Here is a 107,668-nt window from a genome sequence, read left to right as displayed (position 1 = left end):
TGACATTCTGACAAAAAGACAATGATAAAAAACAGCCGGAACCAAGAAGGAAAACAACACAATATAAAAAGAAAAACATGAAATTGGACTTTACAATCAAGTCCTCGCTACATTCATTAAAAACAGAATAAAAAGCTCAAACCGCCCTCTACTTACAGACAAAAAGCCCCGATATATACCAATAAGAGGACGTGTCATCTCGACACATCCTCTTTCCATAATCTCATATAGGTATTAGTTTTTTTAAGGTAAAAAGATTGTTTTCAGAATAACTTTTGCAAATATCGGATTTTCCGGTCAACTACACAAATAAAAAAGGATGTTTCTTAGCATAAAAAAAGAGCATTCATTTTATTCTCTTTAAAAAACTCTTCTTATACCTTATTATTATAGGAAAGACGAAAGTAATTTCCAATTTTTAATAGTATCTTTGCAACCATTATTGATAATTACGCAAAACAGATTGGTTATGACTGAAACAACTCATGCTGAATCATCAGAAAAGAAAGGACTTAATTTCGTAGAAGAAATAGTGGTGGAAGACCTGAAGGCCGGCAAGAACGACGGACGACTGCAAACCCGTTTTCCGCCGGAACCTAACGGATATCTGCATATCGGACATGCAAAAGCGATCTGTATGGACTTCGGCATCGCGGAAAAATACGGCGGCGTGTGTAATCTAAGATTGGACGACACAAACCCTATCAAAGAAGACACGGAATACGTAGAGGCCATCAAGGAGGACATACAGTGGCTGGGATTCAAATGGGGAGAAATCTATCATGCTTCAGACTACTTCCAGCAACTGTGGGACTTTGCCGTCAGACTGATTAAAGAAGGCAAAGCCTACATCGACGAACAAAGCAGCGAACAGATTGCCGAACAAAAGGGAACACCGACGCAACCCGGTACGCCCAGCCCCTATCGCGACCGTCCCATAGAAGAAAATCTGGAACTGTTTAACAAGATGAACAGCGGCGAGGCGGAAGAAGGTTCCATGGTGCTGCGCGCCAAGTTGGACATGGCCAATCCGAATATGCACTTCCGCGACCCCATCATTTATCGCATCATCAACAAAGAACACCACCGCACGGGTAGCAAGTGGAAAGCCTACCCGATGTATGACTTCGCGCACGGGCAAAGCGATTACTTCGAAGGAGTGACCCACTCCATCTGTACGTTGGAGTTTGTCCCCCATCGTCCGCTCTATGACCACTTCATCGATGAGTTGAAAGAAGGGAACGACTTGGCAGACCACCGTCCTCGTCAGATAGAATTCAACCGTCTGAACCTGACCTATACCGTCATGAGCAAACGCAAATTGCTCGCATTGGTAAAAGAAGGTCTGGTAAACGGATGGGACGACCCACGAATGCCGACCCTCTGCGGGTTCCGCCGCCGCGGCTACTCTCCTGAAGCCATCCGCAAATTCATCGACATGATCGGTTATACCAAGTTCGATGCCCTGAACGACTTTGCTATGCTGGAGGCAGCCGTACGTGAGGACCTGAATGCAAGGGCAACCCGTGTCTCGGCCGTACTTAACCCCGTAAAACTCGTGATTACCAACTATCCGGAAGAGCAAGTGGAAGAGCTCGAAACCGTAAACAATCCCGAAAACGAAGCCGACGGGAGCCATATCATCGAGTTCAGTCGCGAACTGTGGATAGAACGCGAAGACTTCATGGAAGACGCTCCCAAGAAATACTTCCGCCTGACTCCCGGCAATGAAGTTCGTCTGAAAAGCGCTTACATCGTAAAGTGTACGGGATGCAAGAAAGACGAGAACGGCAACGTGACGGAGGTCTACTGTGAATACGACCCCATGTCGAAAAGCGGCATGCCCGGTTCGGACAGAAAAGTGAAAGGCACACTCCATTGGGTGAGTTGCGGACATTGCCAACCGGCCGAAGTACGCTTATACGACCGACTTTTCAGCATAGAGAACCCAGGAGCTGAAGAACGCGATTTCCGTGAGTTGTTGAACCCAGAGTCACTGAAAGTCCTGCCCCAATGTTATGTGGAAAAATATGCAGCGACCAAAAAGCCGCTTGAATATCTGCAGTTCCAACGCATCGGTTACTTCATGATGGACAAGGACAGTACGGCCGAACATTTGGTATTCAATCGTACCGTAGGCCTGAAAGACACATGGAGTAAGAAAAACAAATAACATGTCGACAGAAGACCTCTCGTATTTTCAAGAAGAAGAATTCAAAAAGAATCTGGCTCTTTACGAGCAGATGTTACAAGGCGGTCAGTCGGTTTATCTGGAAGCAGACGAACTGACTGACATCGCCGAGTATTATCTCGTGCAGAACGACACGGACAAAGCTATGGCGTGTATCCAATACGCCCTGAACATCCACCCCGGTAGTATCGACCCTTTGATTTTCCTGGCACGACAAAAGATGTTCAACGGCGACATCGAAGGTGCCAAAACCATACGCGACTGTATTACGGATCCCAACGACCGCGAAGTCATATTCCTCAACGCAGAATTGCTGTTGCGTGAAGGAAAAGAACAGGAAGCCACCACATACCTGTCCGAAAAAGCCGAAACGGAAGAAGAAGATGCCGCTTTGTTTGCATACGACACGGCTACACTGTTTTTGGATTACGGTTATTTGGAACAGGCAGCTCAATGGGGACAACGGGCGCTCGACATGGAACCGGACAACGAGAAGTTTCTGAAACTCAAGGCAGACCACCTCATCTCTTCCAATCGTCCGAAAGAGGCTATCGAGATATTAAATAGTTTGTTGGACATCAACCCTTACAACCTTAATGCATGGCACTCATTGGGCGAAGCCTATTTCGTATGCGAAGACTTTTCCAAAACCATGGAAACGGCTGATTTTGCATTGGCTATAGACGAGCACGACGCCCAAGCTCTTTTGCTGAAGGCCAACAGCCTGCTTCAACAACAGAATCTCGACGAAGCCCACCAACTTTATCTCCGATATTTCAAGGAACATCCGTCCAATGAAATTCCTTATCTTTTCGACGGGGTGTGCCTCTCCGCACTCGAACGCTACGACGAAGCCTTAAGCCAATTACTTAAAGCCGAAGAATTATCCCAAGGTTATTCTACGGAACAGCAACACATATATGCCAACCTTTCGGAGGTGTATAGCAGGCTACACGATACAGACAAAGCCTTTGGATATATCGACAAGATAAAAGAAATAAATCCGGATTACGAAGCAGACTTATACAAAGGGCATATCCTGATGCAAAACGAGAGAGAAAACGAAGCCCTCGAATGCTACAACACATTTATCCAAAGCCACGAAGACCCTTCGGAGGCCCATTTTCTCGTCGGCTTGTCTTTAGTGGAAAACAAACTGTACGAAAGGGCGAGAGAACATTTCTTGTATACGCTGAATCGCGATGCTTCACAAGACAAGGAAAGTCAAAAAGCATACGCCTATCTGGCCTATTGTGCGCTGATGCAAAACCGTTATCAGGAATTCATCGTCTTTCTGAAAATTGCTTGTGAAAAAGCTCCTGAAGCATTGGAATACACCGTGGGACGATTCATCCCGGAAGAAGTGGAAGCCAAGGACTTCTATCAGTACGTCTTAACTCACAGCGACATATTCACACACTTTAATCCGGACTCATCCGCACCTGTAAAACCCATGTGAAAAGAAGCTTTCGCACCGTCTCTCCACATGGGCATATTTCCTGTCATTCGCTGAATTGCTTGATGCGTTGCTCTTCCGACAATTTACAGATGAGCAAAGTATCGTTCTTTTCTGCCACAATGAAACCATCCAGACCTTGTATTACGACTTTTTTCTCCTGAGTGGTATGAATCATACAGTTATGCGTATCATACACTGAAATATTCTTTCCGATACAAGCATTACCATAAGCGTCTTGAGGCGTATGCTCATACAAAGAGCCCCACGTGCCTAAATCACTCCATCCGAAGTTAGCCGGAAGCACGAATATCTCTTCTACTTTCTCCATGATGGCATAATCCACCGATATATTCTCACACTTCGGAAAATCACGGTTGATGGCTTCCTGTTCCTGCTCGCTGCCATATATGGGCATAAGCTGCTCGAAAATCTGCGCGATAGCGGGCTGATACACACGGAAGGCGTTGACAATCGTACTGACGTTCCACACGAATATTCCGGCATTCCAGAAATAATTATTCTTTTGGATATAGCGGCTTGCCGTGGCAAAATCAGGCTTTTCCTTAAAAGAATCCACCCGATAAATCTCCTTGTTACGTGCCGATGCAAAACCCAAGTCAGCCTGAATATATCCGTATCCAGTTTCCGGACGATTCGGCTTCATGCCCAAAGTCAAAATAGAGTCCGTCTCCGCCGTAAATGCCAAACCGGAAGTTATCACACGTTCAAACTCGGCCACATCCATGACGATATGATCGCTCGGCGTGACAACCACATTGGCTTTCGGATTCAACTTCTTGATACGCCAACTCACGTAAGCAATGCAAGGCGCCGTATTCCTTCGGCAAGGTTCCTTCAATATGTTGGATTCCGGAATTTCCGGTAACTGTTCACGTACAATATCCGCATAAGCTTCGGACGTCACCACCCAAATGTTTTCCGGAAAACAAATCCTTTTAAAACGATCCGCAGTCAATTGCAACAACGTACGTCCGCATCCCAATACATCGATAAACTGTTTCGGGCACTCCGGAGTACTCATCGGCCAAAAGCGGCTACCTATGCCACCGGCCATAATTACCAAATGATTATTACTTCTTTCCATGGTTCTATATTCACGAGAATAAGTTAAGTTACAAAATTACAACTATTTTTCTAATTCCATGCATAAATATACACGATATTTTCATCTTCTTTTTCCCTGTTTTATTTGCATTCAGCCAAACATTCGCGTACTTTTGCACATACAAATGAAATATACCACCGTTTTAAGCATTGCCGGTTCCGATTGCAGCGGAGGAGCCGGTATTCAGGCAGACATCAAGACGATTTCCGCTTTGGGATGCTATGCTGCCAGCATCGTCACGGCCGTTACCGTACAAAACACATGCGGAGTGAAAAACGTATATCCTATTCCGGCTCAAATTGTCAAGGAACAAATACAGGCCGTAACCGAAGATATGCAAATAGATGCCTTGAAAATAGGGATGGTGACGGACGAAGGTATCATTGCGGTCATTGCCGATTTCTTATCAAGCAATCGCCTTCCGACCGTCTTCGATCCGGTTTTAGTCTCAAGTAGTGGCTATTCTTTGGTAAAACCCGAAGCATTGCATGTCATGCGCGACCGCCTAATCCCCCATTGTACTTTAGTGACCCCCAACCTGCCGGAGGCCGAAATACTGTCCGGTATCCCTATCCGGAACATAGAAGATATGGCAAACGCCGGACGGCAGATCCTTACTTACGGTTGTCGGTCCGTATTAATAAAAGGAGGACATTTGGAAGGGGGCGATATGACGGATATTCTGGTCTGCGGCAATACTCCGGAAGACATTCACCGCTACCACTCCGCCAAAATAAACTCCGCTAATACCCACGGAACCGGATGCACGCTTTCTTCTGCTATTGCGGCTTACATCGGCCAAGGTATCCCCTTACCGGAGGCTGTCGGTTTAGGGAAAAAATACCTCACGGATGCCCTGTTTTACGGAAAAGACGTCACCATCGGAAAAGGACACGGCCCGTTAAATCACTTTTTTAATCCCAAAAAGCTGATGATTAAGTAAGTTTTTATTAAATTTGCAACCAGATTGATGAACAAACATACATTAGATAAGATTTAAATTATATGAAAGCATTTGTATTTCCCGGACAGGGAGCACAATTTGTAGGTATGGGCAAAGACCTGTACGACAACAATCCGCTGGCAAAAGAGCTATTTGAAAAGGCAAACGATATTTTAGGATTCCGCATTACGGACATCATGTTCAGTGGTACGGACGAGGAGTTGAAACAGACAAAAGTGACGCAACCCGCCGTATTCCTCCATTCTGTCATTTCAGCTTTGTGCATGGGAGAAGATTTCGCTCCTGACATGGTGGCCGGCCATTCTTTAGGAGAATTCTCCGCGTTGGTAGCAGCCGGTGCCCTGAACTTTGAGGATGGTCTGAAATTGGTTTACGCCCGTGCCATGGCCATGCAAAAGGCATGCGAGGCTGCCCCTTCTACGATGGCGGCCATTGTCGGCTTGGATGATGCCACAATCGAGAACGTCTGCACGGAAATCAATACGGAAAACAATGTAGTGGTTCCGGCCAATTATAATTGCCCCGGACAGTTGGTAATCAGTGGCAATGTGGAAGCTGTCAAGGCTGCATGCGAAAAACTGAAAGCAGCCGGTGCCAAACGTGCACTCTTGTTACCGGTGGGCGGTGCGTTCCACTCGCCTTTGATGCAACCGGCCAAAGACGAACTGCAAGCAGCCATAGAGGCAACTACGTTCAATACACCTAAATGTGCCGTATACCAAAACGTAGACGCACAGGCTCATACGGATGCAGAAGAAATAAAGGCTAACCTGATTGCCCAACTCACGGCTTCTGTGCGTTGGACGCAAGAGGTGCAGAACATGATTGCAGCCGGTGCCACGGATTTCACGGAGTGCGGTCCGGGCAAAGTCCTGCAAGGCATGATTGGAAAGATTGCCAAAGGAAATGATGCCGTGACAGCTCATGGTATTCAAGCCTAAACCAACTCGAACAGCTATCCCCTTGCCTCAAAAAAAACGGCAAGGGGATTTTTATTGACGACTAATCCATTGATATATGAAAAACAAGATGATTATTTATCAGGTGTTCACCCGCCTTTTCGGAAACGACAAGACGGCATGCATCCCCCACGGTAACAAGACAGAGAACGGATGCGGGCACTTCGCTGATTTTACCCAAAAAGCATTAACGGAAATCCAAAAGCTTGGAGCAACGCATATTTGGTATACAGGGGTCATTGCACATGCCACACAAACAGACTATACCTCATACGGAATTCCGTCCGACCATCCTGCCATTGTAAAAGGGAAAGCCGGTTCCCCATACGCCATTAAAGACTATTATGACGTAGACCCGGACTTAGCCACAAAACCCGAGAAACGGATGAAGGAGTTTCAAAACCTGATATACCGTACGCATGATGCCGGTTTGAAAGTCATCATCGATTTCGTTCCCAACCATGTGGCACGCCAATATCAATCCGCCAGCAGACCTGAAGGCGTGAAAGATCTCGGGGAAGAGGATGACCAAAACCTATCCTTCTCTCCCCAAAACAACTTCTATTACATTCCCGGACACCCGTTTCAACCCGGCTTCGATCTGCAAGGCAGTGCACCGGTCCCATACGAAGAGTGTCCGGCCAAAGCTACAGGCAATGACAATTTTTCCCCCTCTCCGGGACGCAACGACTGGTACGAAACGATAAAACTGAACTACGGAATAGATTATTGTAACGGAAGGGGACGGCACTTCGACCCGATACCTTCCACGTGGTTTAAGATGCGTGACATTCTGCTGTTTTGGGCCGGAAAAGGTATAGACGGCTTCCGTTGCGATATGGCAGAGATGGTTCCTGTCGAATTCTGGGAATGGGCCATTCCGCAAATCAAATGCCATTACCCTTCCCTTGTATTCATTGCCGAAGTATATAACCCGAACGAATATCGTAACTACATCTATAAAGGAGGATTTGATTATTTATATGATAAGGTAGGATTATACGACACGCTCCGCGGAGTCGTTTGCGGCTATGCCTCCGCGCGTCAGATTACAGGATGTTGGCAAAGCGTAGACGACATCAAAGACCGCATGCTGAACTTCCTCGAAAACCACGATGAGCAACGATTGGCCTCCGATTTTTTTGCAGGAAATGCAGAAAAAGGCCGCCCGGCTCTGTTGGTCAGCGCATGTATGGGGAGAAATCCCATGATGATTTACTTCGGGCAAGAATTAGGTGAACGGGGAATGGACGCAGAAGGATTCAGCGGCAAAGACGGGCGCACCACGATTTTCGACTACTGGCATGTAGATACCATCAGGCGGTGGCGCAACAAAGGTAAATTCGATACCGATAAACTCACAGCCCAGGAACTTGCCTTGCAGGCATTCTATACCCAAGTGCTTAGATTATGCAACAGAGAAAGAGCCTTGAGGGAAGGGGATTTCTATGACCTGATGTACGCCAATAACGGCTCGGACCTGTTTAATGCCGACAAATGTTATGCTTTTGTCCGACGTAAAGACAAAGACCTGCTGATTGTCCTTGCCAACTTCGAGGATTCCGAGAAACATACAGCAGTCAATCTTCCCCACCATTTATTCGAATTTTTCCAAATCCAAGAGAAAGGAGAAATCATAGCAACCGAGCTTCTAAGTGGAGATAAAGAATATATCACGTTCAACGCTAATCAATGTGTACTAACGGACATACCTGCATATAGTGGCAAAATCTTAAAAATTAAGCTTTAGTAGCTAAAAAGTACCTAACGGGAAGTCCAAGGTCATTATTATAGAGTAAAGCGGGAACCTGCAAAATCACCAAATCCGGCGATTGCAGATTCCCGCTTTACGTTCTACCTTTGCAGTGACAGAAGAAAACAATATGCCATTAATAAACGATTAAACAAAACTACAACAACGAGATGAAAAAAATGACTATTTATTATGGTTCCACCACAGGAACTTGCGAAACCTTGGCCGCCAGTATCGCACAAGCACTGGGCATGAGTAACGACAACGTGCACAACGTAACAGAAATGACCAAGGAAGATTTGGAGAATAACGATGTGCTGATTCTCGGCTCGTCCACATGGGGATGCGGAGACCTGCAAGATGATTGGTACGACGGAGTAGAGATTCTGAAGAAAGCCGACTTGACAGGTAAAAAAGTAGCTCTTTTCGCTTGCGGTGACGGAGAGTCATACGGCGACACATTCTGCGAAGCCATGACCCATATCCACGATGCCTTGGCTGATAGCGGCTGTACCTTCATAGGGAAAGTCCCGACTGCCGACTACACGTTTACTTCTTCTACAGCCGTGGACGGTGATGATTTCATCGGTCTGGCACTTGACGACGTAAACGAGAGTGACAAGAGCGAAGCCCGAATTGCAAACTGGGCTAAGCAAATTGAAGCGGAAATGGCTTAAAGCATACTTAAAAACAAGTAAAGGGCTATAAGGTTGCGACCTGAATAATCATAGATTTTAGCTATTGCAAAACTTTAAATTATCACTTAATTTTGCAACCACAAACGAAACATTCACCAATGGACGCACTATCCGAGAGAAACAGACATACAGGGATTTCCGCCATGCGGGTCTTTGCCAACCACATCTACGAATACAAAAAAGGAGTTCGCCGGATGATTCTCTTTACCGTGAACGACCGATATGTCGGCGAAGCGGTCAAGCGCCTGAAAGCTGAAGATATTGATTTCGAACTACAAGAAGTCGGTAACGGACGTACGAATGTCTTTTTCGGCCGTAGTGAATGTATCGAGGTGGTGCGGAGGATGATTACCCGCCCTTTACAACAACTCAGCCCGGAAGAGGATTTTATCCTCGGTGCCCTGTTGGGTTATGACATCTGCATGCAATGCGAACGCTTCTGCAAGCGGACGGCATGCACACAAAAAGTATCATAATAACCACTTTTCATACAATTTCTTTATATCGTTTTGGATTTAAATTTGGGATCAGGCTCTCGTGAGAGAGCCTTTTTCTATGTCTGCCCGTCTGCAAAACTATTCCCAAACCGTATCCAACAGTTTGAACACAATCCGGAATTGTCCGTCCTTGTAGCTCGTGCTGTTGATATGGAACCGGCCAATCTGTGCCGTATGTTCCACATGGGCACCGATACAGGCACAGACATCATAATCCCCCACCCTGACCAAGCGCAAGGTATCCTCCGCAGCATCAGGTAATTTGTCGAGCGGAACGTTGTCGGGAACAGCATCACGCGATACGTAGGCGTACGTCACCGGTAAATCAGCCGCAATGACTTCATTCACTTTCCGGGCTATCTCTGCAATCTGCTCTTCCGTCGGCTCATCCGCCAAATCATAGTTAATCTTACTTTTTTTCCGCTCTATATGTGCATTCCTCGACCGTTCGCAACCGAACATCCTGACCATCGTCTGGTTCAGGATATGCTCACAAGTGTGCATCGGAGGATATTCCACCTTGTTATGGGCGTTTAAAGTCACTTCCTTCTCTGTTGTCATTCGTTTCTTTTAATATATTTGTCGAATAAATCCATACGCAGTCCACCACATTTTACCTTTACGACGTGATGCTCATCTGTCAAGAAACAAGTAGGTGTGGCCTGCGCACCATATTTTATTTTCATGGGACTGTCGTCCAACTTAAAATCTGATACGAAAATAAAATCAAAAGGAAATACTTTTTTAACCTCTTGCAGGTCCTTCAATGACCTGCATGGCCAATAAACCACAATCTGCAAATCCTCCAAAGATATTTGCCTTCGTAAAAGTTCCAATTCCTTACGACCATCTTCTCCCATGCATCCCAATCCGCCATAAAGCAGCAACACAGGTCTGCCCTTCAGCCCGTGCCAATCGAAAATATTCCCGTCGTCCCGATAGCAAGGAAACTCCCAAAGGCTATCCCTTTCCTCAATCTGGCGCATCCGAATATGTTCCTGGATATTCCTTCCATAAAAAGACTCTCGCATTCCCGTGCCTAACGTATCTAAGATATGTACAAGCACTTTTTTAGGAATATCCAACCGACACATGTACAGGCGTTGCAAACCGCTGGGCGTAGAAGCATATTCCATGGCCAACTCCCGGTTCCTTTTCAACGTAGCATCATAAAAGGAATTAAAGGCCGCCTGCAAACTATCCTGCATCTCGGGATATTTGTCCCATAATGCAGCCATTTCCTGATGACGCTGTTCGTACGCTTCCCACAACATGCTATCCTTGCGCAGATACTCTTTCTCCCTCTCCATGTCCTGCGCAACCGAACTTCCCACCGAGAGACCCAAAAATCCCCAAAGGAACAACAAACTTCTTAACCTCATGATACCTCTTTACCTCCTCCGAATTACAGTTTTCCCCGTTCTTCCAGATAAGAATCCTTGAACCCCAGGAAGTACAGTACCCCATCAAGCCCCATCGTGTTAATGGACTGTTTGGCATTCGCCACCACACGAGGCTTGGCATGGAACGCAATCCCCAGCCCGGCTTCGGAAAGCATGGGCAAGTCGTTGGCTCCGTCGCCCACGGCAATCGTCTGAGCCAGATGTACATGTTCCACTTGGGCAATAAGCTTCAACAATTCGGCTTTGCGGCGGCCGTCGACGATTTCACCTACATAACGTCCCGTCAACTTGCCGTCCTCTATCTCCAACTCATTGGCATACACATAATCTATGCCGTATCTGTTCTTCAGGTAATTGCCGAAATAGGTGAAACCTCCCGAAAGGATGGCAATCTTGTAACCATACTGTTTCAATACGAACATCAGGCGATCCACTCCCTCCGTGATAGGCAAATGCTGCGCGATATCCTCCATCACCGACACATCCAACCCTTTCAGCAAAGCCACCCGCTGGGTAAAACTTTCCTTGAAATCTATCTCTCCACGCATGGCCTGCTCGGTAATGGCTCTCACTTGCTCGCCTACTCCGGCACGGTCGGCCAGTTCGTCGATGACTTCCGTCTCAATCAAAGTAGAATCCATATCGAAACAAATCAGACGGCGCATGCGGCGGTACATGTTGTCCAACTGAAATGAGAAATCCATCTCCAGTTCACTGGACAACTTCAACAGTTTCGATTGCATGGCAGCACGGTCTTTCGGTGTACCCCGTACGGAAAACTCGATACAAGCCCGTATGTTTTCCCGTTGTTCATCCAATGGAATGCGCCCGGTGAGACGCTTGATGGCATCGATGTTCAGCCCCTGTTCGGCCAACACCGAAGTGACGGCCTGTATTTGCAAAGCCGACAGTTTACGTCCCAACAAAGTCAGGATATAACGGTTCTTGCCCTGCATGTTCACCCAGTCCGCATATTCGTCTTTCTTCACCGGATAGAAACGGATGTTCACGCCCAGTTCCGAAGCCTTGAAAAGCAAATCCCGCATCACATGCCCGGAGTATTCCTCTGCCGCACGCACCAACAAGCCCAAGGTCAACGTATTGTGTATGTCGGCCTGACCGATGTCGAGTACCGTCACGTCATATCGGGCTAAAATCCCCATGATGGAAGAGGTCAGTCCGGGACGGTCTTCACCCGTTATTCTTATCAGTATCAATTCCGTATTCGAAGGTTCCATAGCTTTATATTCATTTAATGCCTGCAAAACTACACAAAAAAGGAGAAAACACAAAGGATACGGGCGGAATGCTTTCACATTGCCGCCCGTATCCTATATATAAAAGGTATAACCTTATGTCAGAAACGGAAACTGAGATAAACCCGGAAAGACTTCGTACGCATACGCTGCCTGAAGGTATCCACGAAATCGGACGCATCCATATCCTCGTTCTCATAGTCATAACCGTCACTTTCGTCGTTCACCGAAACGCCATGGTATTTCGTACCGCCCCAACGGCCTTCCACACCTAAGGATATGGCCTTCCAAGCCACAGCCGCACCGAAGTTGAAGAAAGGCACAAAGCCATAATACACTTCATCGTCCAACAACATGATGGAAGCCGAAGGCTGGAAACGGAAATAAGTGCTCACTTTCAGATGATGGATAGGATTCACCGTGATGGAAGGACCTATCTGCATGCCGTATTCAAACTGGTGACAGCCGAAATCCAAATCATAGTCCTCGTCCTCTTCCATGTCCCAACCGTTATCGAACGGATCATCGTATCCCCAACCGTTTCCGAAACCGTTACCGTCTCCGAAATCGTCATCATACGCAAATTTCTCCTCCACACTCGAATACTTCACATAGTTGAAATCCATCCAACTCCAGTCCAAACCGATTTTAACCATCCCCCAAAGCGGCTTCTTGTGCAAGTAATACGTTTTACCCCACGTGATATTCACGCCCGCTTCGCTCTTGTACTTGATGTAATCGTCTTTAGAAGTCAGACTCTGTTTTACAAAGCCGATATTGAAGTACTTGGCACGGTCTTTCCAAATCTTCTGGTCCAACTCGGCCTGGTTGGCATTGTCCACTTGTTTCGACAAAGTCCCCACGACCGTACGCAATGAATCCACTTCGTTCGCATTGCCGTTATTTTCCGCACCGGTACCTACGAACTGCGCCTTCGCAGCCCCACATGCCATAAAGGCGGCTAAGGCAAACACGCTCACAAACTTTTTCATTTTTTCTATTTTTTATTTGATTATAGTTATTCCACGGGCAAAGATAATAGTTTTTATAGTAAATAGTATTAAAATATGGAACTAAATGCAGAATTAATCAAAAAAACCGTTTAATTTCGTAACTACACTTGCAATGCTATCGAATATCCCAAGCCATAATTAAATGTTACCCCATGGAGAAAAATACCACACCTTTCCATCCCTTCATCCCAGACGCAGACTCCTCCGAGCTTCCACGCCTGTTTACCTGTCCGTTCCACTACGAACCGCACCCTTTATCCGTACGCGCAGCCGAAGAAGTGCGCCGCTATCTCACACTCCGCACCGACTGGAAAACGGAACTGGACAAAGGAAAAATGTTCGGCGTATTAGTCGTGCAAAAAGAAGGAAGGACGGGCTTTTTAGCGGCTTATTCCGGTATACTTTGCGGACGCAACGACCACGACTTTTTCGTACCACCCGTTTTCGACCTGTTGCAACCGGACGGTTTTTTCAAGACAGAAGAAGCGCAAATATCCCAAATAAACCACCGTATCGAAGCGTTGGAACACAGCGACATGCGTGCCTCGCTGCTCCAACAGGCTGCCGATAGGAAAGCAGCCGGAGAACAAGCATTGAAGGAAGCCCGCGACGCATTGAAAGAAGCCAAACGGCAAAGGGACTTGTTACGGGCATCAGACCACAACGACTTCACGGAAGAACAGCTCACCCGTGAAAGCCGGTTCCTGAAAGCTGAATACAAACGGTTGGAAAAGCAATGGAAAGCCAAGCTCGAAGAGGTTGAAACCGCCCTGAAACGGTCTGACGAAGAAATAGAGGCGCTGAAAACCGAACGGAAACGCCGCTCCATCCTGCTGCAAAATCGACTTTTCGCCCAATTCCGCATGCTGAACGCACGGGGGGAGGAGAAAGACCTGTGGCAAATTTTCCGGGAACACGGGCGGCCCGTACCGCCATCGGGTGCCGGAGAGTGTGCCGCTCCCAAATTGCTGCAATATGCCTACCGTCACGGCTATCGTCCTTTGGCCATGGCCGAATTCTGGTGGGGGGCTTCGCCGGAAGCGGAAATACGCAAGCACGGCTACTACTATCCGGCATGCAAAAGCAAATGCGAGCCGATACTCGGCCACATGTTACAGGGTCTGGATGTGGAACCCAACGCACATGAAAACAGCAAGCACCTCAAGCATGAGCCGGAGCTCGTCTACGAAGACGAATGGATGGCTGCTGTCAATAAACCGGCCGGCATGCTTTCCGTACCCGGCAAGGGCGACGCCCTTTCCGTATGGAGCTGGGCGCGTGCGCATTTTCCCGAGGCCACGGGACCGCTCTTGGTGCACCGTCTGGACATGGACACCTCGGGAGTGCTCCTCATCGCCAAAGACCCGGAAACGCACCGGCAGTTGCAACAACTGTTTGAAACGCGGCACATCAAAAAAAGATACATAGCTTTGCTCGACGGCACGGTAACGGACGACGAAGGCTTTATCCGTCTTCCCCTCTGCCCCAACCCGAACGACCGTCCACGGCAAATGGTGAGCACGGCATACGGCAAAGCCGCCGTCACGCGTTTTGAGGTCTTGTCTCGCAGCCACGGTCAAACCCGCGTGGCCTTCTATCCCTTCACGGGGCGCACCCACCAGTTGCGGGTGCATGCCGCCCATCCGGAAGGATTGGACACCCCCATCGTAGGCGACAACCTGTATGGCCGTCGAGCCTCCCGCCTCTTCCTGCATGCCGAGACCGTGACCTTCCGCCATTTCAAGACCGGACGTTGGGTCAGCATTACGGCACCTGCCCCGTTCTGACGGAAGGAAACGCGCCAACCGGTGCTCACTGTCCGCCGTCCGGCGTATGGCAAATGGCCTCTATCCGCTCCAACTCCTCTCTCGAGAAATCCACTTTCCGCAAGGCCTTCAGGTTGTCTTCGAGTTGTGCCACGGAACTTGCCCCGATAATGACAGACGTTACCAGTTCGTCTTTCAAAACCCAAGCCAAGGACATTTCAGCCAACGTCTGCCCCCGCTCTGCGGCCACCCGGTCCAAGGCTTTGATTTTCTCCAAGACCGCCTCTGTCAATACCTCGCGTTTCAGGAATCGCCCTTGTGCCATACGCGAATCTTCGGGCACGCCTTGCAGATAGCGGGACGTGAGCAAACCTTGCGCCAACGGTGAAAAAGCGATAAACCCAACCCCATACGCCCGGGCCTGTCCCAAAATGCCCTCCTCTTCCGGAGCGCGGTCGAACAGGTTGTAACGCCCCTGATACAACAGGCAATGCACGTCGCGCGCTTCCAAATAACGGTAAGCCTCTTCGGCCTTGTCGGCCGGGTATCTGGAAAGCCCCACGTAAAGCGCCTTGCCTTGGCGCACGATGTCCACCAAAGCCTGCATCGTTTCTTCCAACGGTGTCTCCGGGTCGTAACGGTGGGAATAAAACACGTCCACATAATCCAAGCCCATACGTACAAGACTCTGGTCGAGACTAGCCATGAGCGACTTACGGCTTCCCCAGTTCCCGTAGGGACCGGGCCACATGTCGTAACCGGCCTTGGTCGACACAAACAGTTCGTCGCGATAAGGCTTGAAGGATTTCTTCATAATGAATCCGAAAGTCTCTTCGGCACTGCCATACGAAGGGCCGTAATTGTTCGCCAAATCGAAATGCGTGATGCCATGGTCGAAAGCATAATGCGCCATCGCCAGCGAATGAGACAAAGGATTGACGTCACCGAAATTATGCCACAACCCTAAAGAAACTTCAGGAAGGAGCACGCCGCTACGCCCGCTACGACGGTAGCGCATACCGTTTTCATACCGGTCGGATGCCGGAGAATAAATGGGATTCAACATAAATACTATAACTGTTTTAGAAGTGTCTGACGCAAAAATAATGAAAAAACCATAAATCCGCCTGCCTCTCCCGGTAAAACTTCCTATCTTTGTTCATTATTATCACATAACAGATTTATTTCACATGAAACACACCTTCAGCGCATGTTGTTGCGCCATCCTGATTTCAATTTCCGCACAAGCGCAAAAAGGCGCTTCCCATTTCGAAATAGACACCCGCGCCCCCTTGCAGACGATAGACGGTTTCGGGGCATCGGACGCCTGGAGCATGCAGCACATCGGACTGTGGCCCGACAGCGTGCGGTTGCAAACGGCCGATTGGTTGTTCAGCACCGAGAATGACAGCAAGGGGCAACCCCTCGGCATCGGGCTTTCGATATGGCGTTTCAACATCGGGGCAGGCAGTCACGACCAAGGACGCGAAAGCGGCATCGGTTCACATTGGATGCGCACGGGATGCTTCCTCCGGCCGGACGGCACATACGACTGGACGCAACAACCCGGACAACGCAACTTCCTGCGCATGGCCCAAGAACGGGGCGTAAGGACCTTCATCGGCTTTTTCAATTCGCCTCCCGTGTACTTTACCCAAAACGGACTGGCTACCAACACCGGACGGGGCGGGACGCTGAACCTGAAAACGGAACATTACGGTGATTTTGCCCTATTCTCAGCCAACGTGGTGGAAGGGTTGGAACAGCATGACGGCATCAAGCTCTCCTACGTCTGCCCCGTCAATGAGCCGGACGGACATTGGAATTGGGTAGGTCCGAAACAGGAAGGTACACCGGCCACCAACCGTGAAATCGCCGGACTGGCACGGGCATTCAGCCAAGCGTTCACCCAGAAAGGACTGGACACGAAAATCCTCATCAACGAATCGTCGGACTACCGTTGCATGTTTGCCACTCACATGACCGACTGGCAGAGAGGGTATGCCATCCAGTCGTTTTTCTGTCCGGACAGCACGGACACTTATCTGGGCGACACCCCGAACGTGCCGCGCCTCATGGCCGGACACAGCTACTGGACCAACACTCCCTTGGAAGCCCTGCGCGGCATCCGCATGCAACTGAAAGACACGTTGGACAAGTATAACGTACAATTCTGGCAAACGGAAACCTGCATCATGAGCAATGATGAAGAAATAGGCGGCGGAGGCGGTTACGACCGTACGATGAAGACAGCCTTATACGTGGCACGTATCATCCATCACGACATCGTCTATGCCGGAGCGCGAAGCTGGCAGTGGTGGCGTGCCGTGGGCGGGGACTACAAGGACGGACTCTTGCGTGAGTTCAGCAACCGCGAAGGGACGAACGGGCGCGTGGTGGACTCCAAACTGCTTTGGGCTTTAGGCAACTACAGCCGTTTTGTCCGTCCGGGCGCCACCCGTATGGGCATTACTGCCACCGACAAGACGGGACGCACCGTGATGGAAGGCGATACAGACCGCACAGGACTGATGTGCACCGCCTACCGGAACGCCGACGGCTCGTGGGTAATGGTCGCAGTGAACTATGCCACCGAGGCGAAAAACATGACCTTCCACGTGGATGACCGGAAAGTGAAAAGCTGGCAACCTTACCTGACAGCCGAAGGAACGGGAAAGAACTTACAGCCTATCGACAAGGTGGGCAACGGAAAACAAACCGTCATCCCGGCACGCTCGATTGTGACGTTTGTAAGCCGGTAAGACGAACATTTTGTCAGTTTTTCAAGAATCGCCATCAGTCAAAATCCGACCTTATAGACCTGAAAAGAACGGCGTGATTGAATAAAAATACATCCAAACCGCATATATGCAATTCATTACTGCATATATGCGGTTTTTTCTGCTGAAAGCGATTTTCCGTTCACAGCCAAACGGAAAAAAGTTCTCCGCAGATTGAAACACCTGTGGCTTCTGCCTGAGCCAAAAACAAGAAGAAAACGGAGATAAAACATGCCGAAAACACATCTTTTTCGTCTGGTTGAAACCTTTTTGCCGACAAAAAAGAAAAGCAAAAAGACAATAAAACACACGTTTCGCTTACTGCCAACCGCAAACACAGGCGGCAAACATGCCGTTTCGCCCCGCCTTGTAAAGCCCCAAACAGATTTTCCTGTCCATTTGCCCGAAAGCCGATGCACGAGAATCGCGTATTCCGGCGCGACGTCCCTCTCGGCTGTATATAACGGATTCTCGCACGGACAGGTTTGTCATTTTGACAGCCGCCGCCTTTTCCCGAACCGTCCGCCGATTCTTCTTTTCAATTCGGAAAACAAAGTAATCTCCTTACGAATCGCCGAAGCCGAAAGCCACACGCTGGCACCTAATACGCATCCGCCTGCTGCAACCTTGAGCCATACTTCGGACTGCATGCCCAAAAACAAAGCTGCCGCCACGCAAAGGAACTGTGCCGCCATGAACGGACGTGCCGCCTTGTCGGGCCTGAAGCCGTAGCGTCGCCCGTACACAGCATAAATCATCCACCAATCGAACACTCCGGCCAAAGCCAAGGCGATTCCCGTACCCAAAATACCTCCGTACACAAAACCGACAATCACGCACACGGCCATAAAGATGTCGTAGGCCGCCTCCATGCACAAATACATGACGGCATCGCCTTTGGCCAACGAGGTATATGCCACGGGGAGCGTCATCGACTTGAAAAACATGTGCATGGAAGCACAGACAGCCATGCCGGTCATGGGTAGGAAGGACGATGAATACAATACCCTGATGGCCAATGGCATACATATCATGAACAACACCAAAAAAGGCGACATGAGCAACACGCAGACTTTTATCTGGCGATTGATGGTCTGGTTCATCCGCCCCACATCGGCATTCACAGACGACAAGCGCGGAAAATAATCGGCATCGACCGCCGTGAATACCACCCCGGCGTAAGTAATCACCAGGTTATACCCCATACCGTACAAGCCCACGTCGGACAACGAACCCCAATTAGTAATGAAAAGCGAAATCCCCATCGCCACCGACATGTTCACCGCCGTGGCCATGATATAAGGCACGCCTACGCGCACCATGCTCCATCCCTTACGGAAATACGCCCGGCTCAGCAAGTCCACGCGCCAAGGAAAGACGGGAAGCGAAAGGGACAGATGAGCCACCATCACCCCCAACGTACTGATGACCAACGCAGGTACAACCCCCGACATTCCCCAAAAGTAATAAAAAGGAACCGTCAGCAACAAAGTGGCCGCTGCCCCCAACACGGAAATCAAAGCCACACGCTTCAATCGCCGAACGGCTTTCAAAATGGAAATTTCACCCACCGTAACAGCCATAAAACCCATGACGGGAGAAAGCAAACAGAGAGGCAGGATATGGGACGTATCGCCAAAAGCCCAATAACTTATGGCAGGCGAAAACAGCAGGCACAGCAACATGCCGGCCAAACCGGTCCATACGCTCCACGTACGCACTACTTCTACCTGTAGGAGAACTTTCTCCGGATGGTTTTCTCCGTAATATTCTGCAATCTCTTTAATGGAACTAAACGAAATGCCCAGATTCGACGTGTTGTGGAGAAAACCGATGACACTCTGGTACAAAGCCGAAAGCCCCACTCCGGCCGTGCTGAGCAAAACGGCCGCCAGCTTGTTGCGCACCACGCTGACCAGTATCGTAAGCACCTGTATGCCTCCCAGAAAGCCCGTGTATTTTACGATGTGGTCGTAGGTCGCGTCTTCCCTGCCTTCCGTCTCTTCCAAGACCGTCAAACCGTCTTTTATTTCTTGTGTCTCACTCATAATATGGGAGACAAAGATACGGCATTTCCATTTATTTTCTGTATCTTTGTCTAAAAATATCATGAAAGTCCTATTACTTGGCGAATATAGTAACGTGCATTGGACCTTGGCTCAAGGGTTGAGAGCCTTGGGGCATTCCGTCACGGTAGCATCGGACGGCGACAGTTGGAAAAACTATCCGCGTGACATTGACCTGCATCGAAAGTCTACAGGAAAAACGGACACGTTGGATTTCCTTTTCCGTGTGGCTCGGGCTCTCCCTTTCATGAGGGGATATGATGTGGTGCAACTCATCAATCCTGTTTTTTTAGAACTGTGTCCGGAACGCCTGTTACCTATTTACCGTTTCCTGCGCCGCCACAACCGGAAAGTATTTCTCGGGGCATTCGGCATGGACTATTACTGGGTAAAGGCAGGACTGGACTGCCAGACGTATCGTTACTCTGACTTCAACATCGGGACGGAAGTCCGAATGAATCCCGACAACGACCGTTTCATAGCCGAATGGCTCAACGGCCCTAAAGGAGAACTGAACCGTTTCATAGCCGGCGACTGCGATGGCATAGTCAGCGGTCTCTACGAATACGACGCTTGTTACCGACCGCATTTTCCGGAAAAAACGCAATTTATCCCCTTCCCCATCGACTTGTCGGAAGTCACGCCGCGCATCCCCCATCCCGAAACGGAACGGACGCGTTTTTTCATCGGCATACAACGCAAACGGGATGCTTACAAGGGGACAGACATCATGTACAAGGCATTGGTAAAATTAGCCACACGTTACCCCGACCGGATAGAAATCGTGAAAGCGGAGTCCGTTCCCTTCGCACAATACAACCGGATGATGGACCACAGCGATGTGTTACTGGACCAGCTTTATTCCTACACGCCGGCCATGAATGCCTTGTGTGCCATGGCCAAGGGATTGGTTGTCGTAGGAGGGGGCGAAGAGGAAAATTACGACATCCTGGGGGAAAAAGAGCTGCGGCCTATCGTCAACGTATTCCCTTCTTTTGATGACGTGTACGCCAAACTGGAAGAGCTTATACAACATCCTGAGGACATCGCCCGACTGTCTGCAGAAAGCATACAATACGTCCGTCGCCATCACGACCACCGGAAAGTAGCGGAACGATATGTCGCATTTTGGAAGAGTAGAACTTAAAACATTGAAGCCTTAAAAACGAAGCATGAAACTCACCATCATCATCCCTGTATATAAGGTGGAAGCCTACCTTGACTTCTGCCTGAAAAGCATAGCACGGCAAAACGTGGAGGACTACGAAGTCATCCTCGTGGACGATGGTTCGCCGGACAGAAGCGGAGCGCTTTGTGACGCATGGGTACGGAAAGACGGACGGTTCCGTGTCATCCATTGCCCTGAAAACCGTGGACTGAGCGCGGCGCGCAACAGAGGACTGGACGAGGCGCGCGGAGAATATGTCACATTCGTCGATTCCGACGATTATATCTCCCCGCATACATTGCAAGCCAATATGGAATTGCTGGCCTTGCACCCCGAAGCGGATGTCCTGGAATATCCCGTATGCGTCTACCACGGCACGGCAAAAGCCTACCGTTATACGCCCGGAACATGCGAAATCACGGATTACACCGGATGGGCACACCGCAAAGGCTACATACATAGTTATGCTTGGAACAAAATCTATAAACGCTCGTTGTGGAAGTCTCTCCGCTTCCCGGAAGGCAGATGGTATGAAGATGTCTTCACCATCCCGGCCGTATTGCGCCAAGCACGATACATCCTGCGTTCGGACAAAGGGCTATATTATTATTGCAGTCGACAAGGCTCTATCTCCAACACCTTCTGTGACAAGGGCATCAATGACCTTCTCCAGGCCAACCTCACGCTATATCGCACATTGTCCGACAATACAAACCTTAACGACAAGGATTTGGACGATGCTTACTTACATTTGTGCGACCATCAGATCATACGAATACAATTCGGTGGTTCCCTGTGCATCCCCGAACGCAAAATACCATTGCGCCGCGCCTTGTTTGCCCGTCGCCCGCTGAACTACCGCATCAAAGCTATACTGAAGGCACTGAGCGGCAACCGCTATTGCGGCATTGTAGCACGAACCCGTAAAGTACTCAAACGATGAACAAACCGTCAATCAGCTTCATTATCCCTTATTACAAGGTAGAGCTTCCGCTACTTGCCCGCGCCATAACAAGTATCTTGCGCTTGGGACAAAAGGCCGATTGGGAAGTTTGGGTCATAAACGACGGTACGCCCGGACACGAAGCGGAAGACTACCTCGGTTCACTGGACGACCCGCGTATCCACTACCATGTCCAGCCTAACTTAGGATTAGGAGGGGCAAGGAATACGGGCATGGAAATGGCTCAAAAGGAATATATTCAATTTTTAGATGCGGATGATTTTCTTTTCCAAAAAGCTTTTTCCCAGATTTTGGATGTTTTAGGAGAAAAACATCCGGATCTTTTATCATTCGAGTTTAAAAAAGTCTATCATACGGGATTATGGGATACGAATGTCCCGGCTTGGCAAACAGTCTTTCAAGGAAGTGGAACTGATTTCATGCTCAAACACAATTTACACGGTTGTGCCTGGGGGTATGTATTCAAAAAGTCTGTACTCGACGGCCTGAGGTTCACATCCGGAATTTACCATGAAGACGAAGAGTTCACCCCACTTCTATTCCTAAAGGCACGGCATGTCATCATAACCAACCTACCGGCTTATGCCTACTTTCAGCGACAATACTCGATTATACACCATCCTGACAGGAAAATTATAAAAAAACGTTATTCCGATTTGCAGCATATCATTCTTTGCCTCACAGACAAAGGCCGACAAATGGAAGGTAATGCCGCCATAGCTTTGAACAGGCGAATTGATATGTTGCGCATGTCCATGGTGTACACACTGTTAGGCGACAGCCCGGACACGGCTTTCCTGCTCGAAACATTGGGAAACATGAAACGGACGGGACTGTACCCCCTTACACCACGTTTCTACTCTTTCCCTTACACCATCGTACGTTGGTGTACTTTTAAACCATCATGTGCCGTTGTCCTCAGCAACATGTTTCGCCTTTTTCAATTACGCCATGCAGGACATGCCTCATAACCGACCGATTGTTTGCACAACAACAAAATAACATAAAAAGAGTTTATGAAAGAGGTATATCACAAAGTATTTGACTATCTTTGTACTGTTCTAATTATAGAACTTTAGTTTAAAGGTATTAGAAAGGTATTTGGCAAGTCCTCGTACGTGAGTATAGGGACTTGTTTTTGTTTTTATAAACCGTACAATCCGCACTCTTATTCTTACTTGAACAGAAAAAACAAATAAAAAAAGCGACTATCCTTATAGATAACCGCTTGATTTTCAATTTGTAGCGTCTACGGGAATCGAACCCGTGTTGCATGCGTGAGAGGCATGTGTCCTAGCCGCTAGACGAAGACGCCTTGGAGCGGAAGCTGGGGGATTCGAACCCCCGGTACGGTAACCCGCACGTCAGTTTAGCAAACTGGTGGTTTCAGCCACTCACCCAAACTTCCTTGCTTCCTCGGATTTCCCTACCTTTCAGCAGGTGTTTTCCTCAATTGCGATGCAAAGGTAGCTTCTTTTATTTAAACTTGCAAGCCTTTGGAGCACTTTTTTCCAATAAAACTCACAAAAGTTTCTTCTTTCCTCTATGCCTGATGAATCAGATAAGCAAGATAAACCAAATAAACTGCCACCATGACTCCACCTTCCCAACGCTCAATCGTCCGTTTTGTGTAAGAGAAACACCAGAGAATCAGGACACTTAAAAGCATAAGCCCTAAATCGAAATACGAAATACTCCCCACAGGCATCGGAGATACGGTCGCACAAAAGCCCATCACAAAGAAAATATTGAAGATATTGCTTCCCACAACATTCCCTATTGCAATGGCGGAACTTCCCTTTCTGGCTGCCACGATAGAAGTGGCAAGTTCCGGTAGCGACGTTCCGGCAGCCACCAAAGTCAAACCCACTACCGTTTCGCTTACTCCCATACTGAGCGCAATCTCTGTAGCCGCATCCACAAATAAGTTTCCTCCGAACACAAGACCGGCCAATCCCAATATGACATAAAGGAATATACGACCGTAGGACATCGGAGCTATTTGCAAGGCCTGCGGCTGCTCGCCCGCACCGTCTTTGTTACGGGCGATGGAAAACGTATAGAACATAAATACGGCAAAGAGACCTAACAGCATCAATCCGTCGGTACGCGAAATCAGATTCTCAAATTGTCCGCCGTCCAACACCGCATCCAATGATACGACGATAAGGGACAACGTGGCTAAAATAGCAAACGGAATGTCTTTGTGAATAGTAGACTTGCTAATGACAATGGGACTGACCAAAGCCGAACACCCCACAATCATCAATACATTAAATGTGTTGCTTCCCACTATATTACCGATAGAAATCTCACTGCTTCCTTTCAACGCCGACATAAAACTGGTCACAAACTCCGGCAACGACGTCCCAAAGGCCACTACCGTCAAGCCTATCACCATTTCAGTCACGTTGAACCGCCGCGCCAAACCGGTCGCCCCGTCCGTCAACTTGTCGGCACCGAGCAATACAAGCGCGATACCGACTACAAGTAATACCACTGTTAAAAACATACCCTCGGCTTTTTAGTCCCGACGACCGAGGAAGATCATGACATAATATAATAAGGTAGCCAAAGAACCTAAAGCCGCTACGACATAAGTATACGCGGCAGAACGGAGAGCCGATACGGCAGCCCCATAATTCCGGTTATTCGTCACACCAGCCTCGCTCAGCCATTTGACGGCACGCCGGCTTGCATCGATTTCTACCGGCAAGGTAATAAAGCTGAACAAGGTCGTGGCAGCGAACAAGATGATTCCGAACAACATGATTTGAGGGAACACATTCAGCGTAAACATCCCGATGAGCAATACCCACATCATCCAATTGGAAGCAAAAGAAATGACCGGCACCAGACTACTCCTCATCTTCAACGGAGCATAAGCATGGGCGTGCTGCACGGCGTGGCCGCATTCGTGTGCAGCTACGGCTGCCGCTGCCACACTACACGTATCGTACACATCCTCACTCAAATTGACCGTCTTGTTGGCCGGATTGTAGTGATCGGTCAGCGACCCCGACGTACTTACCACTTCCACGTCATATATCCCGTTGTCATGCAACATCTTCACGGCGATATCACGTCCGGTCAATCCTCCGTCGATAGGAATTTTCGAATACTTTTCGAACTTGTTCTTCAAATTAGCCTGTACCAACCAACTGGCCAAGGCAATACCGATAAAAAGAATCCAATACATATTATATTTATTAAATGGTTTTGTAAAAACAACGCTTCAAACATCATGCCAACGCACGCAAAAATAGCGAAGAAATGTCGAATACGATAAATAAAACAAGAATAAGACCGGTCTTTTTTGAATAATTAGTATATTTGTAAGTCAGTATTCACAAATAAGCATAAAACACATGAGAAAAGGTCTGATATACCCCCTGCTTTCAATGGCAGTCGCTGCAAGTCTCTTGGCGGGATGTACCGGTGGGCAACAAAGCAAAGACTATATGGAGGAGAATGATTCTGTGACGGTTTATCCGCCCGACACGGCTTTCTACGGTCATTTGGGAGAAGGCACGGGAATGAGCAGTCTTGAGCTTATTACCGACGACGGCGACACACTGGCGTTAAACAAAACCAACGAAAAAACAGGGGAACCGGGACGTATATTGGGCGAAATAGCGAACTACACCGACCAATATGCCATTACGACGTGCGATGACAACCAAAGTGTAAACGTGGCCCTGAACATCAACCAACTCGCCCAAAGGAAATGGCAATCGGACACTGACAAACAACACGGATTCCAATTGGAGATGAACGGTAAAGCCCGGTCTTTAGCCACCGGCTCATATAAGTACAACCAATGGAGTCTGTACAACTGCAAATTAATTCTGTTACGGGAAAGCGAAGGCGTACACGGAGCGGAAACGAGAAACGACACACTGGATATTTTGAAACTGACACCAGACTCCTTAGTGCTGCAAAGCAATCGCAAGAATATTCCCGAGAAGTTCCATCGCATATCATAAAAGAGTATTATGGCTGGCAATAAAGACAAAATGGTAAAGTGCTACAACTGTAAGCACGGCAAATACATGCAATGGATGAAAAACCCCATTATCTGTGAATGCAACTGGACCGGCGAACGCTACGTGGCCGAAGCCAAACGGCTGTGCAGCCGCTTCGAAGAAAATACAAGCCGGGAAACTCCCGAAATCACACATTACGATCATTATTAGAAAGTTTCCCGGTTGTAATGAGTAGCCAGCCTTATTTGACGGCCACGCATTCCACTTCCACCAACGCACCTTTAGGCAATGTCTTTACGGCAACTGCCGAACGTGCAGGAAAAGGTTCTTTAAAGAAAGTGGAATATACTTCGTTCATAGCGGCAAAATCTGCCATATCTGCCAAAAAGACCGTAGTCTTGACCACATGCGACAAGTCGATGCCGGCTTCCGCCATGATATGGGCGGCATTCGTCAACGCCTGACGGGTCTGCTCTTTGATACCGCCTTCGACAAATTCCCCGGTAGCCGGATCAATAGGTATCTGGCCGGAAGCAAAAACAAATCCATTCACTTCAATGGCCTGACTGTAAGGGCCGATGGCAGCAGGTGCCGATTTCGTGTGTAAAGCTTTCATAAAATCTTTTTTTATTTATATTAGTTTTAAACCTGCATTTTTCAATGCAAGCTGGAGTTCCTGTACATGTTCCGCATTACGGGTTTCCACCTGGACACGCAACCAACAGGCCGTGACGTTGGACGTATCATCATTCCGCTCATGATACACGCTGATGATATTCGCCCCCACCGACGCGGCAATCTGACTGACCACAAACAACTGCCCCGGTTTATCGTCCAGTTCCACGCAAAAGGTGTATATCCGCCCGCTTTTGGAAAGCCCGCGGTTGATCACGCGGCTCAATATCGTCACGTCGATATTTCCGCCGCTCACTACACAAACGGTCTTGCACCCTTTTACGGGCACCTTGTTGAACATGGCGGCAGCCACGCTGACGGCTCCGGCTCCTTCCGCAATCAGTTTATGCTGTTCTATCAAAGCCAGAATCGCGGCACATATCTCATCTTCCGTCACCGTCACGACCCCGTCGAGATACTGTTTGCACGTCCGGTAAGTAAGTTCCCCCGGCTCTTTCACCGCTATCCCGTCAGCAATCGTAGACACAGCGTCCAGGCATTCTATCTTCTGGTGCTCAAGGCTCTGCAACATGCCGGGCGCCCCACAGGCCTGCACGCCATACACCTTTATTTTCGGATTCAAAGTCTTGATGGCAAAGGCGATCCCACTGGCCAACCCTCCGCCTCCTATCGGCACAATCACCGTATCCACGTCCGGCAACTGTTCAATCAGCTCCAAACCGATCGTTCCTTGTCCGGCTATCACCCTCTCGTCGTCGAAAGGATGTATGAAGGTGTACCCGAATTCATCACGCAGTTCCAAAGCCTTACGGTAGGCGTCATCGTACACGCCGGGTACCAAACAAATGTCGGCTCCCAACCGACGTGTGGCCTCCACCTTGCTGATCGGTGCCCCTTCGGGTAAGCAGATCAAAGATTTAATACCGTATTTGGCGGCCCCGAGCGCCACTCCCTGAGCATGGTTCCCAGCCGAACAGGCAATCACGCCCTTGGCCTTCTCCTCATCGCCCAACTGCGATATCTTATAACAAGCTCCCCTCAGCTTGAAAGAGCCGGTCACCTGCAAATTTTCGGGTTTCAGGTAAATCTCACTTTCCTGATTGATTTTGGGTGCATAAATCAAATCCGTCCGGCGCACCATATTACTCAAGACATATCTTGCCCTGTAAAAATCATCCAAATTCAACATAGTCGTATTTTTATATGCAAAAGTGCAAAAAAGAATTCAAACCACCTCTTTTCCGCGCACTTTTTCTGTTTCCCTCGACAAGTATTCTTCGTGAAAAAACATAATTAATCAGAAAATCCATTTTCAACCATTGTTTTTTCTCACAAATGGTCTTTACGGCACAATTTTTTTTGTATTTTTGCGCAAGATTATTCGACTCAAATTAAAAGAACAAAATTTGTTGAATCAGCTAAAAGAAGGATAAAAATGAAATTTACAAAAATTGCAACGGTTCTTGGTTTAACGGCTGTTTGTGTACCGACTATGGCTCAATACGAAGGAACGAGAGTGTACGACCGTATTGGACATGGGCAAGACAGTATCACGACCTTAGGTAATATCGTAGCCTACAAAGACAGCTACAAAGCCCAGGATTACGTAGGGGCGTACGAGCCCTGGAAAGCCGTGTTCACGATGGCTCCGTGCGCTGAAGTGAGCACGTATGCCTATGGTGCCATGATTTTGGCCAACGTACTGGTCAAAGAGCAGGACATGACGAAGAAAAAGGCATACTTCAACGAATTGATGAACTTATATGACACGCGTCTGAAGCACATGGATGCCCTCAACTCTTTTACGAAGGCAGACAAGCGTGCCACAAAGGGTGACATCCTGGCCCGTAAGGCTTTCGACTATGCTTACTACGGTGCGGGCGTGGCCGACGGTTATTCGTTGGACAAGGCCTACACCATGTTCCGCGAAGGTATAGACCTTATTAATAAGGATGGCGCCAAAGAGGTCCCCGGTTTCGTATTGGACAAATTCTTTGAAATCTCATATCAAAGATACATGGCCGACTCTACCGCTTTCCGCGAGCAGTTCCTGAAAGATTATATGGAAAGTCGCGAAGCTTGCCAAGGCATGTTGAGCTTGGCCAACGAAGCGACAGACTCCGTAGCGGCTCAAAAGATCGTGGCACAGTACGACCCGACACTGAACCGCATCGAAACCTTGTTTGCCCAATCTAAAGCTGCCGACCGCGAGCAACTTATTGCTATTTTCGGTCCGAAAATCGAAGAAAACAAAACGAATCTGGCTTATCTGAAATCAGCGCTGACCTTATTGGCTGCTAATGATTGCGACGATACCGACATTTATTTCAAGGCAGCAGAATACGCTTACAACATCGAACCGAGCTACGAATCGGCCATCGGTACGGCACAGAAATACTACAAAGACGGAAAAGTGGCCGAATCGGTGCAATACTTTGATAAAGCCCTTGAATTATGCCCCACCGACCAAACTAAAGCGGCCATTGCATTGAAGATTGCCAATGCCGTGTCTAAAACGGGAGACTCCGCCAAGGCATTTTCATATCTGGACAAAGCCGTGCAATACAACGCAGGTATTACGGGAAAGGCTCATTTGGTGCGCGCACAGATTCTGGCCTCATCCAAAAACTTCTCGGAGGCTATCTCCTATTGTACGAAAGCTGCTCAGGAGGACGTCAGCATCTCTGGTTCTGCCAATCGTCTGAAAGAGAAGATTCAGGAAGTACAGCGCAAGAATGCAGAGTACGAAAAGGCCAATGCCGAATATAAGGCTCAGAAAGCAAAAATAGAGAAAGAAGAAAATTTCTGGAAAGCCGGAGGCAAACAATAATCTACGGAACATCATCAAAAAATACTCCGTAAGAGAGGGATATGGCAGGCAGAGGGTCTACAAGACCTTTCTGCCTGCTTTCGTTTTCCCCCCTAAAGGAAACGGGGACACCTGCCGGACATACACCTCGCAGGGGATACGGGATATAAGGATTTCAGACAAAAAAGTCGCATTCTGCATAGCATTGGTTTTCAACTGATTGAGATGGACAAAAAAATCTGCTGAGAATGAAAAATCAATCTCAGCCAAACGAAAAATCATTCGGCTGAGATTGATTTTTCGTTTGGCGCAGAAAAGAAAACCCTTCTTTGGTGTAAAATAAAACGTACTCCACGATTCTATTTCCCCCTTCACTGCCTGCCGCTCACGAAAGAAAGCCGCCGAACCACTCTCGGCTTAACTTTTTTTAAAACCAAGACTTATTGTAATTCCCTTTCCGGTGAAAGCGTATGCCGCATTTCTGCCGGAGAAAACTGTACCCTACGCTCCGAAAGCAAAGTTGCGAACGATAAAAAACTGATTATCTGTATCCAAGAAAAAAACTCCCGCATCAAATCGTACAGTAGATATGCCCCGTACATTTTTCCGGAATCAGGTAAAACCCCGTACCTTATCATACTAAAGATGAAAAGTAGTCCCGAAGCCCCTTGATTATATGTTATATAACATAAAAAAGGTATCTCCCATTCCCCTCCCGCCATACTATCTTTGTATGCAAAATACGACAATACGATGAAAAATCCCCTACGCGTCGATGAAATGCTCAATCCTCACGTCTCTGTTGACTGTGTCGTATTAGGTTTTGACGGCGAACATCTCAAAGTGCTTCTCGTAAAGCAGACCGGCCACGAAGAAAGCGGCTACTATAATAACATGAAATTGCCGGGCAGTCTGATTTACAATGACGAAGACCTGGACGAGGCGGCACAGCGGGTTCTCTATGAACTGACAGGGCTGAATGAGCTTCACCTCATACAGTTCAGGGCGTTCGGCTCTAAAAACCGGACCAACAACCCGAAAGACATCAAATGGCTGGAACGCTTCCACCAATTAAACCAGAAAGTGGAACGCATCGTCACCATCACCTACCTGACGATGGTAAAAATCGACAAGAAACTTACCCATTTGTCCGACCGCTACGAAGCCTGTTGGACGGACATCGATGCGCTCTGCCCTTTGGCTTTCGACCACAACCAGATTATCGGCGAAGCCCTATGGTTCGTGCGGCAATACGTGCAGACGCAGCCCGCTGCCCTGTTCGACCTTCTCCCCAAGAGATTCACCGCAGCCGAACTCCGCACACTTTACGAAACGATATATGACCGGAAATTCGACGTTCGCAATTTCCACAAACGGATTGCCCAAATGAAATATGTGCTTCCTCTGGAAGAATTCCAGACCGGCGTAGCCCACCGGGCCGCGCGGTACTACAAATTCGACCGTAAGTTGTACAACAAACTGCACGGCATGGGCAAGTCGTTCAGTCCGGACGAACATAATGAAATTTATTAATTTAACATCAAACGAATCATCATGAATTTGACACAAGAAGGAGACAGACTGTACTTGTACTCCATTACCACCGTAGCCATCTTGGGCGGACTGTTGTTCGGCTACGACACGGCAGTGATTTCCGGTGCCGAGAAAGGCCTTGAAGCCTTTTTCCTCACCGCGACTGATTTTCAGTATGACAAGGTGATGCACGGCATCACCTCGTCCAGTGCATTGATAGGTTGCGTCATCGGCGGCGCCATATCCGGCTATCTGGCCTCCCGTCTGGGGCGACGCGATTCCCTCCGTCTAGCTTCCGTCATGTTTTTCCTCTCCGCATTGGGTTCCTACTATCCGGAGTTTCTTTTCTTCGAATACGGAAAGGCCAACTGGGACTTGCTGATTGCCTTCAACCTCTATCGTGTGTTGGGCGGAGTCGGCGTCGGACTGGCTTCTGCCGTCTGTCCGATGTATATCGCCGAGATTGCCCCTTCCCACATCCGCGGCACACTGGTGTCGTGCAACCAGTTTGCCATTATCTTCGGCATGCTCGTAGTCTATTTCGTCAACTATATGATTATGGGCGACCATCAGAATCCGGTCATCCTGAAAGACGCCGTAAGCGGTGTGATGTCTGTCAGCCCCGAGTCCGACATGTGGAGCGTGTACGAGGGTTGGCGTTATATGTTCGGGTCCGAAGCCTTCCCGGCCGCCTTGTTCGGACTGTTGCTGTTCTGCGTACCCAAGACTCCGCGCTATCTGGTGATGTGCGGTGAAGACGAAAGGGCATTTGCCATTTTGGAGAAAATCAATGGCCGCAATGTAGCCGGAAGGGTACTGGAGGAAATCAAACAGACGTCCAAGGAAAAGACTGAAAAGCTATTCACATACGGTGTGGCTGTCATCGTCATCGGCATTCTTCTCTCCGTCTTCCAACAAGCCATCGGCATCAATGCCGTGCTTTACTATGCCCCACGCATATTTGAAAGTGCCGGTGCCGAAGGAGGCGGTATGATGCAGACCGTCATCATGGGTGTGGTCAACATCCTCTTCACTTTGGTAGCTATTTTCACCGTCGACCGTTTCGGACGCAAACCGTTGCTCATCGTCGGTTCCATCGGTATGGCTGTCGGTGCCTTTGCCGTAGCCCTTTGCGACCAGATGGGCGTCAAAGGTATCGTTCCGGTTCTGTCCGTCATCGTGTACGCTGCATTCTTCATGATGTCATGGGGGCCGATTTGCTGGGTTCTCATTGCCGAGATCTTCCCCAACACCATCCGAGGAAAAGCCGTGGCCATCGCCGTAGCGTTCCAATGGGTGTTCAACTACTTGGTGTCGTCCACCTTCCCGGCTTTGTACGATTTCAGCCCTATGTTCGCTTACAGCCTGTATGGCATCATCTGTCTGCTTGCAGCCCTGTTCGTCTGGAAGAGCGTGCCCGAAACCAAAGGTAAGACATTGGAGGACATGACGGCACTCTGGAAGAACCGCCTGAAAAAGAAAGCATAAACCTAACGGCGGCTTCTGCCGCCAAGGTTCATCCCGTAACAGAAACTCCTCCGGCCGACCACCGCAAAACGATGTCAGCCGGAGGAGTTTCCTGTTTCAGTTTCTGCCTGAGCTGTCCTCGTTCAGGAGTTCCTGAATTTCGCTACCACCCGTTCGTATGTCGGAGCCTCTATCCCCTGCTTCCGGCAGGCATCCAGCATATCGAATAATTGTCCTTGTATCTCAGACTCCCGCCCTTTCTTCAAGTCTTTCTGCAAAGAAGAAGTCGTCTGTGGGTCTAAGGCATCTATGACACGCAGGTTGGCCGCCACAGGGTCTTCCCGGAAACGGATGCCCAAGCGCTCTCCCAACGCCGTGCTCTCTTTCGTCAGGCCGATGAACACGTCCCGTTCCTCTCCTTCTCTCTGTACGGCTCCCATCGGTGCGTCAAAGAAAGCCCCCGTTCCGGCCATCGCGCTGATAAATCCCCATTTGGCAAAAGTATCCCGGTCTATGTCTTCCGAAAGAATCGCTTTCACTCCCGCGTCCGCCAACGTGCGGCGAACGGTTTCGAGTTCTTCCGAAGAAACGCCATCCCCGGGACGTGCCCCAAACACAAGTTTGCACACCTGGCCGCTCTGTGTCACCTCGCCCGGAGCCTGGATATACCCTACGATGTAAATGCAACCGTCGATGACCCGTGAGCCCGGACAGGCACGGGCGATTCTGGGCCCCGAACCATATACATTCAGGATGGGCAGCACCACGGTACGCTCACCTGAGGCACGAACGATGCAATCCGCCACGGAATCGACGGAATACCCTTTCACGCAGACCAATATCAGCTCGGCCTTCCCCCGATAAGTTTCGGCCGTAGCCACACCAATCTCTCCCGGACGTTCCTCCGTCCCGTCGTAAACATAACACGGGACGACCTGCTCTCCTTTGATTCCCGAATGGAAACGCAACCCATGCGCCAACATTTTTTCCTTATGCTCCCCGCGAGCCACACACGTTACTTCATTCCCGGCCAAGGCCAACAGAGCAGCCAAAGAGCCGCCCACGCCTCCGGCGCCTATCACTAAACATTTCATAATCTCAAACTTACTTTTCCGTATCTTTTATTTCCGTCAATACACGTTCTATCTCGTACGTCAAATCTTCCGACGTGGCCAAAGGAGAGTCCGTAAAAACCGCCCGAACGACCCGCGACGCATCCACGACATAAATGCGAGGTATGGACGAATAAGCAAACAAATGGTAAACCGTGCGGTCGGTCTGTGCGGAAAAAGGTATCGTAAGTCCGTTGTCCGCCCAATACTCTCCGACAGCTACCGCGTCCTGCTCCCGACTGATGGCCATAAAAACCATACGACCGTCCGCTCCGTACCTTTCGTACATCTGTTGTACGAGCGGCAATTCACGGCGACAATCCCCGCACGCCGTATTGAAGAACAATATGAACGAAGGTTGCCCTTGCAAACTTTCGCTCTCCACCGTCCGTCCGTCATTCATCACTACGGTAAATTCCGGCAACACGTCTCCCACTTCCACCGCATCCGGCTGCGTGCCGATATCTTCCTTTTCACTGATGCAGGAAGAAACCAGAGACAGAAATCCTATCATAAAATAACGTACGTATATTTTCATGTCACACTTCCTCACAAAACCTATCGGCAAATATACTATTTTCCGAAAGAAGAAAAAAGCTTTGCATGCAGATATTGAAGAAGCCCGTCCGACAATACCGGACGGGCTTCACCAGCTCTTGATGTGTCCATTCCGTCCTATCGGACGAATTTCACACTCCTTACCGTCTTTCCGTCCGTCACGCGGACGATGTAAATGCCCGGAGCCAGCGGAGCGGTGTGTATCGTATGCGTACCGGTTCCTAATCGGGTACGCATTACCGGACTACCGGCCATCGTGTAAACGGTCATACCGACCGCACTCCCGGACGTAACCGTAATCCCTGAATGTGTCACGTCCACCGTAAATGCCGCATCGCACGCCACAGCCTCGGAAATGCCTGTTTCGCCTCCGTTGCCAGTCATCTTTTCCAATACGAACGGGAAGTCGGAAGGCATCTTGTCAGCCTGGTCGCAAACTAACGTCTCGCCGTCGGTTTCCCAATAATAAGAACCGTAGCGCTCCGGTGTCCGCACGAAGCATTCCAATTCTTCTCCCCCTACCAACGTATATAAATAGAAGCTACTACGCGCTTTGCTGTAAGTGCGGTCGGTCAGCGTTCCTTCGTTGTTCAGATAAGCCGAGTCGTTGTGGTTCTGTATCTTATAACGCTCCACATCCTCTAGCCATGTGCAATGCCAAACGAAAGCCGTCGAATCCTCTTCTCCTTCCAATGTCTCGAACTTCATCGTACGGCTGTTCAGGTATTTCCCCGTAGCACGGTCTTTCATACGATAATAACCGTCGTCCAGCGTCCGTCCTTCCTGATACACCTTGACTTCAAAATCAAAATTAGCCTCATATGTCTTTATGGAAGATGAAGTGTCTATCCAATCCAAATGGCGGTAGATGGAAGATTGTACGTTCTCAAAAGAAATGGACTCCGTATGCTCGCCGGAACTCCAAGTGTAGACTCCGTTCCGATAACGGACGGAAGTTATCTTACCTTTCATTACCACATCATGCCCTTGTGTGACGATAGCCCGCAAAGTCTCCTGCTCTTCCCCGTCCACCGCTAACGTGGGAATTACCACCGAATTCTTAATCGTGAATTCCCGGCTTATCTCCACGCCGGACTCGTTGGTCAGCACTACCTTGAAAGTCTGGTCGGAATTCCCTTGCCGGAATGTATAAGAACCACCGGAACCCAACAGCTTACCCTGACTGTCATACCATCTGGTGGAAGCCACATAGTTCCAATTGGCATAATCAGCCCCGAGGGTCACGTCCCTTCCGTTGACGGCACTGAACTCGCTCGTCTGGTTCATGCGCACCCCGTCGTACTCTATCCACGGGGTCAACGTGGCGCGAATGCCCTCTCCGTATACGGAAATGCAAAACATCTGCACACTCTTCACCCCCTGCGTATTGGTGTAAAACAAACGATAAACACCCGAAGCATCGGCCGTAATGTCGCGGCTCGCCCCTTTCATGCCGTCTTCCCATTCCCAGTTTCCCGTATCGGTTTCGCCGTCAGGTAATACAGCCCGCAAGGTTAACGGCGTACCCTTCTTCACTTCTTTCATCTCGGCGTATGGACGTACAGTACCGTCCTGCACGATTTCCGGAGAAAGCACGGTAGGCTTCCTCTCCTCCGTCACCGCCTCGTCCGCATGCATCAGCGTCCCGAATCCCGTATGGTCGAAACCGCCGCTATTCGTACCGTAGGAACCTCCCCCGGCCTCTATCCCCACAATCCTGGACATCCGCGTGCAGTACTCCATCGGCATTCCCATACGGTTCTGATAATGATTGATGAACAACTGCCATATCGGCCGCCATTGTCCGCGCCCCGTACCGCTCAATCCACCCATCCACCAATTCTGAGTGTAAGGAATATCGGCGGGGTCTACTTGATTACAGTTGTACATAGCCACATATTCCGCCGCACCGGCCACCATGGTCTGTCCCGCCTCACCCGGAATCAAAGGGTTATATAAGTTACAAAAGGCATTGTCTCCCTGATTATAGGCCGACTGAAGGGCGTATGACAACAAGCCCAACGCCGCCATGGCATGCCCTTGGTCGCGGCCGCTTTCCTGCATCTGGTTTAAGTATCCGAACGGACCACGGGCATCCTCATGAAACCAAGGAATGAGCCCCCATCCGTAACCACACATCCCCTGGTCTTGCTTCACAGGATGACTGTCGCCCACATAAAGCGATTCATTGCCCGGTCCTTCTTTTATCCAGTACATACCGTAATTATAAATGTCCGGCAAATCGGCGAAGATGCCCAGCGACACACAGAAAAGAGCATTTCCCAATCCCCAATTACTGTGATAGTGATACCAGTTACCTTCGCGCACTACGGTATCGTGCCGACGTTCCAGAAAGTCTTGTGCTGTAGTGAACCACACGTCGATCATCCACTGCTTGAAGCGTTCGAAATCCTCTTTCTCCCACTTCTCGTAATCACGCATCAACTCGGCCGCATTCAGAAATTGGTAACCGATAAAGCCGGGTACCAAGGACTGGTTCGTATTCCCACCGATTCCTTTGGTAATCGCTACGTACTGGTTCAACACATAGACAGCCCGTTCCGCCCATTGCGCCTCGCCTGTAATTTTCCAAAGCAAGGCACACTGGTAAGCCTTGGCCGCATTGCGATAGGCGTTCATGTAGTTTTCGTCACCGGCAATTCCACGTTTGATATATTCCGTCACTCCCCAAATGTCGTTCACTGCCTTGTTGGCCACCCAACTGTTCTTCAACACCTCAAAAGCCTGTAGCGTCTGGGTGTCGTGCTCTGCCAGGCGTTTCTTGATTTGGTCAAAGTCATTTTGGCTGTGCAAAAGCCCCGGATGGACGAATGCCCCCTGGGCATATACCCCGCCCCCTCCGATGCTGAAAAACAAAGCCACCGTAAAAAGAGATAGTTTCTTCATAAATGATAAATATTGGTTTCCGTTCTTATTTCCAATGCTTTCTACACGGTTTACGAACGTCTGCCGGAAAATCCGCAAAAACACACATTATTTAACTATTCAGAACACCTATCAACCCATCGGAAACAGGAGGTACAAAAAAAGCCACCCGACGGAATAAACTCTCCGGCAGGCGGCTGCATACGATTCAATCCGGTATCTGCTTAATAGCGGATATCCAACTCTTTCAAAATAGACGAGATTTTCTCCATTGTGGTCAACCGTGTAGGCACCAAAGGCAGACGAAGTTGGTTCTCAATCATTCCCATGGCATGGAGCATGGCTTTTACGCCGGCCGGATTGCCATCCACAAACAACAATTTGAACAAATCCGAGAACTTGTGGTGAATAATACGGGCATGCTCGTAATCTCCGTTCAGTGCCATGCGGACCATACGGCTGAATTCGGCGGGCAAGGCATTGCCTATCACTGAAATCACACCTACCGCCCCCATCGTAATCAGCGGATAAGTGATGCCGTCATCTCCTGAAAGGACATCGAAGTCGCGAGGCTTGTTTTTTATCACATCCTCCAACTGGGTCATATTCCCACTGGCCTCCTTGACGGCCACTATATTCTCGAAATCACGGGCCAAGCGCAATGTCGTCTCCGCACTCATGTTGACTCCCGTACGCCCCGGTACGTTATACAACACGACCGGCACGGGCGAAGCCTCCGCTATGGCTTTGAAATGCTGGTACAGCCCCTCCTGCGAAGGCTTGTTATAATAAGGACAAACCGACAAGATACCGTCGATGCCACTCCAATCCCCTTCCTTCAGGTCTTTAACTACTGCTGCCGTGTTATTCCCGCCACATCCCATCAACAAAGGAACACGGCCGGCTACACGCTCCACAAGCATCTTTTTCAATATCTTCTTCTCGTCAGCCGATAGGCAAGGTGTTTCGGCCGTCGTTCCCATAATACACAGGAAATCCACGCCATTCCGTATCTGATATTCTACCAGACGGGTCAACGCCTCATAGTCCACTTCACCATCCGATTTAAAAGGAGTTATCAAAGCAATTCCCAACCCCTTGAACTTATTTTGTGCCATAGTTTAAGTAGTTCTATCTATTTCGCGACAAAAATACAAATAAAATCCCATAATGCAAACAATCTTTCACGATTCTATCTTTTTCAAGAACTCTTCTTCCGAGAGGATAGGGATACCCAATTTACCGGCTTTCTCCAGTTTGGCCGGTCCCATGTTGGCTCCGGCCAGCACGAAAGAAGTCTTCGAAGAGATGCTGCCCACATTTTTTCCACCGTGCTGTTCTATCATGGCTTTATATTCGTCGCGCGAATGAAGCGAGAACACCCCGCTCACCACAATACTCTGCCCGGACAACTTGTCGGAATGGCTGCTCAATTCTTCGTCGGAAAGCTCCATCCGGACCCCTTTTTCCCGCAAACGGCGCACCAAATCGCGGTTGGCTTCGTTTGCAAAATAGCGGATCACGCTCTCGGCTATCACCACACCGATTCCGTTGATCTGCAACATGTCCTCCAACGATGCCGAGGCCAGCGCGTCCATCGACTTGAAATGGCGTGCCAAAGCTTTAGCCGCAATTTCACCGACAAAACGTATGCCCAAGGCAAACACCACGCGTTCGAAAGGAACTTCTACGGAGTCGGCAATCGAGCGGACTATCTTTTGCGCGGATTTCTCGCGCGTGCCGTCCTCGCCGTTAATCTGCTGCACCTGTATGTCGTACAGGTCGGCCACATCGCGTATCAAGCCGCGACGGTAGTAATCGTCCACGGTTTCGGGTCCCAGACTGTCTATGTTCATGGCCCTGCGGCTGATGTAATGCTCTATGCGCCCCTTGATTTGCGGCGGACAAGCCGTGTCGTTGGGACAATACCATGCGGCTTCTCCCTCGTAACGCACCAGTTCGGCCCCGCATTCCGGACAACGGGTGATGAACTCGGCCCTTGGTCCCGTTTCCGGTCCCCGCGCATCGGCGTCCACACCGACGATTTTGGGAATGATTTCCCCTCCTTTTTCCACATACACCATGTCCCCGATGTGCAAGTCCAACTGCTCCATCACGTCGGCATTGTGCAGCGTGGCACGCCGCACGACCGTACCGGCCAACTGCACCGGATCCATATTGGCCACCGGCGTCACCGTCCCGGTGCGTCCGACTTGGAAGGTCACGGCATTCAGGCGCGTACGGGCACGCTCCGCCTGAAACTTGTAAGCGATGGCCCAACGGGGGCTTTTGGCGGTATAGCCCAACGCACGTTGCTGCCTCTGGGAGTTGACCTTCAGCACGATGCCGTCCGTAGCCACAGGCAGGTTCTTGCGCTCCACGTCCCAATAATCTATGAAATCATAAATGTCCTGGAGCGTAGTTACTTTCTTCATCCCCCCGGATATCTTGAATCCCCATGAGCGAGCCGCCTGCAAATTTTCATAATGCCCGTCAAAAGGAATGTGTTCTCCCAAAAGGTAATATAAGTAAGCATCGAGCTTGCGTTGCGCCACCACCGCTGAGTTTTTGCTTTTCAGCGTCCCCGAAGCCGCATTACGCGGATTGGCGAAAAGCGGTTCTTCGCGTTCTTCGCGTTCGCGGTTCAATGTCTCGAAGCTCGTCCACGGCATCAGGATTTCCCCACGGATTTCAAACTCTTCGGGATAACCGTTCCCGTTCAGACGAAGCGGAATGCAACGGATGGTCTTGACGTTTTCCGTCACGTCGTCGCCCTGTACCCCGTCGCCCCGCGTCACGGCACGCACCAATCGCCCCTGCTCGTAGGTCAGCGAGATGGAAAGCCCGTCGTATTTCATTTCACAACAAATCTCGAACGGCTCGCCTTCCAAACCGGAACGGACGCGTTCATAAAAGTCGGCCACCTCTTGCTTGTTGTACGTATTGGACAACGACAACATGGGATAGCGGTGGGGCACCTGCACGAACTCCTGATTCAGGTCGCTCCCCACACGCCGCGTCGGCGAGTCCGGGTCGTCAAATTCGGGATGGGCCGCCTCGAGGTCTTGCAACTCCCGCATCATGCGGTCGAACTCTTGGTCGGAAATCTCCGGGGCGTTCAACACATAATAATTATAGTTGTGGCGGTGCAATTCATTGCGAAGCCGCTCTATCTGTTCCTTTACTTCCATTTGCATTCAATGATAAACCCTGACGGGGAGACATCGCGGCTCTGTTCCCGCGAACGGCTCCCCCGTCATTCGCATAAGCAAAGATAGTCAATTCGCAGAAAACGCCCAAGGGCGCAAAGAAAAAAGAAAAGCGTACTTTTCCGGCACAATCTGTCAAAACGTCAATCCCATACCTTCGAGAATCGTCCATTCGCCCCTTCCTGCGGGCTCGATGCCCAATAAGCGACGCACGCGCCTCCCGAAAAAATCAAAAAGACAGTCCGGCAGCTTTTTCACAAAACAAAAGCAGACGGAAACCGCCCGTCCTCCGCTTCTTTCTTCTTCCGGTGAAACCTGCGAGGTGGAACCGCCGACATTCTGTCCGTAAAATCTTGTCGGCAAAAAACAGGGAAATAGAACGAGAAAGTCGCAAAAAAGCAGTTTTGCCCCTCTTCGTGCAGCGAAAAATTCCCATTTCGGGCGGATTTTTTCCACGACATGCGGAGTACCCGGAATTTATATGAGGAAAGAAATTTTTCGTTTGGCTGCAAACGATTTTTTTCTTTCCTCAAAGTAAATGAATATATACTGCATAAAACAGTAAAAACGACACGGAAATTGCATACTTATACATTCCTGTCTTTTTAGATTCTCCTAACCGCTGTCTTTTGAAACTACTGATTTAGAGCTGAAAGTAGCAAAATGTCAGAATCATCATTTCAAATCCGCCCGATTATACTTACCTTTGTTCCTTAGAAAAGAATCGAGGGAACAATGGAGATAGCAATCATTGGCGGAGGAGCGGCCGGCTTCTTTCTGGCCGTCAACCTGAAAACATTCGCGCCGCAGGTGGAGGTCACGGTATTCGAAAGGCAGGCGGATGTATTGAAAAAAGTACTGGTCTCGGGCGGCGGACGCTGCAACCTGACCAATACTTTTGAAGGTGTGACAGACCTGAAACAGGTCTACCCCCGTGGGCACAAGCTCTTGAAGGGGCTTTTCAAACAGTTCGGGCACCGGGATGCCTGCCGATGGTTCGAAGCGCACGGCGTGCCGCTCGTCGCGCAAGACGACCATTGTGTGTTTCCGGCCGCACAAGATGCCCGTGCCGTAGCCGGTTGCCTGAAAAGCCTTGCTGCGGAATTGGGGGTCACGGTGAAAACCTCCCACCGCGTAGAAACCCTCACGCCCTGCGGCGGGAAGTATGAAATCACTTTTCAGGATGTGCGCCAAGGCCGTCTGCTATTCGACCGCGTGGCCATCACAACCGGCGGTTCACCGCGTGGCGAAAGCTTCGCTTATCTGGAACGGTTGGGGCATCGTATCGAAACGCCCGTCCCTTCGCTCTTTACGTTCAACATCGCCTCCCCAGCACTGCGCGGGCTGATGGGCACTGTGGTAGACCCGGCATTGGTCGGCATCCCCGGTACCAAATTCAGGCATTCAGGCGCGTTGCTCGTCACCCATTGGGGCATGAGCGGCCCGGCCATCCTGAAATTGTCTTCCCATGCCGCCCGTTTCATACAGGAGAAAGCTTACCGCTTCCCCATTTTCGTCAACTGGACAAACGACCCCCACAGCGAAACCGTGACCGGCATCCTACAAAACATGGCGCAACGCCACCCGCAAAAGAAAATCTCCGGCTTGCGCCCGTACGACTTGCCTGCGCGGTTATGGCATTACCTCATCGGTAAATCCGGCATCGCTCCCGACCGGAAATGGAACGAATTGGGGCACAAAGGGCTTTGCAAACTGGCCGACACGTTGTGCAACGACCGCTACGACGTGGACGGCAGGAGTACGTTCCGCGAAGAGTTCGTCACGTGCGGAGGGGTGAGCCTCGAATCGGTGCAACGGCAAACGCTGGAAAGCAAGACCTGCCCCGGACTTTACTTTGCAGGCGAAGTGCTCGACATCGACGGCGTGACCGGAGGATTTAACTTTCAGGCCGCATGGACCACGGCATACACCGTGGCGCGGGCCATCGCGGAAAACGCGGTACAAAAACAGCCCGTCCCGTAGGAGGCGTCATAACCTCGACCCTACGGAACGGGCCCATCAAGGTAAAGTCAAACCGGAACGTCCATCCCCCACCGAAAGACAGTCCGTATATCGACCGGCTCACATGCTATTGCAAACGGAACGTAAACGGCAAAACATAGCGCACAGCCACCGCCTTCCCGTCCTTCTGTCCCGGTGTCCATTTCGGCATTCCGCTTATCACACGGAAAGCCTCGTCGACAAACAGTCGCAACATTTCTTTGGGTGCCGGACTGCCGTCCATCTTCTTCGCATAACTTTTCTCCCCCGCTTCGATACGGCACAGGCTCCCGTCCGTGTCGATGACAAAACTACAGAATACGCGTCCCGTCACACCGTTCTTCAAACATTCGCTTGGGTATTTCATGTTATGCGCCACATACGCCATACACTCGGCATCACCTCCCGGAAACATCGGCTTAACGTCTACCACGTCATACACATTACGAGGCAGGACCTTGGCACTTTTCAACCTCAAATAATAAGACGCTGAATCTTTCCCTTCAGTTCGGGCAAGCTCCGCCTCCTTGAACTCCACACGGTCTGGAAGGCCATTCCGGGGTGCCATCGCTTTCACCACAATACCTTCGGACATCCTTTCCGAAGAGGCAACGGCCGAATCTGCCTTCGCCACAACCGAAGAAGGCTTGGAGGCTTTCACCTCTGAGACTTCCGCTTTGGAAGCCCTTTTTTCCATTTTTAAAGGTTCCGGCTGAACATTTTCAGCCGCGACGGCTTTCGCGGTTGCGGATAAATCCGTAACTTTGACCGCAGAGAGTTGCTCCAACCGGCCGTCTACTCCGTTTACGATCTCCGGACGGGCAAATGCCACTGTGGCAAAAGCCCCCACGGGCAGCAGGTACATGTACTTCAATACCGCCCACTTGTTTGTTTTTTTGTTTGTCATCATCATGATACGTTTTTTAAGTGTACTTTGGGTCAAGCCGTTGGCAAAAGATTGCAGTCGGGCACCGACGGCTTTCCTGATTAAATAAAGTTGATAATCCTTCGCATTGATGCCTTGGCCGAGTACGTAAGCGTCAGCTTGGTACTCATGGATGCACCGCATGTCCATCTCCATCATCCAGACCACAGGGTTGAACCATTGCACGGCTTCCACAGCAAGCATCCACAACGTGTCGTAGGAATGTCCATAAAGCACGTGTGCTTTCTCGTGGACGTATATCGCATGACCGGCCTCGCCATCCAAATCCTCTTCCGACATGACAATACAGTGCATCCAACTGAACGGTGACACGGGACGGGCATGACAATACAATGTGATGCCGCCCTCACGGCCTTCTTTCCACAAACATCCCCGGGAAACAAACCGGTGCATGCGCACCCACTGCCACAACCGCACGGCCAACGACACGGCCACACCAGCAAGATACAGGCCGACCAAAACCATAGGCCAGATGGGTACGGCTTCTTCACTACTCCCGGTATCCGGCATGGCAAGCACATCCGCCTGCTCCAACCGTTCCACCAGCACGGCGTATGTACCTTCGGGCATTGCCGTCTGCCATGAACGGACAGCCCCCCCGAACCACTCTTCCTGTACCAACGGTAACAAGAACGCAGCTACCGACAAGACATGCAATGCCATACGGCTCAAACGATGGTGCTTCTCCCCACGCAACAACAACGTGTAAGGCAGATAAAGCAACGTCAGGCAAAATGCCGATTTGATGATGTAGACTAAAAATGTTCCCATATCATTATATCGAAAAGGTTTCAAATCGTTTTCAAATTCTAATACGTTTGGAATGCCTACAGGCATACACTCGTTCCGCACAGCATCATTGCAGACGGAATGTAAACGGCAAAACATAGCGCGCAGCCACCACCTTCCCGTCCTTCTGTCCCGGTGTCCATTTCGGCATTCCGTCTACTACGCGGAATGCCTCGTCGACAAACAGTCGCAACATTCCTTCGGGTGCCGGACTGCCGTCCATCTTCTTTGCATAACAATCCCTTCTAATCTCGATACTGCACAGGCTCCCGTCCGTATCGACGACCAAACGACAGAGCACGCGTCCCGTTACACCGTTTTCTATACATTTTCTTGGATATTTTATGTTACGCGCCATATACGCCATGCACTCGGCTTCTCCACCCGGAAACGTCGGTCGCACGTCTACCTCATCGTATATCTTGCTGGGCATGACATGGGCTCTCTTCACCATCATATAGCGAGGTGCAGAATCTTTCTCCTTAGTCCGGGCAGGCTCCTCCTCCTTATTCCGGGGTGCCATCGCAGTCACCACAATACCTTCGGACGTCCTTTCCGAAGAGGCAACGGCCGAATCTGCCTTCGCCACAACCGAAGAAGGCTTGGAGGCTTCCCCTCCGGAGACTTCCGCTTTGGAAGCCGCTTTTTCCATTTTTAAAGGTTCCGGCTGAACATTTTCAGCCGCGACGGCTTTCGCGGTTGCGGATAAATCCGTAACTTTGACCGCAGAGAGTTGCTCCAACCGGCCGTCTACTCCGTTTACGATCTCCGGACGGGCAAATGCCACTGTGGCAAAAGCCCCCACGGGCAGCAGGTACATGTACTTCAAGACTGCCCATTTCGTTGATTTTTTGTTACACATCATAGCAATACGTTTTTTAAGTGTGCTTTGATTCAGACCGTTGGCAAAAGATTGCAGTCGGCTGCCAACGGCCTTTTTTATTAGATATAACTGATAGTTCTTCGCGTTGACTCCATGGTTGAGTACGTACTCGTCGGCCTGATACTCATGAATGCAGCGCAAGTCCATCTCCATCATCCAAACCACTGGATTGAACCACTGTACGGCCTCCACAGCCAACATCAGCAGCGTATCGTAGGAATGGCCGTACAGCACATGGGCCTTTTCGTGCATGAGAATGGCTTCGCCGGCATCGCCCTCCAAGTCTCCTTCCCACATCACGACGCTGTGCATCCAACTGAAAGGAGGCATGGGACGGGCATGACAGTAGAGCGTAATACCGTCTGAAAAGCTCTCGCGCCACAGACAACCGCGAGATATCGCCCGACGCATACGGAAGAACTGGTACATACGGACGGACAACGACACCGCCAGACCTGCGAAATAAAGACAGACACACACCAAAGGCCAAACAGGAACATCCGCATCCGGCATAATGACGACCTCCGGCATGAAAAGCTCCGTCCGCCCAAGCCGGTCTATCAATCCGGCATACGCCCCTTCCGGTGCGGCAGACTGCCACGAATGCCACATTCCGCCAAACCACTCCTCCTGCGAAAGCGGGAAAAGGAACGAAGCCGCAAGTATGGCCAACAGGGCCATACGGTTCAAGCGATGCAGCCTTTCCTTACGTAATAATAAGGTATAAGGCAGATAAAGCAATGTCAGGCACAAAGCCGATTTGATGATATAAACCAAGAATGTTCCCATATCCTATATTTTAAACTGTTCCACCACCATGCCCTGTGGACTGCGGGCTACGCGCGCCGGGGCTCATCCCCCTGCCGTTCCACCATCTCAAGCATTTCTTTCAATTCTTCTTCCGAGATACGTTCCTCTTTGACAAAAAAACGAACCAAAGAGGACAACGAACCGCCGAACAAGTCCTCCTTCACCCCGTCCAGCACTTTCCGCGTATATTCCTGTTTCGTAATCAAAGGATAATAACACTGGGTTTTCGTTCCTTTCAGCTTCTCAAATCCCACGTATCCCTTGTTCAACAAAATCTTCATGAACGTGGCTACGGTAGTATAGGCCGGTTTCTTCTCGCCGTACCCCTCAAGCACATCCGAAATGGTGCCCTTCATCGAAGGCAGACTCCAAAGGATATTCATGACTTGCATCTCAGCTTTTGTCAGTGTACCCTGCTTTCCCATTATTTCTAATACTTTAGTTATTGATATGGCAAATGTATATCTAAAGGTTTAGAAAAGCAAATCTACGGAACGTTTTCTGTTCCCAAAATTTCCTTTTTAACTTCTATTTTTAGTAATCAGCCGCCACACGCCATGAAATCCGGCGCAAAATCACTACTTTTGCAGTAGATTACAAGAAAACAGATTCCCATGAGAATAGACATCATTACCGTTTTGCCGGAATTGCTCGAAGGCTTTGTGCGTGAAAGCATATTAGGACGTGCCCAAAAGAAAGGCTTGGTGGAAATCCATTTGCACAACTTGCGCGACTATGCCACGAATAAGTACCGCCGGGTGGACGACTATCCTTTCGGCGGCTTTGCGGGCATGGTGATGCAGTGCGAACCAATAGACCGCTGCATCTCGGCCTTGAAGGCTGAACGGGACTACGACGAAGTGATTTTCACCACACCGGACGGCGAACAGTTCGACCAACCGATGGCCAACACGCTCTCCCTTTGTGAAAACCTCATCATCCTGTGCGGACATTATAAAGGTATAGACTACCGCATCCGTGAACACCTCATCACGAAAGAAGTCAGTATAGGAGATTACGTACTGACGGGCGGAGAACTGGCAGCCGCTGTCATGACAGATGCCATCGTACGTATCGTGCCCGGTGTCATCGGCGACGAACAAAGCGCCCTCTCCGACTCGTTCCAGGACAACCTGCTGGCTGCTCCCGTATATACCCGGCCGGCCGATTATAAAGGTTGGACCGTGCCGGAAATTTTACTTTCCGGGCACGAAGCCAAGATTAAGGAATGGGAACTGCAACAGTCTTTCGAACGCACAAAGGCTTTGCGTCCCGATTTGCTGAAAAAGAAAGACTGACCGTCTGCTTTTTCACTCAGCCCCCTTAAAAAGGAACCGGAAATATTGCCGGATTCATCGCCAAATCGTATCTTTGTCATTCAGTATTTAAATAAATAATGTAATGGGAGAACAAAAACACAACTTGTACGTCATTGCAGGTTGTAACGGAGCCGGAAAAACGACAGCCAGCTTTACCGTACTTCCGGAAATGTTGGATTGCCGGGAATTCGTCAACGCCGACGAAATCGCAGCCGGACTGTCTCCGTTCAATCCCGAAGGCGTAGCCATCCAGGCGGGACGACTGATGATAGAACGCATCATCCACTTGTTGAAAGAAGGCGAAACCTTTGCTTTTGAAACGACATTGGCTACACGGTCTTACGTGAAGCTCATCAAACAGGCACAGAAAAGAGGCTATTTCGTCACGCTGCTCTTCTTTTCGCTGAGCAGTCCGGAACAGGCCGTGAAACGGGTGGCCAAACGCGTAAGCGAAGGTGGACACAACATCCCGCTCGATGTGATTTACCGTCGTTACGACAACGGCCTAAGTAACCTGTTCAACCTCTATATGCCCGTATGCGACTATTGGGCATTGTATGACAACAGCACCTGTCCAGCTAATAAAATAGCCTACGGATGCAAAGACGAGAGTATAACTATTATTGAACCAGCCGTATATGAAAAATTCAAAGACCAATACACCGAAGAAAACGATAATGAGCGAGGATGAGGTTTATGAAATGCAGCGCAAAATCGACGAAGGCATATACCTGGCTCAGAAACGCCTCGTGGAGCGTGCAAAACATAACCATACCACTCTGATTATCGCCCGCGAAGGACAAGTTGTTGAAGTAAAAGCAGAGGAACTCTATCCTATCCGCAAGAATTATCGTCCCCAAATCAGATGACAAAACCCATTTATCCGGAAAACCGTTTGCCGGACGAATGATAAACCAAAAGGCGTATCTTCCATTTATTTCGATAGGAAGATACGCCTTTTTTAAATGAAAAAAGAAAATTCCGTTCTCACCCACGAAAGGGATTTGCATGAATCAGATTTTCCAAGCCAATGCCGCAGCACCTACCACAGCCGCTTGTGCATCATCCATTTGGGAAATCAACATCTTGGCTTTTCCCTTGAATATGTTCTGCACATTAGCATCGTATGCCTCTTTTATCGGGTCCATAATCAGATTACCGGCTTTTGTCAGCCCACCGAAAAACACGTATGCCTCCGGACTACAGAAGGCGGTAAAATTGGCACAAGAGCGTCCTAACAAATCACCGGTAAACTTATATACATCGCGTGCCAGTTGGTCACCGTGCTCAGCGGCAATAGATACGTCTTTCGACGTAATCTCCTCCAACGGGATTTTACGCAACTCCGTGTCGTCTGTACGTTTGGCGAGAAACTCGCGTGCCGTGCGCGCCACGCCCGTGGCCGAACAATAAGTCTCCAAACATCCCTTACGGCCACAGCCACACAAGCGGGCTTCCGGGGTCGTATCCACAATCACATGTCCCAATTCTCCGGCAAACCCGTCACAACCGTAGACCAACTCACCGTTGACTACAATACCGCTGCCCACGCCCGTGCCCAAAGTAATCATGATGAAGTTCTTCATTCCCTTGGCTACTCCGTAAGTCATCTCACCGATAGCCGCAGCATTGGCATCGTTTGTCAAGACCACGGGAATCCCCAATCGTTCACTGAATTTCTTCGCAAACGGGACGATTCCTTTCCACGGCAGGTTGGGTGCCAGTTCGATATTGCCGGTATAATAGTTACCATTAGGCGCACCGATTCCCATTCCCTTGATATTCTGGATGCCGCCCACCTGTTCTATCATCGGAGCCAAAGCGGCACAAGCACTGTCCATATAGACATCCAAATCGTTCTGTCCTTTCGTCCGGATAGACGTCGAAGTCACCACACTTCCTTCCGAATTCACAATGCCGAAAACTGAGTTGGTTCCTCCTAAATCAAGCCCTATTACATAAGGTTTATTTTCCATAGCCATAATGTATATATAAAAGTTAATTATAACAGTTTTCAAAGTTAAGAAAAACAGATGTAACCGCGAAAAGAAAAAAACTCTTTTTCACGAAAAATAAAAAAAGAACGGCCTTTTCTTTATAGTCTCATGAAAAAATGCCAATTTTGCACCTATTATGTGGTTTGAACCGGTTAGTACATTAGATTTAATCATAAAAGGATTGCTCATCGGCGTGGTGGCATCCGCTCCCATGGGACCAGTCGGAGTGCTTTGCATTCAGCGTACACTGAACAAAGGGCGCTGGTATGGCTTCGTCACAGGAATCGGAGCAGCTTTCAGCGACATCATATATGCTTTGATTACGGGATTCGGAATGAGTTTCGTGGTAGACTTCATTGAAAACAAAGACAACATGTTCTACCTGCAGATGGCGGGCAGTATCATGCTCTTCTTTTTCGGATGGTACACTTACCGTTGCAATCCGGCGAAATCCATCCGCCCGACTTCTCCCCGTAAAGGTACGCTGATACACAATATGGTGACCGGTTTTCTGGTCACGTTTTCCAACCCTCTCATCATCTTTCTGTTCGTGGCGTTGTTCGCCCGCTTCACCTTTGTCGTCCCCGACCACGTGGTACAGCAATCTCTGGGTTACTTGTCCATACTCGTCGGAGCCATGATATGGTGGTTCGTCCTGACTTATTTCATAGACAAGGTGCGCAGCCGTTTCGATGTCAAAGGCATCTATTTGCTGAACAGGCTCATAGGAGTGGTTGTCATTGTGGCCTCTATCGTGGGGTTTGCCGTCACGCTGACCGGTTTATCGTTATAAATATATGTATATAGCCCAACAACTTAAAGAAAAAAACATTGCCGAATACCTGCTTTACATGTGGCAGGTGGAAGATATTCTCCGTGCCCACCACTTGGACCCGGATGAACTCAAACAGAACTATCTGGCACAGTTCAGAGCCACGGAGGAAACGGAAAAAGAAATGGAAGAATGGTACAGCCATCTCATCCGCATGATGAAGGAAGAAGGCATACAGGAGGGTGGCCACCTGCAAATCAACCGGAACATCATCCTGTGGCTCACCGACTTGCACAACCAACTGTTGCAGTCCTCCAAGTTTCCGTTCTACACGGCTGCTTATTACAAGGCCTTACCCTACATCGTAGAACTCCGCAACAAGGGAGACAAAAAGGACGTGTCGGAATTGGAAAACTGTTTCGATGCCCTCTACGGCGTGATGTTGCTCCGCCTGCAACACAAACCGATAAGCGACGAGACCGCCAAGGCCGTGGCCGACATCACCAAACTTTTGGCCATGCTGTCCGACTATTACAAGCAGGACAAAGCAGGCGAATTGAAATTTGAATGAACAAAAGGAAACAAACGATATGAAAAATATTTTAGTAACAGGCTGCAACGGCCAACTGGGCAATGAAATGCAGCTTCTGGCTGCCGGTCATCCGGAATTCAATTATTTTTTCACAGACGTGAAAGAGTTGGACATCACCGACGAGAAAGCCGTAAAGTCATTCGTCGGCATGCACGAAATTGACTGTATCGTGAACTGTGCGGCTTACACGGCCGTAGACAAAGCGGAAAGCGACGAAGCGTTCTGCGACTTGCTGAACCATACAGCCCCGGGCTATCTGGCCAAGGCCGTGCATGAACGGGGCGGCTGCATGATACAGGTTTCTACGGACTACGTGTTCGACGGGACTGCACACATTCCCTACCGCGAGGAGGAACCGACATGCCCGGCTACGGCGTACGGCCGCACCAAACTGGCAGGCGAAGAAGCCGTCATGCGGAACTGCCCCGAATCGGTCGTCATCCGCACGGCATGGCTCTACTCCACTTTCGGCAACAACTTCGTCAAGACCATGTTGCGGTTAGGTCGGGAAAAAGAGAGTCTCGGGGTCATCTTCGACCAAATCGGCACGCCGACTTACGCACGCGACCTGGCGGTGGCCATCTTTGCCGTACTGACACAGGATTTCGTTCCCGGAATTTACCATTTCAGCAACGAGGGAGCCATCTCATGGTACGACTTTACCAAAGCCATCCACCGCATAGCCGACATCACCACCTGCAAGGTACGTCCGCTCCATACGGAAGAATATCCCGCACCGGCGGCACGGCCTCATTATTCCGTGCTCGACAAGACCAAAATCAAAGAGACTTATCACATCGACATTCCCTATTGGGAAGACTCGCTGACCGAGTGCATCCAGAAATTAGAACAAAATTAAACCGACGCATCGAAACGTATGAATGAAATAGAAAGAAGAAGGACTTTTGCCATTATTTCCCATCCGGACGCCGGAAAGACCACCCTCACCGAAAAACTATTGCTCTTCGGTGGGCAAATCCAGGTGGCCGGAGCCGTCAAGAACAACAAAATCAAGAAAACGGCCACCAGCGACTGGATGGAAATCGAAAAACAACGCGGTATTTCGGTCACGACTTCCGTCATGGAATTCGACTACAAGGATTACAAAGTGAATATCCTGGACACCCCGGGCCATCAGGACTTTGCCGAAGATACGTTCCGCACGCTGACAGCAGTGGACAGCGCCATCATCGTCGTGGACAGTGCGAAAGGCGTGGAGGCGCAGACCCGGAAACTGATGACGGTCTGCCGTATGCGCAAAACGCCGGTCATTATCTTCATCAACAAGATGGACCGTGAGGGAAAAGACCCCTTCGACCTTTTGGACGAACTGGAACAGGAGTTGCAAATCAAGGTGCGCCCTCTCTCATGGCCCATCAACCAAGGACAACGTTTCAAAGGGGTGTACAACATCTACGAGCAACGCCTCGACCTGTTCACCCCCGACAAGCAAAAGGTAACGGAAAAGGTGGAGGTGGACATCCACAGCGATGCACTGGAAGCTCACGTTGGCCAGGCCGATGCCGACAAACTGCGGACGGACTTGGAGTTAGTGGACGGTGTCTATCCCGAGTTCGACGTTCAGACCTATTTGGAAGCCGAAGTAGCTCCCGTCTTCTTCGGGTCGGCACTGAACAATTTCGGTGTAAAAGAGCTATTGGACTGCTTCGTGCAGATTGCACCCAGCCCGCGTCCGACGTTGGCCGAAGAGCGCACGGTCAGGCCGGAAGAGCCGAAGTTCAGCGGTTTCATCTTCAAAATCACAGCCAACATCGACCCTAACCACCGTTCATGTATCGCCTTCTGCAAAGTATGTTCCGGTAAGTTCGTGCGCAACGCGCCTTACTTGCATGTACGCCAAAACAAGACGCTGCGCTTTTCTTCGCCCACACAGTTCATGGCACAAAAGAAAAGCACGATAGACGAGGCCTGGCCCGGCGACATCGTGGGACTGCCGGACAACGGCATATTCAAGATCGGCGACACACTGACCGAAGGAGAGATGATACATTTCCGCGGACTGCCGAGTTTCTCTCCCGAAATGTTCAAATACATCGAGAATGCCGACCCCATGAAGACCAAACAGTTGAACAAGGGTATCGAACAGTTGATGGACGAGGGCGTGGCACAGCTCTTCGTCAACCAGTTCAACGGACGGAAAATCATCGGTACGGTAGGACAATTACAGTTTGAAGTGATACAATACCGTCTGGAAAATGAGTATAATGCCAAATGTCGTTGGGAACCCGTCAGCCTGTACAAGGCGTGCTGGATAGAAAGCGACGACGAGGCACAATTGGAAGCCTTCAAAAAGCGCAAGTATCAGTTCATGGCCAAGGACCGCGAAGGCCGCGACGTTTTCTTGGCCGACAGCAACTACGTGCTCCAGATGGCCCAGAACGATTTCGAGCACATCAAATTCCATTTCACGAGCGAATTTTAAAGTTTAAACCGGACAAACGGACATGAATAAAGAAGAAGACATCAGACAGGCGGTAGAGGTCATGCGCCGGGGCGGCGTCATCCTCTACCCTACGGACACGATATGGGGAATCGGCTGCGATGCCACCAACGAAGAGGCTGTCCGTCGTGTGTACGACATCAAGAAGCGCGACGACAGCAAGGCACTCATTTGCCTGGTAGACTCCGACCACCGGTTGCAGCGTTACGTAAGCGATGTGCCCAACGTGGCTTGGGACTTGATAGAATATGCCACCCGTCCGCTCACCATCATTTTCGACAAGGCCAAGAACCTGGCCCCCAACTTGCTGGCCGAAGACGGCAGTGTAGGCATCCGCGTCACCCGTGAGGAATTCAGCCGCCAGTTGTGTTACCGTTTCCAGAAAGCCGTCGTGTCCACCTCGGCCAACGTGAGCGGCGAGCCTTCGCCGGCTTGTTTCGACGACATCAGCGACGAAATAAAAAATGCGGTAGACTACATTGTACAAAGCCGCCGGAAGGAAAAAACGAAAGCCGTTCCCAGCAGTATCATCAAACTGGGTTCGGACGGCGAAGTAGCCATTATCAGGAAATAAGCAGAAAAAATCATGTACGCGGTAAAAAGGAATTTCACATTTTTCGAACGCTTGTTCATCTGGCGACGGATGAACTTCAGCGAACAGAAATTCATTCTGATGATTAGCTTTGTGGTCGGTGTGCTGACCGCTTTCGCCGGTCTCTTCCTGAAGTGGCTCATCCATCAGATACAATACCTCCTGACCTACCGTTTCGACGCCACCGGTTCCAACGCCCTTTATCTGGTGTATCCCGTCATCGGTATTTTCCTGACGGGACTGTTCGTCCGCTACGTCGTAAAGGACGACATCAGCCACGGTGTCACCAAGATTCTCTTTGCCATCGCACGCAAACAGAGTAAAATCAAGGCGCACAACACATGGTCGAGCGTCATCGCCAGTGCCATTACCATCGGGTTCGGAGGTTCCGTAGGAGCAGAAGCCCCCATCGTGCTCACCGGTTCGGCCATCGGTTCCAATCTCGGACGCCTGTTCCGCATCAACAGCAAGACACTGATGCTTTTGGTGGGTTGCGGAGCGGCGGGTGCCGTGGCAGGCATCTTCAAAGCCCCGATTGCCGGGCTTGTATTCACCCTCGAAGTCCTCATGATAGACCTCACGATGGGAGCTTTGCTGCCTTTGCTGATTTCATGCGTGACGGCCGCCGGAGTGACATTCGCCGTATCAGGTACGAACACAATCTTTGAATTCCACCTGCAAAACGGATTCGCCGTAGACAAAATACCGGCCTACATCCTTTTGGGCATCTTCTGCGGACTGGTATCGCTTTATTTCACCCGCACGATGAACTCGCTGGAAGACATCTTCCGCAAATATTCCAATCCTTACGTCAAGCTCCTCATCGGCGGAGCCACGCTGAGCATCCTCATCTATCTTTTCCCTTCGTTGTACGGAGAAGGCTACGACCTTATCAACCTGCTGCTTAACGGAAACAGCGCGAAAGACTGGGACACGGCGATGGACAGTTCGTTGTTCTACGGACACGGCAACCTGTTGTTGCTTTACCTGGCGTTGGTGCTTATCTTCAAAGTCTTCGCCTCCACGGCCACCAACGGCGGCGGCGGTTGTGGCGGTATTTTCGCCCCCAGCCTGTTTTTGGGTTGTATCTCAGGCTTTATTTTCGCCCGCCTTTGGAACTTCTACCGTTGTCTGGGCATTTACTTGCCCGAACGGAATTTTGCCATGATCGGCATGGCGGGACTGATGAGTGGCGTCATGCACGCCCCGCTGACAGGCATATTCCTTATCGCGGAACTCACCGGAGGCTATCAGCTATTCATGCCCCTGATGATTGTATCCGTCTGTGCCTACCTGACCATTATTTCTTTCGAGCCCCACAGCATCTATTCCATGCGTTTGGCCAAAAGAGGCCAGTTGCTCACGCACCATAAAGACCGTGCCATACTCACGCTGATGAGTCTCGACTCGGTCATCGAGAAATACGACGAATACCTGTATCCGGACATGGATTTGAGCGAATTGGTAAAAACCATCTCGGCTTCGCGCCGCGACGTGTTCCCGGTGGTGGACCGCCAGCACCGTCTGGTGGGTATCATCTATCTGGACGATGTCCGCCCCATCATGTTCCGGCAGGAATTGTATCACCGTTTCCAAATCGGCCAACTGATGAAAGAGCCGGTGGCCCGCCTGAACATCGACGACTCCATGGACGTGGTACTGCTCACGTTCGACAAGACGCAGGCCTGGACGCTTCCGGTAGTAGACACGGAAGGCACGTTCATGGGCTTCATCCGCAAGTCGCACGTGCTGACCCTTTACCGTAAGACCCTGGCCGACTTATCCGACGACTAAAAACTAAAGACATGAAAAAAAAAGAAGATTTGAGAATTGTATATATGGGCACGCCGGAGTTTGCGGTGGAGAGCCTGAAGTGCTTGGTGGAAGGAGGTTACAACGTGGTCGGCGTCGTCACCATGCCGGACAAACCGATGGGCCGTCATCAGGACGTACTGCAAGCCAGTCCCGTGAAACAGTATGCCGTGGAACACGGCCTGCGTGTCTTGCAACCGGTTAAGCTGAAAGACGAAGCCTTTGTGGAAGAACTCCGCTCCCTACGTGCCGACCTGCAAATCGTGGTAGCTTTCCGCATGTTGCCCGAAGTGGTGTGGAACATGCCTCCCATGGGCACATTCAACCTGCACGCGTCGTTGTTGCCGCAATACCGTGGAGCCGCCCCCATCAACTGGGCCGTCATCAACGGCGAAACGGAAACGGGCATCACCACGTTCTTCCTCAAACATGAAATCGACACCGGCGAGGTCATCCAACAAGTGCGCATCCCGATTGCGGACACCGACAATGTGGGCGTGGTGCACGACAAACTGATGGAACTCGGCGGCCGGTTGGTGGTGGAGACGGTAGACCATATACTGACAGATACCATCCACCCCATACCGCAAGAAGAGATGGCGGTGAAAGGCCCCTTGCACCCGGCTCCCAAAATCTTCAAGGAGACGTGCAAGATGGATTGGCAAGGCCGGCCGCTCAAACCGTTGTACGACTTCGTACGGGGCTTGTCGCCTTATCCGGCAGCCTGGAGCGAGATGAAGGACGAAGCCATAGGCAAGGTTTATACCCTTAAAATATACGAAACGGAGAAAGAGCCGTGTGTGTGCCACGAACCGGCGGGCAAAGTGGTCAGCGACGGAAAGACCTATCTGAAAGTGGCCGTCGACGGAGGCTACCTCCGCCTGAAGGAAATCCAACTGACGGGCAAGAAAAGGATGCGCATAGAAGACTTCCTGCGGGGCTTCCGCATGCCGGAAAATCTCCTCATGCTATAGAATCCGTAAAGGAAATTCAACGCCCGAATCGTTCGCCGCAGAACGGAAAATCAATCTCAGGAGATTGAAAAATCGTTCGCCTGAGATTGAAAAATCGTTTGGCGCAGAAAAAAATAACGCCTTGCAGAGACTGTCATACCCCCTGCAAGGCGTTACTTATTACACTGTTTCTCAATTATTTATCCATTTAAAGCCCAAATATCCCCACGGCTTGGTTTTGTAAATCATTCGACAGGCCATCCATCGCCATACATGACCGGCTCGGGCTATCAGGCATTTGTCTTCCGGTAACTCCACACGGCTACTCCGGCAAACACCGACATGAAACACAGCATCTTGCCGAACTGCGGCCACAAGTCGGTCAGCCCGCACCCCTTCAGGAAAATCATACGCATGACCTGAATAAAATAGGTCAACGGATTGAAAGCCGCTATCCACTGCGCCCAGTCCGGCATGCTGCGCACGGGGGTGAACAGGCCGCTCATCAGGATGAATACCATCAGGAAGAAAAACATGACGAACATGGCCTGCTGCATCGTGGCGGAATAATTGGAAATAATCAGTCCGAAACCCGACATCGTAAGAATGTAGATGCACGAAAAGAAATATATCAGCCACAAACTGCCTGACGGCACAATGCCGTAGAGCACGGCGGACAACACCAAGCCGATGGACAGGACCACCAGCCCCACAATCCAGTAAGGCACCAATTTAGCCAGGATGAACACGAACTTGTTGAGCGGCGTGACGTTCAACTGTTCAATCGTGCCCACCTCTTTTTCGCTCACGATATTCAATGCAGGAAGAAAGCCGCAAAGCAACGTCAGCATCATGATGAGCAAAGCCGGTACCATGAACACTTTATAATTCAAATGCGGATTATACAAGTTAAGTACGGACAAACGGGCCATACCCGTGCCTCCCAATTCCTGATTCACGAAATCGTTTACCACCGTAGAAAGGTAAGAACTGCCCAGTCCGCCCTTGGTTCCGTTGATGGAATTGGCCGAAATCTGAAGTTCCACGGGGCACCCCGTGCCCAGCGATTTGGCAAAGTCACGCGGAATCTCCAGAATGACATCCGCCTCTCCGCGCTCCACGCTCTCCAATGCACGGCCGTAATCCGGTGCGTTCTCCACTAAATTGAAATAATCCGTAGAGGCCACTTTCTCCACCAGACGGCGCGACAAGGCAGAATGGTCCAGGTCTACCACAGCCAAGTTGTTGTACTTGATTTCAAGATTGGCAGCCCACGGCATCAGAATCATCATCATGCAGGGAAACACCAAAATGAGCCGGGGAATGATGGGATTCCTCCGCATTTGCTTGAACTCCTTTTCTATTAAATATTTCAGTACCATAAGTTTTCCTTTTTTACGTCCGTATTATTCCAGCCGCTCCTTGAACTTCTTTAAGCTCAGCCCGATGAGCAAGGCTGCCATGCCGGACAGTATCAATGCCTCATGCCATACGGCGGCCATGCCCAAGCCTTCTATCATCACCTTCTTTACGGCCTGTATGTACCACCTTGCCGGAATGATATTGGAAATCCACTGCAGGACGGCTGGCATGCTCTCTATGGGAAAAATCATGCCAGAAAGCAACATGACAGGCATCATCAGTCCCATACCCGACACGATCATGGCCGCCACTTGGTTTTGTACCACGCATGAAATGAGCAATCCCAAAGACAGAGCCACCGCAATCAGAAGGAGGCTCAGGAAAGACAGCGTCCAGAGGCTTCCCTCCACCGGCACGTGCAGCACGTAGACCGACAGCAGCAATATCGTGGCCAGATTGACGCAAGAAAGTACCAAGTAGGGTACGGCCTTGGCCAGAATGATAAAAATAGGCCGGATGGGCGACACCAACAGGACTTCCATCGTACCGGTCTCTTTCTCTCGTACAATGGAAATGGAAGTCATCATCGCACAAATCAGCATCAGTATCAACCCCATCACGCCGGGTACGAAATTGTAGGCGCTCTTCATCTGAGGATTGAACAAGAGATGGGTCTGCACGATAGGGCTTGATTGCGTCCCTGATTGCAAGGCTTGCCCGACAATGCCCTGCACGTAACCGGCCATCATGTTGCCCGTGTTCGGATCCGTGGCATCCACCACCAGTTGTATGCCTGCCTCTCCCGTCGACAGATTGGCATCGAAATCCGGAGTGAAGGCCACCACAATGTCCGCTTCATCATGCCGGAACACGGTTTCGATGTCGGAGGCCGAAGACAATTCTTTCACGACCGAAAAATAACGGTTTTCGTCTATCCGCTCCGTAATGCGCGTGGTGACGGCGTCTTTCGACGGATCGAGCACGGCCACGCGGCTGTGGTTGAGTTCGGTGGTGATGGCAAAACCGAACAAAATGATTTGCAACACCGGCATGCCCAACAAAATCAACATCGTCCGCCGGTCGCGGAAGATGTGGAAAAATTCTATCTTGATAAAAGCCCAAAACTGTTTCATCTTTATTGAATAATTTACTCACGCTCGGCAGACACCGAACAAGTTCGGTCTGCGCTCTCTTACCCGCAAATTTCTGCATTACGTGTGGCCTCACGGGCCAAACGGTGGAACACTCCGTCCATGTCTTTCTCGCCGAAAGTACGCTTCAAGCCTTCGGGCGTATCCAATGCCCGTATCTTCCCGTCCACCATGATGGACACGCGACCGCAAAATTCGGCCTCATCCATATAGTGCGTCGTGACGAAGATGGTGATACCCTGGTCGGCTGCCTGATAGATCAGTTCCCAAAACTGGCGTCGCGTCTTAGGGTCGACCCCTCCGGTCGGTTCGTCGAGGAACACGATGTCCGGACGGTGGAACGTGGCCACGGAGAAAGCCAACTTTTGTTTCCACCCCAAGGGCAACGATTTGACCATCGTGTTCCGCTCCGCTTCCAGTCCCAACGTATGCAGCACTTCGTCCGTGCGACGGGCTATCACCTCGTCCGAGAGTCCGTAGATACCGGCAAACAGGCGAATGTTTTCCCACACCTTCAGGTCGTCGTACAACGAGAATTTCTGACTCATATAACCGATATGTTTCTTGATTTCTTCCTGCTGGGTGTTGATGTCGAAACCGGCCACGCGCCCCGTGCCCGACGTGGGATAAGACAGGCCGCACAGCATGCGCATGGCTGTGGTCTTGCCTGCCCCGTTCGCCCCGAGGAAACCGAAGATTTCGCCCTTCCCCACACGAAAGGAAATGTGATCTACAGCCGTGAACGTCCCGAACCGTTTCACCAAATCGTGCACCTCGATGGCACATTCCGACCGGGCTCCGGCCGGTTCGCGTTGCAACCCCGGCGGACACAGGATGTCGGCAAACCGTTCCAACATGACGGCGGGGGTATCTATCCCCTTGACCGCACCGCCGTAGAGGAATGCCATACGGTCGCAACTCCGGATCTCGTCGAGATAAGGCGTAGAGACGATGATGGTGATACCTTCCCGCTTCAGCCGCCGCAACATTTCCCAAAATTCCTTACGCGAGACAGGGTCGACTCCCGTGGTCGGCTCATCCAACAACAAGACCACCGGTTTATGAATCAACGCACAGCTCAACGCCAGTTTTTGTTTCATCCCGCCGGAGAGTTTCCCTGCTCGGCGGGTTTTGAACGGCTCGATCTGCTTGTATATGTCTTCCACCAGATGGTAATTCTCACGTACGGACGTACCGAACAGCGTGGCAAAAAAGTTCAGGTTCTCCTCCACCGTCAGGTCGGGATACAGGGAAAACCGGCCCGGCATATAACCGACGCAAGCACGCAGCTTGCGGTAGTCCCCCACAACGTCCAGCCCGTCCACCGTAATCCGCCCGCTCTCCGGACACAGCAAAGTGGCCAACATACGGAACAGCGTGCTTTTCCCGGCTCCGTCCGGTCCTATCAGTCCGAAGATTTCTCCGGGCCTGACCTCGAAAGAAACGTCGTCCAAAGCCTGCACGCTGCCGTAATGTTTGGACACGCCCTCTACCTTCACAATGGATTCCATGACACCTTAGTTGAATTTGACTTCGCCATACATGCCCAACTTCAGCAAGCCGTCGTTTTCCACGGCTATTTTCACGGCGTACACCAGATTCGCCCGTTCGTCACGCGTCTGTATGGTTTTAGGCGTAAACTCGGCCTGTCCGGATATCCACGTGATTTTTCCCTTGTATTCTTTGCGGTCTTCCGCCCCGTAATCGGCATAGACTTTCACCGTTTGCCCCAGTTTTACTGTAGAGAGTTGGTCGCCGCTCACATACGCCCGCAAAAAGACATGCTTCATGTCCGCCACTTTGAACAAGGGTTTGCCTTGGGCCGTCACTTCGCCCCGTTCCGCATACTTCGTCAGCACCGTACCGGAAATGGGACTGACGATACGGCATTTCTCCAGTTGGTCTTCTATCTGCCGTATCTGTATCTCTGCGGCATCCCCTTCTTCCGTCACGCCTTGGTTGCCGAGATTCAAAGTAGACAACTGGGCTTCCAACTGCTTCTTCAGCACGGCCAGTTGCGACTCCACATCGTCCACCTGCTTTTGTGTACCGGCATTCTGCGCCAACAGATTCAGGCTGCGCTTTCTTTCCAGTTCGGCCTTTGCGATCTGTTCCCGAGTGGCCGCCACCTGCTTGGCCACGTCCGCCCTACGGCTACCGATGGAACGTACTTGGGCTTCCAGTTGGCACTTCTTCAGGTAAAGCTGTATGGAATCCACATATCCCACTTGTTGCCCCTGCTCCAACAAATCACCTTCTTCCAGATTCAACGCCATGATTTTACCGTTGGCTTCGGACGATACGATGACTTCCGTGGATTCGAAGATTCCGGTAGCGTCGAAATCCGTGTCTGTCCCGCTACACGCCGCAAGCAATCCCCACAAGGCCACGCCGCAAATGTCCCGGGCTCCCCGTTTGAATCCATACCCCGTCTTTCCCACGGCGACTGGACTGTCCAGCCCGCCCCGCCATAACTTATTCCAAATGTCCATATTCATTCTGTTTTTAATGATTCATCGTATATTTGATATCATATAAGGCTTGCAAGCGTTGTATCTCGTGCAAGGCCTTGGTCTGCTTGGCCTGATCTTCGGCCGTCACTTCGCGCAACATTTCCGTCACGGTGAGCGTGCCGTTCGCGACCTTGGCTTCGGCCGACTTCCGGATATTGGTGCGTAACCTTATCAACTCATCGTCATTCTTCATCAAGGTATCTATTTTCTCCACCGTACGCCACTGCTGCGCCGTTTCCATACGGTTGTTCAACCGGAATACCGCCTCCTGCACGTCGATGTCGTCGCGACTTGCAGCCAACAGTCTTTTGTCGTTCTTCCGCGTGTACAAGTCGCTGATGTTCCAACTCAACCGCACACCGGCTATATAATAAGGCTCGAATCCGCCCTTCAGCATATTCAGTCCGGGGTCGCCGTAAGCCCCTTGTGCGAATACTCCCAATTTGGGCATATAACGGGCAGTCAAACCTTTCTCCTGCACGGACAACTGCTGCCGCTGCGATTCGTAAAGCGATAATTCCGGCCTACGGTTTTCTTCCAACGGCTCCACGGTGACGGACGGCTTGACCAACCGTTCCGCATCAATTCCTTTCCGACCGGTCAGCAGTCCCAGCACCTCGGCATACGCTTTACGATTGACACGTAGCTCACTCTCTGTCTGCCGGGCATTCAACTGTTCCACCGCTACGGCATCCAAATCGGCCTGATTGGCTACCCCTTGCTGCATGCACGCACTCACCTGGCCATGGTTACGTGCCAACTGGGCTTGCAACAAGGCGTTCTGTGCCAACTGGGCGTCTATGAGCAACATGCCGAAGAATAATTGGTTCACCCGGTCGTTCAACGCATAAAGGTTTACTTCCAGTTGTCCTTTCTGCACATCGGATTTGGCCCGGGCCTCCTCTTTACGGTTACGTACGACTCCTCCGTCCCAAACCGTCTGGTTCAGTTCCAATACCAGTTGATACTGGTCGTTGTCCAAACCGAACTCTACTCCCGGAATGCTAAAGGGCATCTTCGTCACGTCCGACTGGTATGAAGCCTTTCCCGAAAAGCTCAGTTGGGGAAAATAGCCTTTCGCCGCATTCTCCACAGTGAAATCCTTTGTACGCTCAATCAAATCGAACTGCCGCACCAAAGGATAATTCTCCCGTGCTGCACGGTAACACTCTTCCAAAGTCAGTTGAGCCGACACCGTCCCACAAACGGCACACATCCCTACGGCCCATACGAAAATCCGTTTCATATCCTTCTTTATTTCCTAAGTCTGCTTAATATCATTTCAATGTTCTCTGCCCGTCGCTGCAAGATGAACTGCCGCACGTCTTCCCGGTCTAAATCGAATGCCTGTTGGACAAGCGACTGTCCCACAAAAGACATTACATTCAGCGAGAAGATGGAAAACATCAGGTCGGCCGTCCTTATGGGACGTACCTCGCCGCGCTTCACGGCTTGTTCCAATCGTCTTTTCACATTTTGCAACGTGTTCCGCACCGCGCTCGACAATACCGGAAGATAAAGCTCTCTGCGCTTTTCATTCAGATGAATCTCGTTCAGAAGAAAAAACGGCAACTTCGGGTTTTCTGCTATAAAATCGAAGTGAGCCCCCATCAAATCTTCCATCTGTTTCAGAAACGGCTTTCCGTCATCCAAGGTAGCCACTAAGGAATGGGCCATCAAATCCACTTTCTCTTGAAAAACCCGTTCGAACAGTTTTTCTTTTGTGCGATAGTAATAATGCAACATGGCGTGCGTTACTCCCGCCTGTTTTGCGATTTCGGTAGTTTTGGCCAGTGCAAAACCTTTGTCCAGAAACTCTGTCTCGGCCGTCTGCAATATCGCTTGTTCCGTATTATCTTTCTTGCTCATAACAACTTTAATGTCTAACAACAATGTTAATTCATGAGCAAAGATAGAGATTTGTATGAAGGATACCATAAAATCTCCGGAAGAAAACTTGTCGTTTAACTAATATTATCACCTGTTAAACCTACGCAAACAAGAGTGGCCACGAACTTTCCTTGAGAAAAAGTCCGTGGCCACCAACAACCATGAAAACAAAAAAATCTCGCTCTTAATACGAACGGGCAATCAGCACACGGCATTTGGCCGGTTTCCCGCTCACCATATCCACCCCCGGAGTCTGCTCGAACTCAAACGGCACGCAACGGATAGTGGCTTGCGTGTCCTCCTTGATCTTCGCCTCCGTCTCAGCCGTCCCGTCCCAATGACAAAGGAAGAAACCGCCTTCCTTCACACGCTCCTTGAAATCCTCGTAATTGTCGCATTCATAAATATGCGCATCGCGATAGGATTTTGCCTTGGCGTAGATGTTATCTTGTATTTCGTCTAACAAAGTCTTCACATAGTCCTCGATGCCGTCGCACGTACGGGTTTCCTTCTCCAACGTGTCGCGCCGCATGACCTCTACCGTATTGTTCTCCAAATCGCGCCCTCCCATGACCAAACGCACCGGCACACCTTTCAGTTCATAATCGGCAAACTTGAAGCCGGGACGCTTGTTGTCGGCATTGTCATACTTCACGGAAATGCCCAATGCACGAAGACGTGCAACGATGCCTTCCACTTTCTCGTCGATAGCTTTCAGTTGTTCCGCATTCTTATATATAGGAACAATGACCACTTGGATGGGAGCCAGCTTCGGCGGCAATACCAGACCGTTGTCATCGGAATGCGTCATGATGAGTGCGCCCATCAAACGGGTGGATACTCCCCAGGAAGTAGCCCAGGCATATTCCAACTTATTGTCTTTATTGATAAACTGCACATTAAATGCCTTTCCGAAGTTCTGCCCCAAGAAATGAGACGTGCCGCTCTGCAAAGCTTTCCCGTCCTGCATCATGGCTTCGATGGTATAAGTGTCCAAAGCACCGGCAAAACGTTCCGTCTCGCTCTTCACGCCCTGCACTACGGGCACGGCCATATATTGTTCGGCAAAATCGGCATACACTTTCAACATCAGTTTGGCACGTTCCTCGGCTTCTTCACGCGTGGCATGTGCCGTATGTCCTTCTTGCCACAAGAACTCGGCCGTACGGAGGAAAAGACGGGTACGCATTTCCCAGCGCATCACATTGCACCATTGGTTGCAGAGGATGGGCAGGTCGCGGTAGCTCTGAATCCAGTTTTTATAAGTATTCCAAATGATAGTCTCGGAAGTAGGACGGATGATCAGCTCTTCTTCGAGCTTGGCCGCCGGGTCTACCACCACGCCGGTCTTGTCCTCGTTGGTCTTCAAGCGATAGTGCGTCACCACGGCACATTCCTTGGCAAATCCTTCCACATGTTCGGCTTCTTTACTCAGAAACGATTTAGGAATCAGCAGCGGGAAATAAGCGTTTTGCACGCCGGTCTCCTTGAATTTATCATCCAATACGCGCTGCATCTTCTCCCAAATGGCATAACCATAAGGCTTTATCACCATACATCCTCTTACATCCGACTGTTCGGCCAAATCGGCTTTCACCACCAATTCGTTATACCATGAAGAATAGTTCTCACTTCTTTTGGTCAAATCTTTAAGTTCTTTAGCCATAATCAATATCTATAAACAGTTTGCAAAATTAGCAAAAAGTTTCCTTTTCATGCGGTTATTCGGCAGAAAATATCTAATTTTGCTTGTGATTTAGATTTTAAAAAAGTTATAACTATGAAAGGATTGAAGTTTTGTGCACTCGTACTGAGTGCAGGTATGCTTTTAAGCAGTTGTGGAGGAAACATGAACAATACCGGCAAGGGGTCGCTGATCGGTGCCGGCGGCGGTGCAGCCTTGGGTACATTGATTGGAACCTTGGCGTCCAGCAATAAAGGTAAAGGAGCCGGTATCGGTGCTGCTGTAGGCGTAGCCGTGGGCGCTGGTGTAGGTGCATTGATCGGAAAGAAAATGGATAAAGCCAAAGCTGCGGCTCAACAAGTGGAAAACGCGCAAGTGGAAAGCGTAACCGACGCTAACGGTCTGCAAGCGGTGAAAGTAACATTCGACTCCGGGATTCTGTTCAATACCAGCAGTTCGGCTTTAAGCAGCAATGCTACCGCTTCATTGGCCAAATTTGCCAGCACGGTATTGAATGTAAACAAGGATATGGACGTGGCGATTAAAGGGTACACCGACAATCAAGGATGGAAAAACAGCACAGCCGCCCAAAGCGTGCAAAAGAATATGGACCTGTCGTTACAACGGGCCAATTCTGTTTCCAATTACCTGAAACAATGCGGAGTTTCCCCAACGCAGATAACATCGGTAGAAGGCTTGGGAGAAGCAGACCCCGTAGCAGACAACAGTACGGCTGCCGGACGCGAGCAGAACCGTCGTGTGGAAGTTTATTTGTATGCCAGTGAAAAAATGATTCAGGAAGCCCAAGCTCAGGCAGGCAACTAATCAGACAGATGAAAAAAATTCAGAAACTGATTCAATGGATTGTACTCTCGTTCTTCGGGAGTACAATCTTTTTTGTTATTCTCTACCGCTTTGTCCCCGTACCTGTTACCCCGCTCATGTTCATCCGCTGTGCACAACAGGTCGGCCGAGGCGAAAAAATCAGGTTGAAACACCATTGGGTTCCTTTGGATGAAATGTCCAAGTACCTGCCCGTAGCCGTCATGGCTTCCGAAGACCAACGGTTTCTCCAGCACCACGGTTTCGATGTGGTGGAAATCCAAAATGCCGTAGAGGAGCGCATGGCGGGAAAACGCCGGCGCGGAGGCAGCACCATCAGCCAACAAACTGCCAAAAACGTGTTTTTATGGCCGACTTCCTCTTGGGTCAGAAAAGGACTGGAGGCATACTTCACGGCTTTAATCGAATTATGCTGGAGCAAACAACGGATTATGGAAGTCTACCTGAACTCCATCGAAATGGGCGACGGCATATATGGTGCCGAAGCTGTGGCACAACAACATTTCGGGCGTCCTGCCGAGAAACTCACGCGTGCCAACTGTGCGCTGATAGCCGCCACATTACCCAATCCGCTCAAATACAGTTCCAAAAATCCGTCACGGTACATGTTGAAACGGCAAACGGCCATCATGCGGCAGATGAAACATATCGACCTGTTCAAATGACACGTACCACCCGCACTCCTAATTGGGAGGGGTGTTTTTTCATGTACTCGCTCAATGTCATGGATTCCAAAACCACTTTCTTATGGATACTGGAAGCATTGAGCAGATGAAGGTGCCCTTTCTGCCACACGGCAAATCCCAAATGCGAGGTATCCAGCCCTTTCTTTCGGGTCACGATAGCTAAAATGTCACCGTCGTGAATCGTTCCCAATACATCCTTTCCCTTATCCAACAACGACAAAGGTACGTACCTCACTGAAACATTTGCCAATTTTTGTTCATTTCTACGGATACGGCTTATCTCGCCTGCCCTTCCTTTCAACATCGGATATGCAGCGGGATGCGTACTCATATAATCCAAACGCAGACGTTGTACGGCAATAAAAGGCCGGTATCCCTTACCTTTTTCTCCTTTTATTTCCTTCACGACGCCCTGACTTTCGTTACTCGCTATCCATTCGCTAAAATAATGGTTACGGGAAGAATAACCGTTCAACTGTCCTCCGCTGTAACGTATTTTTTCCAGATTCCGGCAAAAAGAAACAAATGTGGGATGCTCTTCTCTCACGGTCAAAGTCAAAGCCACCACATTCTCGACCAACGTCGTACAGTCCAACTGACGTAAGTTGACGACCAATTCTTCATCCGGATTTACTTCGAGAGTGGAAGCCACGTAAGGCACCCCGATGAATTGCTCCGCAAAAAACAAAGTCAGGTCCGTTCCTCTCGTTTGTTTTTTCCCGGCATCAAGGAGTTGTACCACTTTCAACGAATCCGCTTTCGTATAAGTCAGTGCCGACAGGCTTAAAGGACACATCATCGCCCCTCCGACAAACAGTCCTAACATTCGATGTGACATCATATCATTTTAAAAGGTTGCAGACAAAGTTAAGATAAAAACTTGATAAGGCATCCGAAAAAAAGCGTAATTTTGCAGTATGAAAAAGATAACCGTACTCTTAAGCCTGCTATGTTGTGCATCGGCAATAACTGCACAACGGCATGAAATCCTGGACCGTCAACTGCACACTCTGCAAGTGGTAGTAAACGATGACCCGTTGCTGCCTCCCATCATGAACTTGGGGGGAGGGAATCATCTGGAAATCGGTTTCGACGAGTTCTCACACGAATACCACCGCTATATATATAAGGTGGAACATTGCAATGCAGACTGGTCTCCATCGACAGAAATCTTTGAATCCGATTACATGAACGGGTTCAACGGGGAACCGATAGAAGACTACGAGAAAAGCTTCAATACGACCGTGCTTTACACCCACTACTCACTACGGATTCCGAACGAAAACATTTCGCTCAAGTTGTCCGGCAACTATAAACTCACGGTCTACAACGACGAGGGCGACGAACCTGTACCCGTCCTTACGGCCTGTTTCAGTCTGGTGGAACCGGGCGTAGGAATAGGAGCTACCGTCAGTACCAATACGGACATAGACTTCAACAAATCCCACCAGCAAGTGGATTTCTCCGTCAACTACGGACTGGTAAAAGTCATCGACCCGCATCGTGAACTGAAAACCGTAGTGATGCAAAACCGCCGGTGGGATAACTGTGTGGTCAATCCCAAGCCCAACATCCAGGCGGCCAATAAGATTGAATTCACGCACAACCGCCAACTGATTTTCCCGGCCGGCAACGAATACCACAAATTTGAGATTCTGGACGTACATATCCCTACACTGAACGTAGACAGGATGGAATGGTTCGACCCGTATTACCACGCCACGCTCTATCCCAATCAAACCGCCCGGAATTATCTGTATGACGAAGACCAAAACGGTGCCTTTATCATCCGCAACAGCGACGACGAAGACGTGGCTACCACTTGCGACTATGTATTCACGCATTTCACTTTGAAAAGTCCTCAACTGCCCGGCGGAGAAGTCTACCTGAACGGCGAATGGACTTACAACCGCTTCATCCCCGAATACCGCATGACATACAACCGGGAAACACAGGCCTACGAAGCCACCGCTCTCCTGAAACAAGGATATTACAATTATAATTATCTCTTCGTGCCGGACGGTGAAACCCAAGGAAACAGCGGACGGACGGACGGGAACTTTTATGAGACGGAAAACGAATACATCATCTTGGTATACCATCGTCCTAACGGAGGGCGTTATGACAAACTGGTCGGTTACCGCCGCATGAATTTCAAGATTAACGGAAAATAAAACAGAAACCTATGAAAATAACTGTATTAGACGGCTACGGCTTAAACCCCGGCGACCTTTCTTGGGAGCCTATCGCACAATTAGGAGAACTGACAGTGTTTCCACGGACTTCGGCCGAAGAATTTTATGCACACGCCGAAGGAGCGGATATCTTGTTAACGAACAAGACCCTCATCACAGTCGAACACATCGACCGTTTGCCGGATCTGAAATATATCGGCATATTGGCTACGGGCTACAACGTGGTAGACATCGAAGCTGCCCGCAAACACGGGATTCCCGTTTGCAACATCCCGGCATACAGTACCCGTTCGGTAGCCCAAATGGTCTTCGCCCTCCTGTTGGCCATTACCAACCGCGTGGAACATTATGCCGAAGAAAACCGCAAGGGACGTTGGAGCCGCAATCCGGACTTTTGCTATTGGGACACGCCCCTCATGGAACTGTCCGGTAAGAAAATGGGTATCGTGGGACTCGGACATACCGGCATGGCTACCGCACGCATAGCCTTGGCTTTCGGCATGGAAGTATATGCCTGCACCTCCAAAAGCCCTCTTCAGTTGGGTACCGACATCCGGAAGTCCAAAATGGAAGAGCTGTTCTCCGCGTGCGATGTCATCAGCCTGAACTGTCCGCTCACCCCGGAGACTCACCATTTGGTGAACCCACACACCTTGGCGCTTATGAAACCGGGAGCCATCCTTATCAATACCGGACGCGGCCCGTTAGTGGACGAAGAGGCGGTAGCCGAAGCCCTGAGAAACAATACCCTTGCCGCATACGGTGCAGACGTGACAAGCACCGAACCGCCTTCGGCAGACCATCCCCTGCTTTCGGCTCCTAATGCCTACCTCACCCCGCATATCGCTTGGGCCACACGGGAAGCCCGCCTGAGACTCATGGACATCTGTGAACGAAACATCCGCGCATTCCTTGAAGGAAAACCGCAAAACGTCGTGAATCCATGACCGAAAACCTCCTGCACCTCCTGCAAGTCATGGGGACCACCCTCCGGCTTCCGGTCTCTTTCGTCGTGATAGAGTTTATCGGAACTATGGCATTTGCCATCTCGGGTATCCGTCTGGCTTCGGCCAAACAGTTCGACTGGTTCGGAGCTTATATCGTAGGCACGGCCACGGCAGTCGGTGGCGGTACGATACGCGACATCATGCTGGGCATTCCTCCGTTCTGGATGACGAATCCCGTGTATATCATCTGTTGCGGCCTTTCCCTACTTTATGTCATATTGTTCGGAAAGAAAATCATACGGCAACAAAGCACCTGGTTTATCTTTGATACCATCGGTCTGGCCTTATTCAATATCACGGGGTTGGAAAAGACACTGAACATGGGATACCCTGTCTGGACAGCCGTTATCATGGGTTGCGTGACAGGAGCCGCCGGTGGTGTCATCCGGGACATACTGATTAACGAAGTACCGCTCGTTTTCCGCAAAGACATTTATGCCATGGCCTGCATTGCCGGCGGTATCGTTTATATTATAGGTTATTCTGTGGGACTTCAGGCCGAAGTCAATGCCATCCTTTCCGCCATCATCGTCATATCCATCCGTACGTTGGCCGTAAAATACCATTGGCAACTCCCCATACTGAAAGGTGAAGACCACAAGGAGGAATAAGTCCGTTATTCCTCCTCCTTCAACTGGTCACGAAGCTTGCGGGGCAACTTCTTTACCACCTCATTGTACGAATGGTCTATCAGGCTACGTATCAAGGCATCGGGCACGTCGCCATGCGTAATGGCAATCTGATTCCAATATTTCTTGTTCCAATGCCATGCCCCCGTAATCCCCGTGTAATGCTCACGCAACTCTATGGCATACTCCGGATCGCACTTCAGGCAAAACCAATCCACATTGTCCAAACCGATACTGGCAAAAATCTTATTCATGACCCGAAAGACCAGCGTGGTTTCATCGAAAGGGAAATCTTCCGTGGCATGAGGCTTACTGAGGCAGTATGCCCTGATTTGTTCTATATCCATAGTTCCGTCCGATTAGGCCAACAGCCCGATTTCTCTCCATTTGGCAAGCACCTGCGCCACATCCTTACGAGCCGTCTCCTCGTCCACCTCATACGCCTCCAACAAGGTGGCCGTCAGTTCTTCTTCGCTGATTTCTTCTTTTCCCACAGCCTCTTTCCACAAGAAAGCCGCTGTTTCATTCAGCGAAATAATCTTGCTGAAATCAATATTGTCCATCCCATGCGACAGAATCACATGTTCCCCACAAATCTCACGCAGTTCAAAACCATCCTTGATTCTCATTTTAGCCAATTTGATAATTTAAGATTAATCCTATATATGTATAACAGATAACGGCGCACAGGCAGAAGCTTGTGCCACATCCGCACGCGACGTTGCAGGCGTGGGTCGGATGCCGGTATCGTCTTGCCCCGCCGGATATAGTGCGTGACAATCCCGACTATATCCTCCTTGCAACAAATCTCTTTGTGCCTCAGGTTACCGTCCCCCATCATCACCACGACATCTCCATCAATCTCTATGATACGATGCAAGACATATTTATCCGGCGAAAATTCGGCCAACACGGCATCGCCCACTTTCAAATCCGTGAACGATGCCAAACGCACCTTATCCCTGCAATGCTCCAAAAAGGGACGCATACTGTAACCTTTTACATTGATAGTCGCCGTATGCCCCTCACGGATAGCTTCTTTCACCTGTTCCAACAACACGGCATTAGGGACTTCCATCCGGCGTACCGCCATTTCGTCCATATTCTCCCTCTTGTTCATCGTCCCGTCAATGTATGAAAACTCAGTCTGGCCGCTTCTTCATCCGGCCTGCATCCTAAAAGGTATATCGGCGAAAGGCGGATGATGTCCGAAATGGTGTCGCAATGCGCCGAATGAATACGGCGATCCCATTTCATGGTCGATACGGACGGCAAGAGCGAGGCAAAACTTTCCAATACGCTCTCTTTCCGAATCGTGTTTTCCGGACATTGCCGCAACTGTACAAAAGCTCCCACTGGCGCAGACACCCGGCGGTAACAAGGTGTTTTCCCGCTCCAGGGAGAACCGTAGACATAGACCATCCCCTCCACCACTCTCACCACCGGATTGTCATCGTTCATCAGGTCAGAGCCCGGGATGTGGCTCAACCACAACCGTGTATGCGTACTCTTCCCCGTCCCGCTCTTACCTAAAAACAAATATCCCCGGCCGTCATTGCGGATTACGGAAGCATGCATCAGCAACGTGGCATACGGTGCGGAAGCAAAGGCATACACCAACATGAGGGCATTGTTCAACCCGAACCTACGCCCAGCTTCGCTCTCTGCCACCAAAGCAGCCGTACAATCCGAAAAATCGGCGTTAGCCTGCAAATAGCAACACAAGGCCTTCTTTTCATCGCAGATTTCAAATTGATAACTCCCGTCCGGCAGGCGGTAAACCCCGAAGTTGTTGCCACCGCAATCGAACTGTCCGACTTCTTCTCCCGTCACCGGCCAACGAAAAGCATCATCCACCGAGAGGCAAAATAACAAATTGCCTTCTTCTTCGCTCTCGAATGGCGAAAAAGAAGGCAACAAACTGCTGTCATTTCCTGCATCGCAGAAAACAATCCGGCACAGATGCCCCGCAATATTATACTGGTATTCCATCTGTTTCTATTTTTCCTGCTTATCCTTGGAAGCTTTCCGTCTCTTTTCTTTTTTCGTCGCCTTAGATTCAACCGGTTCAGGCGTGACTTTGACCGGCGGCTCGTAAACAGGCGATTGGAACTTAAAGCCTCCGTCTGTCAGCTCTTTCAACATCACACTTTCGTCACCGCTATAACGCTTCCTTATCTTATTATATTCTTCCATCAGCTTGTTCTTTTTCGTATGGAAAAAGACTGTGCATGTAGAATTCGGCATTTGCTTTACCGCTTCCAGATAGGTCTGCAACTGGTCGCTGTATACCACACGGTCCATCAGGAAATCATACTTCGTCTCGATGTAAGCACTATCCAATTGCTGGACATCCGTAATGTATGCCACCGAATCCGTGAAAGACGCCGAAAATCCGAAGATATACACCGTAGTCCGCTCCACCTTCGCGGATAAAGACATCCCTACAAGCCCCAACAAGCAGGCCAACAGCCCCCAATGTTTAAAGTTCAAGTTCATCATTCCACCCCTTCCGCACGGCATCAGCCGAGATAAGACTTCAATAATTTACTCTTCGTGTTCTGACGCAAACGCCGGATAGCTTTCTCCTTGATTTGGCGCACGCGCTCACGCGTAAGATTGAATTTGTCACCGATTTCCTCCAACGTCATTTCCTGGTGGTTGATACCGAAAAACATTTGGATGATTTCCTTTTCGCGTTCGGAAAGCGTGGACAACGCACGGTCAATCTCACGCGAGAGAGACTCGTTGACCAACGTACGGTCCGCCATCGGAGAATCGTCATTGACCAACACATCCAACAAACTGTTGTCCTCTCCTTCCACAAACGGGGCATCCACCGAAATATGGCGTCCGCTCACCTTCAAGGTATCGGAAATCTTGTCTACCGGAATCTCCAGCTCGTCGGCAAGCTCCTCCGGACTCGGACGGCGCTCATTCTCCTGCTCGAACTTGCTGAATGCCTTACTTATCTTATTCAGTGAACCTACCTGGTTCAAGGGCAAACGTACGATACGGCTCTGCTCCGCCAAAGCCTGAAGAATGGACTGGCGAATCCACCACACCGCGTAACTGATGAACTTAAATCCGCGGGTTTCGTCGAACTTCTCAGCAGCTTTTATCAAGCCCAAGTTGCCCTCATTGATCAAGTCCGGCAAACTCAGTCCTTGGTTCTGATACTGTTTGGCCACTGAAACCACGAAACGCAGATTGGCACGTGTCAGTTTTTCGAGTGCTACACGATCACCTTTGCGAATGCGCTGTGCCAATTCCACTTCTTCTTCTACCGTAATCAGATCCTCACGGCCGATTTCCTGCAAATACTTGTCAAGCGAAGCGCTCTCACGATTGGTGATACTTTTGGTAATCTTTAACTGTCTCATTCTCCTACTACATATTAAACGCACAAAGTTACCAAAAAAATCCGGATTAAGCCGTAAATATTTGCATAAATATTAATCGGCCTGCCCGGATTTCCGCTTTAACCAAGCCCGAAACCCGACCTTCTGTCCGTCCGGAGCACCGCGACCCGTTCATTTGCTCCTTGATTTGTACTTGTGAAAGAACAACACCGGATTGGAATCTTCCTTTATCCCCATCAGTTTTTCATACTCGTCGATTTTCGGATTCAAACGCCCTTTGTCGATGACATTCTTGATAAAATAGGGAATAAAATCTACGCGCAGGACGGACAGGACGCCTTCCTCATCGCTGTAACACATGTCTAAGGGAATATTGTTGTTCTCGAAGAGATAGTCCTCCTTAAAGGATGGCGCCACCCAAGTCTCTTTCGTATTCAAATCGTGAAGGAGATAACGCCTGTCCCCTCCCTTCATATATTGGAACGATAGCATTCCATCCAACTCCACAAAGCGGGAAATGCAGAATATACAATCCTCCTCATGCAAATCGGAGACATTATAATTAAACTCTTCCCCCGGACCGCAGTCCCTGATAAGTTTTTTCATCCGTTTCTTTGAAACAAAATCCTCACTTTTCACTACACAATACGGCTTGATTCCCTCTTTTGTGACAGCCACAATCGTATCGGAAAACATTTCCACATACTTAGGCGCATCCGTATTTTTGGAGTAAAAGAAACTAAAAGGTAATCTCAAAGCAAAATTCCACCCCCGGTTGTAATCGTCAGCCTTCAGGCAGGAATCGGTCTGCACTCCCGTCTTCTCGTCTATTTCCATCAACAGGTAATTCCCGGCATCCGCATCCAACGATGTCCGGTTCACGTACAACTTGCCGCCGATATACTGCATGCAAAAACTCTGATAGCCGCTCCGCTTCGTCCTTACCGAAGAGAGATATTCATAGGTTCGCAGACTGTATTTATGCGCCATGCACAAAGCCCCGTCCCAAAGGTATAAGATACCGTTTTCGCGGTCTATGGAAAAATCCGAAGGCTCACGGTATTCCCCGTGCCCCCGGCCTTGGTGGCCTATCCGCCTTAAAAAAGTACCGTCTCGCCGGAATACGTACAAGGCAGGCACTTCATCATCCAAAATATAGATATTACCTTCATATATATCTATGGCAGAAACGTCCTGAATAATACATTCCGGCTTGGTTTCCAAGACTATCACGTCCGGCTCTTCCAATATGGAAGAATACAGCAAAGCTTTCTCTCGCTTGGCCTTGTCGATGTCTATCACCTCTATATCGCGATTCTTCCCTTCCGAAAAATCCGCACCACGTCCTTCCTTTCCCCCGCATGCCGCCGCCAACATCAACAGCACAGCCGCCCCCGATACCATCTTACCAATCTTCCTCATAACGACCCATTATAAAGTGACTTACAAATATATACAAAACATCAAACCGAAGCAACCGGTTTCTCTCTTACATTCTTCACTCCGAATTTTCGTAGGTCTTTGACGCGACAGGGACAAAACTTTCATCCTGCCATCCTTTACACATTTTTACTGACAAAACGAAAGCTCTTATCCATCTTTCCGGGATGAAAAACCACGCGTTCCGCACATTTTAGAATTAAATCAAATACATCTTTTTACACTTCAAGCCCGTTATTTTGTTTTTTTAATCCAAAACACACGTCAATCTCAGGCGAACGAAAAATCATTCGGCTGAGAAAACAATTTTTTTCTCCGCAGATTTTGGAGACGGCCTCCGCTTATCGGCCGAAAACCTTCTTGAAAATGAAGTCCGGAGAGGCTGTTGAAGCCCGTTTTTTCTCTATTCGGCACGTTCCCACCGACAAAAGAAAGATGTCAAAACGACAGGCCGGACACGCTCCGAACTTACACTCCCCCTTTCCGCTTGCGGCAAGAGCGGCCTTTCGTCCCGGCACCATGGCACAAAGAAGGCATGAAACGCTTACACGTTGCTCCCGACACAATGCACGAGATTCGCGTATTTCCGTGCACGTCCGCCACGGCTCACGAATAGCCGAATCTCGCAAAAGGCAGGTTGACATATTGTCAAAAAGATAAAAACAAGACAGAAGAACATAAGAACAGATATTTTCTTGCTGGCGCAAACTTCCTTTGTCCTTATGTTCTTCTGTCTAAGATGGGACGGACTTTCAAGCCAGGCCTGTCAGCCCGTCACCGTTTATTTCTCATCCAATTCCACCACTGCGCTTCTCAACCGTCCGCTTTGCGTCACGGCACGAATCCACAGGATACGGTCGGAAGAACGGTTGGCTTCTTTTACAGCCTCTTCAAAATCTTCCATCGTGTTCATAGGCCTGTCGTTCACTTGCAGGATAATCCAACCTTTCTCTACTCCGGCATCCGCCATTTTGCCTTTCTTCACGGCTACGACCTCCAAACCGTTCGGCAAGTTCAACTGGCGTTTGGTCTCGCTGTCCAAAGGCTTCAAGGCTGCCCCGAACTGGTCCATATCCATTTGTTCCAACACCTTGGTGTTGCCTTGCGCGTTGCGCAACACGGCTGTCACGGTGTCTTTCTTCTTGTTACGCATATAAGTGATTTTCACCTTGTCGCCCGGACGCATCGTACTGATGGCTTCCTGCAACTCGGCCATCTTCTTTACATCCTTACCGTTGACAGCAATGACCACGTCGCCCTTGCGCAACCCGGCCTCGGAAGCTGTGGAGTTGTCCTGCACTTCGGCCACATAAACGCCGTTTACCGTACCCAAATCTACATCATTGCCCTTGGATTTCTCGTCATCGATGTACCGAGTCACATCATTACCCATCACGCCTAATTGGGCACGTTGTACGACACCGAATTCCTTCAAGTCGGCCACAACCTTGTTCATGATGGTCGTCGGGATGGCAAAACCATAACCGGTATAAGAACCCGTCTGGGAATAAATCATCGCATTGATGCCGACCAACTCGCCACGTGCATTGACCAACGCGCCGCCGGAATTACCACGGTTGATGGCGGCATCCGTCTGGATGAAGCTTTCTATGGAATTGGCACCCATCGAACGGGCCTTTGCACTGACGATACCGGCCGTCACCGTAGAAGTCAGGTTGAAGGGATTGCCCACGGCCAAGACCCACTCTCCCAACTTCAAGTCATCGGAATTGCCGATAGGCAACGTCGGAAAGTCCTTTCCTTCTATCTTAATCAAAGCCAAATCGGTCTGCTCGTCCGTACCGATAATGCGCCCCTTGAATTCGCGGTTGTCGTTCAGCTTCACCAACAATTCGTCCGCCTCGCTCACCACGTGGTTGTTGGTCACGATATAACCGTCGGAAGAAATAATCACTCCCGAACCTGAACCTTCACGTTTCGGAGTCTGTATTTGCCGCTGTTGGCGGCCTCCGCCCCCGAATCCGAAGAAATCGCCGAAGAAGTCGGAGAACGGATCCTGCACATCCACGGTCTTCGTCTTACTGTTCGTCGTCACCTTGATATATACCACTGCGTTGACGGACGTCTCCGCAGCCTGGGTCAGATCCACTAATCCGGAAGGGGCGGCCGAAGGCTGTGCCTTAACCGGTGTCTCCACACATCCCATCACACAAAAGCTGCCTATGAAAAGGGCGGCTGTTCCCAATACCTTTCTTGTTGTCTCTTTCATTGTTTCTGTTGTCATATTGTTCATACTAAATGATTCTTTTCGTAATAAACTTGCACAAAAGTAACGCCAAAGGACTTGCAATGTATCCTTTCAGTTTCCTTTTTGCTATCTTTTAACAGAGAAATCTTTCCCATTAACAGCGATTAAAATCGGACACCGACATTTTTACATTCGTTGACCTGCATTTTGTCAGCTCGAAAAAAAGAAGTACTTTTGTGACATCAAAGCAGTAGGCCGGCTTGCCGCTGCCGGTTTCGGCCGGGAGAGGAAAGTCCGGGCAACACAGGGCATTCCACTTCTTAACGGGAAGTAATCCGCGAGGGTTAGAGCGTGCAGAAGAAAAGAACCGCCGTCCGCAAGGACGGTAAGGGTGAGAAGGCGGGGTAAGAGCCCACCGGCCGGATGGCGACATCCGGGCCGTGCATTCTGGAAGTTGAAAGTTCGCGTATACCGGCGCCACAAGAGAGGGCGGCCCGCCCGAGCCGGAGGGTAGAACGATAGAGCCTTACGGTGACGCAAGGCGTGGATAAATGGCAAGCACTTCGTTTCATACGAGGTACAGAACCCGGCTTACAGGCCGACTGCTTTTTCTTTTTTCATCACCTTTTAACATGAAAAGCCTATGCCGTACAACATACATCAATTGGAATTCTTCTTCACGCACAAAATATGGTTCATCAATGAAGAAAAGTTTTCACCGGTCAAAAAATATGCATTCAACGCCCTCCGCAAATTGGTGCTCACGGCTGAATGCTACCTGTCCAAGCATCTGAACAGCCACGCTTCGGCCCTGACCTACTCCACCATACTGGCCACCGTACCCATCCTGGCCATCATTTTTGCCATCGGCCGGGGATTGGGATACGGTTCCATCATCGAAGAGAAAATCAAAAGCAACCTGAGCGTCAACCAACAGTTTGCCGACATGGTGCTCAATTTCATCAATTCATACCTCGAGCATACGCAAAGCGGAATCTTCATCGGTTTCGGCCTGCTTTTATTGTTGTACACCGTCGTCCAACTGACCGCCAACATCGAAATCGCCCTGAACAGCATTTGGAACGTGAAAAACCAACGGTCCATTTACCGTCAGATAACGGACTATATCAGCGTCTTCCTTCTTCTGCCCATCCTGATCATCATCAGCAGCGGCCTTTCCATATTCCTGGCTACCATCGCACAAGACTATCCGAATTTCATGGTGCTCAGCACGACGGTGAAAATTCTCATCAAACTGTCTCCGTATGCCCTGAGCGGTCTGCTCTTCACAGCCCTCTACATGTACATGCCCAATACGGACATCCGTTTCCGGAATGCCATCCTTCCGGGTTTCATCGCCGGCACGGCGTTCCAGTTCCTTCAATATTTCTACATCCATTCCCAGATATGGGTGTCCAGTTACAATGCCATTTACGGGTCGTTCGCAGCCTTGCCCATGTTCATGCTGTGGGTCAATTTCTCATGGATTATCTGTCTCTTCGGCGCCCAACTTTCTTACGCCAACCAAAACCTGAGAAGCTATTACTACATCAAAGACATCCATAAGATAAGCCGCAGCTACCACGACGTGCTGCTCATCCTCATCATGTCGAAAGTGTGCAAACGGTTTGAAAAAGGTATGGAGGGCTACACCGTGAAGGGGCTTTCGGTAGAAACGAACCTCCCGTCGGGAGTGGTCGGCCGCCTGACCCACGAACTGAACCGGATGCACCTGTTGGTTTTCGACAGAACGAACGAAGATGCCGCCGTGCGCTTTGCCCCGGCCGAAGACATCAACCATCTGACTGTAAACCTGCTGTTGGAACGGATAGACAATTATGGCGACAAATTCACTCCGGCAGCCATCCACCGGAACAATACGGAATGGGAAACCATACGCGAACTACGCGCGCGATATATAAATAAGGAGAAACCCATCCTGCTCAAAGATATTTGAGCGAGAATGGGCGTCATACGGCTTTTACGGCCGATACAAAACAAAAGCCGGCGTCCTATTCTTCGAGCAGGTTCGTCATGCGGCTCAGATACTTGCCGATGATATCGAATTCAAGGTTGACCACAGAACCCGGTTTCAAAGAATGGAAATTGGTATGCTCATACGTATAAGGAATTATGCAAACCTGAAAAGTATCTTTTGTGGGATGGCATACCGTGAGGCTCACGCCGTTGACGGTCACCGAACCTTTATCCACACAAAAATAGCCCCTCTTCACCATCCCGGCATCAAAAGCATGGCGGAAAGTATAGACATAACTCCCCTCAGCGTCCTCGACCGACACACACTCGGCCGTACAGTCCACGTGCCCCTGCACGATATGCCCGTCCAACCGTCCGTTCATCATCATGGAACGTTCCACATTCACCTCGTCGCCCACTTTCAAAAGACCGAGATTCGAACGGTCGAGCGTCTCCTTCATCGCCGTCACCGTGTAACAACCGTCCTGAATGCGGACCACCGTAAGGCACACGCCGTTATGAGCCACACTCTGGTCTATCTTCAGTTCGTCCACAAAAGAGCATTGCAAAGTAAAATGCACATTCTCCTGCTCTTTTACAATCCCGGTGACCCGGGCACATTCTTCTACAATTCCTGAGAACATAATCCTATCACGTTTTATGGTTATCTTTCAAATTTCAAATATACTCTTTTTAGTAGATATATTCAGCGATTCAGTCGAAAAAAAATCCCTCATAGTACAATTTATTTCCTCCCCATCTTTATTCTTTGTACTTTTGTATAGTTAAAAAGATGAACTTCATGAGTTACAAGAATTATTTGATGTATGCCGCGTGCGTGTTTCAGGCTCTGGCCGTCGCCGGACAAGACTCGACCCGATGGTCACTGCAAGAATGTATCGACTATGCCATCGCCCATAACATTCAATTAAAGCAAAACAAAATTACGGAAGAACAGGGTGCTGCCGACCTGCTGCAAAAGAAGGCCGAACTGTTCCCCAGCTTGTCTTTCAGTACCACACAAGCCATAGACTACCGGCCGCTGCAAAAGTCGGAGACCAGTATCGTAGCCAATGGCATCGCCAACAGTTCCTCTAACAAATTGACGGAAAACGGCAACTATGGCCTCAACGCTTCGTGGACCGTATGGGACGGGGGAGCCAACCGCAAAAACATCAAGGCGCAAAAGCTACAAAACCAAATCTCGGCCTTGGCCACACAGACCACTGCCAACAGCATCCAGGAGCAAATAGCCCAGTTATACGTGCAAATCCTCTATTCCAAAGATGCCTTGGACGTAAACAAAGCCATGGAAGAAACGGCGAAAAGCCAGTTTGAACGCGGAAAGGAGATGTTTGAGCAAGGGCAAATTTCTAAAGCCGACCTTGCCCAACTGGAATCGCAAGCCGCCAGTGCACAATACGACTGCGTGGCTACCCAAACCCAAATCGACAACTACAAACGGCAGTTGAAAGAACTGTTGGAAATCACTGACGACCGTAAGTTCGACATCTCCGGTATAGGAACAAATGATGAAGCAACGATGCAACTTATCCCCAGTGTCAACGAAGTGTACCAGAAAGCATTAAATCTGCGTCCGGAAATCCAAAGCAGCCGGTTGAGCATCGATGCCGCCGATTTGGACATCGACATTGCCAAAGCCGGATATTACCCCTCCATCTCGCTGACGGCCGGCATCGGTGACAGCCACTATTCCGGCAGCCGTGAGTCGGCAGGGGAACAAATGAGACAGAACCTGAGTGCCTCGGCCGGTGTGACGCTGTCCATCCCTATTTTCGACAACAAACGAAACAAAACCAACGTGCAAAAAGCCAGGCTGAACAAAATGGACAGTGAACTACAGTTGCAGGACCAACAGAAGAAACTGTACAGTACCGTAGAAGAGTATTGGCTCAACGCATACAACAACCAACAGAAATATGTAGCAGCCAATGCCAAACTCAAAAGTGCACAGACCAGTTACGAACTGTTGGACGAGCAGTTCAAAAACGGCCTGAAAAATATCGTGGAACTCATGAACGGACGGGACGAACTGATGAGCGCGCAACAAGACCGCCTGCAAAGCAAATACAATACCCTACTTCATATCCAACTCCTCAAATTCTATCAAGGAGAAAGTATCAACCTTTAAAAACATAACAGACGCCATATGAAAAAAAAGAAAGTTATCATCACGGTCGCCATTGTGGCTATCGCAGCAATCATTGCCATAATCGCATGGCCCAAGAAGAGTGTGCCCGTGGAGTTTGAAATGACCGACGTACAACCGGATACCATCCGTAACAGCGTGACCGCCACAGGAACCATCGAACCTGTAACGGAGGTAGAAGTCGGTACACAGGTCTCCGGCATCATCAGCAACATATATGTGGACTATAACAGCCTCGTGAAAAAAGGGCAAGTCATTGCGGAATTGGACAAAACGACCCTCAACAGTGAATTGAACAGTGCCCGGGCCAATCTGGCGAGTGCCAAAAGCGAACTGGATTACCAGACGGCCAATTACAAACGCTATAAAACGCTGAACGAAAAGGGACTCGTGAGCCGGAACGATTACGAAGTGGCCTATCTGGACTACCGCAAGGCTTTGGAAACTTACAACACCACGAAAGAAAGCGTGAAGAAGGCCGAAACCAATATCGGCTATGCCACTATCACCTCGCCTATCGACGGTATCGTGTTGAGCAAGGAAGTGGAAGAAGGACAAACCGTGGCTGCCAGTTTCGAGACGCCTACCCTTTTCACCATCGCCAAAGACTTGACCGACATGCGTGTCATTGCCGACATCGACGAAGCAGATATCGGGAGTGTAAGAGAGGGACAAAACGTCACGTTTACCGTAGACGCATACCCCAACGACACTTTCCACGGGCAAGTGACACAAGTCAGACAAGAAGCCACGGAGACAGACAACGTCATCACCTACGAAGTCGTCATTTCCGCACCGAACAACGACCTCAAACTGAAACCCGGACTGACAGCCAACGTATCGGTCAGCACACTGGAACGTACAAATGTACTGAGTGTAAAAGCCAAAGCCTTACGCTTCACCCCGACCAAAGAAGTACTGGGCAAAGCGTATAAAATCGTAGACACGGACGGCAAAAACAAGCTTTGGACGCGCGAAGGAAACACACTGACGGCCCACAAGGTAAACATAGGAGCGACAGACGGCATTCGTACCGAAATCCTGGGAGGCATCAAGCAAGGAACGCAAGTCGTAATGTCCATGACGGAAATAAAGGCACCGGAAGGGCCGCAGGAAGAAGAGACCAACCCGTTCATGCCACGTCCCAAAAAGAAAGAAAAGAAATAACCCGGGTTAAAAGTCCATTATCATGGAAGGAAACGAACAGAAAAAAGTAGTCATAGAGCTACAGAATGTGAAACGGAACTTTATCGTGGGCGATGAAGTGGTACATGCCCTGCGGGGAGTGTCGTTCAAGATTCAAGAAGGGGAATTTGTCACCATCATGGGAACGTCCGGTTCCGGCAAATCTACGTTGCTGAACCAATTAGGTTGTTTGGATACGCCCACTTCGGGAGAATATATATTGGACGGCGTGCACGTCCGCACCATGAAACGCCGCGAACGGGCTGTCCTGCGCAACCGGAAAATCGGTTTCGTATTCCAAAACTATAATTTGCTGCCCAAGACTACGGCGGTAGAGAATGTGGAACTCCCCCTCATGTACAATTCATCCGTCTCGGCCAAAGAAAGAAAGGAACGGGCTGTCAAGGCACTCGAAATGGTAGGCCTCGGTAACCGCCTCTACCACAAGTCCAACCAAATGTCGGGCGGACAAATGCAACGTGTGGCCATCGCCCGGGCATTAGTCAACGACCCGGCCGTACTCTTGGCCGATGAGGCGACCGGTAATCTGGATACACGTACCTCTTTCGAGATTTTGGTATTGTTCCAAAAACTTCATGCCATGGGACGCACCATCATTTTCGTGACGCACAACCCGGAGATAGCCCAATACAGCAGCCGCAATATCACATTGCGCGACGGATTGATACGGGAAGACACCCTGAACTCCAACATACTGTCTGCCGCAGAGGCCTTGGCACAGCTTCCGCTTCCGCAGGACGATTAAACAAAGGAATACATGAATACGACCAATCTTTTCAAAATAGCCCTCAAGGCCATTGCTTCCAATAAGCTACGTTCTTTTTTGACGGCTCTCGGCATCATCATCGGCGTGGCCTCGGTTATAGCCATGCTGGCCATCGGCCAAGGCTCGAAACGCAGCATCCGCAAACAAATCTCGGAAATGGGTTCGAATATGATCATGATACATCCGGGAGCGGATATGCGCGGCGGCGTGCGTCTGGATGCCGACGAAATGCAGACCTTGAAACTGGAAGACTACGAAAGCATACGTAATGAAGCAAAATACCTGACAGCCGTCAGTCCGTCGGTCAACAGTGCCGGACAGTTCATTTACGGTAACAACAACGCCCCGTCCAGCATATACGGGGTCAACGAAGATTACCTCACCATACAGCAACGTAAAGTGGCAGACGGCGAGTTCTTCACGGAACAGGACATCAAAACGGCCGCCAAGGTATGCGTGTTGGGACAGACCGTAGTGGATAACCTGTTCCCCGACGGAAGCAGCCCGATCGGACGTGTGGTGCGGTTCAATTCCATCCCGTTCCGTGTGGTCGGCGTACTGAAGTCCAAAGGTTATAACTCCTGGGGGATGGACCAAGACGACATGGCACTCGCCCCCTACACCACAGTCATGAAACGCATCCTGGCGGTGACTTACCTTCAAGGCATCAACTGTTCTGCCGTTACCGAAGATGCCACGGATATGGCGATCGAGGAAATCACCGAAATCTTACGCAAAAACCATAATTTAAAAGAAGAAACGGAAACCACAGAAGCCGACGTGGACGACTTCACCATCCGAAGCCAAGAAGAAATCTCTTCCATGATGAATTCCACGATGGACTTGTTGACGATTTTATTAGGTAGCGTGGCCGGCATCTCACTGATTGTCGGAGGTATAGGCATCATGAACATCATGTACGTATCCGTAACGGAAAGAACCAAGGAAATCGGACTCCGTATGTCTGTAGGAGCACGCGGCATAGACATCCTGAGCCAGTTCCTCATCGAAGCTGCCATATTGAGTATCGCGGGAGGCTTGATCGGTGTCATATTAGGTATAGGAGCCGCATACGTCATCAAGGTTGCGGCCAATATGCCCATCTTCATCCAATGGTGGAGCATCGTGATGAGTTTCGGTGTCTGCACGTTTATCGGGATTTTCTTCGGCTGGTATCCCGCCAAGAAAGCCGCCAATATGGATCCAATCGAAGCCATCCGGTATGAATAAACGACTATGAAATGGTACTTGAATTATAAACACTCACAGGAACTGCTCATCCATCTCTTGGCATGGGTGTTCCTGTTTTGTTTGCCACCGATGCTGATCGGACGGGCCAACGAACGCCCCGGCCAAGAGGAAATGTTTCGTATGATGGGGCCTCCTTTGGCCATGGCCATGGTGTTCTACCTCAATTATATATGGCTTGTTCCCCAACTGCTGTTCAATAAAAGAAATAAAGCCTACGTCCTCTCCAATGTGGCGTTCTGCATCGGTATGCTGTTCTTCACCCATCTGTGGTTTGAGCTGGTCAATGCCTATTTTCACAGTACTCCCCCTCCTCCCAAAAACAGTATGGGATTCTGGGGCTTCCTGTTGTTTCGTTTGCGCGATTTCATTCTGTTCGGACTGATTGCAGCACTGGCCGCCACCATCCGTATGAGTAAAAAATGGCACGAAGCTGAATTGGGCAGGCAAAAGGCCGAACTGAAAAGGATTGAAGCCGAACTGAAAAACCTGCACAACCAGATCAATCCGCATTTTCTGCTGAACACCCTGAACAACATCTATGCCCTGATTGCCTTCGATACGGACAAGGCACAACAGGCGGTACAGGACCTCAGCCGATTGTTGCGTCATCTGCTTTACGACAATAATCAGGATTTCATCCCGCTGAACCGTGAATTGGAATTTCTGAAAAACTATGTGGCACTGATGAAAATCAGATTGTCATCTAATGTAGACTTGCAATTCCATATCGACATTCCAAGCGAAAACCCGATCCGGGTAGCTCCGCTTATCTTCATATCTTTATTTGAAAATGCCTTCAAACACGGCATCAGCCCGGTCAAACCGAGCTTTATACATATCAAAATCTACAGCTCCGGTCCCGACACCCTAAGCTGCTCTATCGAAAATTCTTATTTTCCTAAGCAAAGGAACGACATCAGCGGAAGCGGCATCGGTCTGGAACAAGTCCAGAAACGTCTAGATCTGATTTATCCCGACAAATATGAATGGACCAAAGGCTGTGATGAAAACGCTACGGTCTACAAATCAATATTAACGATACACACTACCACAAAATGACTCTTAAATGCGTAATCATAGATGACGAACCGCTGGCATTGGAACTGATGGAAAGCTATGTCCGCAAAACACCTTTCCTGGAACTATGCGGCAAATACAACAGTGCCGTCATGGCACTGAACGACATCAACTTCAGGAACATCGACTTATTGTTTTTGGACATACAGATGCCCGACCTCAACGGCTTGGAATTATCCCGGATGCTCCCCCAAGACACCCGTATCGTTTTTACCACGGCTTTCGACCAGTATGCGTTGGACGGCTTCAAAGTCAACGCTTTGGATTATCTGCTCAAGCCTATTAACTATAATGAATTCTTGACTGCCTCCCGTAAGGCTTTGGAATGGTTTGAACTGAAACATCAGGCAAATCCTTCCCGTGAAGAGGACTTTATTTACGTAAAATCCGACTATAAACTCGTTCAAATCCGGTTGGAAGACATACTCTACATCGAAGGACTAAAAGACTATCTGAAGATTTATACGGAAAACGACCCTCGCCCTGTCCTGACACTTATCAGCATGAAAAGTATGGAGGAACGCCTGCCGTCTCCCCGATTCATGCGAGTACACCGCTCTTACATCGTACAGATGAACAAAGTGAAAACATTGGATAAGGGACAAATCATTTTCGGCAAAACCCGCATCCCCATTTCAGACACCTATAAAACAGATATTACGGCCTACTTGAACAAGTATCTCTTATAAAAGGTACAAAAATGACTAAAACAGAAGGTCCGTCTGCCCGATATTGCTTTTCTTTTATTAAATTTGCGCAGAACTTCAAAAAGATTGAACCCATGAGAAAAATTCTATTATTGTTATTATGCGTACCGATGTTGGTTTGCGCAAAATCCAAAAGAGACGACAGTAAATATCTGGTCGGTGCCGTACCTGAAGTGAACGGACAAGTGCTGTTCCAGCAAACCTTTGCCGTGGAAGGCAAAAACAAACAGCAGATATACGACGTGATGAAAGCCTACCTCAATCAGTTAATGAAAGGGGAACAGCAAATGAAAGGCACCAAAATGGCTATGGAGGATGCCTCTACCGGTACGCTGGTCGGACGTTTCGAAGAATGGATGATATTCAAGAAGAAACCTTTCGTCTTGGATCGCACGCGTTTCCGTTATTTGCTCACCATAAAATGTTCCGACGGGAAGTGTCACATGGAACTGACGCAAATCAGTTACTATTATGAGGAAGATTTGGACGGGTATAATGGCCGTACCTACAAGGCGGAAGAATGGATCAATGATGCCAACGCCCTCAACAAGGCTCAAAACAAGTTGCTGTGGGGTTCTGCCAAGTTCCGTCGTAAAACGGTAGACCGCGTAGAAGAAATCTTCACCGGAGCACGCGACGCTTTTGAGCAACCGGCGAAAGAAGAACACCGGGCCACGAAACTCATTGAATAACAAAGAACCATATGGCCGGAGCCTATAAGATGGCACACAAAAATGCCGCAAACTGTCCAAAACTATTCGGAGGACAGTTTGCGGCATTTTTGTGTATGATTGTTTATATGCGGATAATTCCTGCTTTGTCAGGTGCCTAATTCAACGACTTTCTCTTTTCCCGGGAAGACGGTCAGCCTTGCTGTTCCGTCACCATTTATCACCACCTTTGAGTAGCCGGCCTCCACCACGACTTTTCCATCCAACATGATGATGCCCCACCGGCACGGACTGACCTCAACGGCGCAATAGTAGCCGACGGGGAGCTGGATGTTCCTGTAAACAGGAGGGACTACCACTTTATCCCCCTGCCTCAATCCCCATCTCATGCCGGACTTGAACGGCACGACAGCTTTCATTCCCTCCAGACGTGCCATGCGCTTCCGTTCGTTTGCCCGCCGTTCCTCGGCCACCATCATATTCGTCCGTCTTGCCGCTTCGGCTTTCAAGCGGGGTATCACCACGTCAAAATTCTCGTCCGCCGTCTTGGGATTTTCACAAGCGATGTATTTCTTACCCCTGCCTTCCTCCACAATGTAATACTTGCCGACATTGTCCACGATGACAATGCTTCCGCCAGACAGCATGCCGCAATAACGGTAATAGGTGTCATAGTCATTTGCAAGCAGGCACACGCAGTCATGCCCCCAACGGGCATCGTCTTCGTTGACTTGACGGCATACGGGAGCGGCATAATAATCATAGACAAGAAGACAGGAACTTGTGGCATGGAAAATATGACATCCGGAGACTTTCCTGATTTTATACTGTTCCTTTGTCCGGCTGTAATACATACCGTCCTCTTCAAGTATTTGTACAGGTCCGAACTGCCGTATCCTCGGCTGTTTATTGTATATTTGGCCACTGAGCAAATCCATGTATGTTTTCCGGCCGTTATTACCCGTAAGTGCAAGGATATTGCCTTTCATGAATTTTGTGCTTCGGCAACGTCCCAACCGCATCCTGACGTTGCCGGATTCATCCACGATACCCGTTTGCCCGTTGTCAAAACACACGGTGGCAAGCCCTTCAGCCGTGTCAAGGACGCTATGGTATCGTGCCGTGGACGTTATCTTGTTGCCGCGCTTCAAGCCGTACAGGCCGCTTGCCCTGTCCTTGAACGGTCTCAGTTTTTCGGGTTGTAGCGAATCGTTCTCCGGCAAAGATTTGCCACTTTGCAGGTAATCCAACAACTGTCCGTGCGACACGATGGTTTCCAGTTGTCCGTCTGTTTCTGCTGTTTTATCTTTATCTGTTCCCTGCGATAGAGCCATATATGACACCGCCCTCGTATTTGCCTCCGGATAACCTTTTCCGGCAAGCCGTCCCTCGAACATCGCCTGCCAGTCCCGGTGGGCCGTCGGCAGACCGAACAGGCGGTAAAGCCCCACATTGTCGATTATCATGCAGCTTTCCTTGCCTTCCGTCTTGCGCAGTCCGCGCCCCACCTGTTGCAGGTACTTGGGCAACGACAGTGTCGGCCGTGCCAACTGGATAAACTCCACGTCAGGGCAGTCAAAGCCCTCGCTGAATACGTCCACATTGACAAGAACCTGTATCTTGCCCTGCCTGAAGTTTTCGACAAGCCGTTTCCGTTCGTTTGCAGGTGTCTTGCTGTCAATGGCGACGGTGTTCATCCCGTATTGATTGTAATATCCAGCGATATTTCGTGCGTGACTGATGCTGATGGCGTACACGATGCCTTTCTTGCCATCGGCATATTGCCTTACGCTCTCATACAGCCTTTCGATACTTGGTCGCCTGTTCAGCACGGTGTCCATCTCCTTCACCTGAAAATCTCCGTCCGCTCCCCGTCTTTCCAGCCCGTTTATTAACCGTTGCTCTTCGCTGTCCGGACGTATGGATACATAATCAAAGGTGGAAAGCCATCCTTGCCGGATAAAGTCCGCTATGCTATCCGATGTTATAAGCGTGTCAAATAAGTCAGTGAACCCTTTGCGATTCAGCCGGCAGGGCGTAGCGGTCGTACCTAACTTCTTCGCATTCGGATAGCGCAGCCACAGTTCCCTGTAAGTCCCGGCAAGCGCATGGTGCGCTTCATCTATCACTATCAAACCCGGTCTTTCGTCCTTCACGTCCTCCCAATGCTTTGACAGCCACTGGATGGACATCACCTTCACCCTTCCGTCATCTTTGGATATACCGTATCGTGCGACCGTCTCCTCTATCTGCTCCACCAACTCGCGGCGGTGCGCAACAATCCAAACGCTTGCTGTATCATCAGCCATCATCCGGTCGGATATGACCGAAGCGAGCAAGTGTGTCTTGCCCGTTCCAGTGGGCATCTGCACCATCACGGACGGGTATTGCCGCCAAGCTTCGAACAAATTGTGTTTGATGTTTTGTTGGTAAGGACGGAGCATATAGGGTATAAACAACTGACGGCATCGGCCTGTCATTCTTCAATAGAATACATTCGTACAGAAAAATGCAAGAACCGCTTGTTTATTCGTGCAGAAAAATGTAATTTTGCATCGATTGTTCGTGCAAATAAATGTAATATGGAACGTAATGTATTATCTCAACTCATTGAATGGAAGCATAAACCGAACCGGAAACCGCTCATACTCAACGGGGCAAGACAGGTGGGCAAGACATACATCTTGAAAGAGTTCGGCAGGACACAATACAAAGACACGGCTTACATAAACTGCGACAACAACGCTGTCGTAAACAAGATATTCTCACAGGACTACGACACACGCCGCATCCTCTTGTCATTGTCCGCCGTGACGCACGTAAACATAAAGCCGCACGAAACGCTGATAATCCTCGACGAGATACAAGAAAACCCGTTGGCGTTGAACTCCCTGAAGTATTTCTGCGAGAATGCGCCTGAATACCACATAGCCGTAGCTGGCTCACTGTTAGGAATCTCATTGCACAACGACACTTCTTTTCCCGTGGGCAAGGTTGACGTAATAAAGATGTACCCCATGACGTTCGATGAATTTCTCATGGCGGTTGGCGAGAAGCAGATGGTCAGCATCTTGCGCTCGCAGGATTTTTCCCTGATAGACACATTCGGGAGCAAACTGACCGACTGTTTGCGTCAATATTACTTCACGGGCGGCATGCCGGCTGTTGTGAACGAGTATGCAAGGAGTTACAATATTGGCGAAGTGCGGGACATTCAGAAACAAATCTTGTTTGGATACCGCCGTGACTTCTCCAAGCACGCGCCCGCAAGCCAGGTGCCACGCATCAACCAAGTGTGGGACTCCATCCTTTCACAACTCGCCAAAGACAACAAGAAGTTCATCTACGGAGCGGTAAAAAAAGGCGCACGCGCCTCCGAGTTTGAAATCGCCATACAATGGCTTATTGATGCCGGGCTTGTTTATCGCATAAATCGTGTCACATCGCCCACAATGCCCTTGAAGTTCTATGAGGATTTCTCCGCCTTCAAGCTGTTCACGCTCGATGTGGGCTTGATGGGTGCAATGGTTGGCACTCCCCCCGAGGACATCCTGATAGGTGAAAGCTGTTTTAGCGAGTACAAAGGAGCTTTCACCGAACTTTTTGTCCTCACGCAAATCATGCCGCAAGACATCCCCGTCTATTATTACAGTGCAAACGACTCACGCGTTGAGATTGATTTCATCATCCAGAAAGGCGGCAGGATAATCCCGGTGGAAGTAAAGGCGGAAGTGAACGTGCACTCAAAATCGTTGCGCACATACATTGACAAGCATCCCAGACTTACAGGCATGCGCCTCTCCATGTTACCCTATAAAGACCAAGGTTGGATGGTGAACAAGCCGTTGTATGCGGTGGGCTTTTGCTTGTAAGGGGAGGATTGGTTTATTTCTTAATGCAGGTTATGCGTAAGCGTCCAAAACAGACGTGTTCCCATTGTATTCAAGCTGTTTTGCAAGTAGATTTTACTTGTCGAAAGGATTTTTATATATGCCCAATAATTGCTTAGCAAAATAGTAGAAGAACAACATATCGTCTACAAAATATCGCTTGAACATCCGTTTGGGCTCCATGAGGAAACGATAAAACCATTCCAAGGCCAGCTTTTGGAAGATTGTGGGAGCACGTTTCACGTTCCCTGACTCGAAGTCGATAGTCGCGCCAAGTGCCATCCACAAGTCCACTTCCGGCATACGATCTTTATGTGCGAATATCCACTTCTCCTGTTTGGGGCAACCTACGCCCACTAGCACCACGTTTGCCCCGCTCGCGTTTATCACCTTATATATGTGCTCGTTTTCATCCTTGTTTTTCTCGAAACCCATGGATGGGGAATAAGCACCGACCACGATTTGCCGCCCCACTTTCTCGTTGATGCGTTCCATGGCCTTGACGGCCACGCCCTCCTTCGCCCCAAGAAGGAATATCCTGCACCAAGGGTCGTAGCGGTGATGCATGTAGAAGGCTGTGAAGAAGCTCGACCCGGGAATGGCCTCTGGCAGCGGACGTTTCAACAGTTTCGATAGTAGATAGAGTATTTTGCTGTCGCACACTAACCAATCGGCTTGCCTGTATAGCCCGTAAAAAGTTCTGTCCTTTTGCAGCTTTACCAAATGGTCTACGTTGGGGGTTATCAGCACGCCTTTATCCAGTTTTTGCAATAACTCATCCTGTGTCAGCGCGAGTATGTCTATGTTTAAAAATCGGGTTGTATTCATAATCACATCTACTGAGCGTTGTCTTTCATGTCCGCATAAAGTTCTTTCAGCTTATGTATGTTCGCATCCAACGAAAATGCCTCCTTTATCAAGCCATACGACTTTCGGCTGAAAGCCATCCTTAAATCCTCGTCACCGACCAGTTTCAGCAAGCACCTGCACAGGGCATCCACATCGCCCGGCCTTATCAAGAAAGCGTTTTTCCCGTCATGCAACACTTCAGGAATAGACGCGATGGACGTGCTAATGTTGGGTATGCCTTGCGCCATGGTCTCCAAAATGGCCATCGGCAAGCCTTCATTGTAGGACGGCAACACGTTAATCATGCTCTGTTTCATAAAGTCCTCCTTTTGCTTGCCGTCCGACCATCCGACATGGGCAATCCGATGCTCAATGCCCAACGCCTTTGCCTTGCGCGAAACCTCTTCCGCTTCACCATCACCGCAAAGGAGGAACTTCACGCCTTCCGGCAAATCCTTGTCTGTCCGTCTGATTGCTTCCAACAAGTCATAAACGCCTTTCCTATGCCCCAATCTCCCAAGGAACAGTACATTGTCAGCTTTTATGTCGTAAGGATTAGCGGGAGGCGCATACACCGCATTGTAGAGCACTTGAACCTTCGCTTTGGGTGCCTTGTCCGTAATCATGGACACCAGACGCCTGCTTAGCACAATGTTCAGGTCAGCCATGCGGAGTATTTTGTTTACATACTGCTTGCCTTTGGGAGAAAGACTGTTGTAGAACCGCTCGAACTCTGCGCCATGATGGTGCAATATCACCCTGATGCCCAATCGCCTCAAAGCCCTCAAAAGAAACGCTTTCCGGTAGAAACTGCCTCGCTCTGCCACATGCAAATGGGCTACGTCCGGCCTTTCGCATAACGCCAACCAAAGAATGCGGATGCAAGCCACGGCAAAATAGGCCATCAACACGAATTTGTTGGCCTCTATGTGCGTAGGCACATACTTGATTTTCACGCCCTCCCAATGGGGATAGTTCAAATAGTTCTTGACAACAGAGACCATGCCTCCTTTCACTTTAAGTGAGGAGGAACACATAAGAATGCGAACCATAAAAGAATAATATAGTTTGTAAGTGTATTCAGGCTGTGTTATATCTCAAACACTTTTCTCCACTGATAATCTTCCGTTCTGAAGGTTTGGCTGAAAATACGCGCCAAACAGCGGCACACATATGCCATAAACAGTATATAAGCAGTGCCAATGAGAAGATTCAAAGGGAAAAGCCAATTGAGCCTCTCCGTGAAAAGGTAGAATTGGATAAGGTTTGATTCCAAACACAAACCGCCTGTCAACATGATTGCATTGCGTCCCATGCGAGTTGAATAAAGTCTTTTTAAAACTTCTGCATTGCAACACTTCCAAAAATAATACACAATGCCTGCAAAGAAAGGCAGTGTGAGAATTTGCCAAGGGGCGATGGATGTGTTTTTCTTTGACATGAATTGTATGCCGTAAAAAACGGTTAGGCACAGAACAAGCATTGCAGCATCAGTCCATTTCGTTTTGACCATCAAAATTCCGCCCTTAACTTTTAGCCCAATCCAAGCTCCCATCAGCATCATGCAAAAAAAAGGAATCCACCGGAATAGTGTCGTAATGCCATATATGCCTTTGCTGCCTGTCTCCACCTTGTAAGGAAAAAAACAGTAAGCTATCAATGTAATGATAACCACAGTTGTCACTACCCAAGAAAAATGCTGTATGCAATACTTCTGAACGAAGTACAGCAATACGTAGTAGATCATAATAGCAATAATAAATTCACCCCCCAATATTTTATATATATTTAACTTATTTACAGGCAAATATCCGACTAATATAACTAAAAATAAACAAGCAAAAACGGAAGGATAAATTCTACTTATACGCTTCTTATACCAATTGTCAAACCGATTCGTTCCACGCCAAAACAAGGTATATCCCGAACAAAATAAGAATAAGGCATCACCGATTGCCCCTCCTGTCGCCAATGCCGAATACTTGAGATACATAATGTCCGCATGGCTGTTAATGATGAGAAACACCGCTAAGAACTTCACGATGTCAATGCTTATATCACGTTGTTTTGGCATAAGAATTATATGTTTAAAATTATACATCCTTCTTTACTTTGCAGTATTATTCATTGATGTACGGATACTTGAAAAGTCATAATTAACTCACGTCCTCTTTTTTATCACCTTAGCAGGATTGCCCCCCACAATGGAATATGGTTCTACATCCTTTGTCACAATAGAGCCGGCTGCAATAATACATCCGTCCCCTATGGTATGCCCCGGCATAATCATTGTTCTGGCACCAATCCAACAGTCATCACCGATTTGTGTAACCTTATTTTCAGTTTTCCCTTGAAAACACATGGGCTTTTTTGTGTCAGACGTTATATGGTTGTTGTCAATAATATAAACTTCAGGAGCCATCATTACGTATTTTCCGATGACGATGTTATGGGGCACCGTGCAGTGCGCTCCTATTCCGCTGTAGTCTCCTATTTCCACCTCTTTGCCATTGCCGAAGTATGCACGGCGGTTGATGGTCGATATTCTTCCGCATTGCTTGAATATTCTCTTCACGCAGAATATCCTGATGGCGTTACAAAGTTTCCCAATTCCGGGAGTGTACGAATCCGGCAACCATGTGGCGAAACCGTAGTAGATCAAAAGAAAAAATGTTCGTTTCATGTGCGTAAAATCAATGATAGTATTCCATACGGTTTACGATATGTACAGTTTGGATATGGATGATAAACTATCTCTTTCTTATTCCCCCCCTTAGAGAACGAAGTATTGTTACCCCACCGGATATGTGCAAACGATGAAATAGCATGGCTGTTTTAAAGAAAACAGAAAGCGACGGATGATGCAGGATGGTACCGAATGGAAATTTTTCTTCCATTTGCAAGGATGTGATTATAGGCTTTTCTCCGTTCAGCAGGATGGTACTTACTACTCCTATCCTAAAGTATTGGAAAGCCGTTCGGAGTTTTATGTCGTTTGTCTTTTCCTTTTTAAAAAACATTTCCATCTGTTTTATCAGCAGCAACATTCCTTCCTGAGACTTGTTACTCAGGTGTTTTGTCGTGTATGAGTATTCATTTCCACAAAAATAGTTATATAACGGTTTGTTCACATAAGCGATTCTTTTGGCAAAGTAAAACAATCTGTACGTTACGCAAAGGTCTTCCAGCATGTTCATTCCTTTAGTACATGTAATGTGGTATCTGTCATACAACTCTTTCTTGACAAGTTTATTCCATACGCCTCCATGCATTTGTCCGGATAACAAAGCAATGACACAATCGGTATTATCACAGGGCGGATTTACGTGAATCTGCTTTGTTCTGGTGTAATATACTTCGTTGTAGTCGCATATTGTGATGTCTGCGTTTTCTTGTACAGCTTTTCCATACAGTTTCTCTAACATGTCCGGAGCGAGCCAGTCATCACTATCCACATAGATGACGTATTTGCCGCAGGCATGGCTCATACCTGTGTTACGAACTGCGGCTATGCCGCAGTTCATGTCGTGATTCACGACATGAACCGTCATTTTCTTTTCATCAGGACGGGCATTATAGGCGCAAAGCACCTCGAAAATTATTTCCATGCTCCGGTCGGGTGTACAATCGTTCACAATAATCACTTCCACACCTTCTTGCATGGTCTGCCCTAACACGGTGTCTATGCAACGCCCCACATACTTTTCTACGTTGAAAACCGAAATTATAACGCTTATGAGATACATGTTACTTTTGAAAATAGTGAAGTAATTTATAGATAATGAAATTTATATGGAATAACTTATGTTTTATGGTCAGCAATATAAATCTATGTGGAAGTGACATTTGAGAAATGGGATATTTCAAAAATATTATATTCCAACCTTTGTTATTATAAAGCTCGTGACATAATGCCTTTTTCTTTTTGTATCCGTAATGAGATAATAGAATGTTTTTCAAAAAGACTCTGTTATATCCAATAAAGAATCTTAAAGCTCTTTGTTCTAAATGTGCCAAGCCTTGTTTTTGCAGTATAAAAATCATTTCCTGCAACAAAGCAAGATTGCGGGATAATTTATCCTCTGAAAATGTTTGGGTTAAGGATGTGTTGTTATAGCAGTAATGATATAGTGCTTGGGGAATAAAACGGATATTTTTACAATGCGGTAATAATTGTATGTCAAAAAGAATATCTTCGGAAAGAATCTCTCTTTCGGACATAAATCGAATGTGATATCGATCAATTATTTCTGTTTTATAAATGGCATGCCATACCGACATCGGTTCGCTGCGTTCTTGTTTTGAATGAACATCGCAGGCTATCATGTTTCCTAAGACAGTTATAATTTCATCTTTGGTTATAATTCTGTCTGTCACATGTTCCCGGATTATTTTGCCATTTCTCTTTTGTGCATTTACCCCACAGTAAACAATATCGAAATTTTGTGCAACGGTTTCGTTATACAGTTGCTCATACATGTTTTCTGATACATAGTCATCGCTATCCACAAAGGCTATGTATTCTCCATTTGCTATGTCTAACCCACTGTTGCGGGCAAAACCTAATCCGGCGTTTTTCTTATGGATTACTTTTATTCGGGAATCCTTTCTGGCATATTCATTGCACAAGTCAGGACAGTTGTCAGGCGAACCGTCATCTACCAATATTATTTCTATATCTTTAAGCGTCTGATTAAGAAGCGACTGTATACATCGGTCCAAATACCGCTCAACGTTATATATTGGAACTATGATACTTACCTTTGGCATATTATTAATTTTTATTGATTTTGCGTGCTGGAATACCTGCGATAGTTATTCCTGGTTCCATAAAAGAATTTACGACAACAGCTCCTGCTGCAATTTTTATATTGTCGGCAATTTTTACATTACCTATTATTTTAGCACCCGCACCGACCATAACATTATCGCCGATGACAGGACATTCATTTGTCTTACCATTGTTACCTATAACTACAGTCCCATGTATATGGCAATTTTTTCCTATGACGGCATTGCCATTAATTACATTGTTGTAATGATAAATCACAAGACCGACTCCAATGTGTTCCGTGCCGATTTCCAGACTTAATTTTTCACCCAATATTTGTTTTCTTCTGATATAATAGACATATAGTGTCTGATAAATGATTCTTTTTACCCCTTTTGTTTCTGAAAAACACCGACGATAATAATCTGCGTACCGAGACAAGCGTAACCATTTCCATATCCGATAAGGTGCTTCATTTTTAAGCATAGACAAAAAGGTGCTTCCTGAATATAAAACATGACTTGTATATATACTTTTTTCAAGTGCAAGTATTTCTTTGAATTCTGCTTTTTTCATACATATCGACGGTGTCTCATAGTGGTGATGTTAGTTTGATTATCCTTAGAGTTGGGATTTTTATTTAAAAACAGGTAATACGGTAGTATCATGTTGCAGAACTGAATTAGGCTATAAGCAATGGTATTGTCTGAAAAATAAGTTATAAGACAATATAAAGATGTGAGAATATAATAATAGCTACATTCATTGTTTATAATTTTATGTTTTCTAATATTGAACCCAAACATTAAGGAGAAAAATATAAATGTTCCCACGGCACCTAATTCGATATATATTCGTAAAATGTCGTTATGTATTCCCATAATGCCATTGAATGGGTCTTTGTTTGCCAAATATTTTCTAATATATCCAAACCCATCACCCAAATAATCAAAAGAAAAAGAGGACCGGGAAATAAAATAGTTATAAAAAATGTCTCTGCCTTTTAAATCTACATCATATTGTTCTGCATAAATCTCATATACACCGTTATAAATAAAAAACAAGAATGAGAATATTATGACAATAAATAGTAGTCCGCCACATTTTACAAACATTCTTTTAATTAATGGCAAATGTGACAATATGTAACTCAATACAGCCACGACAAGAAATGCACCAATAGCAATGCGTTTTGCACAGATTAATGAAAACAAGAGAGAAATTATAATTGGAAAGAATTTTTGTTTCCAATCTCCGCTTTTCCATAAATATGCTAAAGCAATGAGTGGAAATGCCAAACCAAATTCATGAACTTCAAAGATTTTATCAAAGGCTTCCCCTTCTACACTCCAACCGAATCGCTCTTCTGAAAGGTTAAATGCCATTAGTAATATATATAACGGGCCGAATTGGACAAAACCATTTATTGTCAGTATGACATAAGCAAAAGAAAATGATAGGAAAAGGAAATTGAGGATTCTTTCTTGATACTTGAACAATAATTCATACCCAGTCCAAAATATCAACAATAATTTCAATACATCAGACATTCCACCAATAAAATATTCCAATTCAGTCTTTCCAATAAGCAACAAAATGAATGTATAGATTGGAGCAAATAACCAAGGGTAAAACATATAACGCATGGAATGTGATAATGCTTTATGTTTTACATGATTATTTTTCATTAAGTAAATGGAAAAAAGCAACAATATTAATAAATAGCCATAAAAACGTATATTGGCAGGTAGTACCGTTGTTAAGTTGCCAAATACTAATATGAAAGTAAATATGTATAATGATTTATCCTTCAATAGTGTTTTCATTGTTCCTCTTCTCATTTGTTTTATATACACATAAAATCATGAGTTTAAATCAGTTAATCGTTATAATCCCCCATACTATATACAGATTGTTGACAAACTCCAATAACATAGAATGTGTATTGCATTCTAAAAATCATCCAATCCATAACGCACCTTATACTGCATGTATAAAGGCGAACCGTGAAGCCATTTATCCATGCAATGCACAATGTGCCCCAAATCACGGGCGAAATAAAGCAAAGAACTGCCGAAGCCTATCACGGATAACCCCGAAGTAGAAGCAAGGACAATCTCTAAAGGAATGGAATTGTCAAGTACTTCGTATTTCCTCCCTTGCCGATCGAAATATGATTTTATGGTATCGCATTCTTCTTGAGACTGAGCCGGATGGAACTTGATATAGTTGAAAGGTTGGGCAAACTTATCAACTAATTTTTTGCACTTGTCAAGATAGAACTCTTGTTCCACCAACCCGTTCTTTACAAAGCCGTCGAATACGAAAACATGGGCATTGTCTTTAATAGCCAATGGCATATCCACATGCGGCCATCTGATAATATGGTTGGTTGACGGGAGATACTTAAAATATTCATCAGAAATGGCGTATGAATCCAAGTCCCTTTGTTTATTCAATTTGACAGGCATATACCATCCGTAAGCTCTCCATATTCTATCGGTATGTCGATATAACTTATCCGCAACAAAACAGCGGAGTTTTTGACGGAAAGACAAGTGTGTGGTAATGGATTTCCGATAAATCATCCCACCTTCTTGGATATAAGCGGCTTTGACGCATTTTTTGTGCGTATAGAGTGCCTGTGCGAACACCATGGCGAAATGTGGAGCGTAAAGAACGAATGAGCTTCCTGCCACATGGTCGATTAATTTGTCGATTTCATCCAGCAAGCCTTTCCTTTTTCTATTATCGAGCAATTGCTCTTGCCTGTCTGCCAAATCGGTCACGTCCACCGTTTTGCATCCCGGTTCAATCAGGCTATTGCTGTAATGCCTGGAATAGAGGAACACAACCGCTTCCTTATCTATTTTTAAGAAATCCAGAACTCCCATTGCTGTTAAAAATAAGGTGTGGGAGTGAATTAAAAAAATATGTTTCATTATATAGCTCAATTATTCTGTTACTTGTAGTTATGCAGCCTTATCCTGCTTAAGACTTTCTTTTTTAAAACCTCCGATAAAAAACGTTTTTCATTCTTAGTCATGCCTGCGAAAAGAATAATCAAGGCTGTATAGCTCATGATTGTCAAGGTCTTCATGGCAAAAACACCGAACCCTTCTGTTGCCGGCCACGGAGCAAGATGTGTGGCTGTCCCGGACAATACGAATACCAGCAGGCATGGCATTAGTACTTCTCGCAGGAACGGCTTTATGGAAAAAGCGTATTTCTTCTTGGATTGCCAAAGCAAAGCGATTAAGACAAAGGCTTTGAAGATGATATTAAGAACAAACACTGTCTCGACCGCCATGCCTATCTTCAGGCAGGCATAAACGGCTGCAATGTTTACCAAATAGATAATGGTAAGGTTAATTTCATAAGCTTTTATTTCGCCTTGCGCAATCACTCCTGTACATACAGGTGTAACCAAGCATTCCAACAAGGTGTACAGCAAAATCAAGATAACAAAATTAACCGTATGGGCAGGAACCGTCACCAGCCATAGTTGCAGCACGTATTCGATGCCTGCGTATAAGGGTAAAAGTAGGATTAGCAAGATGAAGAAACCAAACTTTTGTGTCCGCAGAATTAGTTTATGCATCGCCTCTACATTTCCTTGTGCATAGTTTTTTGTTATCAATGGGTTGGAGGCCATCATGAAGTTCGACACAAAGCTGAAAACTCCAGTATTTACTTGCATGGCAATTCCACGGGCGGCGTTCACTACAGGCCCGCCGAAAAGATTCAGCAGCAGATTACAGCCTTGATCTTTCAGTACGGCTATTCCTCCTCCCACAAAAGACCATCCGGTGAAACTCGTCATGGATCGTAGAAGCGACTTGTCGAAAACAAACGCGAAATGAGATTCCTCGAAATGGCGTTTGCAATAAATGCCATAGACCATCCTGACAATCAGTGCCACCAAGGTAGTGAGGCACGCATAGAGCATCAGCTTGTCTGTAGGGGACATACATAATGCGTATGCCACCAGCAACTTCAGCATGACTTCAAGTATTGAAATCCGCGCAAAGACGGACATCTTTTCATGGGCGATGATTACGGCATTATATGGAACACTCAATAAATTGATGACAAAAGCCAACAAGGAAAACCGCAATACCCAAATGGCTGAGAACAACCGTTCGGGGGGCATCACCATCTTTGTGTCAACAAACCACACCCCGGCAGTTTCTGCAACCAACCACAACAAGACGGCTATCGCCAAAAGGACAATAATCGAAGTGGAGAAAATCTCCCTCGCACGCTTCAAATTGTTGCGTCCTATCTCTATCGTCAGGTAGCGGCTTATTGCAACTGTAACACTGCCCGAAATGATATTGAACATGGAAACAAATCCACCCACCACATTGTAAATACCATAATCCACCTCGCCCAATGCTTCCAACACGATGCGAACGGTGTACAGGCTCACCGCCATCACCAGAATCTGCCGGACATATAGCAAGAGGGTGTTTTTGGCTATGCGCTTATTGGCATCGGAAGAGGTACTCATAAAGCCCGGTTCATCTACAAGTTCAAGTCTTTTTTTATCGCCTCGTATTTGGCATTGTCACGATAACCATGTATTTTGTAATCCAGGTTCCATTGGTAGTATAATCTTCTCATCCAGCGGACGCGGCTTAACAAATGAGCTAGATTTCTTTGGGGCTTATATACCAACCATGCCCATAAATAGGGAGTAATGCCGATTTTCACGTGGTTTTTCTTGGCCATGCGTACTGTTTCTGATACGTAAGATATTTTGTTCGAAGCTATCATCTGCCCAATCCTTTGTCTCTTATACTTATAAAAACACTCGATGTCAAATACCTCACCGAAACGTTCTAACTTTCCCAACACATACAACTGCACCATGGTGCGAAGGCACTTGTTGCAAATACCGCAGTTCCGTTTCTTCCATGTTTTTTCTACACCGTTAATTTCCATTCCGCATACATTCAAGTGTTTGCAAGCCGCTTTATCTGACGATATGTAATCTTCCTTTTCTATCCTGCTGCATTCAACACCAGTACTATAAAATGATAGATTCTCGGTATTCATGCAGCCAACAGTATACACGTCGAACACGGAGCCATCATGCCCATGGACTTTGCTCAAATCAAGGTGGAAATATTCAATGGAATCCCCAGAACTTACAAAATAGGTCTTTACCAATTTTTGGATGGCCAGCACAACAGATCCATAAACCGGTGTGAAGAAGTTGCAAAATCCCCAGTAAGGGTATCTATAATACTCGTGTAAATTTGAATAACAGCCAATGGTGTCACATCCTATGTCTTTTGCTATTCCCTTCACTTCTTCCAACTGCTTGCGATAATACTCCGCTATGCGTTTGCTATTGTTGTCCATCGTCCCTGTTGACGAAAATACAAGATGGGTGAGTTGGAAACTTTTGCTTACATGCTCTTTGTTGTGTCTGACAATTGTGTAAAACGAATCTACACCACCGGAACATCCTGTAGCCACTTTCCCTAAATTCTCCACAGGCTTGTCTGAAACCGTGCCTTTGAGTTGTATGTTGCTCAATTTTTCAGCATTGTATTTCGACACCATCGGTATAAAATAGATGGAAAGCTGGTAATACAGCTTTTCAGACAAGGGTACTTCGTATTCAACATCATAATTGTCTTCCATCGCCATTATCAACAACCCTAAGACAAAAGCATCCGAACGCTCGTGGCATAGATAGGGGGCAAAACGCTCTTCAAACTCAAAGTACAAGGTCGATTTTTTTGATGACGCAGCGTTGTGGTTTATTTTGGTTATATCAGCGCATAGTCTGACAGCCTTGCCATTCACCGCTGATTCAAGAGTTTCAATGTAAGGCTTGCCTATATGTATAGTTCCGTTAGTACTGCTCATTGTTTAATGAATTTTCTAATGAATAAAAGATGTTCAATTTATTAATGTGGCTACCATGCCATTCCTCTCATTTTACATTTATTTCGGTTATCTAGTACATTCAATTACAGTGCATTATGTATTGGCCGCTACTCCAATAACTCCTTATTTTCAAGAATCAACTTCTTATAGAGTTGTTCAGCGATATAAAAATCGAGAGGAGTGTCGATGTCTATGGCCTCAATCTCGTCCGTAATGACGAACTGAGGGTTCTTCCCAATGATGTTGCTGTTGCGAATTAAATCGTCACGCCTGACCACTGTCACACCAAAATTGAGAGCCACTACATCGGGCAAATCCTGTGAATTCGGAGCGTGGACGGGATCATAATTCAAAGGTTTACGGTCCAACCATAAAAACTCTTTCACGGCAGATACGGTGGACAAACAATCAAAAGTGGAAGAGGAAAGGAATTGGTTAATGCACTGTGAAATGGTTTGAGGTTTGACGAATGGGGATGTGCAAGGGCTGTAAACAAAGATGTCCGTGTCTGTCACTTCGCCAAGATGACGGAAAAACTCACTGCCAGAGCATCGGGAGGAAGCGTAATACTCTTCCCTGCGATGGATTTTCACCCTCCCTTTATGACTTTTATTAACTATTTGTATAGCTTCCTCCGAGTTGGTATTCACTACAATGGAAGTCAATTCAGGCACTTGGAGCAGGGTATTTATCTTCAACTCCATGAGACTTGTGTCCGCAAAGGGACGTAAATTTTTATCCTTCACACGCTGTGATCCAGTGCGTATGGGAATTACTGCTGTAATTTTCATTATATTGTTTCTATAAGTGTACAAATTAAAAGAATTTTTCCAAATCACCTCTTAACTGGATTTTATCGCTCCTAAGTTTAGCAAAATGCGAATCATAATCTATTTTCTCATATTTTGCTTTATTTGAGAATAGTCTATCTCACTTGATTAATATTGTCTTGGATTAAACTTAACAAACCTTTCTCGGTAATTAAGCTATGGCAAGTAGACATAATCATCTCTTTTGCGATTACCATATCACTCTTGTGATTGCAACCAATCTCAGCTATGATTTTTGGTGTGTTCATATTTGTATATAATTTAATGATTCAGATGTAAAGCCCTTTATATTGTGGAATGTAAGCGTCCAATTCTGACGTTCCCCCCAGTGTAACAGGTGGCACATCTAAAATAAAATGGAAATCCAGTTGATTTTTACAATTTGTTAGCACTTATACCGATGGTTGAGGGCATAAGTTTTCCGAAATCAAGGTTTCCTGCGGTTATCTCCTCAAAGAATTTCTTGAGGTATTCCAGAATTGAGTACCCCTGCAGCTTACATGTGGATGCGATGGAATGGTATGACGCACTCACGTGCGCCATGCGGCAGAGATGGTCAATGTCCAGCATCTCGTCATCAAGATAGAAGTACACGTTGTAGCTATCGGTCTGGAGGGCTCGGAGTTCCCTGCCTTCCAGGATGTCCTTCATCACTAAACTTTTTATGTTGACAGCACGAAAGTAGGCACATCTATCTGATTGGGTAATACGGCTGTTTTGGATGCTTACGTTTAGGTTATACAACCTAAAAGTCATGAGCACTTATAATCCCCGATGCAAATATCCTTGCCTACTTGCACCTCGACCTTACCGCTTGCCAACTACAAAAGCTGTATGTATTCGGGCTGCACCTCCACGGCAGCGGCAAGGAGACTGGGAAGTTCTACGAACAGACGCTTGATATGTGCCCCTTGGATTTTCTGCAAATTCCCTTCATATCCGTCCAAAGGGCCGCCTACGATACGCACTTTCCTACCTATCATATCGGAGGATATTTCTTCGGGCGTGTAATAGCACGGATTCTCGGAGGACTCAACGGCATGAATGAAACGTTGCATGTCGGTTTCCCTGACCGTCATCGGGATTTTGTATCCACCGCGCAGATAACGATATTGCACGGTATTGTATTTCTCGACTATTGGGTCAACTGCCAGCCGCGTGCCATTCACAAAAAGCAGATCCTGAATGAAGGGCACTTCCTCCCGGCAACGCTTCCCGTGCTTCACAGAAAGTTTCCACACCATGGGTGTGAATACCTCCATCCCCAAGTCCTTGAACAGCTTGTATGCCGGTTGTTTAGCGTTGCACCGCTTAAGATCGCGCATGACGAACCATAGCGGACGGTCTTGTACAGGAGTATGGAAGTCGTTCATTTTTCAGGTACGGGCATCTTTTCTAATCCTGCAAGCTGTCGTAATCCACACGGCAACAAGCAGTTACAAAAACCAAGCTATTGACTTCTATTAAGTCCATAAGATTGTTCCATCGCCGTCACTACTCATAATAGCGTTTGTGTTAGTATTGAGTTTCATGACGTTTTTTGTCCGTCTCCTAATATGAGATGGATATTCTGCTGCAAAGGTAGTAAAAATAATTAAACATCAAGTGTTTTGACAAATTTATTTGCGCTTATTTTTCATGAAGCGGCAACGGATTAAGCAATTTGTTGACGGAGTCTTTTTATGAAAACTTTGTAAAATATTGGTATTTAGCTGTTTCACAAAAAATATCCATCTCATATTAGGAGACGGACATTTTTCGAAACGGTCGTTTGCGTCAAAGCCCCTCCAAAATCATACGGTTTACTTTGTCCACTTCGCTTGACTTTATCGAGTCGAGGTAGATTTGTGTGGTCGTTTCCGAATCGTGCCCGAGGCCTTCGCTTATGACTGCCAACGGAACGTCCCTGCCACGTGCAATGGTGGCCCAACTGTGCCTCGTATAATACATTGACAATGACAGCGGCAGTCCTGTCTGATTTGCTATGTCTTTCAGGAGCCTGTTGATTTTCCTCATCTGATTCTGGTACTGCCTGCGTTCGTTTCCGTCCTCACGGGTAATGATTGGCAGGAGATAACTCGTGCCGTTGGACTTGTATTTGTCTATGATGTCCTGCATCTGCTTGGTCCATTCTATCGTCATGAGCTGTCCCGTCTTCTTGCGGCGGTATGTCAGGCAGCCGTTGTTCAGGTCGGTCTTCTTCAGGTAAGCCATATCTATGAAGGACATTCCGCGCGTGCAGAAGCTGAACATGAACATGTCCCTCGCGAAATCCATACTTGGCTTTCGCGACAAGTCCAGGCCGTTGATTCTCTTGATTTCGCTGAACGGTAGGCTCCTTTTCACAGTCTTATCTATACCGCAGTAGACGTTCCTGAACGGATGGCGGTCGGGTGTCAACCCCTTTTCTACTGCCAACTTGTAGTTGGTGCGCAAGATGCGCATATAGAAAGAGGTGCTGTTGCGTGTCAGTCCGCATTTCCGCATCCATGCCTCGTAGAGTTCCATAAGCACGCCGTCCATCATGTCGAACGTCAGGTCAACACCCTTGCGGAAGTACGTGAAGCTGTTAAGCATCGAACGGTATGTCTCGGATGAGCGCACCTTGCCTATCTGTTTCTTATGGCTTATCTGTCCCCGGATGAAGTTAAACACGCTGTCCGGCCGGTCTATGCAGGACGAGAAGTTGGCGGCGAGTTCGTCAAGGTTTAGTGTGACGGTTGCCTTTTCACTTTCCTGCACCATCCGCTGTAGCCTGTTCAGTTCCCACTGTAGGGCAGATTCTATCGAAACAAGGTGGGCGTAGCGTGGCGAGGACAGCGTGGGTAGGGCTATCCTCCCAACCTCGTCATCCCATTCCTCGGCGAAGATTTTATACTCGCTCGTTATCCTGCGCACCGTGCGTCCGTATATCAGTTGAAACACTATTGAGCCTTCCTTGCCCGGAGTCGTTGACGGCCTGAATTTTAGTTTTATAGATGTCATGGTCCAATGTTTTCTTGTTCTTTATATAAATGTCGACGACAAATGCCACATTATTATATATTGGGGCAAAGCTATACCCCAAACCACCCATAGATTCTGCGCCAAACGATTTTCCGTTCTAAGCCAAACGATTTTTCAACCTGCTGAGATCGATTTTCGGATGTACTGACTCCGTCTTACGCACTCTTTCATACTGCTCCCCCTACTCTACCTCCCACAAACAGTTTTTCGCCCGAAAAGGTTCGCTTCCTTCAGACCTCTTCTGTACCAACGTTTTAAGGTGAACTTTCTACCGTACAATCCTTCACCGGGATTTCACCGGAAAACGGGTTGTCCGCATGAAATTGTTTTTAACGAATTTGCAGTTGCATTGGTTTTCAACGCGTTACGGTGAAGGGCTTGACAAAGGCTTTTTCATGTCGTATATTTGCAAACGAGAAAACACCGAAAATACAAAGCATAATGGACTTCAAAAAGATTGCATGCACCGCCGTAAGACGGTGGAACGAAAAACGTATGGCAGGAAGGGCGAAGGACGTGCCCCGCAATGCCACGCCGCAGGCGGAAACCACTGTAGCCACAGCCAAAACCGGTGCGGCCAAAACCGGAACCACTACGCCGAGGCCCACATCCGTTCCGCAGCACACGCCAAACGTCCTCAGGACGGCGGAAGCAAAGGCTATTCAAAGCGAAATGCCTTCCCCGAAAGCCGCCAGTCTCGAGTCCGCCCTCGGCGGCTTCCTCGCCAGACGATACGAGTTCCGTTTCAACGTGCTCACCGAAGCCACGGAATTCCGCCACCTGTCTGATGAGGGAAACGGGACCTTCCGGCCCGCCACGGAACGAGACCTGAACGCCATCTGCCTCGAAGCGCACCGCCACGGCATCGACTGTTGGGACCGCGACGTGGCACGCATGGTGCACTCTGCCGATGTACGGGAATACCATCCCTTCCGGCTGTATTTCCAACGGCTTCCGGCATGGGACGGACGCGACCGACTGCACGACCTGGCCGTCCGTGTGTCGGACAGTCCCCTGTGGATACAGGCTTTCCACCGGTGGATGCTCGGACTGGCCGCACAATGGGCCGGACTCTCCGACGGGCTGCATGCACACAGTACCGCGCCCCTGCTCGTCAGCGACGAACAAGGACTCGGCAAGTCCACCTTCTGCCGCGCCCTGCTGCCACCGGAGTTACAGGCCTACTACACCGACAGCGTGGACCTCGCGCGTCCCGACAAGGTGGAAAGGCAACTTACCGAGATGGGCTTGCTGAATTTGGACGAGTTCGACCGCATACCCGAGAAGAAACACCCGCTCCTGAAAAACCTCATGCAGCTCTCCGCCCTCAACCTGCGCAAGGCGTACCGGCGGCACAGCCAAGCCCTGCCGCGCATCGCCTCCTTCATCGGCACGTCCAACTCGCGCGAACTGCTTTCCGACCCTTCGGGAAGCCG

97 protein-coding genes, 2 tRNA genes and 1 other RNA gene are annotated in these 107,668 nt (G+C 48.6%); 44 read left to right on the top strand and 56 right to left on the bottom strand.

Annotation, left to right across the window (positions count from 1 at the left end):
- The first annotated feature begins 469 nt into the window (after nucleotides 1-469).
- Both HMPREF9441_RS06345 and HMPREF9441_RS06340 read left to right on the top strand, forming a co-directional pair.
- Nucleotides 470-2,173 (top strand): glutamine--tRNA ligase/YqeY domain fusion protein, encoded by a 1,704-nt coding sequence (locus tag HMPREF9441_RS06345; protein ID WP_008619289.1) that lies wholly within the window; start codon nucleotides 470-472, stop codon nucleotides 2,171-2,173.
- A gap of 1 nt (nucleotide 2,174) precedes the next feature.
- Nucleotides 2,175-3,650: a tetratricopeptide repeat protein gene (locus HMPREF9441_RS06340; RefSeq protein ID WP_008619287.1), complete on the top strand. Its 1,476-nt coding sequence runs from the start codon at nucleotides 2,175-2,177 to the stop codon at nucleotides 3,648-3,650.
- A 43-nt stretch (nucleotides 3,651-3,693) separates the two neighbouring features.
- Here HMPREF9441_RS06340 and HMPREF9441_RS06335 read toward each other — a convergent pair whose 3' ends face one another.
- Nucleotides 3,694-4,755: a mannose-1-phosphate guanylyltransferase gene (locus tag HMPREF9441_RS06335; RefSeq protein ID WP_008619285.1), complete on the bottom strand. Its 1,062-nt coding sequence runs from the start codon at nucleotides 4,753-4,755 to the stop codon at nucleotides 3,694-3,696.
- A 145-nt stretch (nucleotides 4,756-4,900) separates the two neighbouring features.
- On the opposite strand from HMPREF9441_RS06335, the gene thiD reads away from it, so the two are divergent.
- The 5 genes from thiD (at nucleotide 4,901) to HMPREF9441_RS06310 (ending at nucleotide 9,626) form a co-directional block, all read left to right on the top strand.
- Entirely contained in the window at nucleotides 4,901-5,719 is an 819-nt protein-coding gene (gene thiD / locus HMPREF9441_RS06330) for a bifunctional hydroxymethylpyrimidine kinase/phosphomethylpyrimidine kinase (RefSeq protein WP_008619283.1), read from the top strand.
- A 62-nt stretch (nucleotides 5,720-5,781) separates the two neighbouring features.
- Nucleotides 5,782-6,681 (top strand): ACP S-malonyltransferase, encoded by a 900-nt coding sequence (fabD, locus tag HMPREF9441_RS06325; RefSeq protein WP_008619282.1) that lies wholly within the window; start codon nucleotides 5,782-5,784, stop codon nucleotides 6,679-6,681.
- A gap of 76 nt (nucleotides 6,682-6,757) precedes the next feature.
- Nucleotides 6,758-8,449 carry an alpha-amylase family protein gene (locus HMPREF9441_RS06320; protein WP_008619280.1) on the top strand — a complete coding sequence of 564 codons (1,692 nt, stop codon included), beginning with the start codon at nucleotides 6,758-6,760 and terminating at the stop codon, nucleotides 8,447-8,449.
- Nucleotides 8,450-8,622: 173 nt separating this feature from the next.
- Nucleotides 8,623-9,129, top strand: coding sequence for a flavodoxin FldA (fldA, locus tag HMPREF9441_RS06315; RefSeq protein ID WP_008619278.1), 507 nt, complete (start codon nucleotides 8,623-8,625; stop codon nucleotides 9,127-9,129).
- A 119-nt stretch (nucleotides 9,130-9,248) separates the two neighbouring features.
- Nucleotides 9,249-9,626, top strand: a complete 378-nt coding sequence (locus tag HMPREF9441_RS06310; protein ID WP_008619276.1) for a DUF2023 family protein — start codon at nucleotides 9,249-9,251, stop codon at nucleotides 9,624-9,626.
- Nucleotides 9,627-9,725: 99 nt separating this feature from the next.
- Here HMPREF9441_RS06310 and HMPREF9441_RS06305 read toward each other — a convergent pair whose 3' ends face one another.
- The 4 genes from HMPREF9441_RS06305 to HMPREF9441_RS06290 all read right to left on the bottom strand — a co-directional run bounded on the left by HMPREF9441_RS06305 (nucleotide 9,726) and on the right by HMPREF9441_RS06290 (nucleotide 13,298).
- Entirely contained in the window at nucleotides 9,726-10,208 is a 483-nt protein-coding gene (locus HMPREF9441_RS06305) for an alanyl-tRNA editing protein (protein ID WP_008619268.1), read from the bottom strand.
- Complete coding sequence (locus HMPREF9441_RS06300) at nucleotides 10,205-11,029, bottom strand: hypothetical protein (protein ID WP_008619265.1); 825 nt, start codon at nucleotides 11,027-11,029, stop codon at nucleotides 10,205-10,207. The genes HMPREF9441_RS06305 and HMPREF9441_RS06300 overlap by 4 nt, the downstream gene beginning before the upstream one ends.
- A 23-nt stretch (nucleotides 11,030-11,052) precedes the next feature.
- Nucleotides 11,053-12,288, bottom strand: coding sequence for a phosphoserine phosphatase SerB (gene serB, locus HMPREF9441_RS06295; protein WP_008619263.1), 1,236 nt, complete (start codon nucleotides 12,286-12,288; stop codon nucleotides 11,053-11,055).
- A 119-nt stretch (nucleotides 12,289-12,407) separates the two neighbouring features.
- Nucleotides 12,408-13,298, bottom strand: coding sequence for a hypothetical protein (locus HMPREF9441_RS06290; protein WP_008619262.1), 891 nt, complete (start codon nucleotides 13,296-13,298; stop codon nucleotides 12,408-12,410).
- Between the two features lie 173 nt (nucleotides 13,299-13,471).
- Here HMPREF9441_RS06290 and HMPREF9441_RS06285 point away from each other — a divergent pair, with 173 nt between their 5' ends.
- The gene (locus tag HMPREF9441_RS06285; protein WP_008619260.1) at nucleotides 13,472-15,106 is read left to right on the top strand and encodes an RluA family pseudouridine synthase; all 1,635 of its coding nucleotides are present in this window, start codon (nucleotides 13,472-13,474) and stop codon (nucleotides 15,104-15,106) included.
- A gap of 25 nt (nucleotides 15,107-15,131) precedes the next feature.
- Here the strand turns inward: HMPREF9441_RS06285 and HMPREF9441_RS06280 are convergent, their stop codons facing one another.
- On the bottom strand, nucleotides 15,132-16,151 hold the full coding sequence (locus tag HMPREF9441_RS06280; protein WP_087943189.1) for an aldo/keto reductase: 1,020 nt from the start codon (nucleotides 16,149-16,151) through the stop codon (nucleotides 15,132-15,134).
- Between the two features lie 124 nt (nucleotides 16,152-16,275).
- On the opposite strand from HMPREF9441_RS06280, the gene HMPREF9441_RS06275 reads away from it, so the two are divergent.
- A complete protein-coding gene (locus HMPREF9441_RS06275) occupies nucleotides 16,276-17,847 on the top strand; it encodes a glycoside hydrolase (RefSeq protein WP_008619258.1) in 1,572 nt (523 codons plus the stop codon).
- Nucleotides 17,848-18,353: 506 nt separating this feature from the next.
- Here HMPREF9441_RS06275 and HMPREF9441_RS06270 read toward each other — a convergent pair.
- Nucleotides 18,354-19,913: an oligosaccharide flippase family protein gene (locus tag HMPREF9441_RS06270; protein WP_244949649.1), complete on the bottom strand. Its 1,560-nt coding sequence runs from the start codon at nucleotides 19,911-19,913 to the stop codon at nucleotides 18,354-18,356.
- A gap of 61 nt (nucleotides 19,914-19,974) precedes the next feature.
- Here HMPREF9441_RS06270 and HMPREF9441_RS06265 point away from each other — a divergent pair, with 61 nt between their 5' ends.
- The 3 genes from HMPREF9441_RS06265 to HMPREF9441_RS06255 are packed head-to-tail and all read left to right on the top strand — an operon-like array spanning nucleotide 19,975 to nucleotide 23,034.
- Nucleotides 19,975-21,078 carry a glycosyltransferase family protein gene (locus tag HMPREF9441_RS06265; protein ID WP_008619254.1) on the top strand — a complete coding sequence of 368 codons (1,104 nt, stop codon included), beginning with the start codon at nucleotides 19,975-19,977 and terminating at the stop codon, nucleotides 21,076-21,078.
- Between the two features lie 25 nt (nucleotides 21,079-21,103).
- The gene (locus HMPREF9441_RS06260) at nucleotides 21,104-22,042 is read left to right on the top strand and encodes a glycosyltransferase family 2 protein (protein ID WP_008619252.1); all 939 of its coding nucleotides are present in this window, start codon (nucleotides 21,104-21,106) and stop codon (nucleotides 22,040-22,042) included.
- Nucleotides 22,039-23,034 (top strand): glycosyltransferase family 2 protein, encoded by a 996-nt coding sequence (locus HMPREF9441_RS06255; RefSeq protein ID WP_008619251.1) that lies wholly within the window; start codon nucleotides 22,039-22,041, stop codon nucleotides 23,032-23,034. Before HMPREF9441_RS06260 ends, HMPREF9441_RS06255 begins: the two co-directional genes overlap by 4 nt.
- Nucleotides 23,035-23,306: 272 nt before the next feature.
- Here the strand turns inward: HMPREF9441_RS06255 and HMPREF9441_RS06250 are convergent.
- The 4 genes from HMPREF9441_RS06250 to HMPREF9441_RS06235 form a co-directional block, all read right to left on the bottom strand.
- Nucleotides 23,307-23,378: transfer RNA gene (locus tag HMPREF9441_RS06250), tRNA-Glu, on the bottom strand.
- A gap of 6 nt (nucleotides 23,379-23,384) precedes the next feature.
- Nucleotides 23,385-23,471, bottom strand: a tRNA-Ser gene (locus HMPREF9441_RS06245).
- Between the two features lie 135 nt (nucleotides 23,472-23,606).
- Complete coding sequence (locus tag HMPREF9441_RS06240) at nucleotides 23,607-24,575, bottom strand: calcium/sodium antiporter (RefSeq protein WP_008619250.1); 969 nt, start codon at nucleotides 24,573-24,575, stop codon at nucleotides 23,607-23,609.
- Between the two features lie 12 nt (nucleotides 24,576-24,587).
- Nucleotides 24,588-25,262: a zinc metallopeptidase gene (locus HMPREF9441_RS06235; RefSeq protein WP_008619249.1), complete on the bottom strand. Its 675-nt coding sequence runs from the start codon at nucleotides 25,260-25,262 to the stop codon at nucleotides 24,588-24,590.
- Between the two features lie 169 nt (nucleotides 25,263-25,431).
- Here HMPREF9441_RS06235 and HMPREF9441_RS06230 point away from each other — a divergent pair, with 169 nt between their 5' ends.
- Nucleotides 25,432-26,049: a lipocalin family protein gene (locus tag HMPREF9441_RS06230; protein WP_008619247.1), complete on the top strand. Its 618-nt coding sequence runs from the start codon at nucleotides 25,432-25,434 to the stop codon at nucleotides 26,047-26,049.
- Nucleotides 26,050-26,058: 9 nt separating this feature from the next.
- Nucleotides 26,059-26,259 (top strand): hypothetical protein, encoded by a 201-nt coding sequence (locus tag HMPREF9441_RS18605; protein ID WP_021979685.1) that lies wholly within the window; start codon nucleotides 26,059-26,061, stop codon nucleotides 26,257-26,259.
- Between the two features lie 31 nt (nucleotides 26,260-26,290).
- Here the strand turns inward: HMPREF9441_RS18605 and HMPREF9441_RS06220 are convergent, their stop codons facing one another.
- Nucleotides 26,291-26,665, bottom strand: coding sequence for a RidA family protein (locus tag HMPREF9441_RS06220; RefSeq protein ID WP_008619236.1), 375 nt, complete (start codon nucleotides 26,663-26,665; stop codon nucleotides 26,291-26,293).
- Nucleotides 26,666-26,680: 15 nt separating this feature from the next.
- On the bottom strand, nucleotides 26,681-27,874 hold the full coding sequence (gene ilvA, locus HMPREF9441_RS06215; protein WP_008619234.1) for a threonine ammonia-lyase: 1,194 nt from the start codon (nucleotides 27,872-27,874) through the stop codon (nucleotides 26,681-26,683).
- A gap of 246 nt (nucleotides 27,875-28,120) precedes the next feature.
- Here ilvA and HMPREF9441_RS06210 point away from each other — a divergent pair, with 246 nt between their 5' ends.
- The 3 genes from HMPREF9441_RS06210 to xylE all read left to right on the top strand — a co-directional run bounded on the left by HMPREF9441_RS06210 (nucleotide 28,121) and on the right by xylE (nucleotide 32,515).
- Nucleotides 28,121-29,515: a tetratricopeptide repeat protein gene (locus HMPREF9441_RS06210; protein WP_008619232.1), complete on the top strand. Its 1,395-nt coding sequence runs from the start codon at nucleotides 28,121-28,123 to the stop codon at nucleotides 29,513-29,515.
- Between the two features lie 732 nt (nucleotides 29,516-30,247).
- Complete coding sequence (locus HMPREF9441_RS06195) at nucleotides 30,248-31,027, top strand: NUDIX hydrolase (protein WP_008619227.1); 780 nt, start codon at nucleotides 30,248-30,250, stop codon at nucleotides 31,025-31,027.
- Nucleotides 31,028-31,048: 21 nt separating this feature from the next.
- Nucleotides 31,049-32,515: a D-xylose transporter XylE gene (gene xylE / locus HMPREF9441_RS06190; RefSeq protein ID WP_008619226.1), complete on the top strand. Its 1,467-nt coding sequence runs from the start codon at nucleotides 31,049-31,051 to the stop codon at nucleotides 32,513-32,515.
- Nucleotides 32,516-32,637: 122 nt separating this feature from the next.
- On the opposite strand, the gene HMPREF9441_RS06185 is transcribed toward xylE, so the two are convergent.
- The 6 genes from HMPREF9441_RS06185 to HMPREF9441_RS18340 form a co-directional block, all read right to left on the bottom strand.
- Nucleotides 32,638-33,588 (bottom strand): ketopantoate reductase family protein, encoded by a 951-nt coding sequence (locus HMPREF9441_RS06185; protein ID WP_008619225.1) that lies wholly within the window; start codon nucleotides 33,586-33,588, stop codon nucleotides 32,638-32,640.
- A gap of 10 nt (nucleotides 33,589-33,598) precedes the next feature.
- Nucleotides 33,599-34,144 (bottom strand): TlpA family protein disulfide reductase, encoded by a 546-nt coding sequence (locus HMPREF9441_RS06180; protein WP_008619224.1) that lies wholly within the window; start codon nucleotides 34,142-34,144, stop codon nucleotides 33,599-33,601.
- A 137-nt stretch (nucleotides 34,145-34,281) separates the two neighbouring features.
- Entirely contained in the window at nucleotides 34,282-37,071 is a 2,790-nt protein-coding gene (locus HMPREF9441_RS06175; protein WP_008619223.1) for a T9SS type A sorting domain-containing protein, read from the bottom strand.
- A 203-nt stretch (nucleotides 37,072-37,274) separates the two neighbouring features.
- Nucleotides 37,275-38,168 (bottom strand): 4-hydroxy-tetrahydrodipicolinate synthase, encoded by an 894-nt coding sequence (dapA, locus tag HMPREF9441_RS06170; RefSeq protein ID WP_008619222.1) that lies wholly within the window; start codon nucleotides 38,166-38,168, stop codon nucleotides 37,275-37,277.
- A 66-nt stretch (nucleotides 38,169-38,234) separates the two neighbouring features.
- Nucleotides 38,235-40,241, bottom strand: coding sequence for an NAD-dependent DNA ligase LigA (gene ligA / locus HMPREF9441_RS06165; protein ID WP_039864992.1), 2,007 nt, complete (start codon nucleotides 40,239-40,241; stop codon nucleotides 38,235-38,237).
- 153 nt (nucleotides 40,242-40,394) lie between these two features.
- A complete protein-coding gene (locus HMPREF9441_RS18340) occupies nucleotides 40,395-40,622 on the bottom strand; it encodes a hypothetical protein (RefSeq protein ID WP_039864991.1) in 228 nt (75 codons plus the stop codon).
- Nucleotides 40,623-40,994: 372 nt separating this feature from the next.
- On the opposite strand from HMPREF9441_RS18340, the gene HMPREF9441_RS06155 reads away from it, so the two are divergent.
- Nucleotides 40,995-42,242 carry a BaiN/RdsA family NAD(P)/FAD-dependent oxidoreductase gene (locus HMPREF9441_RS06155; protein ID WP_008619210.1) on the top strand — a complete coding sequence of 416 codons (1,248 nt, stop codon included), beginning with the start codon at nucleotides 40,995-40,997 and terminating at the stop codon, nucleotides 42,240-42,242.
- Between the two features lie 106 nt (nucleotides 42,243-42,348).
- On the opposite strand, the gene HMPREF9441_RS06150 is transcribed toward HMPREF9441_RS06155, so the two are convergent.
- The 3 genes from HMPREF9441_RS06150 to HMPREF9441_RS06140 form a co-directional block, all read right to left on the bottom strand.
- Nucleotides 42,349-43,977, bottom strand: coding sequence for a M56 family metallopeptidase (locus tag HMPREF9441_RS06150; protein WP_039864990.1), 1,629 nt, complete (start codon nucleotides 43,975-43,977; stop codon nucleotides 42,349-42,351).
- 85 nt (nucleotides 43,978-44,062) lie between these two features.
- Complete coding sequence (locus tag HMPREF9441_RS06145; protein ID WP_039864989.1) at nucleotides 44,063-45,667, bottom strand: M56 family metallopeptidase; 1,605 nt, start codon at nucleotides 45,665-45,667, stop codon at nucleotides 44,063-44,065.
- A gap of 47 nt (nucleotides 45,668-45,714) precedes the next feature.
- Complete coding sequence (locus tag HMPREF9441_RS06140) at nucleotides 45,715-46,113, bottom strand: BlaI/MecI/CopY family transcriptional regulator (RefSeq protein WP_008619203.1); 399 nt, start codon at nucleotides 46,111-46,113, stop codon at nucleotides 45,715-45,717.
- A gap of 189 nt (nucleotides 46,114-46,302) precedes the next feature.
- Between HMPREF9441_RS06140 and trmD the strand changes: the two genes are divergently transcribed.
- The 3 genes from trmD to HMPREF9441_RS06125 all read left to right on the top strand — a co-directional run bounded on the left by trmD (nucleotide 46,303) and on the right by HMPREF9441_RS06125 (nucleotide 47,876).
- Entirely contained in the window at nucleotides 46,303-46,986 is a 684-nt protein-coding gene (trmD, locus tag HMPREF9441_RS06135) for a tRNA (guanosine(37)-N1)-methyltransferase TrmD (protein ID WP_008619201.1), read from the top strand.
- Nucleotides 46,987-47,089: 103 nt separating this feature from the next.
- Entirely contained in the window at nucleotides 47,090-47,698 is a 609-nt protein-coding gene (locus tag HMPREF9441_RS06130; RefSeq protein WP_008619199.1) for a zeta toxin family protein, read from the top strand.
- Nucleotides 47,685-47,876, top strand: a complete 192-nt coding sequence (locus HMPREF9441_RS06125; RefSeq protein ID WP_008619197.1) for a hypothetical protein — start codon at nucleotides 47,685-47,687, stop codon at nucleotides 47,874-47,876. The genes HMPREF9441_RS06130 and HMPREF9441_RS06125 overlap by 14 nt, the downstream gene beginning before the upstream one ends.
- A 144-nt stretch (nucleotides 47,877-48,020) precedes the next feature.
- Here the strand turns inward: HMPREF9441_RS06125 and HMPREF9441_RS06120 are convergent, their stop codons facing one another.
- Entirely contained in the window at nucleotides 48,021-48,989 is a 969-nt protein-coding gene (locus HMPREF9441_RS06120; RefSeq protein ID WP_008619195.1) for an ROK family protein, read from the bottom strand.
- 151 nt (nucleotides 48,990-49,140) lie between these two features.
- On the opposite strand from HMPREF9441_RS06120, the gene HMPREF9441_RS06115 reads away from it, so the two are divergent.
- From HMPREF9441_RS06115 to fmt, 7 genes are read left to right on the top strand one after another with little or no spacing between them, the layout of a single operon-like run.
- Nucleotides 49,141-49,797 (top strand): LysE family translocator, encoded by a 657-nt coding sequence (locus HMPREF9441_RS06115; RefSeq protein WP_008619193.1) that lies wholly within the window; start codon nucleotides 49,141-49,143, stop codon nucleotides 49,795-49,797.
- A gap of 4 nt (nucleotides 49,798-49,801) precedes the next feature.
- Nucleotides 49,802-50,347, top strand: a complete 546-nt coding sequence (locus tag HMPREF9441_RS06110; RefSeq protein ID WP_008619191.1) for a DUF4924 family protein — start codon at nucleotides 49,802-49,804, stop codon at nucleotides 50,345-50,347.
- A 19-nt stretch (nucleotides 50,348-50,366) separates the two neighbouring features.
- Nucleotides 50,367-51,227 carry a dTDP-4-dehydrorhamnose reductase gene (gene rfbD / locus HMPREF9441_RS06105; protein ID WP_172634922.1) on the top strand — a complete coding sequence of 287 codons (861 nt, stop codon included), beginning with the start codon at nucleotides 50,367-50,369 and terminating at the stop codon, nucleotides 51,225-51,227.
- An 18-nt stretch (nucleotides 51,228-51,245) separates the two neighbouring features.
- Complete coding sequence (locus tag HMPREF9441_RS06100) at nucleotides 51,246-52,811, top strand: peptide chain release factor 3 (protein WP_008619187.1); 1,566 nt, start codon at nucleotides 51,246-51,248, stop codon at nucleotides 52,809-52,811.
- A gap of 22 nt (nucleotides 52,812-52,833) precedes the next feature.
- A complete protein-coding gene (locus HMPREF9441_RS06095) occupies nucleotides 52,834-53,403 on the top strand; it encodes an L-threonylcarbamoyladenylate synthase (protein WP_008619176.1) in 570 nt (189 codons plus the stop codon).
- A 12-nt stretch (nucleotides 53,404-53,415) separates the two neighbouring features.
- The gene (locus tag HMPREF9441_RS06090) at nucleotides 53,416-55,215 is read left to right on the top strand and encodes a chloride channel protein (protein ID WP_008619174.1); all 1,800 of its coding nucleotides are present in this window, start codon (nucleotides 53,416-53,418) and stop codon (nucleotides 55,213-55,215) included.
- A gap of 11 nt (nucleotides 55,216-55,226) precedes the next feature.
- Nucleotides 55,227-56,207 carry a methionyl-tRNA formyltransferase gene (fmt, locus tag HMPREF9441_RS06085; protein WP_008619173.1) on the top strand — a complete coding sequence of 327 codons (981 nt, stop codon included), beginning with the start codon at nucleotides 55,227-55,229 and terminating at the stop codon, nucleotides 56,205-56,207.
- Nucleotides 56,208-56,476: 269 nt separating this feature from the next.
- On the opposite strand, the gene HMPREF9441_RS06080 is transcribed toward fmt, so the two are convergent.
- The 7 genes from HMPREF9441_RS06080 to proS all read right to left on the bottom strand — a co-directional run bounded on the left by HMPREF9441_RS06080 (nucleotide 56,477) and on the right by proS (nucleotide 64,768).
- Nucleotides 56,477-57,568, bottom strand: coding sequence for an ABC transporter permease (locus HMPREF9441_RS06080; RefSeq protein ID WP_008619171.1), 1,092 nt, complete (start codon nucleotides 57,566-57,568; stop codon nucleotides 56,477-56,479).
- Nucleotides 57,569-57,592: 24 nt separating this feature from the next.
- Nucleotides 57,593-58,681, bottom strand: coding sequence for an ABC transporter permease (locus HMPREF9441_RS06075; RefSeq protein WP_008619170.1), 1,089 nt, complete (start codon nucleotides 58,679-58,681; stop codon nucleotides 57,593-57,595).
- Between the two features lie 59 nt (nucleotides 58,682-58,740).
- Entirely contained in the window at nucleotides 58,741-60,210 is a 1,470-nt protein-coding gene (locus HMPREF9441_RS06070; protein WP_008619169.1) for an ATP-binding cassette domain-containing protein, read from the bottom strand.
- A gap of 6 nt (nucleotides 60,211-60,216) precedes the next feature.
- Entirely contained in the window at nucleotides 60,217-61,197 is a 981-nt protein-coding gene (locus HMPREF9441_RS06065) for an HlyD family secretion protein (protein WP_008619167.1), read from the bottom strand.
- A 7-nt stretch (nucleotides 61,198-61,204) separates the two neighbouring features.
- Nucleotides 61,205-62,458: a TolC family protein gene (locus HMPREF9441_RS06060; RefSeq protein ID WP_008619165.1), complete on the bottom strand. Its 1,254-nt coding sequence runs from the start codon at nucleotides 62,456-62,458 to the stop codon at nucleotides 61,205-61,207.
- A gap of 8 nt (nucleotides 62,459-62,466) precedes the next feature.
- Nucleotides 62,467-63,081 carry a TetR/AcrR family transcriptional regulator gene (locus HMPREF9441_RS06055; protein WP_244949648.1) on the bottom strand — a complete coding sequence of 205 codons (615 nt, stop codon included), beginning with the start codon at nucleotides 63,079-63,081 and terminating at the stop codon, nucleotides 62,467-62,469.
- 205 nt (nucleotides 63,082-63,286) lie between these two features.
- Nucleotides 63,287-64,768 carry a proline--tRNA ligase gene (gene proS / locus HMPREF9441_RS06050; RefSeq protein ID WP_008619155.1) on the bottom strand — a complete coding sequence of 494 codons (1,482 nt, stop codon included), beginning with the start codon at nucleotides 64,766-64,768 and terminating at the stop codon, nucleotides 63,287-63,289.
- A gap of 114 nt (nucleotides 64,769-64,882) precedes the next feature.
- Here proS and HMPREF9441_RS06045 point away from each other — a divergent pair, with 114 nt between their 5' ends.
- Nucleotides 64,883-65,611, top strand: a complete 729-nt coding sequence (locus HMPREF9441_RS06045; protein WP_008619153.1) for an OmpA family protein — start codon at nucleotides 64,883-64,885, stop codon at nucleotides 65,609-65,611.
- Between the two features lie 8 nt (nucleotides 65,612-65,619).
- Nucleotides 65,620-66,294, top strand: coding sequence for a monofunctional biosynthetic peptidoglycan transglycosylase (mtgA, locus tag HMPREF9441_RS06040; RefSeq protein ID WP_008619151.1), 675 nt, complete (start codon nucleotides 65,620-65,622; stop codon nucleotides 66,292-66,294).
- On the opposite strand, the gene HMPREF9441_RS06035 is transcribed toward mtgA, so the two are convergent.
- Nucleotides 66,287-67,156, bottom strand: a complete 870-nt coding sequence (locus HMPREF9441_RS06035) for an N-acetylmuramoyl-L-alanine amidase-like domain-containing protein (protein ID WP_407946613.1) — start codon at nucleotides 67,154-67,156, stop codon at nucleotides 66,287-66,289. The genes mtgA and HMPREF9441_RS06035 overlap by 8 nt on opposite strands.
- A gap of 76 nt (nucleotides 67,157-67,232) precedes the next feature.
- On the opposite strand from HMPREF9441_RS06035, the gene HMPREF9441_RS06030 reads away from it, so the two are divergent.
- From HMPREF9441_RS06030 to HMPREF9441_RS06020, 3 genes are read left to right on the top strand one after another with little or no spacing between them, the layout of a single operon-like run.
- Entirely contained in the window at nucleotides 67,233-68,489 is a 1,257-nt protein-coding gene (locus HMPREF9441_RS06030) for a type IX secretion system plug protein (protein ID WP_008619147.1), read from the top strand.
- Nucleotides 68,490-68,500: 11 nt separating this feature from the next.
- The gene (locus HMPREF9441_RS06025) at nucleotides 68,501-69,457 is read left to right on the top strand and encodes a D-2-hydroxyacid dehydrogenase (RefSeq protein ID WP_008619146.1); all 957 of its coding nucleotides are present in this window, start codon (nucleotides 68,501-68,503) and stop codon (nucleotides 69,455-69,457) included.
- Between the two features lie 29 nt (nucleotides 69,458-69,486).
- Nucleotides 69,487-70,128: a trimeric intracellular cation channel family protein gene (locus HMPREF9441_RS06020; protein WP_172634923.1), complete on the top strand. Its 642-nt coding sequence runs from the start codon at nucleotides 69,487-69,489 to the stop codon at nucleotides 70,126-70,128.
- A 5-nt stretch (nucleotides 70,129-70,133) separates the two neighbouring features.
- Here the strand turns inward: HMPREF9441_RS06020 and HMPREF9441_RS06015 are convergent, their stop codons facing one another.
- The 8 genes from HMPREF9441_RS06015 to HMPREF9441_RS05975 form a co-directional block, all read right to left on the bottom strand.
- Complete coding sequence (locus HMPREF9441_RS06015; RefSeq protein ID WP_008619138.1) at nucleotides 70,134-70,493, bottom strand: MmcQ/YjbR family DNA-binding protein; 360 nt, start codon at nucleotides 70,491-70,493, stop codon at nucleotides 70,134-70,136.
- 12 nt (nucleotides 70,494-70,505) lie between these two features.
- On the bottom strand, nucleotides 70,506-70,775 hold the full coding sequence (locus HMPREF9441_RS06010) for a PqqD family protein (protein ID WP_008619137.1): 270 nt from the start codon (nucleotides 70,773-70,775) through the stop codon (nucleotides 70,506-70,508).
- Entirely contained in the window at nucleotides 70,772-71,248 is a 477-nt protein-coding gene (locus HMPREF9441_RS06005) for a S24/S26 family peptidase (protein ID WP_244949647.1), read from the bottom strand. Before HMPREF9441_RS06005 ends, HMPREF9441_RS06010 begins: the two co-directional genes overlap by 4 nt.
- A gap of 14 nt (nucleotides 71,249-71,262) precedes the next feature.
- Complete coding sequence (locus HMPREF9441_RS06000; protein ID WP_008619135.1) at nucleotides 71,263-72,138, bottom strand: hypothetical protein; 876 nt, start codon at nucleotides 72,136-72,138, stop codon at nucleotides 71,263-71,265.
- Nucleotides 72,139-72,144: 6 nt separating this feature from the next.
- Nucleotides 72,145-72,645 (bottom strand): hypothetical protein, encoded by a 501-nt coding sequence (locus HMPREF9441_RS05995; protein WP_244949646.1) that lies wholly within the window; start codon nucleotides 72,643-72,645, stop codon nucleotides 72,145-72,147.
- Nucleotides 72,646-72,668: 23 nt separating this feature from the next.
- Nucleotides 72,669-73,529: a sigma-70 family RNA polymerase sigma factor gene (locus HMPREF9441_RS05990; protein WP_008619133.1), complete on the bottom strand. Its 861-nt coding sequence runs from the start codon at nucleotides 73,527-73,529 to the stop codon at nucleotides 72,669-72,671.
- Nucleotides 73,530-73,679: 150 nt separating this feature from the next.
- Nucleotides 73,680-74,930, bottom strand: a complete 1,251-nt coding sequence (locus tag HMPREF9441_RS05985; RefSeq protein WP_008619132.1) for a 6-bladed beta-propeller — start codon at nucleotides 74,928-74,930, stop codon at nucleotides 73,680-73,682.
- Between the two features lie 799 nt (nucleotides 74,931-75,729).
- The gene (locus HMPREF9441_RS05975; RefSeq protein WP_008619128.1) at nucleotides 75,730-77,202 is read right to left on the bottom strand and encodes a Do family serine endopeptidase; all 1,473 of its coding nucleotides are present in this window, start codon (nucleotides 77,200-77,202) and stop codon (nucleotides 75,730-75,732) included.
- Between the two features lie 202 nt (nucleotides 77,203-77,404).
- Here HMPREF9441_RS05975 and rnpB point away from each other — a divergent pair.
- An RNA gene (gene rnpB / locus HMPREF9441_RS17385) (RNase P RNA component class A) lies at nucleotides 77,405-77,767 on the top strand.
- Between the two features lie 33 nt (nucleotides 77,768-77,800).
- The gene (locus HMPREF9441_RS05970) at nucleotides 77,801-79,114 is read left to right on the top strand and encodes a YihY/virulence factor BrkB family protein (RefSeq protein WP_008619127.1); all 1,314 of its coding nucleotides are present in this window, start codon (nucleotides 77,801-77,803) and stop codon (nucleotides 79,112-79,114) included.
- 55 nt (nucleotides 79,115-79,169) lie between these two features.
- Here the strand turns inward: HMPREF9441_RS05970 and HMPREF9441_RS05965 are convergent, their stop codons facing one another.
- Complete coding sequence (locus HMPREF9441_RS05965) at nucleotides 79,170-79,778, bottom strand: riboflavin synthase (RefSeq protein ID WP_008619126.1); 609 nt, start codon at nucleotides 79,776-79,778, stop codon at nucleotides 79,170-79,172.
- A gap of 158 nt (nucleotides 79,779-79,936) precedes the next feature.
- On the opposite strand from HMPREF9441_RS05965, the gene HMPREF9441_RS05960 reads away from it, so the two are divergent.
- From HMPREF9441_RS05960 to HMPREF9441_RS05930, 7 genes are all read left to right on the top strand, one after another.
- A complete protein-coding gene (locus HMPREF9441_RS05960) occupies nucleotides 79,937-81,286 on the top strand; it encodes a TolC family protein (protein WP_244949645.1) in 1,350 nt (449 codons plus the stop codon).
- Between the two features lie 18 nt (nucleotides 81,287-81,304).
- Nucleotides 81,305-82,471 carry an efflux RND transporter periplasmic adaptor subunit gene (locus HMPREF9441_RS05955; RefSeq protein ID WP_008619124.1) on the top strand — a complete coding sequence of 389 codons (1,167 nt, stop codon included), beginning with the start codon at nucleotides 81,305-81,307 and terminating at the stop codon, nucleotides 82,469-82,471.
- Between the two features lie 22 nt (nucleotides 82,472-82,493).
- A complete protein-coding gene (locus HMPREF9441_RS05950) occupies nucleotides 82,494-83,255 on the top strand; it encodes an ABC transporter ATP-binding protein (protein ID WP_008619123.1) in 762 nt (253 codons plus the stop codon).
- Between the two features lie 12 nt (nucleotides 83,256-83,267).
- Complete coding sequence (locus HMPREF9441_RS05945; protein WP_008619122.1) at nucleotides 83,268-84,506, top strand: ABC transporter permease; 1,239 nt, start codon at nucleotides 83,268-83,270, stop codon at nucleotides 84,504-84,506.
- 6 nt (nucleotides 84,507-84,512) lie between these two features.
- A complete protein-coding gene (locus HMPREF9441_RS05940) occupies nucleotides 84,513-85,586 on the top strand; it encodes a sensor histidine kinase (protein ID WP_008619121.1) in 1,074 nt (357 codons plus the stop codon).
- The gene (locus HMPREF9441_RS05935; RefSeq protein WP_008619119.1) at nucleotides 85,583-86,293 is read left to right on the top strand and encodes a LytR/AlgR family response regulator transcription factor; all 711 of its coding nucleotides are present in this window, start codon (nucleotides 85,583-85,585) and stop codon (nucleotides 86,291-86,293) included. Before HMPREF9441_RS05940 ends, HMPREF9441_RS05935 begins: the two co-directional genes overlap by 4 nt.
- 92 nt (nucleotides 86,294-86,385) lie before the next feature.
- A complete protein-coding gene (locus tag HMPREF9441_RS05930; protein ID WP_230315436.1) occupies nucleotides 86,386-87,003 on the top strand; it encodes a DUF4468 domain-containing protein in 618 nt (205 codons plus the stop codon).
- 128 nt (nucleotides 87,004-87,131) lie between these two features.
- Here the strand turns inward: HMPREF9441_RS05930 and HMPREF9441_RS05925 are convergent, their stop codons facing one another.
- A complete protein-coding gene (locus HMPREF9441_RS05925; RefSeq protein ID WP_008619106.1) occupies nucleotides 87,132-89,426 on the bottom strand; it encodes a DEAD/DEAH box helicase in 2,295 nt (764 codons plus the stop codon).
- 138 nt (nucleotides 89,427-89,564) lie between these two features.
- On the opposite strand from HMPREF9441_RS05925, the gene HMPREF9441_RS05920 reads away from it, so the two are divergent.
- Entirely contained in the window at nucleotides 89,565-90,854 is a 1,290-nt protein-coding gene (locus HMPREF9441_RS05920) for an ATP-binding protein (protein WP_008619105.1), read from the top strand.
- 93 nt (nucleotides 90,855-90,947) lie between these two features.
- Here HMPREF9441_RS05920 and HMPREF9441_RS05915 read toward each other — a convergent pair whose 3' ends face one another.
- The 15 genes from HMPREF9441_RS05915 to HMPREF9441_RS05845 all read right to left on the bottom strand — a co-directional run bounded on the left by HMPREF9441_RS05915 (nucleotide 90,948) and on the right by HMPREF9441_RS05845 (nucleotide 106,211).
- Entirely contained in the window at nucleotides 90,948-91,700 is a 753-nt protein-coding gene (locus HMPREF9441_RS05915; RefSeq protein ID WP_008619104.1) for a WecB/TagA/CpsF family glycosyltransferase, read from the bottom strand.
- An 8-nt stretch (nucleotides 91,701-91,708) separates the two neighbouring features.
- The gene (locus HMPREF9441_RS05910) at nucleotides 91,709-92,773 is read right to left on the bottom strand and encodes a glycosyltransferase family 4 protein (RefSeq protein WP_008619103.1); all 1,065 of its coding nucleotides are present in this window, start codon (nucleotides 92,771-92,773) and stop codon (nucleotides 91,709-91,711) included.
- A 38-nt stretch (nucleotides 92,774-92,811) separates the two neighbouring features.
- On the bottom strand, nucleotides 92,812-93,795 hold the full coding sequence (locus tag HMPREF9441_RS05905) for an acyltransferase family protein (RefSeq protein ID WP_244949644.1): 984 nt from the start codon (nucleotides 93,793-93,795) through the stop codon (nucleotides 92,812-92,814).
- An 87-nt stretch (nucleotides 93,796-93,882) separates the two neighbouring features.
- Nucleotides 93,883-94,404, bottom strand: a complete 522-nt coding sequence (locus HMPREF9441_RS05900; protein ID WP_008619101.1) for an acyltransferase — start codon at nucleotides 94,402-94,404, stop codon at nucleotides 93,883-93,885.
- 67 nt (nucleotides 94,405-94,471) lie between these two features.
- Nucleotides 94,472-95,467, bottom strand: a complete 996-nt coding sequence (locus tag HMPREF9441_RS05895; protein ID WP_008619095.1) for a glycosyltransferase family 2 protein — start codon at nucleotides 95,465-95,467, stop codon at nucleotides 94,472-94,474.
- Nucleotide 95,468: 1 nt separating this feature from the next.
- Entirely contained in the window at nucleotides 95,469-96,491 is a 1,023-nt protein-coding gene (locus tag HMPREF9441_RS05890; protein WP_008619094.1) for a glycosyltransferase family 2 protein, read from the bottom strand.
- Nucleotides 96,492-96,495: 4 nt separating this feature from the next.
- On the bottom strand, nucleotides 96,496-97,068 hold the full coding sequence (locus tag HMPREF9441_RS05885) for a serine O-acetyltransferase (RefSeq protein WP_008619093.1): 573 nt from the start codon (nucleotides 97,066-97,068) through the stop codon (nucleotides 96,496-96,498).
- Nucleotides 97,065-98,333, bottom strand: coding sequence for a hypothetical protein (locus tag HMPREF9441_RS05880; protein ID WP_232038325.1), 1,269 nt, complete (start codon nucleotides 98,331-98,333; stop codon nucleotides 97,065-97,067). Before HMPREF9441_RS05880 ends, HMPREF9441_RS05885 begins: the two co-directional genes overlap by 4 nt.
- 111 nt (nucleotides 98,334-98,444) lie before the next feature.
- On the bottom strand, nucleotides 98,445-99,386 hold the full coding sequence (locus tag HMPREF9441_RS05875; RefSeq protein WP_008619091.1) for a polysialyltransferase family glycosyltransferase: 942 nt from the start codon (nucleotides 99,384-99,386) through the stop codon (nucleotides 98,445-98,447).
- A gap of 68 nt (nucleotides 99,387-99,454) precedes the next feature.
- The gene (locus tag HMPREF9441_RS05870; protein WP_008619090.1) at nucleotides 99,455-101,005 is read right to left on the bottom strand and encodes an MATE family efflux transporter; all 1,551 of its coding nucleotides are present in this window, start codon (nucleotides 101,003-101,005) and stop codon (nucleotides 99,455-99,457) included.
- A gap of 14 nt (nucleotides 101,006-101,019) precedes the next feature.
- On the bottom strand, nucleotides 101,020-102,375 hold the full coding sequence (locus HMPREF9441_RS05865) for a hypothetical protein (RefSeq protein WP_008619089.1): 1,356 nt from the start codon (nucleotides 102,373-102,375) through the stop codon (nucleotides 101,020-101,022).
- Nucleotides 102,376-102,503: 128 nt separating this feature from the next.
- Nucleotides 102,504-103,187 (bottom strand): acylneuraminate cytidylyltransferase family protein, encoded by a 684-nt coding sequence (locus HMPREF9441_RS05860; RefSeq protein WP_008619088.1) that lies wholly within the window; start codon nucleotides 103,185-103,187, stop codon nucleotides 102,504-102,506.
- Between the two features lie 414 nt (nucleotides 103,188-103,601).
- Nucleotides 103,602-103,877 carry a hypothetical protein gene (locus tag HMPREF9441_RS05855; protein ID WP_244949643.1) on the bottom strand — a complete coding sequence of 92 codons (276 nt, stop codon included), beginning with the start codon at nucleotides 103,875-103,877 and terminating at the stop codon, nucleotides 103,602-103,604.
- 170 nt (nucleotides 103,878-104,047) lie between these two features.
- Entirely contained in the window at nucleotides 104,048-104,599 is a 552-nt protein-coding gene (locus HMPREF9441_RS05850; RefSeq protein ID WP_008619085.1) for a UpxY family transcription antiterminator, read from the bottom strand.
- A gap of 403 nt (nucleotides 104,600-105,002) precedes the next feature.
- Nucleotides 105,003-106,211 (bottom strand): site-specific integrase, encoded by a 1,209-nt coding sequence (locus HMPREF9441_RS05845; protein WP_008619082.1) that lies wholly within the window; start codon nucleotides 106,209-106,211, stop codon nucleotides 105,003-105,005.
- A 462-nt stretch (nucleotides 106,212-106,673) separates the two neighbouring features.
- Here HMPREF9441_RS05845 and HMPREF9441_RS05840 point away from each other — a divergent pair.
- Nucleotides 106,674-107,668: VapE domain-containing protein (locus HMPREF9441_RS05840; protein ID WP_050806174.1), on the top strand; the 995-nt coding region annotated here is incomplete at its 3' end.

This window comes from Paraprevotella clara YIT 11840 (assembly GCF_000233955.1).
In the GTDB taxonomy this organism is placed as follows: domain Bacteria; phylum Bacteroidota; class Bacteroidia; order Bacteroidales; family Bacteroidaceae; genus Paraprevotella; species Paraprevotella clara.
This window is presented reverse-complemented; position numbering and strand designations above follow the sequence as displayed.

Coding starts and splice junctions, on each gene's coding strand:
- serB (WP_008619263.1), bottom strand. CDS start 12,288: ATGGAACCTTCGAATACGGAATTGATACTGATAAGAATAACGGGTGAA.
- HMPREF9441_RS06270 (WP_244949649.1), bottom strand. CDS start 19,913: ATGAGTGAGACACAAGAAATAAAAGACGGTTTGACGGTCTTGGAAGAG.
- HMPREF9441_RS06320 (WP_008619280.1), top strand. CDS start 6,758: ATGAAAAACAAGATGATTATTTATCAGGTGTTCACCCGCCTTTTCGGA.
- HMPREF9441_RS05885 (WP_008619093.1), bottom strand. CDS start 97,068: ATGAAAAAAGCAGAATTCAAAGAAATACTTGCACTTGAAAAAAGTATA.
- HMPREF9441_RS05845 (WP_008619082.1), bottom strand. CDS start 106,211: ATGACATCTATAAAACTAAAATTCAGGCCGTCAACGACTCCGGGCAAG.
- HMPREF9441_RS06065 (WP_008619167.1), bottom strand. CDS start 61,197: ATGAATATGGACATTTGGAATAAGTTATGGCGGGGCGGGCTGGACAGT.
- rfbD (WP_172634922.1), top strand. CDS start 50,367: ATGAAAAATATTTTAGTAACAGGCTGCAACGGCCAACTGGGCAATGAA.
- HMPREF9441_RS05960 (WP_244949645.1), top strand. CDS start 79,937: ATGAGTTACAAGAATTATTTGATGTATGCCGCGTGCGTGTTTCAGGCT.
- HMPREF9441_RS05920 (WP_008619105.1), top strand. CDS start 89,565: ATGGAACGTAATGTATTATCTCAACTCATTGAATGGAAGCATAAACCG.
- HMPREF9441_RS06185 (WP_008619225.1), bottom strand. CDS start 33,588: ATGAAATGTTTAGTGATAGGCGCCGGAGGCGTGGGCGGCTCTTTGGCT.
- HMPREF9441_RS06145 (WP_039864989.1), bottom strand. CDS start 45,667: ATGGGAACATTCTTGGTTTATATCATCAAATCGGCTTTGTGCCTGACA.
- HMPREF9441_RS06010 (WP_008619137.1), bottom strand. CDS start 70,775: ATGAGAATCAAGGATGGTTTTGAACTGCGTGAGATTTGTGGGGAACAT.
- ilvA (WP_008619234.1), bottom strand. CDS start 27,874: ATGTTGAATTTGGATGATTTTTACAGGGCAAGATATGTCTTGAGTAAT.
- HMPREF9441_RS06210 (WP_008619232.1), top strand. CDS start 28,121: ATGAAATTTACAAAAATTGCAACGGTTCTTGGTTTAACGGCTGTTTGT.
- HMPREF9441_RS06095 (WP_008619176.1), top strand. CDS start 52,834: ATGAATAAAGAAGAAGACATCAGACAGGCGGTAGAGGTCATGCGCCGG.
- HMPREF9441_RS05910 (WP_008619103.1), bottom strand. CDS start 92,773: ATGGTTCGCATTCTTATGTGTTCCTCCTCACTTAAAGTGAAAGGAGGC.
- trmD (WP_008619201.1), top strand. CDS start 46,303: ATGAGAATAGACATCATTACCGTTTTGCCGGAATTGCTCGAAGGCTTT.
- HMPREF9441_RS06080 (WP_008619171.1), bottom strand. CDS start 57,568: ATGGTACTGAAATATTTAATAGAAAAGGAGTTCAAGCAAATGCGGAGG.
- HMPREF9441_RS06155 (WP_008619210.1), top strand. CDS start 40,995: ATGGAGATAGCAATCATTGGCGGAGGAGCGGCCGGCTTCTTTCTGGCC.
- HMPREF9441_RS05935 (WP_008619119.1), top strand. CDS start 85,583: ATGACTCTTAAATGCGTAATCATAGATGACGAACCGCTGGCATTGGAA.
- HMPREF9441_RS06290 (WP_008619262.1), bottom strand. CDS start 13,298: ATGAAAAAGTTTGTGAGCGTGTTTGCCTTAGCCGCCTTTATGGCATGT.
- HMPREF9441_RS06005 (WP_244949647.1), bottom strand. CDS start 71,248: ATGGACGAAATGGCGGTACGCCGGATGGAAGTCCCTAATGCCGTGTTG.
- HMPREF9441_RS06260 (WP_008619252.1), top strand. CDS start 21,104: ATGAAACTCACCATCATCATCCCTGTATATAAGGTGGAAGCCTACCTT.
- HMPREF9441_RS06175 (WP_008619223.1), bottom strand. CDS start 37,071: ATGAAGAAACTATCTCTTTTTACGGTGGCTTTGTTTTTCAGCATCGGA.
- HMPREF9441_RS05930 (WP_230315436.1), top strand. CDS start 86,386: ATGAGAAAAATTCTATTATTGTTATTATGCGTACCGATGTTGGTTTGC.
- HMPREF9441_RS06150 (WP_039864990.1), bottom strand. CDS start 43,977: ATGGGAACATTTTTAGTCTACATCATCAAATCGGCATTTTGCCTGACG.
- proS (WP_008619155.1), bottom strand. CDS start 64,768: ATGGCTAAAGAACTTAAAGATTTGACCAAAAGAAGTGAGAACTATTCT.
- HMPREF9441_RS05855 (WP_244949643.1), bottom strand. CDS start 103,877: ATGAAGGACATCCTGGAAGGCAGGGAACTCCGAGCCCTCCAGACCGAT.
- HMPREF9441_RS05940 (WP_008619121.1), top strand. CDS start 84,513: ATGAAATGGTACTTGAATTATAAACACTCACAGGAACTGCTCATCCAT.
- HMPREF9441_RS06110 (WP_008619191.1), top strand. CDS start 49,802: ATGTATATAGCCCAACAACTTAAAGAAAAAAACATTGCCGAATACCTG.
- fldA (WP_008619278.1), top strand. CDS start 8,623: ATGAAAAAAATGACTATTTATTATGGTTCCACCACAGGAACTTGCGAA.
- mtgA (WP_008619151.1), top strand. CDS start 65,620: ATGAAAAAAATTCAGAAACTGATTCAATGGATTGTACTCTCGTTCTTC.
- HMPREF9441_RS06340 (WP_008619287.1), top strand. CDS start 2,175: ATGTCGACAGAAGACCTCTCGTATTTTCAAGAAGAAGAATTCAAAAAG.
- xylE (WP_008619226.1), top strand. CDS start 31,049: ATGAATTTGACACAAGAAGGAGACAGACTGTACTTGTACTCCATTACC.
- HMPREF9441_RS06075 (WP_008619170.1), bottom strand. CDS start 58,681: ATGAAACAGTTTTGGGCTTTTATCAAGATAGAATTTTTCCACATCTTC.
- dapA (WP_008619222.1), bottom strand. CDS start 38,168: ATGGCACAAAATAAGTTCAAGGGGTTGGGAATTGCTTTGATAACTCCT.
- HMPREF9441_RS06055 (WP_244949648.1), bottom strand. CDS start 63,081: ATGAGCAAGAAAGATAATACGGAACAAGCGATATTGCAGACGGCCGAG.
- HMPREF9441_RS05955 (WP_008619124.1), top strand. CDS start 81,305: ATGAAAAAAAAGAAAGTTATCATCACGGTCGCCATTGTGGCTATCGCA.
- HMPREF9441_RS05880 (WP_232038325.1), bottom strand. CDS start 98,333: ATGAGAAGAGGAACAATGAAAACACTATTGAAGGATAAATCATTATAC.
- HMPREF9441_RS06120 (WP_008619195.1), bottom strand. CDS start 48,989: ATGGCTATGGAAAATAAACCTTATGTAATAGGGCTTGATTTAGGAGGA.
- HMPREF9441_RS05985 (WP_008619132.1), bottom strand. CDS start 74,930: ATGAGGAAGATTGGTAAGATGGTATCGGGGGCGGCTGTGCTGTTGATG.
- HMPREF9441_RS06240 (WP_008619250.1), bottom strand. CDS start 24,575: ATGTTTTTAACAGTGGTATTACTTGTAGTCGGTATCGCGCTTGTATTG.
- thiD (WP_008619283.1), top strand. CDS start 4,901: ATGAAATATACCACCGTTTTAAGCATTGCCGGTTCCGATTGCAGCGGA.
- HMPREF9441_RS05870 (WP_008619090.1), bottom strand. CDS start 101,005: ATGAGTACCTCTTCCGATGCCAATAAGCGCATAGCCAAAAACACCCTC.
- HMPREF9441_RS06025 (WP_008619146.1), top strand. CDS start 68,501: ATGAAAATAACTGTATTAGACGGCTACGGCTTAAACCCCGGCGACCTT.
- HMPREF9441_RS06070 (WP_008619169.1), bottom strand. CDS start 60,210: ATGGAATCCATTGTGAAGGTAGAGGGCGTGTCCAAACATTACGGCAGC.
- HMPREF9441_RS06125 (WP_008619197.1), top strand. CDS start 47,685: ATGAGCGAGGATGAGGTTTATGAAATGCAGCGCAAAATCGACGAAGGC.
- ligA (WP_039864992.1), bottom strand. CDS start 40,241: ATGGAAGTAAAGGAACAGATAGAGCGGCTTCGCAATGAATTGCACCGC.
- HMPREF9441_RS05975 (WP_008619128.1), bottom strand. CDS start 77,202: ATGAACAATATGACAACAGAAACAATGAAAGAGACAACAAGAAAGGTA.
- HMPREF9441_RS05860 (WP_008619088.1), bottom strand. CDS start 103,187: ATGAAAATTACAGCAGTAATTCCCATACGCACTGGATCACAGCGTGTG.
- HMPREF9441_RS06090 (WP_008619174.1), top strand. CDS start 53,416: ATGTACGCGGTAAAAAGGAATTTCACATTTTTCGAACGCTTGTTCATC.
- HMPREF9441_RS06180 (WP_008619224.1), bottom strand. CDS start 34,144: ATGAAAATATACGTACGTTATTTTATGATAGGATTTCTGTCTCTGGTT.
- HMPREF9441_RS06305 (WP_008619268.1), bottom strand. CDS start 10,208: ATGACAACAGAGAAGGAAGTGACTTTAAACGCCCATAACAAGGTGGAA.
- HMPREF9441_RS06030 (WP_008619147.1), top strand. CDS start 67,233: ATGAAAAAGATAACCGTACTCTTAAGCCTGCTATGTTGTGCATCGGCA.
- HMPREF9441_RS05900 (WP_008619101.1), bottom strand. CDS start 94,404: ATGAAACGAACATTTTTTCTTTTGATCTACTACGGTTTCGCCACATGG.
- HMPREF9441_RS06300 (WP_008619265.1), bottom strand. CDS start 11,029: ATGAGGTTAAGAAGTTTGTTGTTCCTTTGGGGATTTTTGGGTCTCTCG.
- HMPREF9441_RS06255 (WP_008619251.1), top strand. CDS start 22,039: ATGAACAAACCGTCAATCAGCTTCATTATCCCTTATTACAAGGTAGAG.
- HMPREF9441_RS06000 (WP_008619135.1), bottom strand. CDS start 72,138: ATGGAATACCAGTATAATATTGCGGGGCATCTGTGCCGGATTGTTTTC.
- HMPREF9441_RS06265 (WP_008619254.1), top strand. CDS start 19,975: ATGAAAGTCCTATTACTTGGCGAATATAGTAACGTGCATTGGACCTTG.
- HMPREF9441_RS05905 (WP_244949644.1), bottom strand. CDS start 93,795: ATGCCAAAACAACGTGATATAAGCATTGACATCGTGAAGTTCTTAGCG.
- HMPREF9441_RS06045 (WP_008619153.1), top strand. CDS start 64,883: ATGAAAGGATTGAAGTTTTGTGCACTCGTACTGAGTGCAGGTATGCTT.
- HMPREF9441_RS06130 (WP_008619199.1), top strand. CDS start 47,090: ATGGGAGAACAAAAACACAACTTGTACGTCATTGCAGGTTGTAACGGA.
- HMPREF9441_RS06020 (WP_172634923.1), top strand. CDS start 69,487: ATGGGGACCACCCTCCGGCTTCCGGTCTCTTTCGTCGTGATAGAGTTT.
- HMPREF9441_RS05965 (WP_008619126.1), bottom strand. CDS start 79,778: ATGTTCTCAGGAATTGTAGAAGAATGTGCCCGGGTCACCGGGATTGTA.
- HMPREF9441_RS06280 (WP_087943189.1), bottom strand. CDS start 16,151: ATGTTGAATCCCATTTATTCTCCGGCATCCGACCGGTATGAAAACGGT.
- HMPREF9441_RS05850 (WP_008619085.1), bottom strand. CDS start 104,599: ATGAACGACTTCCATACTCCTGTACAAGACCGTCCGCTATGGTTCGTC.
- HMPREF9441_RS05865 (WP_008619089.1), bottom strand. CDS start 102,375: ATGAGCAGTACTAACGGAACTATACATATAGGCAAGCCTTACATTGAA.
- HMPREF9441_RS06115 (WP_008619193.1), top strand. CDS start 49,141: ATGTGGTTTGAACCGGTTAGTACATTAGATTTAATCATAAAAGGATTG.
- HMPREF9441_RS05990 (WP_008619133.1), bottom strand. CDS start 73,529: ATGAGACAGTTAAAGATTACCAAAAGTATCACCAATCGTGAGAGCGCT.
- HMPREF9441_RS05895 (WP_008619095.1), bottom strand. CDS start 95,467: ATGTATCTCATAAGCGTTATAATTTCGGTTTTCAACGTAGAAAAGTAT.
- fabD (WP_008619282.1), top strand. CDS start 5,782: ATGAAAGCATTTGTATTTCCCGGACAGGGAGCACAATTTGTAGGTATG.
- HMPREF9441_RS18605 (WP_021979685.1), top strand. CDS start 26,059: ATGGCTGGCAATAAAGACAAAATGGTAAAGTGCTACAACTGTAAGCAC.
- HMPREF9441_RS06285 (WP_008619260.1), top strand. CDS start 13,472: ATGGAGAAAAATACCACACCTTTCCATCCCTTCATCCCAGACGCAGAC.
- HMPREF9441_RS06335 (WP_008619285.1), bottom strand. CDS start 4,755: ATGGAAAGAAGTAATAATCATTTGGTAATTATGGCCGGTGGCATAGGT.
- HMPREF9441_RS06140 (WP_008619203.1), bottom strand. CDS start 46,113: ATGGGAAAGCAGGGTACACTGACAAAAGCTGAGATGCAAGTCATGAAT.
- HMPREF9441_RS05925 (WP_008619106.1), bottom strand. CDS start 89,426: ATGCTCCGTCCTTACCAACAAAACATCAAACACAATTTGTTCGAAGCT.
- HMPREF9441_RS06310 (WP_008619276.1), top strand. CDS start 9,249: ATGGACGCACTATCCGAGAGAAACAGACATACAGGGATTTCCGCCATG.
- HMPREF9441_RS06015 (WP_008619138.1), bottom strand. CDS start 70,493: ATGGATATAGAACAAATCAGGGCATACTGCCTCAGTAAGCCTCATGCC.
- HMPREF9441_RS06195 (WP_008619227.1), top strand. CDS start 30,248: ATGAAAAATCCCCTACGCGTCGATGAAATGCTCAATCCTCACGTCTCT.
- fmt (WP_008619173.1), top strand. CDS start 55,227: ATGAAAAAAAAAGAAGATTTGAGAATTGTATATATGGGCACGCCGGAG.
- HMPREF9441_RS05875 (WP_008619091.1), bottom strand. CDS start 99,386: ATGGGAGTTCTGGATTTCTTAAAAATAGATAAGGAAGCGGTTGTGTTC.
- HMPREF9441_RS06230 (WP_008619247.1), top strand. CDS start 25,432: ATGAGAAAAGGTCTGATATACCCCCTGCTTTCAATGGCAGTCGCTGCA.
- HMPREF9441_RS06060 (WP_008619165.1), bottom strand. CDS start 62,458: ATGAAACGGATTTTCGTATGGGCCGTAGGGATGTGTGCCGTTTGTGGG.
- HMPREF9441_RS06035 (WP_407946613.1), bottom strand. CDS start 67,156: ATGATGTCACATCGAATGTTAGGACTGTTTGTCGGAGGGGCGATGATG.
- HMPREF9441_RS05970 (WP_008619127.1), top strand. CDS start 77,801: ATGCCGTACAACATACATCAATTGGAATTCTTCTTCACGCACAAAATA.
- HMPREF9441_RS06100 (WP_008619187.1), top strand. CDS start 51,246: ATGAATGAAATAGAAAGAAGAAGGACTTTTGCCATTATTTCCCATCCG.
- HMPREF9441_RS06220 (WP_008619236.1), bottom strand. CDS start 26,665: ATGAAAGCTTTACACACGAAATCGGCACCTGCTGCCATCGGCCCTTAC.
- HMPREF9441_RS06275 (WP_008619258.1), top strand. CDS start 16,276: ATGAAACACACCTTCAGCGCATGTTGTTGCGCCATCCTGATTTCAATT.
- HMPREF9441_RS05915 (WP_008619104.1), bottom strand. CDS start 91,700: ATGAATACAACCCGATTTTTAAACATAGACATACTCGCGCTGACACAG.
- HMPREF9441_RS05995 (WP_244949646.1), bottom strand. CDS start 72,645: ATGAACTTGAACTTTAAACATTGGGGGCTGTTGGCCTGCTTGTTGGGG.
- HMPREF9441_RS05945 (WP_008619122.1), top strand. CDS start 83,268: ATGAATACGACCAATCTTTTCAAAATAGCCCTCAAGGCCATTGCTTCC.
- HMPREF9441_RS05890 (WP_008619094.1), bottom strand. CDS start 96,491: ATGCCAAAGGTAAGTATCATAGTTCCAATATATAACGTTGAGCGGTAT.
- HMPREF9441_RS06345 (WP_008619289.1), top strand. CDS start 470: ATGACTGAAACAACTCATGCTGAATCATCAGAAAAGAAAGGACTTAAT.
- HMPREF9441_RS05950 (WP_008619123.1), top strand. CDS start 82,494: ATGGAAGGAAACGAACAGAAAAAAGTAGTCATAGAGCTACAGAATGTG.
- HMPREF9441_RS06235 (WP_008619249.1), bottom strand. CDS start 25,262: ATGTATTGGATTCTTTTTATCGGTATTGCCTTGGCCAGTTGGTTGGTA.